The sequence below is a fragment of the Alpinimonas psychrophila genome, from assembly GCF_014137865.1.
Classification (GTDB): domain Bacteria; phylum Actinomycetota; class Actinomycetes; order Actinomycetales; family Microbacteriaceae; genus Alpinimonas; species Alpinimonas psychrophila.
Genome location: NZ_JACGWU010000001.1, coordinates 690,574 through 805,916 on the forward strand (window position 1 = coordinate 690,574; position 115,343 = coordinate 805,916).

106 protein-coding genes, 4 tRNA genes and 1 other RNA gene (2 of these 111 only partly in view) are annotated in these 115,343 nt (G+C 57.0%); 37 read left to right on the forward strand and 74 right to left on the reverse strand.

Annotated features, from left to right (window positions below; translation table 11 throughout):
* A protein-coding gene (locus tag FB555_RS03185) for an alkaline phosphatase family protein (RefSeq protein WP_182483968.1) crosses the window boundary here: on the reverse strand, positions 1-354 show its 5' portion. Its footprint begins 774 nt before the window's first position; only the first 354 of its 1,128 coding nucleotides appear in the window; its start codon is at positions 352-354; the stop codon falls past the left edge of the window.
* Between the two features lie 74 nt (positions 355-428).
* Here FB555_RS03185 and FB555_RS03190 point away from each other — a divergent pair, with 74 nt between their 5' ends.
* Complete coding sequence (locus FB555_RS03190; RefSeq protein ID WP_246323502.1) at positions 429-2,885, forward strand: DNA gyrase/topoisomerase IV subunit A; 2,457 nt, start codon at positions 429-431, stop codon at positions 2,883-2,885.
* Here the strand turns inward: FB555_RS03190 and FB555_RS03195 are convergent.
* Positions 2,882-4,963, reverse strand: coding sequence for a DNA gyrase subunit B (locus FB555_RS03195; RefSeq protein WP_182483969.1), 2,082 nt, complete (start codon positions 4,961-4,963; stop codon positions 2,882-2,884). The genes FB555_RS03190 and FB555_RS03195 overlap by 4 nt on opposite strands.
* Positions 4,964-5,146: 183 nt before the next feature.
* Between FB555_RS03195 and FB555_RS03200 the strand changes: the two genes are divergently transcribed.
* Positions 5,147-5,374, forward strand: a complete 228-nt coding sequence (locus FB555_RS03200; protein ID WP_182483970.1) for a DUF7455 domain-containing protein — start codon at positions 5,147-5,149, stop codon at positions 5,372-5,374.
* Positions 5,375-5,443: 69 nt separating this feature from the next.
* On the opposite strand, the gene FB555_RS03205 is transcribed toward FB555_RS03200, so the two are convergent.
* A complete protein-coding gene (locus FB555_RS03205; RefSeq protein ID WP_182483971.1) occupies positions 5,444-6,856 on the reverse strand; it encodes an RNA polymerase sigma factor in 1,413 nt (470 codons plus the stop codon).
* Between the two features lie 178 nt (positions 6,857-7,034).
* Positions 7,035-7,946 (reverse strand): proteasome assembly chaperone family protein, encoded by a 912-nt coding sequence (locus FB555_RS03210; protein ID WP_182483972.1) that lies wholly within the window; start codon positions 7,944-7,946, stop codon positions 7,035-7,037.
* A gap of 90 nt (positions 7,947-8,036) precedes the next feature.
* Here FB555_RS03210 and FB555_RS03215 point away from each other — a divergent pair, with 90 nt between their 5' ends.
* The 3 genes from FB555_RS03215 to FB555_RS03225 all read left to right on the forward strand — a co-directional run bounded on the left by FB555_RS03215 (position 8,037) and on the right by FB555_RS03225 (position 12,518).
* Positions 8,037-9,515, forward strand: a complete 1,479-nt coding sequence (locus tag FB555_RS03215; protein WP_182484275.1) for a leucyl aminopeptidase — start codon at positions 8,037-8,039, stop codon at positions 9,513-9,515.
* 87 nt (positions 9,516-9,602) lie between these two features.
* Positions 9,603-10,976 carry a dihydrolipoyl dehydrogenase gene (gene lpdA / locus FB555_RS03220; protein WP_182483973.1) on the forward strand — a complete coding sequence of 458 codons (1,374 nt, stop codon included), beginning with the start codon at positions 9,603-9,605 and terminating at the stop codon, positions 10,974-10,976.
* 60 nt (positions 10,977-11,036) lie between these two features.
* Positions 11,037-12,518, forward strand: a complete 1,482-nt coding sequence (locus FB555_RS03225; protein ID WP_182483974.1) for a 2-oxo acid dehydrogenase subunit E2 — start codon at positions 11,037-11,039, stop codon at positions 12,516-12,518.
* Here the strand turns inward: FB555_RS03225 and FB555_RS03230 are convergent.
* The gene (locus tag FB555_RS03230) at positions 12,515-12,955 is read right to left on the reverse strand and encodes a hypothetical protein (RefSeq protein ID WP_182483975.1); all 441 of its coding nucleotides are present in this window, start codon (positions 12,953-12,955) and stop codon (positions 12,515-12,517) included. The two genes, FB555_RS03225 and FB555_RS03230, sit on opposite strands and share 4 nt — an antisense overlap.
* 505 nt (positions 12,956-13,460) lie before the next feature.
* On the opposite strand from FB555_RS03230, the gene lipB reads away from it, so the two are divergent.
* The 3 genes from lipB (at position 13,461) to FB555_RS03245 (ending at position 15,843) form a co-directional block, all read left to right on the forward strand.
* A complete protein-coding gene (gene lipB / locus FB555_RS03235) occupies positions 13,461-14,102 on the forward strand; it encodes a lipoyl(octanoyl) transferase LipB (protein WP_182483976.1) in 642 nt (213 codons plus the stop codon).
* Positions 14,092-15,072, forward strand: coding sequence for a lipoyl synthase (gene lipA, locus FB555_RS03240; protein ID WP_182483977.1), 981 nt, complete (start codon positions 14,092-14,094; stop codon positions 15,070-15,072). Before lipB ends, lipA begins: the two co-directional genes overlap by 11 nt.
* Before the next feature lie 75 nt (positions 15,073-15,147).
* Positions 15,148-15,843, forward strand: a complete 696-nt coding sequence (locus FB555_RS03245) for a DUF4191 domain-containing protein (RefSeq protein WP_182483978.1) — start codon at positions 15,148-15,150, stop codon at positions 15,841-15,843.
* Positions 15,844-15,893: 50 nt separating this feature from the next.
* Here FB555_RS03245 and FB555_RS03250 read toward each other — a convergent pair whose 3' ends face one another.
* Positions 15,894-16,352 (reverse strand): RDD family protein, encoded by a 459-nt coding sequence (locus FB555_RS03250; RefSeq protein ID WP_246323503.1) that lies wholly within the window; start codon positions 16,350-16,352, stop codon positions 15,894-15,896.
* Between the two features lie 136 nt (positions 16,353-16,488).
* Between FB555_RS03250 and glnA the strand changes: the two genes are divergently transcribed.
* The gene (glnA, locus tag FB555_RS03255; RefSeq protein WP_182483979.1) at positions 16,489-17,913 is read left to right on the forward strand and encodes a type I glutamate--ammonia ligase; all 1,425 of its coding nucleotides are present in this window, start codon (positions 16,489-16,491) and stop codon (positions 17,911-17,913) included.
* Positions 17,914-18,175: 262 nt separating this feature from the next.
* Positions 18,176-18,646, forward strand: a complete 471-nt coding sequence (locus FB555_RS03260) for a hypothetical protein (RefSeq protein ID WP_220475745.1) — start codon at positions 18,176-18,178, stop codon at positions 18,644-18,646.
* Between the two features lie 47 nt (positions 18,647-18,693).
* Here the strand turns inward: FB555_RS03260 and FB555_RS03265 are convergent, their stop codons facing one another.
* On the reverse strand, positions 18,694-21,678 hold the full coding sequence (locus tag FB555_RS03265; protein WP_182483981.1) for a bifunctional [glutamine synthetase] adenylyltransferase/[glutamine synthetase]-adenylyl-L-tyrosine phosphorylase: 2,985 nt from the start codon (positions 21,676-21,678) through the stop codon (positions 18,694-18,696).
* Between the two features lie 12 nt (positions 21,679-21,690).
* Positions 21,691-23,028: a glutamine synthetase family protein gene (locus tag FB555_RS03270; RefSeq protein ID WP_182483982.1), complete on the reverse strand. Its 1,338-nt coding sequence runs from the start codon at positions 23,026-23,028 to the stop codon at positions 21,691-21,693.
* A gap of 34 nt (positions 23,029-23,062) precedes the next feature.
* Between FB555_RS03270 and FB555_RS03275 the strand changes: the two genes are divergently transcribed.
* Positions 23,063-24,802, forward strand: a complete 1,740-nt coding sequence (locus FB555_RS03275; protein ID WP_182483983.1) for an NAD+ synthase — start codon at positions 23,063-23,065, stop codon at positions 24,800-24,802.
* A 10-nt stretch (positions 24,803-24,812) separates the two neighbouring features.
* Positions 24,813-25,661, forward strand: a complete 849-nt coding sequence (gene panB / locus FB555_RS03280; RefSeq protein ID WP_182483984.1) for a 3-methyl-2-oxobutanoate hydroxymethyltransferase — start codon at positions 24,813-24,815, stop codon at positions 25,659-25,661.
* A gap of 4 nt (positions 25,662-25,665) precedes the next feature.
* Here the strand turns inward: panB and FB555_RS03285 are convergent, their stop codons facing one another.
* On the reverse strand, positions 25,666-25,854 hold the full coding sequence (locus tag FB555_RS03285; RefSeq protein WP_182483985.1) for an SPOR domain-containing protein: 189 nt from the start codon (positions 25,852-25,854) through the stop codon (positions 25,666-25,668).
* A gap of 12 nt (positions 25,855-25,866) precedes the next feature.
* On the opposite strand from FB555_RS03285, the gene map reads away from it, so the two are divergent.
* Together map and ppgK are read left to right on the forward strand one after the other, a co-directional pair.
* The gene (gene map / locus FB555_RS03290; protein WP_182483986.1) at positions 25,867-26,733 is read left to right on the forward strand and encodes a type I methionyl aminopeptidase; all 867 of its coding nucleotides are present in this window, start codon (positions 25,867-25,869) and stop codon (positions 26,731-26,733) included.
* Complete coding sequence (gene ppgK, locus FB555_RS03295; protein WP_182483987.1) at positions 26,730-27,476, forward strand: polyphosphate--glucose phosphotransferase; 747 nt, start codon at positions 26,730-26,732, stop codon at positions 27,474-27,476. Before map ends, ppgK begins: the two co-directional genes overlap by 4 nt.
* A gap of 34 nt (positions 27,477-27,510) precedes the next feature.
* Here the strand turns inward: ppgK and rnpB are convergent.
* The 7 genes from rnpB to FB555_RS03330 form a co-directional block, all read right to left on the reverse strand.
* An RNA gene (gene rnpB / locus FB555_RS03300) (RNase P RNA component class A) lies at positions 27,511-27,882 on the reverse strand.
* 15 nt (positions 27,883-27,897) lie between these two features.
* Positions 27,898-28,320 carry a reverse transcriptase-like protein gene (locus tag FB555_RS03305; protein WP_182483988.1) on the reverse strand — a complete coding sequence of 141 codons (423 nt, stop codon included), beginning with the start codon at positions 28,318-28,320 and terminating at the stop codon, positions 27,898-27,900.
* On the reverse strand, positions 28,320-29,054 hold the full coding sequence (locus FB555_RS03310; protein ID WP_182483989.1) for a CT398-like coiled coil hairpin domain-containing protein: 735 nt from the start codon (positions 29,052-29,054) through the stop codon (positions 28,320-28,322). The genes FB555_RS03305 and FB555_RS03310 overlap by 1 nt, the downstream gene beginning before the upstream one ends.
* Before the next feature lie 43 nt (positions 29,055-29,097).
* A complete protein-coding gene (locus tag FB555_RS03315) occupies positions 29,098-29,913 on the reverse strand; it encodes a Nif3-like dinuclear metal center hexameric protein (RefSeq protein WP_182483990.1) in 816 nt (271 codons plus the stop codon).
* A gap of 10 nt (positions 29,914-29,923) precedes the next feature.
* Positions 29,924-30,382, reverse strand: coding sequence for a hypothetical protein (locus FB555_RS03320; protein ID WP_182483991.1), 459 nt, complete (start codon positions 30,380-30,382; stop codon positions 29,924-29,926).
* Positions 30,383-30,457: 75 nt separating this feature from the next.
* Positions 30,458-30,530, reverse strand: a tRNA-Val gene (locus FB555_RS03325).
* Between the two features lie 79 nt (positions 30,531-30,609).
* Positions 30,610-31,068 carry a peroxiredoxin gene (locus tag FB555_RS03330; protein ID WP_182483992.1) on the reverse strand — a complete coding sequence of 153 codons (459 nt, stop codon included), beginning with the start codon at positions 31,066-31,068 and terminating at the stop codon, positions 30,610-30,612.
* 197 nt (positions 31,069-31,265) lie between these two features.
* Here FB555_RS03330 and aceE point away from each other — a divergent pair, with 197 nt between their 5' ends.
* The 6 genes from aceE to FB555_RS03360 all read left to right on the forward strand — a co-directional run bounded on the left by aceE (position 31,266) and on the right by FB555_RS03360 (position 38,932).
* Positions 31,266-33,992 (forward strand): pyruvate dehydrogenase (acetyl-transferring), homodimeric type, encoded by a 2,727-nt coding sequence (aceE, locus tag FB555_RS03335; protein ID WP_182483993.1) that lies wholly within the window; start codon positions 31,266-31,268, stop codon positions 33,990-33,992.
* A gap of 9 nt (positions 33,993-34,001) precedes the next feature.
* Complete coding sequence (locus FB555_RS03340; RefSeq protein WP_182483994.1) at positions 34,002-35,216, forward strand: PucR family transcriptional regulator; 1,215 nt, start codon at positions 34,002-34,004, stop codon at positions 35,214-35,216.
* Positions 35,217-35,317: 101 nt separating this feature from the next.
* Complete coding sequence (locus tag FB555_RS03345) at positions 35,318-36,238, forward strand: acyltransferase domain-containing protein (protein WP_182483995.1); 921 nt, start codon at positions 35,318-35,320, stop codon at positions 36,236-36,238.
* Positions 36,239-36,264: 26 nt separating this feature from the next.
* Positions 36,265-37,275, forward strand: a complete 1,011-nt coding sequence (locus tag FB555_RS03350) for a beta-ketoacyl-ACP synthase III (protein WP_182483996.1) — start codon at positions 36,265-36,267, stop codon at positions 37,273-37,275.
* A gap of 78 nt (positions 37,276-37,353) precedes the next feature.
* Positions 37,354-37,602: an acyl carrier protein gene (locus tag FB555_RS03355; RefSeq protein WP_182483997.1), complete on the forward strand. Its 249-nt coding sequence runs from the start codon at positions 37,354-37,356 to the stop codon at positions 37,600-37,602.
* A gap of 88 nt (positions 37,603-37,690) precedes the next feature.
* A complete protein-coding gene (locus FB555_RS03360; RefSeq protein ID WP_182483998.1) occupies positions 37,691-38,932 on the forward strand; it encodes a beta-ketoacyl-[acyl-carrier-protein] synthase family protein in 1,242 nt (413 codons plus the stop codon).
* Here FB555_RS03360 and FB555_RS03365 read toward each other — a convergent pair.
* A complete protein-coding gene (locus FB555_RS03365) occupies positions 38,929-39,441 on the reverse strand; it encodes a DUF3145 family protein (protein WP_343046387.1) in 513 nt (170 codons plus the stop codon). The two genes, FB555_RS03360 and FB555_RS03365, sit on opposite strands and share 4 nt — an antisense overlap.
* A 165-nt stretch (positions 39,442-39,606) precedes the next feature.
* Between FB555_RS03365 and FB555_RS03370 the strand changes: the two genes are divergently transcribed.
* The gene (locus tag FB555_RS03370) at positions 39,607-40,200 is read left to right on the forward strand and encodes a PadR family transcriptional regulator (RefSeq protein ID WP_182484000.1); all 594 of its coding nucleotides are present in this window, start codon (positions 39,607-39,609) and stop codon (positions 40,198-40,200) included.
* A 44-nt stretch (positions 40,201-40,244) separates the two neighbouring features.
* Here FB555_RS03370 and FB555_RS03375 read toward each other — a convergent pair whose 3' ends face one another.
* The 4 genes from FB555_RS03375 to FB555_RS03390 form a co-directional block, all read right to left on the reverse strand.
* The gene (locus FB555_RS03375; RefSeq protein ID WP_343046388.1) at positions 40,245-41,102 is read right to left on the reverse strand and encodes a DUF1684 domain-containing protein; all 858 of its coding nucleotides are present in this window, start codon (positions 41,100-41,102) and stop codon (positions 40,245-40,247) included.
* Between the two features lie 10 nt (positions 41,103-41,112).
* Positions 41,113-41,186: transfer RNA gene (locus tag FB555_RS03380), tRNA-Met, on the reverse strand.
* A gap of 26 nt (positions 41,187-41,212) precedes the next feature.
* Positions 41,213-42,457 (reverse strand): glycosyltransferase, encoded by a 1,245-nt coding sequence (locus tag FB555_RS03385; protein ID WP_343046389.1) that lies wholly within the window; start codon positions 42,455-42,457, stop codon positions 41,213-41,215.
* A 64-nt stretch (positions 42,458-42,521) separates the two neighbouring features.
* Positions 42,522-43,517: a DMT family transporter gene (locus tag FB555_RS03390; RefSeq protein WP_182484001.1), complete on the reverse strand. Its 996-nt coding sequence runs from the start codon at positions 43,515-43,517 to the stop codon at positions 42,522-42,524.
* A gap of 42 nt (positions 43,518-43,559) precedes the next feature.
* Between FB555_RS03390 and def the strand changes: the two genes are divergently transcribed.
* Positions 43,560-44,132, forward strand: coding sequence for a peptide deformylase (gene def / locus FB555_RS03395; RefSeq protein WP_182484002.1), 573 nt, complete (start codon positions 43,560-43,562; stop codon positions 44,130-44,132).
* On the opposite strand, the gene FB555_RS03400 is transcribed toward def, so the two are convergent.
* The 10 genes from FB555_RS03400 to recO form a co-directional block, all read right to left on the reverse strand.
* The gene (locus FB555_RS03400; protein ID WP_182484003.1) at positions 44,129-44,443 is read right to left on the reverse strand and encodes an AzlD domain-containing protein; all 315 of its coding nucleotides are present in this window, start codon (positions 44,441-44,443) and stop codon (positions 44,129-44,131) included. The genes def and FB555_RS03400 overlap by 4 nt on opposite strands.
* Positions 44,440-45,198 carry an AzlC family ABC transporter permease gene (locus FB555_RS03405; protein ID WP_182484004.1) on the reverse strand — a complete coding sequence of 253 codons (759 nt, stop codon included), beginning with the start codon at positions 45,196-45,198 and terminating at the stop codon, positions 44,440-44,442. The genes FB555_RS03400 and FB555_RS03405 overlap by 4 nt, the downstream gene beginning before the upstream one ends.
* 66 nt (positions 45,199-45,264) lie before the next feature.
* Positions 45,265-45,337, reverse strand: a tRNA-Asn gene (locus FB555_RS03410).
* A 60-nt stretch (positions 45,338-45,397) separates the two neighbouring features.
* The gene (locus FB555_RS03415) at positions 45,398-46,423 is read right to left on the reverse strand and encodes a D-isomer specific 2-hydroxyacid dehydrogenase family protein (RefSeq protein ID WP_182484005.1); all 1,026 of its coding nucleotides are present in this window, start codon (positions 46,421-46,423) and stop codon (positions 45,398-45,400) included.
* Positions 46,407-48,386, reverse strand: a complete 1,980-nt coding sequence (gene dnaG, locus FB555_RS03420) for a DNA primase (protein WP_182484006.1) — start codon at positions 48,384-48,386, stop codon at positions 46,407-46,409. The genes FB555_RS03415 and dnaG overlap by 17 nt, the downstream gene beginning before the upstream one ends.
* Positions 48,386-49,651 (reverse strand): deoxyguanosinetriphosphate triphosphohydrolase, encoded by a 1,266-nt coding sequence (locus FB555_RS03425; RefSeq protein WP_343046390.1) that lies wholly within the window; start codon positions 49,649-49,651, stop codon positions 48,386-48,388. Before FB555_RS03425 ends, dnaG begins: the two co-directional genes overlap by 1 nt.
* Entirely contained in the window at positions 49,644-50,822 is a 1,179-nt protein-coding gene (gene dusB / locus FB555_RS03430) for a tRNA dihydrouridine synthase DusB (protein WP_182484008.1), read from the reverse strand. Before dusB ends, FB555_RS03425 begins: the two co-directional genes overlap by 8 nt.
* 79 nt (positions 50,823-50,901) lie before the next feature.
* Entirely contained in the window at positions 50,902-51,594 is a 693-nt protein-coding gene (locus tag FB555_RS03435) for a DsbA family oxidoreductase (RefSeq protein WP_182484009.1), read from the reverse strand.
* Positions 51,595-51,664: 70 nt separating this feature from the next.
* Complete coding sequence (locus FB555_RS03440; protein ID WP_182484010.1) at positions 51,665-52,465, reverse strand: isoprenyl transferase; 801 nt, start codon at positions 52,463-52,465, stop codon at positions 51,665-51,667.
* Positions 52,462-53,184, reverse strand: coding sequence for a DNA repair protein RecO (recO, locus tag FB555_RS03445; protein WP_182484011.1), 723 nt, complete (start codon positions 53,182-53,184; stop codon positions 52,462-52,464). The genes FB555_RS03440 and recO overlap by 4 nt, the downstream gene beginning before the upstream one ends.
* A gap of 61 nt (positions 53,185-53,245) precedes the next feature.
* On the opposite strand from recO, the gene FB555_RS03450 reads away from it, so the two are divergent.
* Positions 53,246-53,950 (forward strand): trimeric intracellular cation channel family protein, encoded by a 705-nt coding sequence (locus FB555_RS03450; RefSeq protein ID WP_182484012.1) that lies wholly within the window; start codon positions 53,246-53,248, stop codon positions 53,948-53,950.
* 34 nt (positions 53,951-53,984) lie between these two features.
* Here FB555_RS03450 and leuA read toward each other — a convergent pair whose 3' ends face one another.
* The 9 genes from leuA to hrcA all read right to left on the reverse strand — a co-directional run bounded on the left by leuA (position 53,985) and on the right by hrcA (position 63,095).
* On the reverse strand, positions 53,985-55,739 hold the full coding sequence (gene leuA / locus FB555_RS03455) for a 2-isopropylmalate synthase (RefSeq protein WP_182484013.1): 1,755 nt from the start codon (positions 55,737-55,739) through the stop codon (positions 53,985-53,987).
* 155 nt (positions 55,740-55,894) lie between these two features.
* Positions 55,895-56,902, reverse strand: a complete 1,008-nt coding sequence (gene era / locus FB555_RS03460; protein ID WP_182484014.1) for a GTPase Era — start codon at positions 56,900-56,902, stop codon at positions 55,895-55,897.
* Complete coding sequence (locus tag FB555_RS03465; protein ID WP_343046391.1) at positions 56,899-58,197, reverse strand: hemolysin family protein; 1,299 nt, start codon at positions 58,195-58,197, stop codon at positions 56,899-56,901. The genes era and FB555_RS03465 overlap by 4 nt, the downstream gene beginning before the upstream one ends.
* 1 nt (position 58,198) lies before the next feature.
* Positions 58,199-58,666 carry an rRNA maturation RNase YbeY gene (gene ybeY, locus FB555_RS03470; RefSeq protein WP_182484015.1) on the reverse strand — a complete coding sequence of 156 codons (468 nt, stop codon included), beginning with the start codon at positions 58,664-58,666 and terminating at the stop codon, positions 58,199-58,201.
* Positions 58,667-59,707 (reverse strand): PhoH family protein, encoded by a 1,041-nt coding sequence (locus FB555_RS03475; protein ID WP_182484016.1) that lies wholly within the window; start codon positions 59,705-59,707, stop codon positions 58,667-58,669. It abuts the gene before it with no gap.
* Between the two features lie 46 nt (positions 59,708-59,753).
* Complete coding sequence (locus FB555_RS03480; RefSeq protein WP_182484017.1) at positions 59,754-60,104, reverse strand: HIT domain-containing protein; 351 nt, start codon at positions 60,102-60,104, stop codon at positions 59,754-59,756.
* A gap of 25 nt (positions 60,105-60,129) precedes the next feature.
* A complete protein-coding gene (locus FB555_RS03485) occupies positions 60,130-60,915 on the reverse strand; it encodes a 16S rRNA (uracil(1498)-N(3))-methyltransferase (protein ID WP_182484018.1) in 786 nt (261 codons plus the stop codon).
* Positions 60,916-60,917: 2 nt separating this feature from the next.
* Positions 60,918-62,018 carry a molecular chaperone DnaJ gene (gene dnaJ / locus FB555_RS03490; RefSeq protein WP_182484019.1) on the reverse strand — a complete coding sequence of 367 codons (1,101 nt, stop codon included), beginning with the start codon at positions 62,016-62,018 and terminating at the stop codon, positions 60,918-60,920.
* A 57-nt stretch (positions 62,019-62,075) separates the two neighbouring features.
* The gene (gene hrcA, locus FB555_RS03495) at positions 62,076-63,095 is read right to left on the reverse strand and encodes a heat-inducible transcriptional repressor HrcA (protein WP_182484020.1); all 1,020 of its coding nucleotides are present in this window, start codon (positions 63,093-63,095) and stop codon (positions 62,076-62,078) included.
* A 1,244-nt stretch (positions 63,096-64,339) separates the two neighbouring features.
* On the opposite strand from hrcA, the gene FB555_RS03505 reads away from it, so the two are divergent.
* The 4 genes from FB555_RS03505 (at position 64,340) to FB555_RS03520 (ending at position 68,512) form a co-directional block, all read left to right on the forward strand.
* Positions 64,340-65,215: a P-type ATPase actuator domain-containing protein gene (locus FB555_RS03505; RefSeq protein WP_246323504.1), complete on the forward strand. Its 876-nt coding sequence runs from the start codon at positions 64,340-64,342 to the stop codon at positions 65,213-65,215.
* A 21-nt stretch (positions 65,216-65,236) separates the two neighbouring features.
* Positions 65,237-67,597 (forward strand): phosphoketolase family protein, encoded by a 2,361-nt coding sequence (locus tag FB555_RS03510; RefSeq protein WP_182484022.1) that lies wholly within the window; start codon positions 65,237-65,239, stop codon positions 67,595-67,597.
* A gap of 118 nt (positions 67,598-67,715) precedes the next feature.
* The gene (locus FB555_RS03515) at positions 67,716-68,087 is read left to right on the forward strand and encodes a DUF4870 domain-containing protein (protein ID WP_182484023.1); all 372 of its coding nucleotides are present in this window, start codon (positions 67,716-67,718) and stop codon (positions 68,085-68,087) included.
* Between the two features lie 41 nt (positions 68,088-68,128).
* Positions 68,129-68,512, forward strand: a complete 384-nt coding sequence (locus FB555_RS03520) for a DUF4870 domain-containing protein (RefSeq protein ID WP_182484024.1) — start codon at positions 68,129-68,131, stop codon at positions 68,510-68,512.
* Positions 68,513-68,531: 19 nt separating this feature from the next.
* Here FB555_RS03520 and hemW read toward each other — a convergent pair whose 3' ends face one another.
* From hemW to lepA, 3 genes are read right to left on the reverse strand one after another with little or no spacing between them, the layout of a single operon-like run.
* Positions 68,532-69,743, reverse strand: a complete 1,212-nt coding sequence (gene hemW, locus FB555_RS03525; protein WP_182484025.1) for a radical SAM family heme chaperone HemW — start codon at positions 69,741-69,743, stop codon at positions 68,532-68,534.
* A 2-nt stretch (positions 69,744-69,745) separates the two neighbouring features.
* Entirely contained in the window at positions 69,746-70,393 is a 648-nt protein-coding gene (locus FB555_RS03530) for a DUF1990 family protein (protein WP_182484026.1), read from the reverse strand.
* A 5-nt stretch (positions 70,394-70,398) separates the two neighbouring features.
* The gene (gene lepA / locus FB555_RS03535) at positions 70,399-72,246 is read right to left on the reverse strand and encodes a translation elongation factor 4 (RefSeq protein ID WP_182484027.1); all 1,848 of its coding nucleotides are present in this window, start codon (positions 72,244-72,246) and stop codon (positions 70,399-70,401) included.
* A 175-nt stretch (positions 72,247-72,421) separates the two neighbouring features.
* Here lepA and rpsT point away from each other — a divergent pair, with 175 nt between their 5' ends.
* Positions 72,422-72,682, forward strand: coding sequence for a 30S ribosomal protein S20 (gene rpsT, locus FB555_RS03540; protein WP_182484028.1), 261 nt, complete (start codon positions 72,422-72,424; stop codon positions 72,680-72,682).
* 91 nt (positions 72,683-72,773) lie between these two features.
* Here the strand turns inward: rpsT and holA are convergent, their stop codons facing one another.
* The 5 genes from holA to FB555_RS10920 form a co-directional block, all read right to left on the reverse strand.
* On the reverse strand, positions 72,774-73,799 hold the full coding sequence (gene holA / locus FB555_RS03545; RefSeq protein WP_182484029.1) for a DNA polymerase III subunit delta: 1,026 nt from the start codon (positions 73,797-73,799) through the stop codon (positions 72,774-72,776).
* Positions 73,800-73,822: 23 nt separating this feature from the next.
* Entirely contained in the window at positions 73,823-75,913 is a 2,091-nt protein-coding gene (locus tag FB555_RS03550; RefSeq protein WP_182484030.1) for a ComEC/Rec2 family competence protein, read from the reverse strand.
* Positions 75,910-76,689: a ComEA family DNA-binding protein gene (locus tag FB555_RS03555; protein WP_182484031.1), complete on the reverse strand. Its 780-nt coding sequence runs from the start codon at positions 76,687-76,689 to the stop codon at positions 75,910-75,912. The genes FB555_RS03550 and FB555_RS03555 overlap by 4 nt, the downstream gene beginning before the upstream one ends.
* A gap of 92 nt (positions 76,690-76,781) precedes the next feature.
* Positions 76,782-79,313, reverse strand: coding sequence for a leucine--tRNA ligase (leuS, locus tag FB555_RS03560; RefSeq protein ID WP_182484032.1), 2,532 nt, complete (start codon positions 79,311-79,313; stop codon positions 76,782-76,784).
* Between the two features lie 4 nt (positions 79,314-79,317).
* Positions 79,318-80,742 (reverse strand): anthranilate synthase component I family protein, encoded by a 1,425-nt coding sequence (locus FB555_RS10920; RefSeq protein WP_343046392.1) that lies wholly within the window; start codon positions 80,740-80,742, stop codon positions 79,318-79,320.
* Positions 80,743-80,771: 29 nt separating this feature from the next.
* Here FB555_RS10920 and FB555_RS03570 point away from each other — a divergent pair, with 29 nt between their 5' ends.
* Entirely contained in the window at positions 80,772-81,539 is a 768-nt protein-coding gene (locus FB555_RS03570; RefSeq protein ID WP_182484034.1) for an aminotransferase class IV, read from the forward strand.
* Positions 81,540-82,229, forward strand: coding sequence for a DedA family protein (locus FB555_RS03575; protein WP_182484035.1), 690 nt, complete (start codon positions 81,540-81,542; stop codon positions 82,227-82,229).
* A 123-nt stretch (positions 82,230-82,352) separates the two neighbouring features.
* Here the strand turns inward: FB555_RS03575 and FB555_RS03580 are convergent, their stop codons facing one another.
* The 4 genes from FB555_RS03580 to FB555_RS03595 form a co-directional block, all read right to left on the reverse strand.
* Entirely contained in the window at positions 82,353-83,267 is a 915-nt protein-coding gene (locus tag FB555_RS03580) for an ABC transporter substrate-binding protein (RefSeq protein ID WP_182484036.1), read from the reverse strand.
* 80 nt (positions 83,268-83,347) lie between these two features.
* Positions 83,348-84,022 (reverse strand): ABC transporter permease, encoded by a 675-nt coding sequence (locus FB555_RS03585; RefSeq protein WP_182484037.1) that lies wholly within the window; start codon positions 84,020-84,022, stop codon positions 83,348-83,350.
* Positions 84,019-84,660 carry an ABC transporter permease gene (locus tag FB555_RS03590; protein WP_182484038.1) on the reverse strand — a complete coding sequence of 214 codons (642 nt, stop codon included), beginning with the start codon at positions 84,658-84,660 and terminating at the stop codon, positions 84,019-84,021. The genes FB555_RS03585 and FB555_RS03590 overlap by 4 nt, the downstream gene beginning before the upstream one ends.
* Positions 84,648-85,517, reverse strand: coding sequence for an ABC transporter ATP-binding protein (locus FB555_RS03595; protein ID WP_182484039.1), 870 nt, complete (start codon positions 85,515-85,517; stop codon positions 84,648-84,650). Before FB555_RS03595 ends, FB555_RS03590 begins: the two co-directional genes overlap by 13 nt.
* Positions 85,518-85,621: 104 nt before the next feature.
* On the opposite strand from FB555_RS03595, the gene FB555_RS03600 reads away from it, so the two are divergent.
* Positions 85,622-86,689: an App1 family protein phosphatidate phosphatase gene (locus tag FB555_RS03600; protein ID WP_343046393.1), complete on the forward strand. Its 1,068-nt coding sequence runs from the start codon at positions 85,622-85,624 to the stop codon at positions 86,687-86,689.
* Here FB555_RS03600 and FB555_RS03605 read toward each other — a convergent pair.
* Both FB555_RS03605 and FB555_RS03610 read right to left on the reverse strand, forming a co-directional pair.
* Positions 86,686-88,824, reverse strand: coding sequence for an MMPL family transporter (locus FB555_RS03605; protein ID WP_182484040.1), 2,139 nt, complete (start codon positions 88,822-88,824; stop codon positions 86,686-86,688). The genes FB555_RS03600 and FB555_RS03605 overlap by 4 nt on opposite strands.
* A gap of 91 nt (positions 88,825-88,915) precedes the next feature.
* Positions 88,916-89,503: a TetR/AcrR family transcriptional regulator gene (locus FB555_RS03610; protein WP_182484041.1), complete on the reverse strand. Its 588-nt coding sequence runs from the start codon at positions 89,501-89,503 to the stop codon at positions 88,916-88,918.
* A 128-nt stretch (positions 89,504-89,631) separates the two neighbouring features.
* Between FB555_RS03610 and FB555_RS03615 the strand changes: the two genes are divergently transcribed.
* From FB555_RS03615 to FB555_RS03625, 3 genes are read left to right on the forward strand one after another with little or no spacing between them, the layout of a single operon-like run.
* Positions 89,632-89,967, forward strand: coding sequence for a DUF6504 family protein (locus FB555_RS03615; protein ID WP_182484042.1), 336 nt, complete (start codon positions 89,632-89,634; stop codon positions 89,965-89,967).
* 22 nt (positions 89,968-89,989) lie between these two features.
* Positions 89,990-93,370 carry a DNA polymerase III subunit alpha gene (gene dnaE / locus FB555_RS03620; RefSeq protein ID WP_182484043.1) on the forward strand — a complete coding sequence of 1,127 codons (3,381 nt, stop codon included), beginning with the start codon at positions 89,990-89,992 and terminating at the stop codon, positions 93,368-93,370.
* A 37-nt stretch (positions 93,371-93,407) separates the two neighbouring features.
* On the forward strand, positions 93,408-94,457 hold the full coding sequence (locus FB555_RS03625) for an FUSC family protein (RefSeq protein WP_182484044.1): 1,050 nt from the start codon (positions 93,408-93,410) through the stop codon (positions 94,455-94,457).
* A gap of 82 nt (positions 94,458-94,539) precedes the next feature.
* Here the strand turns inward: FB555_RS03625 and FB555_RS03630 are convergent, their stop codons facing one another.
* From FB555_RS03630 to FB555_RS03655, 6 genes are all read right to left on the reverse strand, one after another.
* Positions 94,540-95,106 (reverse strand): YceI family protein, encoded by a 567-nt coding sequence (locus FB555_RS03630; protein ID WP_182484045.1) that lies wholly within the window; start codon positions 95,104-95,106, stop codon positions 94,540-94,542.
* Between the two features lie 111 nt (positions 95,107-95,217).
* Positions 95,218-96,519, reverse strand: a complete 1,302-nt coding sequence (locus tag FB555_RS03635; RefSeq protein ID WP_182484046.1) for a glycoside hydrolase family 3 N-terminal domain-containing protein — start codon at positions 96,517-96,519, stop codon at positions 95,218-95,220.
* Between the two features lie 21 nt (positions 96,520-96,540).
* Entirely contained in the window at positions 96,541-96,819 is a 279-nt protein-coding gene (locus FB555_RS03640; RefSeq protein ID WP_182484047.1) for a metal-sensitive transcriptional regulator, read from the reverse strand.
* A gap of 2 nt (positions 96,820-96,821) precedes the next feature.
* Positions 96,822-97,118, reverse strand: a complete 297-nt coding sequence (locus tag FB555_RS03645; RefSeq protein ID WP_182484048.1) for a rhodanese-like domain-containing protein — start codon at positions 97,116-97,118, stop codon at positions 96,822-96,824.
* 13 nt (positions 97,119-97,131) lie between these two features.
* Positions 97,132-98,799, reverse strand: a complete 1,668-nt coding sequence (locus FB555_RS03650; protein ID WP_182484049.1) for an FAD-dependent oxidoreductase — start codon at positions 98,797-98,799, stop codon at positions 97,132-97,134.
* A gap of 44 nt (positions 98,800-98,843) precedes the next feature.
* Entirely contained in the window at positions 98,844-99,896 is a 1,053-nt protein-coding gene (locus tag FB555_RS03655; RefSeq protein WP_182484050.1) for an LLM class flavin-dependent oxidoreductase, read from the reverse strand.
* A 162-nt stretch (positions 99,897-100,058) separates the two neighbouring features.
* Here FB555_RS03655 and FB555_RS03660 point away from each other — a divergent pair, with 162 nt between their 5' ends.
* The 3 genes from FB555_RS03660 (at position 100,059) to FB555_RS11005 (ending at position 102,160) form a co-directional block, all read left to right on the forward strand.
* Positions 100,059-100,436 carry a hypothetical protein gene (locus FB555_RS03660; protein ID WP_182484051.1) on the forward strand — a complete coding sequence of 126 codons (378 nt, stop codon included), beginning with the start codon at positions 100,059-100,061 and terminating at the stop codon, positions 100,434-100,436.
* A gap of 17 nt (positions 100,437-100,453) precedes the next feature.
* Positions 100,454-101,470, forward strand: a complete 1,017-nt coding sequence (gene corA, locus FB555_RS03665) for a magnesium/cobalt transporter CorA (RefSeq protein WP_182484052.1) — start codon at positions 100,454-100,456, stop codon at positions 101,468-101,470.
* Positions 101,471-101,602: 132 nt separating this feature from the next.
* Positions 101,603-102,160 (forward strand): 4'-phosphopantetheinyl transferase superfamily protein, encoded by a 558-nt coding sequence (locus FB555_RS11005; RefSeq protein WP_182484053.1) that lies wholly within the window; start codon positions 101,603-101,605, stop codon positions 102,158-102,160.
* Here FB555_RS11005 and FB555_RS03675 read toward each other — a convergent pair.
* The 14 genes from FB555_RS03675 to FB555_RS03740 form a co-directional block, all read right to left on the reverse strand.
* The gene (locus FB555_RS03675) at positions 102,102-103,454 is read right to left on the reverse strand and encodes a M1 family metallopeptidase (protein ID WP_182484054.1); all 1,353 of its coding nucleotides are present in this window, start codon (positions 103,452-103,454) and stop codon (positions 102,102-102,104) included. The two genes, FB555_RS11005 and FB555_RS03675, sit on opposite strands and share 59 nt — an antisense overlap.
* An 8-nt stretch (positions 103,455-103,462) precedes the next feature.
* Complete coding sequence (locus tag FB555_RS03680) at positions 103,463-107,362, reverse strand: Pls/PosA family non-ribosomal peptide synthetase (protein WP_246323505.1); 3,900 nt, start codon at positions 107,360-107,362, stop codon at positions 103,463-103,465.
* A 102-nt stretch (positions 107,363-107,464) separates the two neighbouring features.
* Positions 107,465-107,821, reverse strand: coding sequence for a zinc ribbon domain-containing protein YjdM (locus FB555_RS03685; RefSeq protein ID WP_182484055.1), 357 nt, complete (start codon positions 107,819-107,821; stop codon positions 107,465-107,467).
* Positions 107,822-107,967: 146 nt separating this feature from the next.
* Positions 107,968-108,043: transfer RNA gene (locus FB555_RS03690), tRNA-Ala, on the reverse strand.
* Positions 108,044-108,133: 90 nt separating this feature from the next.
* Positions 108,134-108,514 carry a ribosome silencing factor gene (gene rsfS, locus FB555_RS03695; RefSeq protein WP_182484056.1) on the reverse strand — a complete coding sequence of 127 codons (381 nt, stop codon included), beginning with the start codon at positions 108,512-108,514 and terminating at the stop codon, positions 108,134-108,136.
* 2 nt (positions 108,515-108,516) lie between these two features.
* The gene (locus FB555_RS03700; protein ID WP_182484057.1) at positions 108,517-109,353 is read right to left on the reverse strand and encodes a hypothetical protein; all 837 of its coding nucleotides are present in this window, start codon (positions 109,351-109,353) and stop codon (positions 108,517-108,519) included.
* On the reverse strand, positions 109,350-109,949 hold the full coding sequence (gene nadD, locus FB555_RS03705) for a nicotinate-nucleotide adenylyltransferase (RefSeq protein ID WP_182484058.1): 600 nt from the start codon (positions 109,947-109,949) through the stop codon (positions 109,350-109,352). The genes FB555_RS03700 and nadD overlap by 4 nt, the downstream gene beginning before the upstream one ends.
* A gap of 12 nt (positions 109,950-109,961) precedes the next feature.
* Positions 109,962-110,156 carry a hypothetical protein gene (locus FB555_RS03710; RefSeq protein WP_182484059.1) on the reverse strand — a complete coding sequence of 65 codons (195 nt, stop codon included), beginning with the start codon at positions 110,154-110,156 and terminating at the stop codon, positions 109,962-109,964.
* A 38-nt stretch (positions 110,157-110,194) separates the two neighbouring features.
* A complete protein-coding gene (locus FB555_RS03715; RefSeq protein ID WP_182484060.1) occupies positions 110,195-111,463 on the reverse strand; it encodes a glutamate-5-semialdehyde dehydrogenase in 1,269 nt (422 codons plus the stop codon).
* 38 nt (positions 111,464-111,501) lie between these two features.
* On the reverse strand, positions 111,502-112,272 hold the full coding sequence (proB, locus tag FB555_RS03720) for a glutamate 5-kinase (RefSeq protein WP_425485593.1): 771 nt from the start codon (positions 112,270-112,272) through the stop codon (positions 111,502-111,504).
* Positions 112,273-112,297: 25 nt separating this feature from the next.
* Positions 112,298-113,821, reverse strand: coding sequence for a GTPase ObgE (gene obgE / locus FB555_RS03725; RefSeq protein WP_182484062.1), 1,524 nt, complete (start codon positions 113,819-113,821; stop codon positions 112,298-112,300).
* Between the two features lie 127 nt (positions 113,822-113,948).
* A complete protein-coding gene (rpmA, locus tag FB555_RS03730) occupies positions 113,949-114,200 on the reverse strand; it encodes a 50S ribosomal protein L27 (RefSeq protein WP_182484063.1) in 252 nt (83 codons plus the stop codon).
* A gap of 18 nt (positions 114,201-114,218) precedes the next feature.
* Entirely contained in the window at positions 114,219-114,527 is a 309-nt protein-coding gene (gene rplU / locus FB555_RS03735; RefSeq protein WP_182484064.1) for a 50S ribosomal protein L21, read from the reverse strand.
* Positions 114,528-114,731: 204 nt separating this feature from the next.
* Positions 114,732-115,343, reverse strand: the 3' portion of a protein-coding gene (locus FB555_RS03740) for an Rne/Rng family ribonuclease (RefSeq protein WP_182484282.1). It continues 1,902 nt past the right edge of the window; only the last 612 of its 2,514 coding nucleotides appear in the window; its start codon lies beyond the right edge, outside the window — the gene reads right to left on this strand; it ends in the stop codon at positions 114,732-114,734.

Below are 115,343 nucleotides of genomic sequence, written 5' to 3' on the forward strand. Positions count from 1 at the left end.
CTGGTTAACGACCGCCCCAGAGGCGGGATCCCGAACCCGATAACCCACCATTCCGTGTTGCCCTGGCAACTTCCCGGTCGTGAAACTCGGTAATGCGGCCGCCGTGGTCGAGGGAAACACCGTCGAGATTGTCGAGGCCTTGGTCAGGGCCGGTGCCAGGAATCGAGCATGGGCCTTAGCCGCAGTAATGTTCTGAGCACCAAGACCATCCACGATCACAATGATGGCGGACGTGACCTTTCGCAGGCCAAGACGATTTTCGAATCCCGGCACATCCAAGCTGGCGAGGCAACTTGGCAACACATCGGCAAGGCTCGGCCCACCTTTTTGTGGGCTCGGTAGCATGAATGTCATCGCGTGCAAGTCTCGCATAACTAAGCCTGAAGCTGCATCCGCGCACCGCTCTGCACGTCACGAAAGAAACAGCCATGACATCAAAAACTTCCTCCGCTGAATTTGTCGAACGCATCGAAGACATTGACGTCGCCTCGGAGATGCGTGACTCGTTTTTGGAGTACGCGTACTCTGTCATTTACTCACGGGCCCTTCCCGACGCCCGTGACGGCCTGAAGCCGGTTCAGCGCAGAATACTTTTTCAGATGAACGAAATGGGCCTTCGTCCCGACAAAGGTCACGTGAAATCGGCCCGCGTCGTCGGCGAAGTTATGGGCAAGCTTCACCCCCACGGTGACGCGTCTATCTATGACGCCCTCGTAAGAATGGCTCAAGACTTTTCACTTCGCCTCCCCCTCGTTGACGGTCATGGGAACTTTGGTTCTCTGGACGATGGGCCTGCCGCCTCGCGTTACACGGAGGCGCGGCTAGCCGGAGCAGCACTGGCGATGACGGCCAACCTCGATGAAGACGTTGTTGATTTCGTTCCCAACTACGACAACCAGCTTCAACAGCCTGATGTCTTACCCTCGGCATATCCCAACCTGCTGGTCAACGGGGCCAGCGGCATTGCTGTCGGCATGGCAACCAATATGGCGCCACATAACCTCATTGAGGTCATTGAGGCCGCCATATTTTTACTCCATAATCCAGCGGCAACGCTCGATGAGCTTATGGCCTTCGTGCCAGGACCAGACCTGCCGTCCGGTGGCGTCATCATGGGGCTCGATGGAATCCGCGAAGCCTATGAGACAGGGCGCGGCAGTTTCAGGACGCGTGCCCGAGTGTCCGTCGAAAGCGTTTCTTCCCGCAAGATGGGGATTATTGTAACGGAGCTTCCCTATCTCGTGGGTCCAGAAAAAGTAATCGAAAAAATTAAGGATGGCGTCCAAAGCAAGAAACTGAGTGGTATTTCCAACGTCGTCGACCTCACTGATCGGCACCACGGACTGAAGCTCATTATCGAAATCAAGACGGGATTCAGTCCCGAGGCAGTGTTGGAACAGCTCTACCGCTTTACCCCGCTGGAAGACTCCTTCAGTATCAATAATGTTGCCCTTGTCAACGGTGGGCCCCAGACACTAGGCCTTCGTCAGATGCTGGAGGTATACGTTGGTCACCGCAAGTCGGTCGTGGAACGTCGCTCCCAGTATCGCCTTCGCAAACGGCAAGAACGCTTGCACCTCGTCTCTGGCCTCATCATTGCCATTGTTGACATTGATGAAGTCATCCAGTTGATTCGACAAAGTGACGACACCGAGCAGGCTCGAACTCGCCTGATGGACGTCTTTGAATTGAGCCAACTGCAAGCCGACTACATTTTGGAACTCCGCCTCCGCCGCCTCACGAAGTTTTCGCGCGTGGAACTCGAGTCCGAAGCGGAATCTCTGCGCCAAGAAATTGCCGAACTCGAGCTCATCCTCTCGAGTTCCAAGAATCTCATTGACGTCGTTGCCTCGGAGCTTTCCGAAGTCTCCCGCGAACTCGGAAGCCCGCGGAGGACCGTTCTCAGTACCTCAACCGTGGCAACATCCGCACAAGTCCGTGCATCAGCCAGTGCCTCACTTGAAATCGCTGACTCTCCAGCCCACGTCCTGCTGAGCAGCTCTGGGCGTCTTGTGCGGGCTGACCATTCCGAATCCTCTGGGGAACCCTCTGGCGGCCTCTCGCAGGGTACCCACCGCACAGCTCACGATGCCATTGCTGGACGAGTCTCCTGTACCCGTCGGGGTAATTTTGGAGTGGTCACGAGTGGTGGTCGACTCCTCGTTGCATCTCCCGTTGAGCTTCCTGGCGTACCCGCGACATCGGTATCAATGGCCGCAGGCGTAAAAGTTGAGGACTATATTGATGTGGATCGCGGAGAGACCGTGATTGGCCTCGTCGATCTACTCACGACTCATTCCTTAGCGATCGGTACCCGCGACGGTATTGTCAAACGCGTCACCAGCGAGGCATTCCCCGCTAAGTCTGGCCAGCCACTCATCTCGCTCAAGGACAATGATGCGGTGGTGGGGATCTGCGTTGTTGATGATGCCTCCCCGCTCATTTTTATTACGTCGGATGCGCAGCTCCTGAATTTCACGGCTGATAATGTTCGCCCTCAGGGGGCAGCCGCGGGCGGAATGGCTGGCATACGTCTCGCACCTCACCAGCGAGTGATTTTCTTTGGCACGGTCCACAGCGAGGACTCCTCGGTAGTGACGGTCTCGACCAGCTCCAACACTCTTCTGGGAACAGACACCGGGCGCGCTAAATGCTCTCTGTTTTCAGAGTTCCCCGCCAAGGGCCGAGGGACAGGAGGCGTTCGCGCTCAGTCTTTACTCAAGGGCGAAGATTCTTTGGCCGTGGCGTGGGCCGGCGACGGATCTCCTGTCGCGAACGGTCTCGATGGCACACCTCGTGAATTACCCACAGAATACGTCAAGCGTGATGCCTCCGGAGAGAAACTCTCCGACGACGTTTCCTTTATTGGTTCTACCCTGAGTTAGGTATCGATACGATCTCGGGACAGGGTGCTCGATCCAGCAATGATGAAATCGCGCCTAGGCCCTACATCATTGCCCATTAACAGCTCAAAAACGCTGTCAGCGACAGCCGCATCCTCTACGCGCACTCGTCGAAGCGTTCGATATTGCCGATCCATCGTGGTCAACGCCAGCTGATCGGCATCCATCTCGCCGAGCCCCTTGTAACGTTGAATTGGCTCCTGGTAGCGACGACCGGACTTGGCGACGCCCGCAAGGACAGAAGCTAGTTCCTTCTCGGTGTAGGTGTAGATCGTCTCGTTTGGCTTCGTTCCCGGGTTCATTACGACAACCCTGTGCAGAGGGGGAACGGCAGCGAAAACGCGACCGGCTTCGATCAACGGGCGCATGTACCGAAAGAAAAGCGTCAGCAATAACGTACGGATATGAGCGCCGTCAACGTCGGCATCGCTCATGAGAATCACTTTTCCGTAGCGGGCAACATCTAGGTCAAAACTCCGGCCAGACCCAGCGCCTAAGACCTGAATAATGGAAGCGCACTCGGTGTTATTGAGCATGTCAGAGACCGAAGCCTTCTGGACATTAAGAATCTTTCCTCGAATGGGAAGTAATGCCTGAAACTCACTATGGCGGGCCAATTTTGCTGTGCCCAGGGCTGAGTCCCCCTCCACAATGAACAGCTCCGAGTTGGCAACATCATTACTTCTACAGTCGACGAGTTTTGCGGGCAAACTCGAAGTTTCGAGAGCATTCTTACGACGCTGTGTTTCTTTATGTGTCCGTGCCGAAATGCGACTCTTCATTTCGGAGACAATCTTTTCCAGCAATAAAGCCGTCTGAGCTTTGTCATCACGTTTTGCCGATGTGAGTCGTTGCGTCAACGCCTTCGCCACGACATTGGCCACAATCGCCTTAACTGCCGGCGTCCCCAGAACCTCTTTGGTTTGACCCTCGAATTGAGGTTCCGGTAATCGAACGGTGATGACGACAGTCATCCCGGCAAAGACGTCATCCTTTTCGACCTTGTCACTACCTGCCTTGAGCTTTCGCGAGTTCGCCTCAACTTGAGCGCGAATGACTTTGAGCAGCGACTGTTCAAACCCGGCCTGATGAGTCCCACCTTTTGGCGTCGCAATGATGTTCACAAAGCTCTGCATTGTCGTGTCGTAGCCTGTACCCCACCGAATCGCAATATCGACGTGACAGGATCGCTCCACGGTCTGGAGAGCCATGCTTCCATCAGAACCAAGGACGGGGACGGTCTCCGTAAATTCACCCTCACCCGTCAGGCGCCAGGTCTCGGTTATGGCCGCATCCGGGGCCAGATATTCCGCGAACTCACTGATTCCGCCGGTGTAGTTATACGAAGACTCGAGAGTTTCAGCGAATCGTTGGTCCGAAATGTGCATGGTCAGGCCGGGAACAAGAAAGGCTGTCTGTCTGGCCCGATTTGCGAGTTCCTCTGTTTGAAAAGAGGCGCCAGGCGTGAAGATTTGGGAGTCGGCCCAATACCGCACACGTGTTCCCGTGACACCTTTTGCAACTTTGCCCACAATGCGCAAAACGCTCTCGCTCGAGAAAGGCGTAAAGGGTGAGGCGGGCGACATGCCCTGAGCGTCATCAAACGTCCCAGGCTCACCGCGTCTAAAGGACATCGCCCACGTCTTACCGTCACGGTCTACCTCGACCTCAAGACGTTCGGACAGGGCATTAACGACGGATGCTCCCACACCGTGCAATCCACCAGAAGCCGCATAGCTTCCTGAACCGAATTTGCCTCCTGCATGAAGCTTGGTAAAGACAACCTCGACGCCGCTGAGACCAGTCTTCGGTTCAATGTCGACGGGAACACCGCGAGCCTTGTCGTGAACTTCCACGCTGGCATCCGCATGCAAGATCACATCGATTGACGTTCCATGACCCGAAAGTGCTTCATCAACGGAGTTATCGATAATCTCCCACAGGCAGTGCATGAGACCGCGGGAATCGGTGGAGCCGATGTACATGCCTGGACGCTTTCGTACCGCTTCCAATCCCTCGAGTACTGAGAGATGGCGGGCGGAATATTCTGATGAACTCACACGACTCCTTGACTGCGTTCTAGCATCGTTGACAGATTAGTTTGAGCCTTCCCCGACAGCGGTGTGCCTCGCTGAGTCAGCGCAATACGCGGTGAGCGAAATGCCCCGCAATGACGGACGTTCTCCCAGCAGTTCGTGGTTACATACTTACAGCACCTAAAGCTACGAGGAGAGGTAAACGGTATGTCTACGACCGCAACAAGTGAAGCCCCACAAACCGACAATCACTACGAGTTGACCTCGGCCGATCGATGCGACAGCTGTGGTGCGCAAGCTTATGTTCGGGCCACCATGCCCTCCGGTAGTTCGCTCTTGTTCTGTGCCCACCACTCCGCGAAGCACCGTGAGAAGCTCACCGGTATGGGAGCAATTTGGCACGACGAAACGGCACGCCTTCAAGCCACGAACTAACCCTTTGAATTGAGGAAGGCCCCGACGAAGTTTGATTCGTTGGGGCCTTCTTCCGTTTACGGTTTCTCGTTACTCGAGGTAGTCACGCAGCGACTGGGAACGCGATGGGTGTCGCAGTTTGGCCATCGTCTTAGACTCAATTTGACGGATGCGTTCACGCGTAACCCCGAACGTATCGCCGATCTGGTCGAGAGTCTTGGGGATTCCGTCACCCAGTCCGAAACGCATACGGATGACTCCCGCCTCCCGTTCCGAGAGAGAATCAAGGAGTGACTCAAGTTGCTTCTGGAGCATCGTGAAACCAACAGCATCCGCAGGGACGACCGCCTCAGTGTCTTCGATCAGGTCACCAAATTCGCTGTCACCATCCTCTCCCAAAGGAGTGTGCAAGGAAATTGGTTCGCGCCCGTACTTCTGAACCTCAATGACTTTTTCCGGAGTCATGTCGAGCTCACGTGATAGCTCTTCGGGCGTCGGTTCGCGACCAAGGTCCTGCAACATCTGGCGCTGAACGCGGGCCAACTTGTTGATGACCTCGACCATGTGGACGGGGATACGAATGGTCCGTGCCTGGTCAGCCATGGCACGCGTAATGGCCTGACGAATCCACCAGGTCGCATACGTGGAGAACTTAAAGCCCTTGGTGTAGTCGAACTTCTCAACGGCACGAATCAGACCAAGGTTGCCCTCTTGGATGAGGTCGAGGAACTGCATTCCACGCCCCGTGTAACGCTTTGCCAAGCTGACCACGAGTCTCAGGTTTGCCCCCAAAAGGTGGCTCTTCGCGCGTTGACCATCTTTCGCAACCCACTGAAGTTCACGTTTAACTTGCTTGTCAATTTTGGGTGAGCTCCCCAGACGATCTTCGGCAAAAAGTCCGGCCTCGATGCGCATGGCCAGTTCAACCTCCTCCGCAGCGTTGAGGAGGGGAACTTTACCTATTTGCTTGAGATAATCCTTGACGGGGTCAGCCGTCGCCCCGGTGATGAGAGAGGAATAGACCGGAATATCATCGTCGTCATCCGCTGCCGAAAGCACGAGCGCGCCCGCTCGAAGTGCCTGTTCCGAAGCAGTGGTTCTCAGTGGCTTGTCATCGTCGCCGTCGTCGTCGCTTTCGGGAGCATCATTGTCGGCATCGGGCTCGATTGCCTTTGCGCGTCCTCGACCACGCTTGGCCGGAACGGCTGAACCGCCCTCCGCCTCCGCCGCGAGTGCAGCAGCAGCAGCCTTCGTCGCCGCCGCCGCAGCCTTCATGAGTGCAGCTTTGCTTGCCGGCCGCGAAATTGTGGGTGCCTCGATACCAGCGGCCGCTGCTGCCGCAGCTTTCTCTGCTTTTGCCAGTGCGGCCTTAGTGGGTGCTTTAACGACCGGAACCGCTGCCGTTGCTACGGCTTCCGACGCTGCAAGCTTTGCAAGAGCGGCCTTCGTTGGCGCCTTGACTGCTGGTGTCTTCGCTGGTTCTTTAGCTGTGGAAATTGCCATATGCCTGAGTCTCCAGAATCCTTACGTCTCGCGCCTAAAAAATTGCTTCGGCGCATTACAAGGACCCATGTCAAGCCCTACAAGAGGGTATAACCGGGTCCTAAATAATTATCGCACGGATTGTTTACACGAGGTGACACGCATCCGCAAGAGGGAATAGCGATCTCGAGCGGTGACGTCATTCCTCTGAGCGACGCCTATGGGCTAAGAATTCCTCCAACTCGGCTGCAATCTCATCCGCCGATGGCAACGCACCGTCGCTATCCATGAGGGGCGAACGCAAACCGTTATCTTTCATGTACGAGTCGTAGCGCTCTTCGAGGGTGCTAACCAACTTACTGAGTTCCCCGTTGTTATCGACCTGCTCATCGATTTTGGCCAGGAAATCCCGGCCCTCGCCGCGAAGGCGGTCAGTTGGAAACAGAATGCCCGTGGCGGCAGCAATACTTTCGAGAGCCGACAAGGCCGCGACCGGAAATTCGGTGTCAGCGAGGTAATGAGGAATGAGTAAGACGAAACCAGCGACATCGTGATGAGTTTCTTGAAGGCGGTATTCCACAAGATGCATCGCGTTCGCCGGAACTTGCGTGTGCGGGCGCCAGACGGACATGGAATCGATCAGATCGGCACGATTTCCACTGACGGTCACTCCTAATGGTCTCGTGTGGGGAACCGGCATTGGAATTGCATGAACCCACGTCGTTGAAACCACATCAAAAGTACTCACGAGATTCATGACGGTGCGGCTAAAGCTTTCCCAACGAAAATCAGGTTCATAGCCCGTCAAGAAAAGAAAAGGCCGAGAAAGCTCGTCGCGAACGAGATGCAACTTCAAAGTTGGCGGTTCGAATCCCGTGAGGTGGTCCTGATCGAAATAGATTGTCGGGCGCCGTGCGCGATAATCGAGGAGAGCGTCGTTATCGAATACTGCGACAACCTCGGATTCCATCGTGTCGAGAATGTATTCCGTGAATTGAGTGACAGCAGAACCCGAGTCTGCGAATCCCGTAAGACCAGCAACGAGCTTGAGGCCCCGGGGCACATCTGCCGGGGCCATCTGAAAAGCTAAAATTCCCTCGAGTTCAGGCATCCCACTATTCTACGGTCGCATCCTGAAACGAAGCTGATCTTTGAGCGGTGCATCCTCGTGCCAAGACCCTCGTAGTCTTGTTACGTGACTATGCCAATAATGACCGTATCTCCTACCCCAAACACCGACTCCACGACCATGGTTGTTGGAGCAACAACACGCAACGCCGACGAGGTTGGGCTCTACGCCCGCAGCGAATTTGACGCCTTGAGCGGGCTGTTGTCTGAATTTGATGTCAGCGGTTCCCTAGATTCCGTGTCGCGCATCGTCGACCCGAACAATCCCAACAAATCAATCGTCGTTGTCGGTCTGGGCGCTGAGCCTGTGGATGCAAATGCCTTGCGCGCTGCGGCAGGGGCTGCCATCCGGCGGTTAGTGGGAAACACCAAAGTTACCTTTGCCTTTCCTTTCGCTTCGGATGAGGAGATTCTCGCCGTCCTCGAGGGCGCTGCGATGGGAACCTATACCTTTACCTCCTATAAAAGTGTGCCGCCGACAAAACTTCCAGTTCAGAACATAGAACTCTGGGCTACGACGGATAGTGCCGCCGAACTCGTGCAGCGAGCCGCAATCCGTGCCGATGCTGTTTCCTTGGTCAAGGATCTGGTCAACACCCCCCCTAACGACCTATACCCGGAATCGTTTACCCGGCTGGCCGTCACGTCGCTAAAAGAACTCGACGTAACGCATGAAATCTGGGACGAGAAGGCACTCAAACGCGACGGCTTCGGGGGAATTCTTGGCGTCGGCCAGGGATCCTCCCGCCCACCACGCCTCATGAAGGTTGTGTACTCCCCCGCGACCGCGACAAAGCACATCGCTCTCGTCGGAAAAGGCATCACATTTGACACCGGCGGACTATCACTCAAGCCCCCGACGTCAATGATCGGTATGAAATATGACATGACCGGTGCCGCGACTTCCCTCGCCGTCATTCGAGCCATTGCGGCAACGGGAATGAACCTGAAGGTGACTGCGTGGCTTTGCCTCGCGGAGAATATGCCCTCCAGTACAGCAACCCGGCCGAACGACGTCCTCGTGATTCGCGGGGGCAAGACCGTTGAGGTCCTTAATACGGATGCAGAAGGACGCCTCGTCTTGGCCGATGGCCTCGTAGCGGCCAGCGAAGAGAATCCAGACCTGATCATCGACGTGGCCACACTGACGGGTGCCGCAACAGTCGCACTGGGAACCCGTTACGCCGGCGCTATGGGGAGTGCCGACATGATTTCCCAGCTCGTGGAAGACGGTCAAACAAATGGCGAGAATTTCTGGCCCATGCCGCTGCCCAACGAACTGCGAACACTCCTGAACTCCGATATTGCCGATATCGCAAATATCAAACCGGGCAATACTGCCGGTGGCATGCTTATTGCCGCCTGTTTCCTTCGCGATTTCATCGGACGGACCTCCTCAGCTGCAGATGCTCCGACAATCCCATGGATTCACTTAGACATTGCGGGAACGGCAAATAACGCCGGATCACCCTTTGGTTTTACGGCGGCAGGCCCGACGGGAATCTCGGTGCGATCACTCATTACCTTCGCGGAACGACTCGCCACGGCGTAGTAGTCTTAACGTTGGTCACAGGTTTTACTGCGTCCAAAAAAATGCAGACAATTTCGGCACACAATGCTGAATCTGAGGAGTTCTACTTTGGCTGAGCACACTTTTGACCTTGTTGTTCTTGGAGGAGGAAGTGGCGGCTACGCTGCAGCCATTCGTGCGAGCGAACTGGGCATGACAGTGGGCCTCATTGAGAAGGACAAGGTCGGTGGCACCTGCCTACATCGCGGTTGTATTCCGACTAAAGCGCTTTTGCACTCTGCGGAAGTGGCCGATGTCGCCCGCGAATCAGCACAGTTTGGCGTCAACACAACTTTCGACGGCATTGACATGAACGCTGTCAACGCTTACCGCGACAATATCGTGAGCAAGAAGTACAAAGGGCTCGTTGGGCTCGTCAAAGCTCGTGGAATCACGACCATTGAGGGCGAGGGTCGCTTGATTTCACCAACGACCGTTCAAGTCGGTCAAGACACCGTGACAGGCAAGAATGTCATCCTCGCGACAGGTTCTTACTCTCGCTCGCTTCCGGGTTTGACAATTGAGGGCCGTGTCATCACGAGCGAGCAAGCCCTGCTGATGGATTACGTGCCTCAGAAGGTCGCCATCTTGGGCGGCGGGGTCATCGGCGTCGAGTTTGCCAGTGTTTGGAAGAGTTTCGGTGCCGAAGTCGTCATCATTGAGGGACTGCCCCACCTTGTTCCTAACGAGGAAGAAGTAATCTCCAAAGCTCTTGAACGCGCTTACCGCAAGCGTGGAATTGACTTCAAGCTTGGCGTTCGCTTCTCCGGCGTAACACAGTCAGACTCCGGGGTCGTCATCTCGTTGGAAAGCGGCGAAACAGTGGAGGCAGACCTGCTCCTTGTTGCTGTCGGTCGCGGCGCTTCGACGGCAGGCATGGGCTTTGAGGAAGTTGGCATCACCATGGATCGTGGCTACGTCATCACTGATGATCGTCTAGCCACCAATATCCCCGGTGTCTTTGCCGTTGGAGACATTGTTCCCGGCCTTCAGCTTGCGCACCGTGGATTCCAACAGGGTATTTTCGTTGCCGAGGAGATTGCCGGATTGAATCCCGTCGTCATCGAAGACATCAACATTCCTAAAGTCACCTACTGCGAGCCCGAGATCGCTTCCGTCGGCCTCAGCGAGGTGAAGGCCGTCGAGCTGTACGGCGTAGATGCCATCAGTTCTTACGATTACAACCTTGCAGGCAACGGCAAGAGCGAAATTCTAGGAACGGCCGGCTTTGTCAAGGTCGTTCGCGTCAAGGACGGCCCTGTCGTCGGAATGCACATGATTGGCTCCCGCGTCGGTGAGCTGATTGGTGAATCCCAGCTCATTGTCAACTGGGAAGCGCATCCTGAAGACATTGCACCTCTCGTGCACGCGCATCCCACTCAAAACGAGTCACTCGGCGAGGCATTCCTATACATGTCAGGCAAACCGCTTCACACCATCTAGGCGCTACACCCCATTAGTAAGCTAATCAATGGCATTTACGCTAATTAGGAGATTTTGTTCATGAGCGAGTCCGTCAGCCTTCCCGCCCTCGGCGAAAGTGTTACCGAGGGTACTGTCACCCGTTGGCTCAAGAATGTTGGTGACCGCGTTGAGGTCGACGAGCCGCTCGTGGAGGTATCAACTGACAAAGTCGATACCGAGATTCCTTCTCCCATCGCTGGGGTCATTGAGGCAATCCTCGTGCAAGAAGACGAGACAGTAGCCGTTGGAACACCCCTTGTAACGATTGGCGATGGTTCCGGCGCCGGTGCCGCGGCTCCCATAGCAGCACCTGCCGCTGCTGAGCCTGCCGCTGCTGAGCCTGCCGCTGCTGAGCCTGCCGCTGCTGAGCCTGCCGCTGCTGAGCCTGCCGCTGCAGAACCTGTGGCTGCAGAACCTGTGGCTGCTGAGACTGTGGCCTCACCGGTAGCTGAGTCCGCGCCAGCCACACCCGCGCCCGCTGCCGCAACTCCTGCACCCGCGCCCGTCATCCCCGCTCCGGTTGCGTTAGCCCCGGTGTCAGCGCCAGTCGCCCCGGTTGCTGACGTTCCGGTTGCTCCCGCAGCTCCTAGTGCTCCCGCTAGCGCCTCGGCAAAGACCGGTGCCCATGCAAGCAATGCTGGCTATGTCACCCCCATTGTTCGCAAACTTGCCAATGACACCGGAGTAAACCTCTCCGCCGTCACCGGCACAGGAATCGGCGGTCGAATCCGTAAAGAGGACATTCTCCAGGCCAGCGTTGCCCCCGCAACTAACACTGCGGTCCGCACGCCTCTCATCATTTCTCCCCTCCGAGGGACTGTGGTTCCGATGACGCGTTTGCGCAAGGTTGTTGCCGAGCGTGCTGTTATCTCCATGCAAAGCACAGCTCAACTGACCACTGTCGTCGAGGTTGATGTCACCGCAATCGCGACTCTTCGGGATTCCGTCAAGGATCGATTCGTCGCGGCAACAGGGGTGAAACTTAGCTTCCTTCCTTTCTTCACCCTGGCAGCCACGGAGGCCTTAAAGTCATTCCCAGTCATAAACGCGACCGTTGACGGTGACAATATTGTCTACCCGGGGCACGAAAACGTCAGCATTGCCGTTGACACAGAGCGCGGCCTATTGACGCCTGTCGTCAAGAATGCTGGAGACCTGAATATTGCCCAGTATGCGTTGGCCATTGCCGACGTTGCGGAGCGCACCCGCAATAACCAGCTCAAGCCCGATGAACTTGCCGGCGGCACATTCACCGTCACCAATACAGGTTCTCGTGGGGCACTGTTTGACACGCCTGTTGTGTTCTTGCCCCAGCTGGCCATCTTGGGAACGGGAATAGTCACCAAGCGAGCGATCGTCATGAAAGCAGCAGGTCAGGACGTTATCGCGATTCGTTCGATGGTTTACCTAGCCCTTTCATACGACCACCGCATTATTGACGGAGCAGATGCTGCTCGATTCTTGACCGCGGTGAAAAACCGCCTCGAGGAAGCCGCCTTCGACACTGACTTGGGCATCTAGCCTGCCGGGTCAAAAACATCGCGCGTTCGCCATCCGTTCTCCTGTTTTTGGAGCAACAGGGTGGCGATCGTTCTTTCCCCCGAAACTGTCGCACTCACTTCAACCAGAACGAAGTCGCCGTTACGGCTAACAATACGTCCCACCACCGGCTCCGCGGCGTTCGACGTCGCCCCGGTTCTGGTGCCCAACAACGAGGCAACTCTGCCGGCATGAACCTCGGCAATCGCGAACGCAAGGGGGTCGCCTATAACCTTGTCCGCCCCCATCGTCCCCACATCAACACTAATCCTGCTCGATCCACTGTTCAGCGGGGCATTTTCCTGAACGTCGTTGCTTCCGATCCCAACGAGTAAAACCGTGACCAGACCGAACCCGACGATAACGAACACACTGGCAAGACGTCGACGTCGACCAATGAGACTGCTCGTCAATGACATTATTCTTGTCGCGAATGAGATGACAGCAGAGGGCACCCTCGGTGTCGGAGCATCTTTTTCGTTCTCCTCGATGGTGTCCGCTCTCTCGAAAAGCACGGGGGTGCCATTGCCAGTAAAAGGCCACCGTAGATCACGAGCGGGGACTGTTTGATCACCCGCGGGATCTATCGATGGCGGAATGCTCCTCGCCGTTAAGACAACGAGATCTCCATTTGGCGCTCGCCCAACATCCAGAACATCATCGTCTCCATGCACGGACGCACCTCTGGGCACGACCTGCAGGAATACTGCGCCCTCGGCCCCATTCTCTTGGGGACGCGCCAAGAACGACTGCCGTGAGGAAACGAATCGCCCCAGGGTATAGCCGCAAAGCTTTTGCTCAAGTCTCATGAAGCCAAGCCTGTACTGGCACAAGCGCCCCACGACCCTCGTTCGTCGAATTGGTGGATTGTTTAGCATCCTGTCGGCTCGTGAGGGAAAGGAGGACAGCGGATAGACTTACCTAATGCTTGACGTGGTTGTTCTCGGAATCAGCGATGACCCGGTTCCTTATCTTGAGGGTTGGGAACTTCAGCGACAAATCCACGCTGACGTCGTGAACGGTAGCCGCCCAGATACGCTGCTGCTCTTGCAACATGAGAGCGTCTATACAGCAGGCAAGCGGACGGAACACTCCGAAAGGCCCGTCGATGGCACTCCCGTGATTGATGTCGATCGCGGTGGCAAAATCACGTGGCATGGTCCTGGTCAATTAGTGGGCTACCCGATTACCCGTCTTGCCCAACCCATCGACGTCGTTGGCTATGTGCGAACAATTGAGAACCTTCTCATTGATGTGCTGGCAAAGTTCTCCGTTTCCGGGCAACAGGTCGAAGGGCGTTCGGGTGTCTGGGTGCAGCAGGGTAGTGGTTGCGACAAACTTGCGGCAATCGGTATCCGTGTAAGTGAAGGCGTCACCATGCATGGGTTTGCTTTGAACTGCAACAACACTCTCGACGCCTATGACAACATCGTTGCCTGCGGCATTCGGGATGCCGGCGCCACCACCATTTCACACCTAACGGGAAGAAACGTCACTCCTGCCGACGCTATTCCTGTTGTTACTCGTATCTTCCAACACCATTTTGAGGAATCTCATGTCAGCTGATGGCCGCAAGCTCCTTCGTCTTGAAGTTCGCAACAGCGAAACCCCGATTGAGAGAAAACCCGACTGGATAAAGACCAAGGCCAAGATGGGCCCGGAGTACCAGAAACTTCAACAGCTCGTTAAGAGCGAAGACCTTCACACGGTCTGCCAAGAGGCGGGTTGCCCGAACATCTATGAGTGCTGGGAAGACCGCGAGGCGACCTTCCTCATTGGCGGGGCTCAATGCACACGTCGTTGTGACTTTTGCCAGATTGATACCGGCAAGCCTGCCGCCTTCGATGCTGATGAACCCCGTCGTGTGGGAGAGTCTGTTGTCAAAATGAATCTTCGCTATGCCACGGTCACCGGTGTTGCACGCGATGATCTCGAAGATGAAGGTTCGTGGCTCTATGCCGAAACAATTCGGCAAATTCACCAGCAGAACCTCGGCACCGGCGTTGAAATCCTCGTTCCCGATTTCTCGGGAAAGCCCGAGCACCTTCAACGAGTCTTTGATGCCCAGCCTGAGGTTTTCGCCCACAATGTTGAGACTGTTCCCCGTATCTTCAAGCGTGTTCGCCCTGCGTTTACCTTCGAACGTTCCTTGGACGTTCTCACGCAAGGCCGAAACGCCGGCATGATCACGAAGTCGAACCTCATCCTCGGAATGGGCGAAGAGAGGTCCGAAGTCAGTTCGGCGCTCCAGGATCTTCATGATGCGGGAACCGACATCATTACAATCACCCAATACCTTCGCCCGAGCCCCCGCCATCTTCCTGTCGCTCGCTGGGTGCGTCCCGAAGAATTTGTCGAGCTGAAGCACGAAGCGGAGGCCATCGGCTTCTTGGGCGTCCTATCGGGACCTCTGGTACGAAGCTCTTATCGTGCTGGCCGGTTGTACGCCCAGTCCATGGTCGCAAAAGGTCGCACACTTCCGGAGAACCTCGCTCATCTCGCCGACACCAGTCTGGGCTTCGCTCAAGCCGTTTAGCACCACACTATTGACCTCAAATCAGACGGCCTTTGTGGCCTTCTTGACACCTCAAGATTGGGTATTCTGATACTTATGGCACGTACAAAGAAAAAAAAGGGTCCCGGCCGCCTCTCTCAAATGTGGCAAGTTTTTCAGATGACGCGTCGCCACGATGCAAACATCGTTTGGTTCATGATCCTGTCAATCGTAGGACCAACCGCTGTCGGAATTATCGCGGGCCTTGTGCTGTGGCAAAATAACGTTTTTACTCTCGTTATGGCCATCCTGATTGGCGTCCTCATCGGCGTCTTGTTGGGCCTCATTGTTCTCGGGCGCCGCGCGGAGCGTGCCGCCTATTCCCAGATTGAAGGCCAGCCCGGTGCTGTCGGTGCCGTCATTAAATCCGCTCTACGCCGGGGCTGGCTCTCAACAGAGCAACCGGTAGCAATCAACCCAAAGACACAGGATGCCGTCTACCGCGCCGTAGGACGTGGCGGTGTCGTTCTCATTGCGGAAGGCCCAACTTCTCGTACTCAGCGGCTAGCAGAGGACGAGCGCCGAAAGACAGCAAAGGTCGTCCCCAACGTACCGATAACTGTCATCAGTGTGGGCCCCGACCATGACTCCGTGCGGCTGCACAAACTGGGTGGACGAATGGCACGCGTCAAGGCAGTCCTGACAAAGTCCGAAGTAACGGTTGTCAATAACCGTCTTCAGTCACTCGGCGCCAATATCCCAATCCCCAAGGGAATCGACCCGTTCAAGGCTCGGCCTTCTCGCGGGCGCTGATTCGGTCACGAAATGGTCGTCACCGACGCCACACATGCGTTATTAGGCCCCTACGCTCGAAGCAGCATAGTTCCGGCTATTTTGTCGTGGAATCCGCGTTGATCCGAATCCCAGACAACAGCGGGAAGAACCAGAGCCAATAATGCGGTTCGCACCAGTGGACGCCAGAAGCCAGCGTGCTTGCCTCGCAGCGTCACAACATGAAGTCCGCACAATCTGTGACCGATACTGCCCCCGATAATGGGAATAGCAATGATCTGCAGGACGACAAATACTCCCAGAATTCCAAACTGACCGCCCGGAGCGGACGTCAAACTGAGGTAATCCTTACCCGAAATCAGCATCATGATGACAACGGCGAGGGCCCAATCTATGACGATGGCGCCAATTCGTCTTCCGATTCTCCCCACGGAACGGGTGCCTGTTTCTGGCAGACCAAGACGTTCTCCGGGAAACTTGCTCATCCCCATGTCGCCGAACCTTTTGTTTCCCGCGGAGTTGTTGGCCATATGCTTGATTCTACGGGCGGCTACTCTCGTAACATGTTGGAAACATTTGCGATACCGCTCTGACATCCTATGAACGTAGATTAAACGAGGTTGCACACGGCATCCCTGCCTTCCAACAATTTGGAGATCCCCAAGCATGTTTAAAGATTCCTCCGACGTTCTGAAGTTCATCAAGGACACCGACGTCAAGTTCCTTGACATCCGCTTCACTGACCTTCCCGGTGTACAGCAGCACTTTAATATCCCGGCCTCAACGGTTGACGAAGAATTCTTCACCGTGGGGCAGATGTTCGACGGTTCGTCGATTCGCGGTTTTGCCTCGATTCACGAGTCGGACATGCAACTGATTCCTGACGTCACGACCGCGTACATTGACGCGTTTCGTGCGGAGCGCACGCTCATCATGGTCTTTGATATCTACAACCCTCGTACCGGGGAGATCTACCACCGCGACCCGCGTCAGGTTGCCAAGAAGGCTGAGAAGTACTTGGCCTCCACCGGTATTGCGGACACCGCATTCTTCGCGCCCGAAGCCGAGTTCTTCATTTTTGACGACGTTCGCTACGAGGTCAACCAGCACACATCGTTCTACTCCGTAGATTCCAGCGAAGGTGCGTGGAACTCGGGCAAGACCGAAGAAGGTGGAAACCTTGCAAACAAGACGCCTTACAAGGGCGGCTACTTCCCCGTTAGCCCCGTTGACCAGCACGCTGACTTGCGTGATGACATCTGCATCAAGCTCATCGATGCAGGTCTCATCCTCGAGCGCAGCCACCACGAGGTCGGTACAGCCGGCCAGGGTGAAATTAACTACCGTTTCGACACGATGGTTCATGCGGCCGACGATATCCTGAAGTTTAAGTACATCGTGAAGAACACGGCCCACGAATGGGGCAAGACGGCAACGTTCATGCCTAAGCCTCTTTTCGGTGACAACGGTTCCGGCATGCACACTCACCAGTCGCTCTGGAGCGACGGCGAGCCTTTGTTCTATGACGAGAACGGCTACGGCGGTCTCTCCGACATCGCTCGTTGGTACATCGGTGGTCTGCTCAAGCATGCTGCCGCTGTTATCGCCTTCACGAACCCTTCGGTGAACTCGTTCCACCGTCTCGTTCCCGGCTTTGAAGCTCCTGTCAACTTGGTCTACTCCGCAGGTAACCGTTCGGCTGCGATCCGCATTCCCATCACGGGCACGAACCCCAAGGCCAAGCGAATCGAATTCCGCGCTCCTGACGCTGCTTCGAACCCCTACCTCGCTTTTGCTGCGCAGATGATGGCAGGGCTAGACGGTATCAAGAACCGGATCGAGCCCCACGAGCCTGTTGATAAGGACCTCTACGAGTTGCCTCCTGAGGAAGCCAAGAACATTCCTCAGGTTCCCGCCTCCCTGGATGCCGCCCTCATTGCTCTTGAGCAGGACCACGAATTCCTCCTCGCCGGCGGTGTCTTCACCAAGGACCTCATCGAGACCTGGATCAACTACAAGCGCGAGAACGAGATCAAGCCTTTGGCTCAGCGCCCCCACCCGTTCGAGTTCGAGCTCTACTACGGGGTGTAACCACTTCGCAGAAAAGGGTGGCCGTCCTCTTGTAGAGGGCGGCCATCCTTTTCTGCGGATTCGTGCAACCAGGATTTCATTTCGCAAAATAGATAAAGCGTGCTCCCTTTGTCGGAGCGGGATGCGCGACTGCGCCATAATTATGAGTGTGAATGCATGGGGTCTACGTCGGATGGTGCTCTAGGTCATGGGGGCTTCTGCTTCGACCGGACGCATGTCCGAAGAGGGCCTTCTCATTACCCTTTCGGCCGTTCGAATGAGTGTGAAAAACAGTATCATCGTCAAGGCCCTTCGCGATAACGTCAACTTCGTGCAGGAGGATTATGCCGCCATCGCACGGGCAGAGTTGCACAAGCTGAGTAAACGAAGTGTTCACGACGCAGAGCGCGTCGAGAAACAACGCAAGCGCCTCACGAAGTTCAAGGGAACGTACAGCTATGACGACGACACACGTCAGGATGTGAAGCTCCTTGCCCGACGCCGCAAAGTGTATGAACAACTTGCCGTGTCCCTCAATGAAGTGGCCGAGAGTGACGAACGGGTTGCCGAGATCCTCGCCGGGGCCCAGTCGGACGCGGCCGCTGAAATCGTGGGTGCCCTGAGCACACGACTGGTGGAACAAGCTCGTGTTGCCAACGAGCCCGACTACGGCTTCCTTCGGGAGGAGCGAATGCGAAATCTCATCGAGATCGACCTCGCCCTCCTCAAGGCTGCGCATTCCCCCGAGTACTAGGTCGCGACGAACGGCTGGAAACTCAACGTGGCCACAAAACGATGGCTCTACGATGCTCCGTAGAACACCCTTTCGAAGACGTTTCGCGCACGCCTTGTAACGCCAAGGTAGTCCTCCTCCAACGCGGTAGCCGATCCTGGCGGGTACTCCAAGAGGCGTGCGATGCCCTCGAGTTGTGTTCGATCGCTTGGCAGAACATCAGTGGACTTATTGGACCAAATCGTAATGGCGGAACGTACACGGGTTGCCAATACCCAGGCGGCGTCCAGCTTTTCAGCGTCATCTGGTTCCATGAGGCCCTCCGACACAGCGGCTGCCAGCGCCGAACGCGTAGACGTTGTCTGCAAGGCAGGATGCGTTGCTCCGTGTTGAAGTTGCAGAAGCTGTACGGTCCACTCCACGTCTGAGAGCGAGCCACGGCCGAGTTTGACATGACGAGCGGGGTCAGCGCCTTGCGGAAGCCGTTCGCTCTCCACACGCGCCTTCATGCGGCGAATTTCACGAGCATCCGATGGGGAAATATTTTCCGGATACCGTATCGGGTCAATCACTGTTCTGAAGTCGTCAAGTAGCGCAACCGAGCCTGCCGCGGGGGCGGCTCGGAGCAGGGCTTGCGCTTCCCATAAAAGCGACCAGCGTGCGTAATATGCCCGATAGGAATCGAGTGATCTCACCGTCGCCCCACTCTTTCCTTCAGGCCTCAGGTCGGTATCAATCTCAAAGGGCAAACGTTGATCTTGCGCAAGTTCGCCGATACGGGCCACAATTCGCTCGGCGCGCTTTTGGGCGGCACCCCCGTTGCATTCAAGCGTCGCACGGTACACATAGAGGACGTCCGCGTCGCTTCCAAACCCAAGTTCGCCTCCACCAAATCGGCCGAGCGCCATGATTGCAAACTCCGGGTTGGCCCGAACATCTCCGATTTCGTCACATTCACGCAACGCAATGGCCAGCAGGCCTTGGAGTACGGCCGTCGTCACATCGCTCAAGCCACGGCTGATGCTTGTCATGGAGACGAGGCCAATAATGCCACCAATCGCCAACCTGAGGACTTCGCGACGACGCATAGCGTGAACGGCAGCTTGCGCTGCCTTATCGTCGTCATGACGTGCCAAGATCGACATTATCTCGGAGCTCAATGTGCTCAAAGTGCGAGGGGCGAGATCCTCGTCACCGTCAAACCAGGCCGCCGCCTCGGGAATGCGCTCCAAGAGATCAGAGACATACCGCGAGCCGCTGAGGACTCTCGTGAGCCGCTGAGCCGCCCCCGCCGAGTCCCGAAGCATTCTCAAAAACCAGTGAGACTCCCCCAGCTTTTCGCTGAGACGACGAAAAGACAGCAAACCCTGATCTGGGTCAGCCCCATCGGAGAACCACTGCAACATGATTGGGAGCAAAGCCCGCTGAATCGCTGCCCGTCGAGACATGCCAGAAGTGAGGGCCGCAATATGGTGCAGAGCGCCCCGCGCATCGCGAAAACCGATCGCAGAAAGACGGGCCTGAGCCTGCTCCGAGGTAAGTTGGTGCGTCTCCTCGGGGAGTTGGGCTACCGCCGCCAGGAGTGGACGATAGAAAAGCCGTTCATGAAGTTGGCGTACATCTAACTTGATCTGTTGCCAGCGTTCGACAGCATCGACATCGGAGGAAAATATTCCGGTAGCCCGAGCCAAAACCCGCTGTCCCTCGGTGTCGCGAGGCATGAGATGCGTTCGCGAGAGATCTCGCAATTGCATGCGATGCTCCATGAGCCTCAGCATGCGGTAATTCTCGGCAAAGGATGCGGCCTCTGCCCGGCCCACGTACCCGGCCGCTGCCAGTGAATTCAAGGCTTCTAACGTGCCTCGTTGACGAACCGATTCGTCCACAAGACCGTGAACCAACTGAAGAAGTTGCACGGTGAACTCAATGTCACGCAGACCACCCGGTCCTAGCTTGATTTGATAGTCAATATCTTCTTTGGGAATGTGCTCCGTCACGCGTTGTCGCATGCGTTGAACTTGCTCAACAAAGTTTGAGCGAGAGGCGGAAGACCAGACCTTGGGAGAGACTCCTGCGACGTATCGATTACCAAGATCAACGCTGCCCGCAATCGGACGTGCCTTGAGGAGTGCCTGAAACTCCCAGTCCTTTGCCCAACGATCGTAATAGGCGAGGTGTGAGTCAAGGGTGCGCACGAGGACACCGTCCTTACCTTCGGGACGCAGATTGGCGTCTACTTCCCAGAGCCCCGGTTCCTTGCTGACCTCGTAGACGCTTCGACCCGTGTGTTGGGCGAGGCGCGTTGCGATGAGAAGGGCACGTTCGCTGCTGAGGCGTTCGACGTCTCGGGATTCCGCAACGTAGATGACGTCAACGTCGCTGAGGTAGTTCAACTCGCGCGCGCCGCACTTGCCCATTCCGATGACAGCCAGGTCCACTGAGGCGATATCGGCTCGGGAAAAACTCTCGGTCAACTCGCTCCGTGCCACACACAGTGCCGCCTCAATGGCAGCACCAGCAATATCAGAAAGAGCCGCCGTGACGACCTCCACTTCGCGAAGCGGATTTTCCGATGCGAGGTCATAGATCGAAATTTGGAGTAAGAACTCTCGATAACGGATGCGAAGCCTATCCCGAGCATCATCACCGATATCATCGCTAAAACCGTCAACGGCCCCGACAGAAGCGCACAAGCTGGCACGAATGTCGTCAACCGACTCAGGCAACGACGGTTCTTTGATGAACTCGGACAAGACGCGGGGGTGCCGCTGGATGAACTCCGAAAGCCCCCGGGAACCGCCCAATACTCGAACGAGCCGCTCCGCTGCGGGTCTTGAGGGGAAAAGTCTTTCTAACTCATTAACGTGCGACTCGGCAAGGCGCTCCAACTCACCTAACGCACGATCAGGGTCTGCTGCGGACTGAAATACATCGAGAAGATATTGCACCTCGATCCCCAACAGGTCTGAGACACCGACGAGTTTCGCTCGCGCTGAGCTCAGTTCCGAAAAACCCGCCCGTGCAATGAGGCTCAGGTTCACTGCCCGTGTCACGGACGTGAAGTCTTAGAGTGATTCGAGATTATTGCGCAGCTCAAACTCGGTGACCTGAGCACGATAGGCCTTCCACTCGCGACGCTTGTTCAGCAGCACATAATTAAAAACTTTTTCGCCCAAAGTCTCGGCAACAAGTTCTGAGCTCTCCATGAAGGTGATGGCTTGCTCAAGGTTTGTGGGTAGGGGCCGATATCCCAGGGCCTTCCGCTCAGAGTCCGTGAGCTCCCAGACGTTGTCCTCCGCCTCGTCAGGAAGTTCAAGGCCATCTTCAATGCCCTTTAGTCCAGCGGCCAGGAGAAGCGCGTAGGCCAGATACGGATTGGCTGCTGAGTCAATGGCGCGGTATTCGATGCGAGAACTCTGACCCTTGTTGGGCTTGTAGACCGGAACTCTCACGAGGGCAGAACGGTTATTATGCCCCCAGGTAACGAAGCTTGGCGCTTCATCGCCACCCCACAAGCGCTTGTACGAGTTCACATACTGGTTCGTAATTGCGGTTATTTCGGGAGCATAGTGAAGAAGTCCCGCAATGAACTGACGACCCAGTTTGGAAAGCTCGTACTTGGCACCGGCCTCATAGAAGGCGTTGACATCACCCTCAAAAAGCGACATGTGTGTGTGCATTCCTGAGCCGGGATGTTCGGCAAATGGCTTTGGCATGAACGTGGCGTAGACACCCTGCTCACTCGCGACCTCTTTAATGACGGTTCTAAACGTCATGACGTTGTCGGCAGTTGTCAACGCATCGGCGTAGCGCAAGTCGATTTCGTTCTGACCGGGTCCGGCTTCATGGTGGCTGAACTCCACCGAAATTCCAATGTCTTCCAGCATGCGAACGGATCGGCGACGGAAATCTTGCCCGAAGCCACCGGAAACGTTATCAAAGTACCCGGCATTGTCAATCGGCTGAGGACCACCGTCTTTGTATTCAGAACTCTTGAGGAGATAGAACTCAATTTCGGGATGCGTGTAGAACGTGAATCCGCGTTCAGCAGCCTTCGCGAGAGTGCGCTTGAGAACGTTGCGCGGGTCAGCAATGGCGGGCTCACCATCGGGCGTAGTGATGTCACAGAACATTCGTGCTGTGGGGTCCACTTCACCGCGCCACGGCAAAATCTGGAAGGTGGACGGATCGGGTTGAGCCAACACATCGGCCTCATAAGAACGCGTCATGCCTTCGATGGCCGAGCCGTCGAAACCGACACCTTCGGCAAAGGCTCCCTCAATCTCGGCAGGCGCCACGGCCACAGACTTGAGAGTGCCGACAACGTCTGTAAACCACAGTCGAACGAACTTGACGCCTCGCTCCTCGATCGTGCGAAGAACGAAGTCTTGTTGCTTGTCCATCCGAACCCTTTCATCCGCTACTAGGCTACTTGTTATGCCGATTCTTCGCTTGGCGCTTGCCCAGACAAATCCCAGATTGGGAGATTTTTCTGGAAATATTTCGACGATCGTAGGCTATGTCCAACGGGCCGCTGCGAAGGGCGCGGATCTCGTTGCTTTTGGTGAGATGGCCCTGACCGGCTATCCCATTGAGGACCTGGCAACACGTCCAGAATTTCTGCATCTCGCTCGCACGGAGCTTGAAGGTCTTGCCCTGCGGTTGCTCAGCGCCGGATTGGGATCAACAACTGTCGTTATTGGTTTTCCCAACGGGCCAATTTCGCTCCCAGCCACGAATGCCGCGCACTCCCCTACAGCCATCGCCCATAACGCTGCCGCCGTGATTCAGGATGGCCGCGTTCTCGGAATCTATAACAAGCATCACCTGCCCAACTACTCGGTTTTTGACGAGCACCGAAATTTCCGACCCGGGGATTCCGTCATGATCGTGCACGTTGCCGACTGCGATGTCGCCATTACAATCTGCGAAGACATCTGGCGTGATGGCGATCTCATGACCTCTATTGCGGATGTTCACCCTGGACTTCTCCTCGTCATCAACGGTTCTCCCTTTGAAAGGGAGAAAGACGAAGTCCGCCTTCCCCTTGTGCGCAGGCGTGCGCAGCAAACGGGGGCTCACGTTGCGTATTTGAACCTCGTCGGCGGCCAAGACGATCTCGTTTTTGATGGCGATTCCTTCGTCGTCAATGCCTCAGGGAAACTCCTCGCCAGAAGCCCACAGTTTGTGGAGGACTTGCTCGTCGTCGACTTAGAGCTTCCCGCATCGCGCACGAACGGAGCTCCGATTGGGGCAGGGTTCACGGTCGTTCAAGCGGGCAGACCGTCGCCTTTTCACGTGGCGCTGAGGACGCCATCTCCTGTTGAACGTAATGACGACAATAGAGAACAAATCTGGAATGCCCTGGTGTTGGGACTCCGTGATTACGTTGAGAAGAACGGCTTTCCGTCTCTCATCTTGGGCCTTTCAGGGGGCATTGACTCCGCTGTTTGCGCGGCACTGGCGGTGGATGCCGTCGGAGCCGAGAGGGTCTTTGGTGTGTCCATGCCCAGTGACTACTCTTCGGATCATTCCCGAAGTGATGCCGAAGACCTTGCTGAACGATTGGGAATCGATCTCCGCAGCGAAGTAATTTCTGACCTCGTGGCTCCTATCGAAGCTCAGCTGGCGCTCTCCGAGATTGCCGCAGAAAACCTCCAGGCCCGTATTCGGGGCGTTATCTTGATGAGTCTTTCCAATGCCGAGGGGCACCTTGTCCTCACGACAGGCAATAAAACCGAGATCGCCGTCGGCTACTCCACCATTTACGGAGACTCCGTGGGCGGTTTTGCGCCCATCCGTGATGTCCCGAAGACCCTCGTCTGGGAGTTGGCTAGGTGGCGCAATGAAGCCGCACGCAGGGCAAACCTCAGGGAGCCCATCCCCGAAGCCTCCATAACGAAACCTCCCTCGGCGGAACTTCGCCCCGGTCAGCTTGATCAAGACACTCTTCCCGAATATGACGTTCTGGATGCGCTGCTCGACGCTTACATTACGAAGCGAATGGGTCGTGACGAAGTTGTCGCTTTAGGTTTCGACGCATTTACGGTCGATCGCGTCATCGCTCTCGTGGATCGCGCCGAATGGAAACGCCGTCAAGGTGCCATCGGGCCGAAGATTAGTGAGATGGCTTTCGGTCGGGACCGCAGACTGCCCGTCACGTTCGTTCGCTCGTAGACTGACACGCATGAGTATCAACGCTGAAGCTTTGTCCGACCCCGTCGTGAAGCGTGTGAGAACCCGACATTTTGCCAGAGCCAAGGCGGAGGGAATCAAAATCACGGGCCTCACCAGCTACGACACCCTGACAGCACGTATCTTTGACGACGCCGGGATAGATTTCCTCCTCGTCGGCGACTCAGCCGGAAATACCGTTTTGGGTTATGACTCCACCCTTCCCGTCACCGTAGACGAGCTCATTCCGCTCACGCGTGCCGTGGCCCTCTCAGTCAAACGAGCCCTTGTCGTCGCGGACATGCCTTTTGGCTCTTACGAAGAGGGCCCTGAACTCGCTCTGCGAACAGCAATGCGCTTCATGAAGGAGACGCACGCGCACGCCGTGAAACTCGAAGGCGGAATTCGGAGTGCTACCCAGATTCGGCGAATTGTTGAAGCTGGGATTCCGGTCATGGGCCATGTCGGTTTCACCCCCCAAAGTGAACACGGACTCGGCGGTCACATCATCCAAGGGCGCGGCACCGAAGCCGACGCAGTCCTCGCTGATGCGCAAGCCGTGGAGGCCGCCGGTGCCTTTGCCGTCGTCTTGGAGATGATCCCTGCCGAGGTTGCCGCTCGCATAACGGCAGCTCTGACAATCCCCACCATCAGTGTCGGGGCTGGTCCCCACGCTGATGGCCAGCTCCTCGTCTGGACCGACTTCGCCGGCCTGAGCACGGGCAGAGTTCCCAAGTTCGTAAAACAGTATGCCAACCTCGCAGCAACGCTTCTCGAAGCGGCTCAAGCTTTCAAAACCGACGTCGACTCAGGGAACTATCCTGGTCCCGACCACAGTTACGACGACACCTCTGCCCTTTAAAGGACTAACCGTTTTCGGCGGCATCCTCCGCGGCCCAGCGGTCGCTGTTGGCGCGAAGCGTTTCGAGAGCATGTTCAGCTTGCTCTTTCGAATCGAACGGGCCCACGCGATCGACGGACGGGGACTCGCGACCAAGTTCAACATCCCCTGTGCGAATGTTGTACCAGTACTTTGACTCTCCCGGGCTCACCATAAACTTAACCCTATGCCTAAGGATTCGAACGGTCACCTCATTGCCGGAACACTGTCCCCCGAAATGAAGGTACCGGCAGCGATACGACGTCCCGAGTACGTCGGTAAACCCGCTCCAAAGGCCTATGCCGGCGACAACGTCTATGACTCGCACGAGATTGAACGCATCCGCGCTGCAGGGAAGATTGCCTCGGGTGCCCTGGACGCCATTGGCGACGCCCTGCGCCCCGGCATGACGACAAACGAGATCGACGTCATCGCTCACGAATATGTCGTTTCGCACGGCGCCTATCCATCAACGTTGGGCTATCGCGGATACCCTAAATCTTCCTGCACGTCACTTAACGAGATTATTTGCCATGGAATCCCCGACGACACCGTGATTGAAAAAGGTGACATTTTGAACGTCGACATCACGGCTTTCCTCGACGGCGTTCACGGTGATACCAACCGGATGTTTGTCCTTCCGGGGGCCACAACCGAGGTCACCGATCTAGTCGAACGAACCGAAGAAGCTCTGCGACGTGGGATCAAGGCCGTAGCGCCCGGCCGCCACGTCAACATCATCGGACGTGCCATCGAGAGTTACGCGAGGCGTTTTGGATACGGCGTCGTTCGGGACTTCACCGGCCACGGCGTGGGCACGAACTTTCACTCGGGGCTCATCATCCCGCACTACGACTCCGCGCCTCAGTACGATGACGTCATGGAGGTTGGCATGGTCTTCACGATTGAGCCCATGCTCACCCTCGGTACCCACGAGTGGAACATGTGGGCAGACGACTGGACCGTCGTGACCAAAGATTCATCTTGGACAGCCCAATTCGAACACACGATCGTCGTTACCGAAACCGGAGCAGAAATTTTGACACTTTCATGAACAAGATCGCCATTGGTATCGATATCGGAGGCACCGGTATCAAGGCTGGATTGGTCGACATTGTGACGGGTGAGTTGCTCGGCGATCGCGTGCGCGTTGAGACGCCTCAAGGAGGCCACCCGAAAGATATTGTCCGGGTGACAAGCGATCTCATAGAGAAACTGGGTGCTGGGAAGGATACGGCCGTCGGCGTGGCCTTCCCTTCCGCTATTCAGCACGGAATCACGCTGTTAGCCGCCAACGTTTCGGAGAAATGGATCGGTTTCGAGGCGGAGAAGTACTTTGAAGCGAAGCTCAAACGAGACATTACTTTCGTGAACGACGCCGACGCCGCCGGTTTCGCTGAGGCTCGCTACGGAGCGGCCAAAGACCAACGCGGACTCGTCATTATGACAACCCTCGGCACCGGTATCGGCAGTGCCCTCATCTATAACGGCGTGTTGATTCCAAATGCAGAGTTGGGCCACCTCGAGATCGATGGGCACGACGCCGAGAAACGGGCATCGGCAGTCGTGCGCGAGAAGGAGGGTCTGTCCTATGAAAACTGGGCCAAACGACTTCAGCGGTACTACGAGCACGTAGAAATGTTGTTCACTCCGGAGCTCTTTATCGTGGGTGGTGGCGTCTCGAAAAGCCACGAGAAGTTCCTCCCCCTCCTCAAATTGAGAACACCGATCGTTCCAGCGGAACTTTTCAACCAAGCAGGAATTCTGGGCGCTGCGGCGTTAACGGAGCACAGTTAGTCCGAAGGTTGCCCTCTCAACATTGTGTTGAGTGCGAATGGGCCAGCTGATACGCCGGGTTCTGTCTCACAGCTTGCGCTGCGTGGACGGCCATCTATCTCGAAGGTACGTTGCCGCACCTTTCTAGCGGTCTACCCGATAACTAGGCGAGCAACCATAACGTTATCTGTCTGACCTTGCTCCGGACGAGGTTTACCTAGCCAATCTGGTCACCCAGACTGCTGGTGGTCTCTTACACCACCGTTTCAGCCTTACCGCCGGCGAACCGGAGGCGGTTTACTCTCTGTTGCACTGTCTCGCGGGTTACCCCGGGTGGGAGTTACCCACCATCCTGCTCTGTGGAGCCCGGACGTTCCTCGGCACCGCCCAATGAATTAGGCCGTGACGCGACCGTCTTGCCGACCCATTCGCACTGACCAGTCTACGACTGGAACGATTCTTTGCGGTCCATGCATTTGTTAGCGGCAGCATCGGCACGAGCATTCTGAAGACGGGGTATCCACTCAAACGTTGCATTCTTATTGCCAATGAGGGTACGAGCCTCTTGTGCCAGTACCTGCATATCAGGATGCTTGATCTTCCAACGGCCTGACATTTGCTCCACAATAAGCTTGGAGTCAAGCCTGAAATGAACGGATGCCTCGGGGTCAAACTCATAAGCGCGCTGAAGACCGGCGAGCATGCCGCGGTACTCCGCGACGTTGTTCGTGGCGATGCCGACATAGACGCCGACTTCAGCGAGCAACTCACCGGTTTCTCCATCAATGACAACGGCTCCCCCGGCGGCGATTCCAGGATTACCTCTGGATCCACCGTCAGCTTCCACGATAAGTTGCCGTACCATTAGAGACCGGACTCGTTGGTGCGGACCAAAATGCAACTGCTGTCCGGACACAGAATCACGTCGTCGAGGGCGGCATTCCGAATCGCATTGAGGTCAGTTTCATTGAGCTTCATTCCGCTTCCGCCGGATACTCCGCGAGTGAGGAGCGCGGCGCCAATGCCGTAGCGGGCCCGCTGCTTTTCATAAAGCGCCAGAAGGTCGGCTGGCAACGCCGCAGCAATTCGCTCCCGTTCAGCGACCTCCGAGGCACTCTCGGCGCCAATCTCAGATTCCTTTTCAGCAATCATTTGTGACAGCGCCTCGCGCTCCGAATTGACGATGTCGCGTTGCGTTACGGTTTCCGCGACGAGGGCCTCGGCATCCTCGACCGTTTGCATCACGACCAACTCCGATTCTTCGAGGTTGTTCTTACGCGTCGCCAACGAAGACAGCTCCGATTCGAGGGCCTGGACATCTTTCATCGACGAGGAATTCGAAATTCGCTCCGTGTCGCGGGCAATTCTTTCATCCACGACCTTGACATCGTCCTCGATGCGGGAAAGTTCGAGTTTGGCGTCCTCGAGAACACCATTTCGAGTCACAAGAACTTGCGAGAATTCACGAAGCTTGTTGAGAATGGCGCTCAGGGAAGCCCGCTCGGGGATACCCTCGTGGCGGTGCGCCAACTGAGCGATGTGGTTGTCCTTCAACTGAAGAACGAGCAATGCTTTTTGGTGCTCAGGAAGGGCTTTCACGTAAGAAACTCTCGTCGTTGGGTGGATTTAAAAGCGATTGGTTCTACTGTACGACCACGAAGTCCCAGGGATCCGTTCGTGCGTCACTCACCAGCACCTCGACTTCGGGAAACAACAATCGAAGTTGCTGGGCGGCAGTCTCTAGCCACAACCACTCGCTCGCCCAATGCGAAACGTCAATCAAGGCTGGTCCCGATGTCACCAACGAACGCTCCCGGAACTCTTGAGCAGGGTGATGGCGTAAGTCCGATGTGATGTAGACATCCGCGTCCGTCACGGCACGCTCTGCCAGCAAGGAGTCGCCAGCACCACCACACAGCGCAACCCGTGAAATAACCTGGTCATACTCCCCGGAGACACGAATTCCCGATGCCGTTGCCGGCAGAATCTTGCCCAAACGTCGGGCCAGCGCGCCGAGCGTTTCCGGCGCCGACAGGTTGCCAACGCGGCCAATCCCAATGGCGGGAGTGGCGCCTATCGCTATCGGAGAAATTCCCGTCAAACCAAGCGCCTGCGCAATAACGTCGGACACACCATTCTCGACGACGTCGGCGTTGGTATGACATGCCAGCAGCGCCACCTTGCCCCGGATGAGCCGCGACAACAATCTCCCTTTATACGTCTCCTCAGCAATAGTGGTAATACCTCGAAAGAGAAGGGGGTGGTGCGTGAGGAGGAGATCCGCCTCTACGGCAATTGCTTCGGTGACGGTCGCATCCACCACATCAACGGCGAGCAAGATTCTGGATACGGGGCAAGCGTTATCACCAACCGTCAATCCTGGTGAATCCCACTCCTCGGCGCCAGAAAGCGGCCACAACGAGTGAGCTGCAGCGACGACATCAAGGAGGAGGGGCACGTGAAAGAGCCTACTCGTCGCTCGTTGGACCGAGAAGAAGGTCGTCAAAGCTCAAGCGCCCAGGGTGGTCACTTGTTTCCTTTAAAGAATCACACAAGGACATCGCCAATCCTCTGGCTTCAATCTCTGCCATAACGTTGATGAGCTGTTGCTCAGTACCCAGCGGGGCCTCAACCTCCGGCGTTCGGGTTCTCATCAGGCTCGCCATCTCGGAGGCACTGAACACCATGGGGGTTCCTGCGACGTTCCGTCTGTCGCTGCGGACGTCGACAATCTCTGCTGCGGACATCTCCTCGGTGGGGATATCGTATGGTTCGTCCCGCCAAACGGGAGCCGTTACTTCATCAGGCAGTGCCCGCACGGCTGGCAAACCCGCTCGCATTTGAGCCAACTGTGACTCCAATATCGCCGCGAGGTCAGCGTCAGAATGTGGTTGAAATGAATTCTCGGTTTCTTCTGATCCGGTCACGGCCGACTCCCTCAAGGTAAGTAGCGATTATACAAAGAAGTCGGATGCCACAAAAGTGACATCCGACTTCGAGAGTGGGCCCTACCGGGCTCGAACCGATGACATCCACGGTGTAAACGTGGCGCTCTACCAACTGAGCTAAAGGCCCTCGTTGGAAAATCTTACAGGTTGCGCAGACAAAGAACGAACTCCAGCGCTCGTCCTGAGCGCCGGAGTTCAAATATGGACTAGAGCGTCGCGAGAATATCGGTGTAAGCAGACAGTGACCGTGCCTCACCAGGCGCTGTCACGAAGCTGCCGGCGATGTTTCCAGCTTTGTCGATGACAAACGTGGCACGGTTGGCGATGCCAGCTTCTTCCACGAATACTCCGAATTCCCGAGCGATGCCACCATGGGGCCAGAAATCAGAAAGAAGCGAAAAGTCATACTTTTCCTGCTCGGCAAACGCGCGCAAGGAGAAGTGAGAATCGACGGAGATTCCGAGTAGTTCAACTCCGGAATCCTTGAAGAGTGAAAAGTTGTCTCTTAATTCACACAATTCACCCGTGCAAATTCCGCTAAAAGCTAACGGGAAGAAAACGAGGACGACGGCCTTTTTGCCGACGAAGTCCCCGAGGGAAACTGTCTCACCGAACTGATTTTTCAAGGAGAAACTGGGGGCGGGGGTACCAATGGCATAACTCATGGGGGATAACTCCTAGACGTTGTTGATGGGCTACAGCACAATTCTAGAGGCGTTGTCGAAACTGAACATAGGGTGCTAATTCTCTCTGCACGCTCATCGCTCGGTAGAGTTGTGCCGAGAGAAACGCAACCGCAACCCGGAAGCCCTCTCCAATCCCGTATGTCAGGCATGATCTGCCCGCCGAGAAAGAGGTTGTCGTGAGCGTCAATGACCAAGATCCATATTCGGTTTCAAATTACGATGTCGATCCTAGTGAGACGTCGGAGTGGACTGAGTCCCTCGATTCGGTAGTCGATGAGCGTGGCCACGGCCGCGGACGCGACATAATGCTGAGCTTGCTTCGTCGCTCCAAAGAGCTCCATCTCGGTGTCCCCATGGTGCCGACGACGGACTACATCAACACCATCGCTCCCGAGAACGAACCCGCCTTTCCCGGCGACGAGGAAATCGAACGTCGTTATCGTGCCTGGATTCGCTGGAACGCAGCCATTCTTGTGCACCGAGCTCAGCGCCCTGGAATCGCCGTCGGCGGCCACATCTCCACGTATGCCTCCTCAGCTTCCCTCTACGAGGTTGGCTTTAACCACTTCTTCCGCGGGCAAAACCACCCCGGTGGCGGCGACCAAATCTTTGTTCAGGGTCACGCCTCCCCCGGTACGTATGCCCGCGCTTATCTTGAAGGGCGACTCACCGAGAATCAACTGGATGGTTTCCGTCAGGAAAAGTCACACCTCGGCGGCGGTCTTTCCTCGTATCCTCACCCTCGCCTCATGCCAGAGTTTTGGCAGTTCCCCACTGTGTCGATGGGCCTGGGACCCATCAACGCGATCTACCAGGCGCAGCTCAACCGCTACGTAACCAACCGTGGCATCAAGGATGCGTCCGACCAGCAGGTCTGGGCATTCTTGGGTGATGGTGAGATGGATGAGGTCGAGAGCCGCGGTCAACTTCAAGTTGCCGCCAATGAAGGACTCGATAACCTCAACTTCGTCATCAACTGCAACCTTCAGCGCCTCGATGGCCCTGTTCGCGGTAACGGCAAGATTATTCAGGAGCTCGAGAGTTTCTTTAGAGGTGCCGGCTGGAACGTCATCAAGGTCATCTGGGGTCGCGAGTGGGACAGCCTTCTTGAGAATGACAACGAGGGCGCCCTGCGCACCCTCATGAACGACACCCCGGACGGCGACTTCCAGACCTACAAGACGGAAGATGGAGCCTTCGTTCGCGAAAACTTCTTTGCTCGCGATCCGCGTGCCCTCAAGCTCGTAGAAGGCTACACAGACGATGAAATCTGGGGCCTCAAGCGTGGCGGTCACGACTACAACAAGGTCTTTGCGGCGTTCAAGGCCGCAAGCGAACACAAGGGCCAGCCCACCGTCATCTTGGCGCACACCATCAAGGGTTACGGCCTCGGTCGCACCTTCGAAGGACGTAACGCCACACACCAGATGAAGAAGGTCAGCCTTCCCGATTTAAAGACGATGCGCGACTTTCTCAAGATTCCGATTACGGATACGACCTTAGAAGAGAACCCCTACCAGCCGCCGTATTTCAACCCGGGAGCCGACGACGAGGGCATCCAGTACATGCACGAACGTCGTCGCGAACTCGGCGGTTATCTTCCCGAGCGACGCTCGAAGTATACGCAGGTCACTCTTCCCGGCGATGACGCATACAAGGTTGCCAAGAAGGGTTCGGGCACGCAAGAAATTGCCACCACCATGGCGTTTGTGCGCGTTCTCAAGGACCTCATTCGTGACAAGGAATTTGGCCACCGTATCGTGCCCATCATTCCTGATGAAGCTCGAACGTTCGGTATGGACGCGTTTTTCCCGAACGCCAAGATTTACAACCCCAACGGTCAGCATTACATCTCCGTAGACCGCGACCTCCTTCTGGCTTATAAGGAAGACTCCACCGGAACAATCTTGCACGTAGGGATCAACGAAGCTGGTGCTCTCGCCGCGTTTACCGCTGTAGGCACTTCATACTCGACTCAGGGCGAAGTCCTGATACCGGTCTACGTGTTCTACTCGATGTTTGGATTCCAGCGCACCGGAGACGCACTGTGGGCTGCCGGAGACCAGATGGCTCGCGGATTTGTTATCGGCGCAACGGCTGGTCGCACCACGTTGACGGGAGAAGGACTGCAACACGCCGACGGACACTCCCCCGTTTTGGCGGCAACGAATGCAGCTGTCATCTCCTACGACCCTGCCTATGGCTACGAAATTGGCCACATTGTTCGGGCCGGTCTCGAGCGCATGTACGGTGGCCCCCATGTTGATCCGAACGTCATGTACTACATCACGGTCTACAACGAGCCCCTCGTTCACCCTGCAGAGCCGGAGAACTTGGATGTTGAAGGTTTGCTTCGTGGTATCTATCGTTTGAGGGAGTCAACAGTGAGCGGCCATAAGGCACAGCTTCTTGCCTCCGGCGTTGCTGTGCCCTGGGCGCTCGAGGCGCAGCAGCTCCTCGCCGATGACTGGGGAATCGCTGCAGACGTCTGGTCTGTCACGTCCTGGGGTGAATTGCGACGTGATGGCCTCGCCGCAGATGAGTTCAACTTCTTGAACCCGGAAGCCCCTCTTCGTGTCTCCCATGTCACGCAAGCCCTCGGCGAGACCGACGGCCCTATCGTTGCCGTAACCGACTTCGACCACATGGTTCCCGACCTCATTCGCCCGTTCATGCCCCGGGAATACGCAACGCTTGGTGCCGACGGTTTCGGCTTTTCCGACACGCGCGCTGCTGCTCGACGCTATTTTAAAATTGACGGACCTTCCTTGGTTGTCAAGACCTTGGAGCAGCTCGCAAAACAGGGCAAGATTGACCGTTCCGTGGTTCGTGAGGCCATTGAGCGCTATCGCCTCCATGATGTGAAGGCGGGTACGACAGGGTCTGCCGGCGGCGAAAGCTAGAAAGCCGCTATGGCTACTCATCAAACCAAGGCAGATACGCTGGCGTGGCTTCGGACCATTTCAGGCGAGCTCTCAACGCTGACCGTCAAGCGACTGGAAGACACCCTGTCGTGGTATCGCGATATGCCCCCGGGGCGACGTTCCGCCGTCGGCCTGGTCGCTCAGGCTGGCATTACGTCCTTTATTTCTTGGTATGAAGACTCGAAGACAACGCCGTGGGTCGCATCGGATGTTTTCGGTGCGGCACCCCGAGAACTGCTTCGCTCGGTGAGCCTCCAGCAGACCCTCCAACTCATTCGCGTCACGGTTGAAGTTGTTGAAGATCGGGTAAAGAATGACGGCGATCACCTCCGCGAGGGCATCCTGCTCTACTCGCGGGAAATTGCGTTCGCGGCCGCTGATGTCTACGCCCGGGCTGCTGAAGCTCGCGGCCTGTGGGACGCCCGACTTGAGGCCCTCGTTGTCGACTCAATCTTGAGCGGTGAGTATGACGATGATCTTCCGAGCCGAATTGCCGCTTTAGGATGGCAGGGCCGCGGTGAAGTCTGTGTTCTCGTCGGACGAGCACCGCGCCAACTTGAGGTGGATCGCCTCCGCCGTACCGCCCGCCACCTCGAGGCCGACATCCTGATTGGCGTGCAGGGTCGTCGACTCGTGTTGGTCATCGGGCGCGCAGAACCCCTTGATGATGAGACGCAGTCAACGGCGTTGAGCTTCATGGAAATGGCCAAACAGATGGAACCCGATTTTGGGGAGGGATTCCTCGTGCTGGGTCCCGAAGTACCCAGCCTCGTCGATGCCGTCACCAGCGCACGGGCTGCGTTGGCAGGATTCTCGGTTGCTGGAGCATGGCGAGCAGCGCCCCGGCCTGTGGCCGCGGATGACCTGCTACCCGAGCGTGCCCTCGCTGGTGATCCGTTGGCGCGCGCAACCCTTGTCGAGAAAATCTACGCCCCGCTGAACGATTTCTCCCCCGACCTCTTGATAACCCTCTCCTCCTATCTCGACAACGGACGCTCCCTCGAGGCCACGGCCCGCGAACTTTTCGTTCATCCCAACACGGTGCGTTATCGGCTGAAGCGTGTGAGCGAAGTTATTGGCTGGGATGCAACGGGACCCCGGGAGGCCCTGATCTTGCAAGCCGCGCTCATATTAGGGGCGATAAAGGAGCCTTTGAAGCGGCCGACACGCGCTCTTCGCTCTCCTGCCGGCACAATGCCATAACCGTATACCCGTTTGGCTCTTGGGTATTCCCACAACACTTGACCGGATAGTGTGTTGGAGTATCCACAACATGTGACCCACCAAATTGGGAGACTAGAACTGTGATTATCGTTGTATGCCCCGGCCAAGGATCTCAAACTCCAGGATTCCTTAATCCCTGGATCGAAGATTCAGCTTCTCTGGAACTCCTTGAAAATCTCTCCGAGGCTGCCGGAACGGATCTTATTGCCCACGGCACCACGAGCGATGCCGACACGATTCGCGATACCGCCATTGCACAACCCCTCATCGTTGCCGCGGGAATCCTGTCGCTTAATGCCCTTCGGGAATCCGGTCACCTTGCGCAGGTTGGGGGAATCGCTGGGCACTCTGTTGGTGAGTTCACGGCCGCTGCCGGTGCAGGAATCCTCGACGCCACAGATGCCGTCACACTTGTGGGCCTTCGGGGACGTGCGATGGCCGAGGCTGCATCTCTTGTACCCACGGGGATGAGCGCAATCATCGGTGGCGACCTCCCGGACATTCTTGCCCGGTTAGCCGATCTTTCACTTTCGGCCGCTAATTACAATGGCGGTGGGCAACTCGTGGTTGCCGGCGAAGTAGCCGCTCTCGCCGCCCTCTCGGCTACACCGCCAACGGGTGCTCGCGTTATTTCTCTGCCGGTGGCCGGGGCATTCCACACGCAGTACATGGCTTCGGCTGTAGAAGCCCTTCGAATCGCAGCGGCACCTCTCATTATCAAGGACCCCATTCTGACGCTGTGGACGAACTATGACGGCTCCGTCGTTTCCGATGGTGCAACGTTCCGTGATCTCCTGGTCGGGCAAGTCGCGTCTCCGGTGCGTTGGGACCTCTGTATGGAGAGCTTCCACGAAGCGGGCGTGACGGGAATCATCGAGGTTGCCCCCGGTGGCGCCCTTGTGGGACTCGCCAAGCGTGCCCTTAAAGGCGTCCCAACCGTTGCCATCAAAACTCCCGGCGATCTCGTCGCCGCCCGTGAACTCATCGATAATCTTCGCTAAGAACGTCGAACAAAGGAAAACTACCCATGGCACACATTGAATTGAACCAGTCCGTCGGAGCTTCATTTTCGCGGATTTATGCTCTCGGCGCTGCCCGGGGCGACATCACCGTGACCAACGATGACATTGCCGGACCAATTGACTCCACGGATGAATGGATCCGCCAGCGCACCGGAATTATTACCCGAATGCGCGCTTCCAAAGACGTTACAGCTGCCGATCTTGCCACGGCCGCCGCCAAGGAAGCGATTGCCAAGGCCGGAATCGATCCCAATCAAATAGACGCTGTCCTCATTTCGACCATCAGTAACACTGTTCAAACCCCCTCGATGGCGGCACTCGTGGCCGACCGTGTTGGGGCCAACCCCGCTGCCGCTTACGATATTTCTGCTGCTTGCGCAGGCTACACATACGGTATCGCTCAAGCGGACTCTTTCATCCGTTCCGGCCTGGCCCACTATGTTCTCGTCATTGGTGCAGAAAAGCTCAGCGACTACGCCAAGCCCACCGACCGCTCCATTTCGTTCCTGCTCGGTGATGGTGCCGGCGCTGCCGTCGTCGGTCCGAGCGAATTTCCGGGGATCTCCCCCACTGTGTGGGGGTCGGATGGCAGCAAGTGGGACGCCGTCGGCATGGACCACACGCTGGCCGAATACCGTGATGGTAAGGGCGAGGTCGACTGGCCAATGTTGCGCCAGGAGGGGCAAACCGTCTTTCGTTGGGCTGTCTGGGACATGGCAAAAGTGGCACAACTCGCTCTGGAGAAGGCAGGCATCACCAGCGATCAACTCGCCGCCTTTATCCCCCACCAGGCAAACATGCGAATTATCGATGAGTTTGCTAAGCAACTCAAACTTCCCGAATCCGTCGTTATCGCCCGCGACATTGCCACCACAGGGAACACCTCGGCAGCCTCGATCCCCTTGGCCACGCACAAGCTCCTCACCGAGCATCCTGAACTGAGCGGTGGGCTTGCTCTACAAATTGGTTTTGGTGCAGGTCTCGTCTTTGGTGCCCAAGTAGTCGTACTACCTTAGGGCCTCATCAAATACCTTTCCGAGGCTGAGTAAACTAGGCCTCGGTCACATAAACACCCATCAACAAGGAGATTAAAAATGGCACTGTCCACAGAAGAGGTACTTGCAGGTCTTGCCGAGCTCGTCAATGACGAAACCGGAATTGCGACCGACACAGTTGAGCTGGACAAGTCGTTCACAGACGACCTCGACATCGACTCGATCTCGATGATGACAATCGTCGTGAACGCTGAAGAGAAGTTCGACGTAAAGATCCCCGACGAAGAGGTAAAGAACCTCAAGACTGTCGGCGATGCTGTTGCTTTCATCACGGCTGCGTCAGCCTAAGGACTCCTGACCGGGGGCCGATGTGTCGCGCCTTCACTCATCACCCCCGATCACATTCCATTCGTCACCTCTACAGAAAGACCTCCCCATGAGCTCCAAGAGAATTGTCGTCACCGGCATCGGTGCCACCTCCCCTCTCGCAGGAACCGCCCCCGAAACGTGGGCCGCGCTCCTTGCCGGTAAGTCAGGTACATCCACTCTGGAGCAGGAATGGGTTGAGCGTCTTGAGCTTCCCGTTAAGTTTGCAGCCCAGGCTGCCGTACCGGCCGTCGAGATTCTTCAGCGCATCGAAACAAAGCGCCTCGACCCGTCGAGTCAGTTCGCCCTAATTGCAGGGCGAGAGGCCTGGGCTGACGCTGGTAGCCCCGAAGTCGACCCCGGCCGTTTAGCCGTTGACTGGGCCACCGGGATCGGTGGCGTATGGACTCTTCTCGACGCATGGGACACCTTGCGCGAAAAGGGGCCGCGACGCGTCCTGCCAATGACTGTTCCAATGCTCATGCCCAACGGCCCGGCCGCTGCCATTGGCATGGACCTTCATGCGCGAGCTGGTGTTCGCACTGTTGTCTCTGCCTGCGCTTCCAGCACCGAGGCGATCGCGAATGCGTACGATCACCTGATGGCTGGTTACGCCGACGTCATCGTCACCGGTGGTTCCGAGGCCGCAATCCACCCCATGCCCATTGCATCGTTTGCCGCAATGCAGGCTCTCTCCAAGCGAAACGATGACCCAGCGACCGCTTCACGTCCCTATGACGTCACGCGTGATGGTTTTGTTCTGGGCGAAGGTGCCGCCGCCCTTGTGCTAGAAACTGAGGAGCACGCGCTGGCACGTGGTGCCAAAATTTACGCGGAGGTCGTCGGTGGTTCTGTGACGTCCGATGCGTACCACATCACTGCCCCTGACCCCTCAGGGTCAGCCGCTGCTCGAGCCATGCTGTCAGCACTTGACCAGGCCGATGCCTCGATAAGCGACGTCATTCACATCAATGCCCATGCAACGTCGACTCCCGTTGGTGACATTGCTGAGTACAACGCTCTTCGCCGTGTATTTGGCGACCACCTGGATAACATTGCCGTCTCGGCGACAAAGGCCTCCACCGGCCACCTTCTTGGTGGTGCAGGGGCAATCGAAGCAATGTTCACAGTATTGGCCCTGCACAACCGTCTGGCACCCCCCACGATCAACCTCACGAGTCAAGACCCCGAGATACCTCTTGACGTTGTCACGAGCCCTCGTGCGTTGCCAGCAGGCGATTTGCTTGCCATCAGCAACTCCTTCGGCTTCGGTGGCCACAACGCCGTCGTAGCCTTTCGTAGCTACAACTAGCCCACGTGATGCAACCATGTCACGGTTGCATCATCACTTGCTTGTCGAAAGGCGTCGAGCTCGGCATCCCAAGGTTCCCCTAGAATCTGGGATATTTCCGCAAGGAGGGCGCTGGCATTTGGCCCTGCGCTTTCCATCGCCACGCGCAGTCGGTTCTCACTGATTACCATGTTGCCAACGGCGTCGGTTTGAGAATGGAAAATGCCGAGGGCCGGCGTATGGCACCAGCGCCCTCCGTCGCCACCGTGGGAAACGTCTTCGGTGACTTCGTAGCGAAGATGGGTCCAACCCCGCAATGCTGACGCGATAGCCGCTCCAGAGCCCGCAGGGCCCTGCCAGTAATATTCGGCGCGCTGTGTGCCCGTAAGGATGGCCTGTGGTCGCCAAGTGAACGTTACCCCCCTGCCCAAGACACGACTAACAGCCCACTCAACGTGTGGGCTTAACGCTCGTGGAGCAGAGTGTACAAAAATTACACCCGTCGACACTGCCGTCATCTCATCATCCATTTCTCTTTAGGTGCGTCTTCCCCAACGACCTCAAATGGATGTGCAGTGCAATGATCGACTATTCGATTATCACAACAGTGTGCCATACGCATGCAAAATGGCACAATGTCACCCAAGTGAGTCCAGCAAACTCTCAGCACGCACACTACTGAGTAGAGTGTTTCTATGGCGGTGAGAGAAGCCCTCCTGGGCATCCTGACGCTGGGGCCGGCTTACGGCCTCCAGCTCCATTCTGAGCTGTGCGAACGCGCGCCCCATCGGTTACGCACAAACGTCGGTCAGATCTATGGAACCCTCGACAGGCTGGTCGTGGCCGGACTCGTGCAACGTGAAGGAGAAACGGCTGACGGTTTACCCCTTTATGCACTGACCCCTTCGGGCAATCAGACCGCTGTGGACTGGTTATCAGGCGCCACCCTCGTCAGCGCAACCGACTGGTCCGAGCTGCTTGACCGGATTCTGATTGCGCGCTCGCTCGACGACAGCTTCATGGAATCTCTCGTCGGTGCCTATGAAGTGCTCCTCACCTGCGACACCGGCGAACCGGCTCCCACTGGTACTGGACATTCAACCCTCTTGGCGGCCGCGAACGCAAGATTCCAGGATGCCGCTCTCGCGTGGCTCGGAGACGTCCGAAGGGACATGAGTAGCCGTTACGGACTCTACGACGGGAATTCCGCTGGTCCTTCTCTAGCGGCTCATGGTTATAGCGCAGCACGCCCCAAACGTGGCCGGCCAAGCGTTCCGCTCAACAAATAGCGACCAGAGGCACGAGCGCCTGCAGGGCTTATTGCGGGAGGGCTTTAGTGGAGTAGTTCTCCGGACTTATTGAGAACGTTTTTTTCACCGGCCATCACGGCAAAAGGGAAACGATTCTGAGCGGGAGGCATGGGGCAGTTGAAGTTATAGCTGAAGGCGCAGGGCGGAAGATAGGCGCGGTTGAAATCCAACGTGATTGTGCCGTCAACGTTTGGGGCAACCATCAAGAAACGACCCACACTATAAGAAGTCTCGCCGCTCGTGGCATCGGAGAAGACGATCATCAGAGCACGCCCCTCTTTGAACCCCGCGGGATTGTATTCAACTCCATCAAAGGTAAACCGGATGTCACCAGGAATGACCTTGTCCCGGGCAACGCCATCATCTTTCAGATGACTGACGCCGAGGGATCGACCGCCTTCAACAGGCGTAAATGACCCCGTGATCACCCAGTCGGGGTTGTAGGCAAAAGAATCAATCCCGCCAAAGTTTTGAAGATCTTCGCTGTTGGCATCCCAAATTCGCAAGGCATACTTGCCGTCCTCCCCGCGAATAACGGTGCCCGTTTTGCCATCGGCAAACAGTATCGAAGACGGCGTCTGGGAGTCACGTCCAAAAACATTGACGATCCCGTCGACAGTCTCTCCGTCAACAGCAATGCAATCCTCCAAGGTCGCCGTTAGCTCAATTCCGAGCTCGCTAGCGCCTCGCGCTGCCCAGAGCCCCGGAACGCCCCAAACACTCTCTTTTTCTCCAGGGACGCCATAGAACCATTGCGTGTTGATCAGTGCAAGGCTTCCTTGCGGTAGCAAGGACATTTCGTGGCGGCGAGCCCGAAAAATCGCGTATGTTTCTTCAGGGCTGGGTAAAGCAGGAGGCGTGTTTAAGGTTTCATCGGTCACAACTTAATTGTAGGGCGGACGGGACTTGAACCCGTGACCGGACGATTATGAGTCGTGTGCTCTAACCAGCTGAGCTACCGCCCCTTACAAAGAGAGTCTATTGGTGCGGGTCAACCCTCTGTGCTCTCAGGATCGGGGTCAACGACAGTTTCCCCTCGGTAAAGCGCCTCAAATGTATCAAGGGTCCGAGTGATGTCGTGTCCACGAATATATCGAAGGGAGTTGTTTTTTAGTCGGTCCCGTTCATCTTTATTCATGGTGAGAACCCGCTCCAGCTTCTCGGCCATTCCGTCAACATCACCGGGGGCAAAAAGGAACCCATTCTCGCCATCGTGAATGAGATGGGGTAACGCCATAGCGTTGGCGCCCACGATGGGCAACCCTGACGCCATCGCTTCCATCGTCGCAATCGACTGAAGCTCCGCAATGGACGGCATGGCAAAAACCTTTGAACCCGACAACGTGACTTTCAACTGCTCGTCAGTGACGTATCCCGCGAATTTGACGCGATCTTTGATTCCCAGCACGCCTGCCAAGTTCTTAAGATTGTTCAGCTGGTCACCACCGCCCACAATTTCTAGGGTTGCCTGAAGCTCAGCAGGAAGTTTAGCGAATGCCTTCAGGAGCACATCAATCTTCTTTTCCCCCGTTATTCTCCCAACGAAAAGAATCTTGTTAGGCACATCGGCGGAGAAATTTGGCTTATACCGGTGGGCGTCGATACCGCAAGAAATTGCATGCACGTCCGAGAGGTCCGTGTATTCCTCAAGGAAATCAGCCGCACGACGTGTCGGGGTGGTCACTGCCTCGGCGCGGCCAAACGTGCGACTCGCAGCCTTCCATGCCGTTCGAATGGCAGCAGTTTGAAATGCCTCGGGGAGCAACGTGAACTCCAGCAGGTTCTCGGGCATGAAATGATTCGTCCCGATGATGCGGATCCCGCGCTTCTGAGCCTCTGAAGAAAGTGCGCCACCGACGATAATGTGGGACTGAAAATGGACCACGTCAGGCTTGACCTCGTCCAGAATGCGCCTGGCATTGGCGCGAACTTGCCACGGGAGAGCAAAGCGCAACCAGTCGTGCGGGTACCAACGCCAACTCTTGAGCCGGTGCACGGTCATGGGTTGCGATTCGTGAACCTCTGTCCACGTGCCGAATTTTCGTCCCGCGGCGGGGGCGACAACATGAACGTTGTGGCCGCGCTCCACCAAACCCGCCGCAAGGCGTTCCGCAAATTTCGCGGCCCCGTTGACGTCGGGACCAAAAGTGTCACAGCCGATCAGGACGGTGAGGGGTCGTCGTGGTGCGGGGGTCTTGTCTCGCCCTCCCGTGGGAGTGACAGAAGCCTTGGACACGCAAATCCTTTGTTTGGAAAGGACGTTATCGCCCCGGTCACAACCAGCTTCGGCTGAGATAATTCTATTTTACGGAAGAACCACGACGAGTGCGTGCCTTGACCGAGGATTTGAGATCCTGAGTCACTTCGGCAATTTCGTGGGCCGTATGGGGATGATACTTTGCGAGCATGAAAACTCCCACAACAGCGATAGCCCCCGCTCCAATGAACGAAAGAATCGCCCAGCCCGGAGCTTGGGAAGCCTCATCCAAGATCACGATACCGATCGTGACGGCAACGATCGGATCAATGACCGTTAGCCCGGCGATTACGAGATCGGGCGGACCTGAGGAGTAGGCGTTCTGAACGAAAAGGGCCCCCAGAACGGCCGCCAAAAGCAAAGCCAGGACACAGGCCCACGTCAGCCAGTCTGTTGCCCCACTAAACACACGGGTGATCACGACTTTCGCCAGTGTCGCGACGAAACCGTAGAGGACCCCGGCGCCAACGATATAAAAAAGCGCCGAGGCCCGCTTTCGGAAAATCCAAAAGACGACAGCAAAAACAACCAGAACCACGGCAAGAATTGTCAGAATTTCCAGCAAATCAGCCGCACTGATCGGGGTGTTAACGGCTGTGAACGCAGCGATTGCAACGAAAATGCCGATTCCCCCCACGCACAAGGTGACAGCCAACTTTGACATTGCATTCAAGTGCGTTTTGCTCACGCGGGAATTGATGACCGAGGTCAACACGAGCGCCACCGCCCCGATCGGCTGCACCACGATGAGGGGTGAAAATCCGAGACTCACAAGTTGGAAGACGATGGCAAAACCTAAAAGTACCGAGCCGAAGACCCAGGAAGGACGCCTAAAAAGCAGAAGAAGCTGGCGGAGATTGAGACTGGCGTTCTCGGCATTCTTGGCATTGTTTTCACCGACTTTGCCCACTCCGCGGTGCTGCATTTGAGCGCCGATGGACATAAACACAGCCCCCACCAGAGCAAAGGGAATACCGATTAATTGCTTCGGATCGAAAGCAATCGCCGCCGTGAGCTGCGACAAATCATCCATGGGCATAGTTGAGAGGCTACCGTGACAATGGAGCAATAAGCTGGAGGCATGGCCGTTCGTCCTATCGTAATTTCTGGTTCTCTCGTTCTGCATACGCCCGCGGGCCGTGTCGACAAATTTGATACTGAGCTTGCACACCTCATTGAGGACATGCTCGACACGATGGATGCTGCTCCCGGGGTGGGCCTCGCAGCCCCGCAAATTGGCGTCTCGGCACAAGTGTTTGTATATGACTATCCCGACGATGATGGAAACCCACGCCGTGGCGCTGCGGTGAACCCCGAGCTCTTTATGACTCCCCTCGAGATACGTGACGTCACCGAGGAAGATGAGGAAGGGTGCCTCTCATTTCCCGGCGAGCGGTTTGCTCTCTTGCGGGCTTCACGGGCCATTCTTCGGGCTCAGGACGTGCACGGTAAGTCTTTTGAAATCGAGTGCGATGGTTGGTTCGCACGCATCATGCAACATGAGTTTGATCACCTCTTGGGGTACCTCTACATCGACCGCCTCGACGCAAGCGAAGCCAAGCTTGCTGCAAAAACTGAACGTAAGCGCGGCTGGGGCAAACCGGGCTTGTCGTGGATGCCCGGCGTTGACAACTTAGAGGATGAGGCGCGCTAGGCCATCAGGCCAAAGTTGCGAAGGAGTGCCGCCACCACGCCGGCGACGAGCACGACAAGGATGTACGGAACACGCAAGGCGAAAAGCCCCGCCGCGAGGACAACGGCTGGTATCCGGGCGTCGAGAACAATAGACTCCCCCGCTCCGAGGGTCTGCACGGCCACTAAGGCTGCGAGCATGGCGACCGTCAAGAGATTCGCAATTCGGGTGGGCCGCGGCGTGGCCAAAATGGAAGCGGGCACAAGATACCCCACAAGTTTGACGGCAAATACTCCCAGAGACGCAACGAGAACTATGGTCCAGAGGTTCACTGTTTCCCCTCCGACAAATGCATTCCCATGACATCTCCTGGATCAGTGGAATCATCCGGTTGATTTATTGCATCGGGGCGATGAAACCAATTTGTGAGGCCGACGATAACAGCAACAACGGCGGCGGCTAGTACGGGAATTCCGGGCGGTGACAAAGGAATCAGGATCGTGGCGATCACGGCCGCCACCCCCGCCACCACACTGGCCTGAAGCTGGCGCAAACGCGGCCAAAGGAGCCCAACAAACGCAGCGGCTGCTACGGCGTCGAGCCCGAGCTTGCTCACATCGCCCAGTAAATTACCGACCAAAGCCCCGAGAAGCGTTGTCAGGTTCCATCCGACATAGACGGCAATACCCGTTGCCCAGAAGCCGACTCTTTGTGCATGGAGCGCCTTCTGATTCAAGGCAACGGCTGTCGATTCGTCGATGGTGAGTTGGGCTGCGGCAATGCGCGTGAGCCACCCTCCACGGAGGAGAGGAGCCATCCGCAGCGAATAAATACCGTTACGTAAGCCCAAGAAAGTGCTGGTAGCGATCGCTGCCGGTCCTGCCGAGACGCCACCGGAGGCGAGGATTCCGACAACAGCGAACTGGGAACCACCAGAAAACATGAAGAGTGAGAGCACGCAAGTTTGCCACACGGAAAGTCCAGCGGCAACGCTCAAGGCGCCAAAAGAAAAACCATAGGCGGCAGTGGCTGTGCCCACCGCAATGCCTGCGCGGAGGGCGTTCTTGGTCTCGAGGGATAGTGCCATCGAGAACTCCTCATCCACTTTTGGCGGAAGTAAAAACCCCCTAACCGTGGAGGGCTAGGGGGTTCGCTCCCCGACATGGACTCGAACCATGAACCTACGCATTAACAGTGCGTTGCTCTGCCAATTGAGCTATCGGGGATCGCACTTTGGGCGTTATTACTTTAGCACTGCAGGCGGGACTGCCAAAAACCCGACCGGGTCAGTAACCGACATTTTTATCAACAAAACCCACGAATGCGGTGCCGGCAAGGAAGGCCTTGACGTTCTCGCCGATTCGAACGGCCAACAGTGGAGCAATCATCTCGGGAGTGTCGGCCATGTGAGGGGTAACGAGCATGTTGGGTGTTGTCCAGAACACGTGGCCGTCGGGCAAGGGCTCCGGGTCGGTGACGTCAACGGCAGCCCCGGTCAATCTACCTGCCACCACAGCCTCGGCCAACGCTTCCGAGTCCACCAGAGCTCCCCTGGAGATGTTGACCAGTCCCGCCGTTGCTTTCATCAGGCCCAGTTCGCGTGCGCCGATGAGGGTGTGGGTAGACGATGTGAGGGCTGCAGCGAGGATGAGGACGTCGGTCTGGGGCAATACATCATCGAGGTGTTCGACGGACACGGTGCGGGCCGCTCCGGGAACCGGACTAGCCGTTCTGCGGACAACAAAAATGTTCACCCCAAATGGAGCCAATAATCGGATCAACTCCCGCGCAATTCCTCCCGCACCGATGATCGTGACGTTCTTGCCGTAGAGGGAGATTCCTAAAGGCTCAGAATCCCACGAAATTGCGCGAGCGCGGCGCGGAAGATATCTCAGAACGGCCAGTGTCAGACCGAGCGCGTGTTCTGCAACGGGCTGCGCGTAACATCCTTTGGCACTTGTGAAGACAGTGGAACGTCCTGCATCGTTCGCGATGACGTCGACGAAGGCATCGACTCCCGCAAAGGGGAGTTGAACCCAGGAGATCCCAGGATGCGAAGCCAAGACTGCCCCCAGTTCGTGTGGTTCCCGGTAGGAAAGCCAGATGAGACCACGCGTGGCGTCGCTGAGGGGAACAACGGAACCGCCAGCCCCGCGCACAGCATCTTCGAATACCTTCGATGACGTCGGCGCCACGGAAATGGGGCCTGACGTGGGAGCGTTACCGAAGGACAACGGGGTGGAAGGTTCCTCTGAGAGAACCGCCACGTGCTGCGCAGGGGCACACGCGCAATCTTTAAGCCTGATCTTCATTGAGTGCCCGTCTCTTGAACTCCAACGCCATCAACTCCTGTTGAATGGCGCGAGAAGTCTCCCCTTGATCGATCGGAGTGCGTTGGAGTCGCCCCACAAGTTCGGACTTTCGCCGAACCAAATCACGGTCGACGAGGGAAGACACAACACCCCGGCAATAAGCCCCAATTTCACGATTGTCACGCTGAGGTAATGGGGAAACGGCCAGTTGAGTAACAAGAGGGCGCCATTCGCTGGGGACATCATTTTGAATCCGTTGAATCCACGTGCTCCCACCGAGCTCCTCAAGATTCGCCCCTATCGCGTCACGGACGGTGGCAAGGTTTGAGTTAGCAACCAAAGCTTGAGCGACATCGGCCGCGAGGGTGGGGCCGACTTCTTCGGGGTACTGAAGGAGCGCCATGAGAGCATCGCGTTCCAGGCGCGTCGAGGGATCAGCGTTCAGGTCAAAGACACGCGGCCCGATGCTCTCGGAACGGACGCCATTGTCATAAGGCGTACCGTCATCAATCGGCGAATCTTGCGAGTCGTTCATCGCGGGACGTTCCGGGTTTGCTCGAGAGGCTCCGCCTGATGCCGCCAGAGGCGCGGTATGCGCAGAACGGTCTGCCTTCGCCTTTGCCGCGATAGCAGCAGCCTTCGTATTCTTCACGGCAGCGGCTACGGCACTGTGCACCTCGCCAACATCCACCCCGATGAGACGCGCTAGTTCACGTGTGTATCCAGGTTTCAACGCGACATCCCGAATATCGACAACGACGGGGGCTGCCTCACGCAGTGCCGCAATTCGGCCTTCAACGGTGTCCAGATTGTAGTTTTTGAGAATTTGACGAACCACGAATTCGAACATTGGTTGCTTACTGGCGATGAGGTCGCGAACGGCCTGTTCTCCGTGGGTCAAGCGCAAGTCACAGGGGTCGAGACCCTCCGGAGGAACGGCAACAAAGGTCTGCGCCGAGAAACGTTGTTCTTCTGTGAAGGCGCGCATTGCTGCTTTTTGGCCGGCCGGGTCCGGGTCGAAAGTGAAGATCACTTCACCGAGCCCAGAATCATCACCCATGACCCGACGGAGGAGCTTAATGTGCTCCACTCCAAAGGACGTGCCACACGTGGCAACAGCCGTGGTTATCCCCGAAAGGTGTGAGGCCATGACGTCGGTGTATCCCTCAACGACAACGACACGACGTTCTTTAGCAATGTCCCGCTTGGCGAGATCGAGACCGTACAGGACCTGAGCCTTATGATAAACCAGGGTCTCCGGGGTATTGAGGTATTTCGGACCCTTGTCATCCTCAAAAAGTTTGCGTGCCCCGAAGCCAATTGTTTGCCCTGTGACATCACGGATCGGCCACATGAGTCTGCCACGGAAACGGTCGTAGGCTCCCTTCTCCCCCTCCGACAGAAGTCCTGCGAGAATCTGTTCCTCGCGAGAAAATCCCTTTGCCACGAGGTGATCACGAAGCTCGTTCCAACTCTTCGGGGCATAGCCAATTCCAAACCGCGCCGCGGCGTCGCGGTCAAAACCACGCTCTCCCAAAAAATCCCGGCCGATTTTTGCCCCCGGAGTTCCCAATTGGGCACAAAAGAATTCCGACGCGGCGGCATTAGCGGCCAGAATACGAGAGCGGTTACCGGACTCGTTTGGCTTGCCGCTGCCCTCCTCGTAGTGCAGCTCAAACCCAATTCGTGCCGCAAGCCGCTCGATGGATTCTGTGAAGCTCAGATGATCCATCTTCTGAACGAACGTGTAGACGTCACCACTCTCACCGCATCCGAAGCAATGAAAATAGCCGACCTGCGGCCGCACATGGAAACTTGGACTGCGCTCGTCATGAAAAGGACAGAGACCCTTGAGGGAACCAACGCCAGCACTCTTGAGCGAAACGTAATCCCCCACGACATCGGCAATATTGAGGCGAGCCTTGACCTCTTCAACGTCTGCTTGTCGAATACGCCCCGCCACTAGGTCACGACCAATCTTTGATGCCAGGCCATGGCCGACTGATCAGTTAGGCTCGCGACCTGATCGACGATGACGCGCCGGCGTGCGACCTCGTCCGAAGCCTGACGATAATCGTCGGCGAAGGCATGATCAAGCGCATTGGTCCCTTGGCTGTCCAAGACGTCTGCGAGTTCCGTGAGAATCTCACGCTGATGCATGTACAGCGGTTGACGCGAATTTGTGGACATCACAAATGCCGCCACGATGCCCTTGAGCACGCTAATCTCGGCTTCAATGTGTCGGGGAATGACGATGTTGCCACCGAAACGGATCAGGCTCGTTTGAACGTAAGCGTCACGCGTGGCATGCACAGCAGCGTGCGCAAAACGACCGATTAATTGACTGGTGAGGTTCTTGAGGCGAGCCTGCGCCACACGAGAGCCGTCCCACGTATCAAGCCACACATCAATCGTGTCGAGACGGTCAAAGGCCGCAATGAGCTCATCATGAGAGTGTTCACCACCAATCCATTCGAACATCGAATCGACGAGTTCGTCGTGGTTGACTCTGGCTCCCAGGGATCGGACGTCAACGTAGCCATTGACCACAGCATCTTCAAAGTCGTGAACCGAGTACGCAATGTCATCCGAAAGGTCCATGACTTGAGCTTCGATGCACCGTTGACGGCGGGGCGCACCCTCGCGCATCCACTCGAAGACATCCACGTCATCGGCGTAGAAACCAAACTTCTCACGGCCCGACGGGTCTGGGATCGACTGTTGAGCGGGCCACGGATACTTCGTGCTGGCATCCAGGCTGGCGCGGGTCAAGTTAAGGCCGTAACTGTGTCCGTCGGGGCCAAAAACTTTCGGCTCAAGCCGTGTCAGGAGGCGCAACGTTTGCGCGTTACCCTCGAAGCCTCCAATATCGGAAGCCCAATCAGAAAGGGCACGCTCACCATTGTGGCCAAATGGCGGATGCCCGATGTCGTGAGCGAGACAGGCCGTGTCAACAACATCGGGGTCGAGCTCCAGACGGCCGGCAAGTTCGCGGCCAACCTGGGCCACCTCCAAAGAATGCGTCAGCCTATTACGAGCAAAATCAACACCCGCCGTGGGACTGAGAACCTGCGTTTTTGCCGAAAGTCGACGCAACGCGCTGGAGTGAAGCAGCCGGGCACGATCACGGGCAAAATCACTGCGCCGTGAAGAATGCTTTTCGGGAAACATCCGTTCGGCATCACGGTCGGCGTATGTTGCAGTCCGATCGGAGGAGGGCTCACCCACCGCTGGCCTCAATTTCGGCCCCTGCAACGGCACACTGGTCATTCTCGCTCAGTTCACGCGATTCGAGCCACTTGTCGGGCAGCGCCGTGCGTTTAGGTGTTCCCGCACGCCCTCGTGGACCCTCTGCTCCTTCACCGGGATAGGGCATGCTCCAGTCGAGTTGGCCCAATAGGTCGTCGAGATGTTGCAGGCTCGTCACCTGGGCCATCTGGGAGCGAAGCTCGCCACCTACGGGGTATCCCTTGAAATACCATGCGATGTGCTTGCGGATGTCGCGACACGCGTGCTCTTCCGACGGAAAGAACTCCACCAGAAGTTCGGCATGACGGCGAAGAGTCGCAGCAACATGGCCCAAGTCAGGGGCAGCCCGGGTTCCCGCGGGGATGAGTCCAGCGCGTTCCCGGAAGGCGGCCGTCAGGTCCGCGAAGAGCCACGGACGCCCCAAGCAGCCACGGCCGACGACGACGCCGTCGCATCCTGTCTCATCCATCATGCGTAAGGCATCTTCGGCCGACCAAATATCACCATTACCGAGTACCGGCGTTGAAGTGATCGCATTCTTGAGCTCAGCGATAGCGTTCCAGTCAGCTTGCCCCGAGTAGAACTCGCTGGCCGTGCGACCATGAAGTGCAATGGAAGCTACACCGGCGCCTTCGGCGGCCTTACCGGCCTCAATATACGTCAAGTGATCAGAGTCGATGCCCTTACGCATTTTGATTGTGAGGGGGACATCACCCGCAGCTTTAACGGCCTCTTCCACAATGTTGCGAAAGAGAGTGCGCTTCCAGGGAAGGGCCGCACCGCCGCCCTTTCGCGTCACCTTGGGCACCGGGCAACCGAAGTTCAAGTCAATGTGATCCGCGCGATTCTCAGCCACCAGCATCGTTACAGCTTCGCTGACGGTTTTGGGATCAACACCGTAGAGCTGTATGGAGCGGATGCTCTCGCTCTCGTGGTGCTGGATGAGCTGCATTGACCCGGGCGTTCTTTCCACCAACGCGCGGGACGTAATCATCTCGCTCACGAAGAGGCCGGTACCGTTTTCGCGACAAAGACGACGATAGGCCGTGTTGGTGATGCCCGCCATGGGAGCGAGCACGACGGGAACATCGACCTCAATCGGCCCAATCGTCAAATTTCCTGCGCGGGCAGGGCTTTCTACCGTCGTCATCGTTTCATTTCTCCTGAACACCCAGTATCCCACGGGAGCCCGCGCGATCAGGTGCGCTTACTCTTTTCGCCTGAAGTCCCTAGGGTGTTTGGCGTTCTTCTCGAGCTTGTTCCAACACGTTTTGAAAAGTCTCAGGATTCTGAGCGCCTGACACACCGTATTTGCCATCGATAACGTAAAACGGAACTCCGCTAATGCCATAGGCCTCGGCCTGGGCAACATCGTCCTTCACAGCACTGAGGTAACGAGCATCCGTGAGAGCGGCGTGGGCGGCGGCACGGTCGAGCCCAATCTCTTGCGCCAGATCTGCCAGATCGTCAATGCGCCCCACATGCTTGCCTTCCACGAAATAGGCACTGAGGAGGCGTTCCTTCATCTCCGCTTGCATGCCGTGTTTCTTGGCAAAATGCATCAGTTCATGGGCCTTGATCGTGTTGGTTTGGTGAACGGCGTCATAGTTGTATTCCAAACCGACGCTTCGGGCAACTTCGGTGACGCGCGCCAGCATCTCGTGAACTTGGTCCACCGGCAGTCCCTTGCGTTGGCTCAAGTAATCGACGGGGCTGCCGTCAAAGTCAACAGGAGTATCGGGAGCCAACTCAAAGGAGTGATACTCGACCTCAACGTCCTCCCCAAAGAGCTCCACGCCCTTTTCAAATTTGCGTTTGCCGATGTAGCACCACGGGCACTGCACATCCGACCAAATATCTACTTTGATAGGAGCAGATTCACTAAGGGTGGGAAGAGGAACGGGAGCTTTTACATCGGTCATGCTGGTTGAAACACTCCGTTGCGACGCCGTATTCCCTTTGACAACGTTTTAGCGAGGGTTTGAGGATCCGCTAGGGGGTCGGTGTGTCAATCGCACCACCGAAACGCCGATCACGAGACACATACTGCGAAATTGCCTCCCACAATTGCGACCGACCAAATGACGGCCACAACGTATCGAGAAATACCATTTCCGCATAGGCCGACTGCCAGAGCAAGAAATTACTCGTGCGCTGTTCTCCGCTGGAGCGCACGAATAGATCAACGTCCGGCATATCGGCGACATAGAGATGCTGGGCAATGGTTTTCTCACTGATCCGAGCAGGCTTGAGAGTGCCTTGGGCAACTTCGGCGGCGATGGACCGGACGGCATCCGCAATTTCGGTGCGACCACCATAGTTGACGCACATGGTGAGGGTCAGGGTTTTGTTTGCACGGGTGAGTTGTTCCGCAAACAGAAGTTCGTCGACCACGGAGGGCCATAGTTTCGGGCGCCGGCCTGCCCAGCGCACTCGGACATCCCACTCGTTCAATTGGTCACGGCGACGATGCAGGACATCGCGATTGAAGCCCATCAGAAAACGCACCTCGTCCGGGGACCGCTTCCAATTTTCGGTCGAGAAAGCGTAGACCGACAAATGGGTGACACCGGTTTGGATGGCCCCGGCAACGACATCCAGCAACGCCGCTTCGCCGGCTTTGTGGCCCTCGACACGTGTGAGGCCGCGCTGATTGGCCCAACGACCGTTCCCGTCCATGACGATGGCCACGTGCTTCGGCACACTCCCAACGGGGAACACGGGCGGGTACTCCCCCGTCCAGTCAACGGGCCGGAAATCAACGGCATCTTTGTGAGTTTTTGGCTTGCTCATCTCGCTACATGCTCCATTGATCGAAGTCCTCGCTCCAGGTGATACTGAGCATAGGCAGAAATGATTCCACTACCCCGAGACAAAGTGACGGCAGTGTGAGCTTCGGCACGGTCCCAATCACCCCTCAGGAGGGCGTCAAGAAGGTCCACCGTGGCGGCATCGATTCGGGCGGCCCCCACAGGCGCGCATTTCTCACACAGCATGCCACCGAGTTGAACGACGAACGAACCGTGGATTCCCTCCGTGCCACATTTCGCGCAAAAATCTATGCTCGGTGCCCATCCCGCCATCGAGAGAGCCCGCAGGAGATACGAGTCCAAGGTGAGAGAAGGGGCGTGCTCGTTGCGCGATAACGAACGAAGGGCTCCGACCAAGAGCAGGTATTGCTGGGGCGACCCCTCGGACTCGGTAACTTTGTCGGCGGTCTCCACCATGACGCTGGCGGCCGTATACCGAGGGTAGTCGTCAACGATGTTTGCACCGTAGGAACCCAATGATTCTGCCTGCGAAATAATATCGAGGCTTCGGCCCTCATAAATCTGAACGTCGGCAACCATGAAGGGCTCGAGCCGAGCACCAAATTTGGATGCCGTTCGACGCACCCCTTTTGCCACCGCACGAATTTTTCCATGGCTCCGGGTGAGGAGCGTGACAATCCGGTCGGCCTCCCCCAATTTTTGGGTACGAAGCACGACCCCTTCATCACGATAAACCGGCACAATTCATTATCCCTCGCCTCGTCATTCCTTGAGGCAGGGCGCGACGTGGTAAACCAGTCACATGGACGCAGGAATAATTGAGGTCCCCCTCTGGACTAATGCTCTGGCGATTGGTGTCGGTAGCCTGCAGGGCGCCATGTACGCCTCGGGTTTTCGCGACAGAAAACTCGATCTGCTGGGCATATCCATCATTGGTGTCTCAACGGGACTGGGTGGCGGTTTTCTGCGTGACATTCTCCTGGCCCGGCAGCCCCTCGCGTTAGCCGAGAATTGGTATATCGGCGTCGCCGTTCTTGCCGCACTCATGGGCATGCTCTTCGGCCGCATCATGATACGGATTGACTGGGTCATCACCTCATTGGATGCCCTAACACTTGGCCTCTTTGGGGCCATTGGTGTCACGACCGCCCTCAATCTGGGACTACCCGATATTCCGGCAATCTTTGTGGGAGTCATCTCTGCCGTCGGCGGTGGCGTCTTGAGAGACCTGCTTCTCAATATGCCCATTTCCGTCATGCACGTGGGATCCCTCTACGCGGTAGCGGCGGGCGCCGGAACACTCGTCTTGATTACGATGAACGCCCTCGGAAGCGGTCTCGTTGCGGCCTCAATCACGTGCGTCGCCGTCACGACAGCTATCCGCCTTCTTGCCGTTCGCTTTGGTTGGTCACTTCCCGAGCAGCGCGTGCTCAAGGGTCTGCGGAACCCGCGACTGATGAGGCCAACGGACCTCACCGGCCCCATTCAGACGCAAAGAGACCTCTAAACGATTGTTTTGGCCCCAAGGTTATTAAAGACAGCTAGGCAGTGACGAGTTGGGCTTGCTCCTGACGAACCGCACGGTTTACTGCAGACACAACAGCTTTCAACGAAGCCGTCGAGATGTCCGAATCAATCCCCACTCCCCAGAGCCGATTGCCGTTAACGTTCAGTTCAACGTAGGCCGCGGCAAAGGCATCTCCGCCGGCGGACAGAGTGTGCTCCACGTAATCAAAAAGTTCAACATGGATGTTGTGCGCCGCCATCAACTTGAGGAAGGCATCGATCGGACCGTTGCCAACAGCGTTCTGAGGCGCAATCTCATCTCCGTCACGAAGGTCGACACTCAGTTTCAGGGTGCCCGCGAAGTCGCTTTCCGTACGACTGCCGGTCAGCTCAAAACGGCCCCATTTGTCGTTTTCGTTCGCCGCTGGCAGGTACTCATCCTGGAAAATAGTCCAGAGCTGATCACTGGTAACTTCGCCACCCTCGGCATCCGTCTTGGCCTGAACAACCCCGGAGAACTCAATCTGAAGACGACGGGGCAGTTCAAGATTGTGATCCTGCTTCAGTAGGTAGGCAACACCGCCCTTGCCTGACTGAGAGTTCACTCGGATGACAGCCTCATAGCTGCGGCCGAGATCCTTGGGGTCGATGGGCAAGTAAGGAACAGCCCACACCAAGCTGTCGACCGGCACACCTTGCGCGCGAGCATCGGCTTCCATCGACTCAAAACCCTTTTTGATGGCGTCCTGATGCGAGCCGCTGAAAGCGGTGTAGACCAAGTCCCCAGCCCACGGACTGCGCTCGTGCACTTTAAGCTGATTGACATATTCGGCGGTGCGCTTTACTTCATCAAGGTTCGAGAAATCAATCTCTGGGTCAATGCCTTGCGTAAAGAGGTTGATCCCCAGGGCAATGAGGTCAACATTGCCCGTGCGCTCACCGTTGCCGAACAGGCATCCTTCGATGCGATCGGCTCCGGCCAGGTAACCCAACTCGGCGGCCGCCACAGCCGTTCCGCGGTCGTTATGGGGATGAAGAGAAATGATGATATTTTCACGATGGGCCAGATGGCGCCCCATCCATTCAATCGAGTCCGCGTAGGCATTGGGAGTCGCCATTTCAACCGTAGCCGGAAGGTTAATAATGACCTTGCGCTCGGCAGTCGGTTCAAAAATCTCGATCACCTGGTTGCACACGTCTACGGCATACTCGAGTTCTGTTCCGGTAAAACTCTCGGGCGAGTACTCGTAATAGACCTCCGTGCCGGGGATCGTTTTTTCCATCTCACGGCAGAAACGAGCACCGTGCAATGCGATATCGATGATGCCTTGCTTGTCTTGCTTGAAGACAACGTCACGTTGCAGGATGCTCGTGGAGTTGTAGAGATGAACGATGGCCTGTTTGGCACCGGAAATTGACTCATAGGTTCGCTCAATGAGAGAGTCCCGCGCTTGGGTCAAAACCTGAATGGTGACGTCGTCAGGAATCGCGTTGTCTTCGATCAAGCTGCGAACAAAGTCAAAATCCGTCTGGCTGGCCGAAGGGAAGCCAACTTCAATTTCTTTGTAGCCCATTCGCACGAGCATGTCGAACATGATCCGCTTGCGCTCGGGGCTCATCGGATCGATGAGGGCCTGGTTACCGTCACGAAGATCAACGGCACACCACCTCGGTGCCTTCTCGATGCGCTTCGCGGGCCAGGTACGGTCGGGCAAATCAATGCCCAGAGTCTCGTGATACGGACGGTACTTGTGGACCGGCATGGAACTGGGGGTCTGATTATTTTTCATTGCTCTATCTCCTCGCGTGTGGGGGTCAGCCAACAGGAATCTCCGCGACGAGAGGGCTAAGAAATAAGCTCGTCGCGGCAGCTAAGAAGGAGCAGACCGAAAGACATAGCCCAAGTTTAGCACCAGCAACCAGCCTGCCCTAAAGGAGCACGCGCCTAGAAACCCAGCCGTTGCAAAAGCTTGGGATCCCGCTGCCAGTCCTTGGCAACTTTAACCCGAATCGAAAGAAAGACTTTTTGGCCCACAATGGGTTCAATGGCGGCCCGGGATCGCTGACCAATGTCCCTCAGGCGTTCGCCCCCTTTGCCGATAATGATCGCTTTCTGGCTATCGCGCTCCACAAAAACATTGGCATAGATCTCGAGGATGTCTTTGTCCTCACGCTGAATCATGTCATCCAGTGTCACGGCGAGGGAATGAGGTAATTCCTCATGGACCCCCTCGAGAATCGTCTCGCGAATCAACTCAGAAATGTGTTTATCAAGGGCTTCATCCGACGTGGTCTCTTCGGGGTAGAGAGCAGGACCAGTCGGGAGAAGTTTGATGAGTTGGTCAGCGAGAAGGTCCAATTGGTCGTCGCCGGCAGCAGAGACAGGAATGATGGACGCCCAGTTGCGGAGGTCTTGAACTTCGAGAAGGCGCTCCTCGACATGCTTCTTGTTTGCGGCGTCCGTTTTTGTCACAATCGCGACCTTAATGGCACGCGGAAAACGATCGAGCTGTTCGTTGATAAAGCGATCGCCCGGGCCCACCGGCTCATCGGCAGGAAAACACATGCCAATAATGTCAACGTCGCCAAGAGTCGCTTGCACGAGTGCGTTGAGCCGCTCGCCGAGGAGTGTGCGGGGACGATGAATTCCGGGAGTATCCACCAATATCAATTGCCCGGCGGGACGATTTGAAATACCGCGAATCGTGTGGCGAGTCGTTTGGGGCTTCGAACTCGTGATCGCGACTTTCTGCCCCACAAGCGCATTTGTCAGCGTCGACTTGCCAACGTTGGGGCGGCCAACCAAGGAGACAAAACCGGAGCGAAAAACATCACCCTTGGCACGATTCCGAGCGGCAGCCCGAGTTCCGGCGTCTTCGATGGGAACTCCCGAATCATCAACGGGATTCTTAGCCCACTCGTGCGCTTTGCGGGATTTCGGTGGTCGACTCATGTGTTCTCCTCAGAACCAAAGGCATCTTGCGCCTGAATAAGGGCCTCGTCACGGAACACCCGAACGCGAGAAATAGATTTGCGGCGGCCCTGACTTCTATAAGCTTCCAAGACGAGGCCGCTGACGGCCACGGCGTCGCCCACGACTGCCATTCGTTCGAGATACTTCTCCAGTAATCCCCCCACAGTATCGACATCGTCGTCATCGAGCTCAAGGCCGAACAGGTCACCAAGTTCTTCAACCCGCAGACGAGCACTCACCACAAACGTCCTGTGGCCTAGGTCTTCGACCTCCGGCACATCCCGATCGTACTCATCAGCGATATCCCCGACGAGTTCCTCGATAAGATCTTCCAGCGTCACGAGACCAGCGATCCCGCCATGCTCATCAACGACCATGGCCAAATGATTGTGTTCCGCCTGCATCTGGCGGAGCGTCTCATCGGCCTTCTTCGAATCGGGGATGAAGATGGCGGTACGTGCGAGGTCTCGTACGGTGAGTCGAGCGAGGTCTTTCGGTTTCTCGAAAACGCGTCGAGAAACATCCCGCAGATAAAGAATTCCCAAGACATCATCGGTGGACTCGCCAACGATGGGGATACGGGAATAACCCGACGAGTGAAAAAGTGCGGAAGCGACAGCTAACGTACTGTCACCCTCGAGCGTGACCATGTCTATGCGTGGAACCATAACTTCGCGCACGATGGTGTCGCCAAACTCGAAGATCGAGTGGATGAGTTCACGCTCGTCCTTTTCTAGTACGGCATTTTTTACCGCTTCATCAACCATGCTGAGAAGCTGTTCTTCAGAGGCAAATGCCGTCGTGCCCGGCCTGCCGGGGGTCACCCGGTCACCGATGCTCACGAGGGCGTCCGCCAGCGGACCCAGAATGACCCGAAAAAAATGAATTACGGGTGCTGCAATAGAAAGGACGCCGAGGGAATGGGCGCGACCAACACTTCGCGGGCTCGAACCGGCCAGGACAAATGATGCAGCCGCCATAATCAGAATGGCCAGCAGGAGGGCAGCCCAGAGCGGCAAGTTGCTGGCAACGAGTTGCACAGTAACAAGCACCGCCGCGGCCGTTTCGGCAACGATCCGCACGAACGTCGTGACATTGCGATGGGGATGGGGGTCGTTGGCAATTGCCAATAGCGAGCGTCGTGAACGGTTTTCGCGAGACTGATCACGAAGATCATTGCTGGAGAGGACCCCCAGGGCGGCCTCACTGGCCGCCATGAAACCGGCAAAGCCGATAAGGACCAAACTCAAGAGAACGGTGAGAAGAATATTCACGTTAGGCCTTGCGAGACCGCTCGCTCAGCGCATACCCAATCAAGATGTCGCGCTGGAGAGAAAACATTTCTTTCTCTTCATCAGGTTCGGCGTGGTCGAATCCCAGTAAGTGAAGAATGCCGTGCGTCGTCAAAAGGAGAAGTTCATCCATTGTCGTGTGGCCGGCTGCCTCAGCCTGACTCTCCGCAACCTGCGGACAGAGAACAACGTCCCCCAGCAAACCAGCCGGGGTGAGCTGATCGTCATTACCTGGCCGCAGCTCGTCCATCGGAAAACTCAACACATCAGTTGGGCCGGGCTCCCCCATCCATTGGACATGGAGGGCTTCCATCGCTGCTTCGTCTACCAAGACGATGGCAAGGTCTGCATCGGCGTGAATACGCATAGCGTCGAGGGCATAGGTCGACAAACGCTGCAGTGCTGCCTCGTCAATCTCGTAGGTTGACTCGTTATTAACTTCAATACTCACTTAGCGTCCTCGAGGGGGGAATCGGTCTGTCGGGGTGCGGGGGGCGCCAGGAGTACGGCGTTGAATTCGCTGGGTAAATTCTCTGGCTTCGTCGCGTTCTGCGCGTCTGGCCGAAGCCAGTTCGTCGAATGCCGTATAGGCATCCACAATCTGGCCAACGAGACTGTGACGCACAACATCCTGCGATCCCAGACGTGCGAAATGAATATCATCGATCTCGGCCAGGACCTGGGTAACCAAGCGCAGTCCGCTGGACGCACTCGGAAGGTCAATCTGCGTAACGTCGCCGGTAATGACCATTTTCGACCCGAATCCAAGGCGCGTCAAAAACATTTTCATTTGCTCAGGGGTTGTGTTTTGGGCCTCATCGAGGACGATGAAGGCGTTGTTCAGCGTGCGCCCACGCATGTAGGCCAAGGGGGCAACCTCAATCGTTCCCGTTGCCAACAATTTGGGCACCAATTCGGGATCGAGCATTTCACCAAGAGCATCGAAAAGAGGACGTAAGTAGGGGTCGATTTTGTCGGTGAGGGATCCCGGCAGGAACCCGAGGCGCTCGCCTGCTTCAACGGCGGGACGCGTCAAGATGATGCGTTCGACCTCCTTGCGTTGAAGCGCTTGAACGGCCTTCGCCATCGCCAGATAGGTTTTCCCCGTTCCGGCCGGGCCGATACCAAACACAATGGTGTTTTCGTCAATGGACTGCACATATTGCTGTTGGCCAACCGTTTTTGGCCGAACAGTTTTGCCCCGTGACGTGAGGATAGCTTCACCAAGAACTGCGGAGGGCGAGGTGTGCGGATGCATGTCCAAGATGAGCCGTGACGCCACAACGTCGGCCGGAGTGAGCGCCTGACCGTTTTCGACCATGGTCAGGAGTTCGACGAGGAGTGCTCGGGCCTCTCTTAAGTGGGTAATCGAAGTATCTGCGGACACCGCGCTGAGAGTAATGGTGTTGCCGCGAACGTGCATGTCGACATCGGGGTATTCCTGTTGAAGGGACGCCAATAGTCGATCCCCCGGGCCGAGGATACTGACCATATCGACGCCCTCGATTGTTATGATCTCTGTTATTTCGCTGCCGGCACTAGGCAAGGGTATGGTCCTGGAGGTTGCCGGCTAGAACATGGGCATGCACGTGGAAGACCGTCTGGCCGGCGGACTCACCTGAATTGAAGACGAGTCGATACTCCCCCGATGCGTGAAGGGTCGCCAAGTTGTGCGCCGTCGCAACGACCTCCGCGAGCAAGCCTGGATCACCAATGGCAAGTTCGGTCACGTTAGCGAACGCCGGTGTTTTGGGCACCACCAGGAGGTGCAAGGGAGCCTGAGGATTTATGTCACGAATGGCAATGAGCCGCTCATTTTCGAAGACAATATCCGCGGGAATTTCACGGTCGATAATCTTCGTGAAGATGGAAGGTCCGGTCGTGTTCATAACTTCATCTTAAGCGATAGCGGCCTTAGAGGCGCCTGAGTCGTGAACTCAAAATCGCCAGCGCCGCCGGTCCCGCCGTAGACGTGCGGAGAATGTTTTTCCCCAAAGTCGCAATCGTCGCTCCGTTCGCTCTCAACAGAGCAAGTTCGGAAGGAGTGATACCCCCTTCAGGACCAACAATCAGCGCAAAGGAGGCGAAAGGAGCACCGTCCGAGAGGGCTACGCCGCTCGTCGACTCGTCGTGCCGGGCACTAACGGGCAACGACATTTCGCCCAGGGAAACATCTCCCGTGGGGTCGAGGACAATAAGTTGGGTCCCTGCCAACGTTTTGACGAACACCGACGCCTTTTCGTATGCCAGTACCTCGGGAATGTAGGCCCGGATAGATTGCTTGGTGGCTTCTCGCACGATCGCCCCCCAGCGAGAGCGCCCTTTGGCCACCTTCGGACCCTCCCATTTTGAAATTGACCGTTCCGCGGCCCAGGGAAGGATTGCGTCTATACCGAGTTCGGTGCACGCCTCGACGGCGCGCTCGTCGCGATCATTCTTAGCCAAGGCCTGAACCAGAGTGATTTGTGTCGTTGGCAATGCAATGCCATCGACGTTAGTTACTTCGAGGGTGACAACGTCTTTTTCAACAGTGAGGGCAGTGGTCGAAACAATGAGACCGCGACCGTTACCCACCAGAAGGCTCTCACCGACTCGAACCCGGCTGACCGTCGCCGCATGTCGCCCCTCGCTCCCCCGCAAGGAGAGCAGCTCGCCCACAACGGTGCTGACGAGCTCATCAATGAGATAGAAGTGAGCCATCTTTAGACGTTAAAAAACCGGTCGCGAAGTTTCGAGAACATCCCTTGCTGAAATTCTGACAGCTTGGGTGCCGTAGCCTTGCGCCCCTTGGCGAAGGATTCCACCAGATCGCGTTCCTTACCGGAAAGCTTCATGGGCGTAATGACGTGAATACCAACTCTCAGGTCACCGCGGCCACTCCCGCGAAGGTGCGTAATTCCACGGTCCTTGACAGTGACAATATCGGCGCCTTGCGTGCCGGGTTTGAGTTCCAGAGTCACGTCACCGTCTAAGCCAGCGAACGTGGTGGTGGTGCCGAGAATGGCATCCGTCATCTGAATCTCGAGCGTGCAGAGAAGGTCATCGTTATCGCGACTAAAGACCTCGTCGTGACGAACCTTCACTTCAAAGTACAGGTCGCTGTTGGGGCCACCAGCTGGACCAGCTTCTCCGCTTCCCGCCATTTGCAGTCGAACGCCTGTGTCAACGCCGGCGGGAACGTCAAGCGGAATCGATCGCCGAGCACGAACTCGGCCTTGGCCTTGGCACGTGGTGCACGGGGTCGCAATGACGGTGCCAAAGCCTCGGCAACTGCCACAGGGGCTGGACGTCATGACGTTCCCCAGCAGGGACCGGACGGCTCGAGAGATTGATCCTGTTCCGTGACAGATATCACACGGGACCGGAGCCGTGCCGGGTTGACAACACGTTCCCGAGCACGTTTCACAGACAATGGCGGTGTCAACTTCGATGTCTTTGTGAATGCCAAAGACAACTTCCGCTAGGTCCAAGTCCACCCGCAGGAGGGCATCCTGTCCGCGCTCACGCCGAGAACGAGGCCCCCTCTGGGAACTCCCGCCACCAAAGAAGGTCGAGAAGATGTCCCCAAAATCTGAGAAACCCTCGCCGCCAAAGCCCTGCTGAGGACCACGATCGTATTGCTGGCGCTGAGAGGGGTCGCTCAGCACGTCATAGGCATGCGTCACGAGCTTAAAACGCTCCTGAGCATCTGGGCTCGGGTTGACATCGGGGTGAAGTTCACGCGCGAGCTTGCGATAGGCCTTCTTTATTTCTTCCACGCTTGCATCGCGTTTGACACCGAGTACGTCGTAATGATCAGCCACGAAAGGCAAACTCCTTGTAGATATGTTGGTGAAGTGAAAAAACTTAGGGCGCGTGCGCTACCCCGCGTCGAGGGCCCGCGTCAGATACCGGGCAACAGCACGCACGGCGGCCATGTTGTTGGAGTAATCCATTCGCGTTGGCCCGAGAAGGCCGAGCGTGGAACGTTGGCCGGCTGACGCATAGCCGGTTGTCATCAGGCTCGTTTGATCCAGCGCTGAAGCCCCTATTTCGTGGCCAATACTTACGGCCACTTCGGCACCGTCTCCCGCCATCTCGGTAAAGAGCTTCAGCAGGATCACTTGCTCCTCTATCGCGTCGAGCATGGGATAGATGCTGCCCACGAAGTCTTCTCCCGTGCGAACAAGATTGGCCGTTCCAGCCATGACGAGCCGCTGCTGGCGATTGACTTGGGCCTGCTCCACCAGGGTCGCTTCCAAGACCGTCGCCGCCGAAAAAAGATCGAGAGCAATATTTTGGGAAAGCTTGCCTAGGGCAGCGGCCACGCCGCCCAGACCTTCGCCGGCAACGTGAGAATTAATGTTTCCGCCCAGCTGGGCCAATTCACCGTCACTGAGCTCGCGATCTAACTCGACCAGGCGTTGATCCACGCGACCGTTATCGGTTATCAGCACGCTTAGTACGCGGCGAGGACCCACCTTGACGAGCTCCACATGCCGAACCTTTGCTGTCCCCAAAGAAGGGTACTGAACGATGGCGACCTGATTGGTGAGCTGGGACAGGAGACGAACTGTCCGGCCGAGGAGTTCATCAAAATCACCAGACTCGTCGAGGAACCGCTCAATGGCAACGCGTTGGGTGGAACTGATCTGTTTCACCTCGGCCAAGTGATCGACAAAGAGCCGATATCCCTTGTCTGTGGGAATGCGTCCACTTGATGTATGGGGTGCGGCAATGAGCTCCTCCTCTTCGAGAAGAGCCATGTCATTGCGGATTGTGGCCGCCGATACGCCGAAAGAGTGGCGATCAACAATGGACTTTGACCCCACTGGTTCTCTCGAGGAGACATAGTCCGTGACGATCGCTCGAAGGACTTCAAGGCCTCGCTGAGAAACCATATTCACGCTCCCTCGATCTCGTCACGTAGCGTCAATTTGGCACTCGCGCATTCTGAGTGCCAATTCTATCGAATCTCATCATCTAATATCGTGAAGTTGCGCTTGCTCGGATACCAAAATCACATCCGAACCGCGGTTATTCAGCGTCAGGAACGACATTCCACATTCCACCCTTTCCGTGGACGAGGTTTGGCAGTATGCAAACCACCGGCCAGGGTTGTCCAGGTCCAAATTGACGGGGAGAGTAGGACCGGGAACCGGATGGTGTCAAAGTCACGACGTCAAGCCAGTCGTCGAGGACAACAACAGGTCCAGCCGAGTGCCCGCATGCGGGTGCAACCAGTAAGCACCGGCAAAGGAGCGGTGAACTGTACTTTGAACAAAGGTATAGCTGCGATGGCGTTTTGAGTGAGGTTCGGAACACCGTGTATTTCGGTGCCCAAGAGATCCCGGGCCAATGAACGGTGGTTGTTTCGGAAAGTATGTTCACAACAGTTGCTTGGTGTTGGTCACCTGGGACTGCTGTCCGTTCATCACCGACTTTGCTCAACCCGATAGAGTTGCGCAGCAACGGTGAGGTTTGGTCGTACTGATGCCCCGAAAGCATGCGCCGGGCAGTGGAGCGTCCCATCCCCTTCGTTGACATCACCTCATCGAGGATTTTGGCTTTGTCTGACTTTGACGCTCCCGCGTAAACGTTTCTGAGTTTGTTCGTGACGTGTCGTCTTGCGACCATCGGAAATTTGCCTTCCATCATCAGGCAAGCTTGCCCCTGGATGGGGGGCTACGCGCTCAAAGAAGCTGAGGCACGTCGCCCCCTGCCGAAACCACAATAGGTCAACTAGAGTGTCTCCCAAAGGAGGTACGACCATGATGTATGGATGGTACGGCGGCGATTGGGGAATTGGCGCCTGGATAGTAATGGTGTTGGTAATGGTCCTTTTTTGGGGAGGAGTCGTCACGTTTGTGGTGTTCCTCGTGCGACGCCCACCCGGTGGGTCAGTTACACATTTGCCGAAACCTTCACACCACGACGCTGAGCTGATACTCAACGAACGCTTTGCGCGCGGCGAGATTGATACAGAAGAATATAACGCTCGCAGGGTTGCACTTCGACGCACATAAGCCCCCGCTTAAAACGCACCCCGTGGATGTCGCCGCAATTTCGATGACCTCCACACTTTTGGGGTGTCACGAACGATGGCATTCGGTACGGATTTCGACTTTCGTGAGGAACAAGTGACATGGGTACTACGACCGAAACCGCCGTGATGGAAGTAAAGGGCTTCTATTGGGCGTCGTCCAAAGCTGTCGCGGAGTTCGTGCTCTCCCGTCGGCTAGGGGTACTTAGCGGGCACGCAAACATGTCAATGGATTCAATGATCCGCGACATGCGCAACAGATTCCTTGTCGCGGCCATACTGTCGATACCGATCATCCTGTGGTCTCCGATCGGGCGTGAGGTTATCGGATACAGTGCACCCGCTCCGTTTGGCCTACGAGACGACTTCTTTTTACTCAGTCTGTCTCTTCCCGTAATTTTCTATTCGTCTTGGATATTCTTCGACGGTACATTCCGGGCTTTGCGGGCGCGAACCCTGGACATGATGGTCCTCGTGGCCGTCGGTGTGGGTGCAGGCTGGATTTACAGTTTGGTGGTGACCCTCACGGGAGGTGGCGACGTCTTCTATGAGGCCTCTACTGTCCTTGCCAGTTTTGTTCTGTTAGGACATTGGTTTGAGATGCGCGCTCAGGGTGGTGCCAACGATGCTGTTCGAACGTTATTGGAGCTGGCTCCCTCAAAAGCGTTTGTCATTCGTGATGGTGAACCGGTTGAAGTGAGCACGTCAGAGGTGGTCGCAGGAGACCTGATGCTGGTGCGGCCGGGTGCCAAAATTCCCACGGATGGTGTCGTCGAAGAAGGCGACTCTGACATTGACGAGTCAATGGTCATCGGGGAAAGCCTCCCTGTGGCGAAGTCGGCAGGTTCCACAGTCATTGGCGCCACCGTGAACACCACCGGGACACTCCGGGTTCGAGCGACCAAGGTGGGTGCGTGGCCGATTGCTGCTGAAGCGACTTCGCCGGCCTGCCGCGGCAGAATCACAGGAAGGTTGTAATAACTCATGAATGATGACCAAATGCCACACGATCCCGTCCTCACCCCCGATCAACTGAAGAACATCCATGCGTGGTGGCGCGCAGCGAACTATCTCTCCGTCGGTCAGATTTACCTCATGGACAACCCGCTCCTCCGAGAACCTCTATTACCTGAACACATCAAGCCGCGATTGTTAGGTCACTGGGGAACAACACCGGGCCTGAATTTCATCTATGCCCACCTAAATCGCAGCATCATGGCTCGTGATCTGGACATGATGTACATCATGGGACCCGGGCATGGCGGCCCAGGGCCGGTGGCAGCTGGATGGCTTGAAGGCACCTACAGCGAAACCTACCCGGACATTTCTCAGGACCTTGCCGGCATGAAACGGTTGTTCAGACAGTTCTCCTTCCCTGGTGGAATTCCCAGCCACGTAGCGCCGGAGACCCCCGGCTCTATCCACGAAGGCGGGGAGCTCGGATACGCCCTTTCCCACGCCTACGGTGCTGCCTTCGATAACCCCGAACTCATCGTTGCTACCGTTATCGGAGACGGAGAAGCCGAAACCGGTCCGCTGGCAGCGAGTTGGCACTCGAACAAGTTCATTAACCCTGCCCGTGACGGGGCAGTACTGCCCATCCTGCATCTGAACGGTTACAAAATCGCCAACCCAACAATTCTTGATCGGATCAGCCGTGAGGAACTCAACGATCTGCTACGCGGATATGGCCACACACCTTACTTCGTAGAGGGCAACGACCCCGACCAGATGCATCAAGACTTTGCACGAACCCTCGATGTCTGTCTCGACAAGATTCATGAAATCTGGCGGCAGGCGCGCGAAGATGGCAATCTAGAACGGCCGCGCTGGCCCATGATCGTTCTTCGATCTCCGAAGGGATGGACCGGACCGGCAGAGGTTGATGGCCAGAAAGTGGAGGGTACGTGGCGTTCACACCAAGTACCGTTTGCGGCAGCCCGCGAAAATGATAGTCACCGCGCGGTGCTCGAAACTTGGCTCCGTAGCTACCGACCCGAGGAACTCTTCGACGAATTAGGTGTTCCAGTAGCGACAATCCGCGAGCTACATCCCACCAGACAACGTCGCATGAGCGCCACACCTCACTCGAATGGTGGCATACTGCTGCGAGACCTCCGCATGCCAGCTTTCGCCGACTACGCCGTCCAGGTGGAAAACCCGGGCACCGGCTCCGTCGAATCCACCCGAGTTCTTGGCACATTTTTACGGGATGTGATGGCAGGGAACATGGATAATTTTCGCGTCTTTGCTCCCGACGAAAACAACTCAAACAGGTTAGACGCCGTGCTTGAAGTCACTGATCGGGCATGGAATGCCAGAATGATTCCCGGAGATGACCATCTTGCTCCAGACGGACGTGTTATGGAAATCCTGTCAGAACACACGTGTCAGGGCTGGCTGGAAGGATACCTGCTCACTGGTCGGCACGGTTTTTTCTCATGCTATGAGGCCTTCATCCACGTCATCGACTCGATGTTCAACCAACACGCAAAATGGCTGACTACGACCAACCACATTCCGTGGCGCAGACCGGTGGCTTCCTTGAACTATCTTTTGACATCGCACGTATGGCGGCAGGACCATAACGGTTTCTCCCACCAAGATCCAGGATTTATTGACCACGTCATGAACAAGAAAGCCGACGTGATTCGGGTGTACCTTCCACCAGATGCCAACACACTGTTATCTGTGGCCGACCACTGCCTGCGCAGCCGCCAATATGTCAATGTCATTGTGGCGGGTAAACAGCCACAAGTGCAGTATCTGGACATGCCTCAAGCCATCGAGCACTGCACCAAAGGCATTGGTATCTGGGATTGGGCCAGTTCCGATGCTGACAGCGAACCAGACGTTGTGATGGGCTGCGCGGGCGATGTTCCGACAATGGAAACTCTCGCCGCCGTGGAAATTCTCCGTTTCCATTTTCCAGACCTCCGAATTCGGTTTATTAACGTCGTGGATCTTATGCGTCTCCAAGACGACAGAGAACATTCCCACGGCCTATCTGGGTCCGATTTCGATGCTCTGTTTACGACAAACAAACCCGTAATTTTTACCTACCATGGCTACCCTTGGCTCATTCATCGCCTCACCTATCATCGAACGAACCACGCAAATTTCCATGTCCGCGGCTACAAAGAAGAGGGCACAACAACCACGCCTTTCGATATGTGCGTTCTCAATCAGATCGACCGGTTCAACCTCTCCATTGACGTCATCGATCGGGTTCCGCGCCTTCGAGACATCTCCGCCCACGTTCGAGAAGAACTGAAGAATAAACTGATAGAACATCGCCTCTACATCGAAACTCATGGCGAAGACATGCCGGAAATTAGAAACTGGCAGTGGTCAGCCTAAACCAGACCGTTTAGCTGATGTTTTCTTGGAGTCAACACGATGTCTTGTTGGATGAACCTGTGGAGAGTACTCTTTGGTGAAAATCCAAACATAAAAACTTTTAGGAGAGGTACGAATCATGTCCAGTCCACAAGAAAGTTCAGCTGTACCGAGTGGTTCGGTTCCCCCTCTCACGCAAGAGCAGGATCGACAGTGGGCTTCTTTTGCCCACCTCGGCGGAATCCTTGGCTTCCTGCCTGCCCTCATTATTTGGCTCGTCTTCAAGGACCGCGGCGAATTCACTAATCAGCAGGCCAAGGAAGCCTTGAACTTCCAGCTCACAATCGTGATCGCCTACATTGTTGGCACCGTCTTGACGGTGATTTTCGTCGGTGCCTTCATCACAATGGCGGCATGGGCGGTAAGCCTCATTTTCTCCATCATTGCCTTCACCAAAGCCAAAGAGGGTGTCGCCTACCGCTATCCCATTATCATTCGAATGATTAAGTAGGGTATTTTTCTGTCAAGACCTTATTTAAACAGGAGGAATCCATGGCAGAAAATGCACCATTAGTTGAGCCCGTAAGCCCCTACGCGGGCTTTACACAGCTTGCACCCTCCGATGAAAAACTCTGGGCAGCGCTGATCCAGTTCGGCGGCATTGGTTCGGGTTTCATCGTTCCGCTGCTGGGCTACCTTCTTCTTGGCAGGCGAGGGCCGTTCGTTCGTGAACACGCCGTCTCTGCTTTGAACTGGCAATTGACGCTCGTTTTGATCTACTTCGTCTCGACCATCTTGATGATTGTTGTCATTGGGTACCTGGTGTTCTTGGCCGCTTTCGTGCTGTCCATCGTGTTTGGCATCATCGCAACGCAACACGCCCACCGTGGCCAGCTCTACTCGTATCCCCTCGCCATTAAGTTTGTTTCGGTTTAGTTCCCGAAAGACAAACGCGTTAGACCAACCGACGGACGACTTCGTCGGCTCGAAGCCGCCCCGAAAGCGTCAGCACCAGCTGGCCGGAACGGGCGGCTTCGTACGTGATCAGCCCATCTGAAATGAGACCCGCAATCACCGTGGCAGGGAAATTTGCCCCCGAGGTTCCCTCCCGAAGGCGAATCTCCAGCAATACGCGCTCGATATCGCTGGCTGTCTCATCAGGTTCCTCTCGGCCGGCGGCAGGTGAAAGTCCTAAACTCAATTTCTGGGCATAGGCAGCGGGATGCTTGACGTTCCAAAAACGCGTGCCACCGATATGCGAGTGTGCCCCTGGACCAAAACCCCACCAATCCTGGTTTGTCCAGTACGAAAGGTTATGGCGAGAACGTTGGGTCTCAGATTTTGCCCAGTTACTCACCTCGTACCAATGAAAGCCGACGTCGCTGAGCATCTCTTCAGCTAACTCGTACATGTCTGCCTGGACGTCATCATCGGGAGTGGCTAGTTCACCGCGACGGATGCGCCGCTCGAGGGCTGTTCCCTTTTCTACGATGAGCGCATAGGCCGAAATATGACCCGTGTCGAGTGATATTGCCTGGTCCAATGACGCACGCCAGTCGTTCAATGACTCTCCAGGGGTTCCATAGATTAAGTCGACGCTGACCTCGAGGCCCACGTCTTTCGCCGCCTGAACGACGTCAGGAACTCTTTTCGGATCGTGCGTGCGATCGAGCGTGGCCAGAACGTGAGGCATCGCCGACTGCACGCCGAAGCTGACTCGAGTGAAACCGCCGGCAGCCAAAGACTCAAGGTATTGAGCGTCGACGGAGTCTGGGTTTGCCTCGGTCGTGATCTCAGCATTGGGTGACAACCCCCACGTTTTGCGCAAGGAACTCAATGCCCGCACAAGATCATCCGCTGGAAGAAGCGTAGGCGTGCCACCGCCAAAGAACACCGTTGAAAGTTGTCGTGCGGGCATTCCGGCAATACCAAGGACGGAAGCGGCTAGCGCAATCTCCCGTTCCACCTCATCGAGGTAATCAGTTTGTGGCGCCCCCTGTAACTCGGTTGACGTGTAGGTGTTGAAATCACAGTATCCGCAGCGAACACGACAAAAAGGAACGTGAACATACGCGCCAAACTCTCGCCCCACCGCCAGCGCTGCAGACCCGACAGGGAGCTTGCCGTCGGAGGGGGCAACGTCTCCGATAGGAAGAGGGCCGGCCATCCCTAGACCGATCTCGCGGGCAGGAGTGCGCGAACATAGCGACGCCGCACGATTCTCTGACGCAAACGAATGAGGGGGGAAAGGATCCGGCACCAGCGCCGTTTTCCAATCATCGTGACGGTGCGAACGACGGCGAAAACCGAGTCATCCTCGCGCCACTCAACACCAAAGTATTCCTCACCAACCGCCGGTGTTTCATCCAGAGTTCCCCAGCCATAACCGGCTCGACGAGCCTCTTGGATAACGTAGATCACTCGAAAAGCGGACGTCGACGAGAACGGTCGGAAGACACCGTTGACCTCCACGCTTTGGCCAGCGCTCACGGCCTGGGTCCCTTCGGCGGAGTACACAGCCTCAACCGGAGTCAATTCTGGACGTTGCGGCGTTCCAAATTCGGTGAACAGGAGGCCTTGATAACCGGTTGCATCGGCTTCGGTAATTTGCAAAATGCGAACTTGGGCACCCAACGGCATGCCCCAGGTCACGAGTGACGCTGCGGCAGCCTCAAACCGCGCTGCACCACTACCCAAACGACACTCGTCAAAAGTGGACCGAAAGCCCGTCGGCGGATAGGTCATGACATCACCCGCCTGGGTGCAGCCCACCGCGGCATACGTCACCGGGGAATCACTGAAAGTTTTGCGGCGCACGCCCGTTACTTCTTTTTGGTCTCGGTATCGCCCGAAAGCGCGGCGATGAACGCCTCCTGAGGTACTTCAACGCGTCCGACCATCTTCATGCGCTTCTTGCCCTCTTTTTGCTTCTCGAGGAGCTTGCGCTTTCGGGTGATGTCACCGCCGTAGCATTTGGCCAAAACATCCTTGCGAATCGCGCTGATGGTCTCACGAGCAATCATGCGAGCGCCGATAGCCGCCTGGATCGGAACCTCAAACTGTTGACGTGGGATGAGCTTCTTCAGGCGCTCCGTCATCAACAGTCCGTACGCGTAGGCCTTGTCACGGTGAACAATGGCGCTGAAGGCATCGACCTGTTCTCCTTGAAGGAGGATATCCACTTTGACAAGATCAGCTTCCTGGTCGCCGGCTGGTTCGTAGTCGAGTGAGGCGTAGCCCTGAGTGCGACTCTTGAGGTGGTCAAAGAAGTCAAACACGATCTCACCGAGGGGCATGTTGTAGCGCAGTTCAACCCGGTCTTCGCCCAAGAATTCCATGCCCAGCAGGGTTCCGCGACGGCTTTGGCACAGTTCCATGATCACGCCAACATAATCCTTAGGAGCCAAGATGGCTGTTTTCACAACCGGCTCCCGAACCGACTTAATCTTGCCATCGGGATACTCGCTGGGGTTCGTGACGGTGACGGTATTTTTATCTTCCGTGGTCACCTCGTAGGGAACGCTCGGAGCCGTTGCAATGAGATCTAGGTTAAATTCGCGCTCGAGACGTTCGGTGATGATCTCGAGGTGAAGCAACCCGAGGAATCCGCAACGGAATCCGAAACCAAGAGCCACAGATGTCTCCGGCTCATAGTTCAACGAGGCGTCAGAAAGCTTGAGCTTGTCCAGGGCCTCGCGCAAGATTGGATAGTCACTGCCATCAATGGGATACAGGCCAGAGAAAACCATGGGCTTCGGCTCGGTGTATCCGGGGAGGGCCACCGTCGCCGGTTTGAGCTGATCGGTTATGGTGTCGCCAACCTTGGACTGACGTACATCTTTCACACCGGTGATCAGATAACCAACCTCGCCGACTCCGAGGCCCTTTGTCGCGGTGGGTTCGGGTGCCGAAACCCCAATTTCGAGGAGTTCGTGGGACGCCTTGGTTGACATCATTTGGATGCGCTGACGAGCACTGAGGTGGCCGTCAATCACACGAACATACGTCACCACACCGCGATACGCATCGTAAACCGAGTCGAAAATCATGGCCCGTGTCGGTGCCTTCGGGTCACCCTTGGGAGCGGGAATCTGAGCAACCACAAGGTCAAGTAGTTCGGACACCCCCAGGCCGGTCTTACCAGAAACCCGCAGGACGTCTTCAGGCTTGCCGCCGATGAGACTGGCCAATTCCTTGGCGTACTTCTCAGGGTCCGCGGCCGGCAAGTCAATTTTGTTGAGGACAGGGATGACGGTGAGGTCATTTTCAAGCGCTAAGTAAAGGTTTGCGAGCGTTTGGGCTTCAATGCCCTGAGCCGCGTCAACGAGAAGAACCGCGCCCTCACACGCTGCCAACGAGCGACTCACCTCATACGTGAAGTCAACGTGACCAGGAGTGTCAATCATGTTGAGGGCGTACGTTTCGCCGTCAACTTCCCAGGGCATGCGCACTGCCTGAGACTTGATCGTGATTCCACGCTCGCGCTCGATATCCATGCGATCAAGATATTGAGCACGCATCGAGCGGTCGTCGACAATTCCCGTGATTTGGAGCATGCGGTCGGCAAGGGTCGACTTGCCATGGTCGATGTGCGCAATGATGCTGAAGTTACGAATCTTCGCGGGATCGGTAGACGATGGCTGGAGTGGGTTACGGGCTCGAGGTGACATACTGCTCTAAGTCTCCCACGCCGGAGCACTCAAGTTTTCTCATCGGGCGCCGTTGCTGGTAGTGTTAGCCCTTGGCTTATGTGTGGTCCCGCTGCACGAGACGTCGGTGAGTGCCCTCTACCGCCCATCGACACATCCGAAACGTACATAACAACGAGTGAAAGACACGGTTCACGTGGCAAACATTAAGTCGCAAATCAAGCGCATTGGTACCAACAACAAAGCTAACGAGCGCAACAAGGCAGTGAAGAGCGAAGTCCGGACTGCTGTCCGCGCTGCGCGTACTGCCGTCACGGCTGGCGACAAGGACAAGGCCACTGCGGCTCTGGTTCTGGCATCGACGAAACTCGACAAGGCTGTCAGCAAGGGTGTTCTGCACAAGAACAACGCTGCGAACCGCAAGTCGGCTATCGCTAAGTCGGTTGCTGCTCTCTAAACCACAAGATTACGCTTTCGGCCCTCACTTCGGTGGGGGCCTTTTGCGTGCCACGTGCGGCCGGGTGGGGTCTTAAGGTGACCTTCGGTGGCTAATCGCGACCGTACGATGCCACAATCATGACCATTCGTTCCACGGCATATACCGGGTCGCGGCCCCCGCCCTTAACGTTTGCGTCAGCATCCGCAATCGCTTCAATGGCACGGGCTAGCCCGGGTTCGTTCCAGCCCTGAAGGTCTTTTCGGGCTCGATCGATCTGCCACGGCGCGGCACCAACGGCCCCCGCGAGCTCCCCCGCGCTCCGTCGATCTCCGGAGATCTTTGCCATCAGTCGTAGCTTTGCCGCAAAGGCCGCGACCACGGGTACCGGATCGGCTCCCGAGCTGAGGGCGTGGCGCAACGTGAGGAGTGCATCACCAAGACGACCCGCGACCGCGGAGTCGACAACTTTGAATGCCGTTGCCTCGATCCGTCCACCGTAGTAGTCATCCACTGTGCGATCAGAAATTTCTCCCACGGCATCAGAGATCAGTTGTTGGCAGGCGGAGGCGAGTTCGGCGCCGGAACCCGCGAAGGCCGAAACGAGGGATCGCAACGCACCGGCGGAAATTTTTCGTCCGGCCTGACGGAACTCTCCCGTGGCGAAGTCGAACTTGTCGCTGTCGCTCTTCAGCTCTGCACAGATGATTTCAATTCCGCCGCCGTTACCAGCACGAAGGGAATCCAAAAGTTTTTTGCCGCGCACTCCCCCATCGTGACGAAGGATGACCGTGGTCTCGGAATCGGGGCTCGCAACGTAGTCGAGTGCATCGACGAGGAAATCGTCGTTACATTTCTCCACGTTGCTCACACGAATGAGGCGCGGCTCCCCAAAAAGCGACGGGCTGGCGAGAGTAAGAAGTTGACCCGGCGAATAGCTACTGGCATCAACGTCACTGACTTCGAGGCTGGGATCCGCAGCGCGAAGCTGCTCTCTAATCATGGAAATCGCTCGGTCAGCGAGAAAGCCTTCCCCACCAGAGACGAGTACGAGAGGAGCAGGTTTTGCGGCGCTCCACGAAAGTTGAGCAATGGCAACTTTCGCCTTGTTGGCTCGAGGTGATGCTGCGACTGCCACGGGTTCTCCTTGTAGAAAACAGCCTACCGTTCACTCCACACGGAGAGGCGTCCCTCATGGGCGCTCACGACGATGAGCCCGTGTTCATCGGTGCGCGTCACACTCGTTCCCACCTCTCGGAGCATGTCCAATGCCTTCGCAGTGGGATGCCCGTAACCGTTCTCTTTTCCAACCGAAACGATGCCAAGCGTAGCCTCGAGTCTTCTGTACAGGGCATAACTCTGATCACCGGAGCCATGGTGCGCCACTTTCACAACGTCAACGGCGGCAATGGGAGCATCGCGCATGAGTGCGTTTTGAGCGTCCTCCCCCAAGTCTCCCAAAAAGATGACCGTAAGACGGGGCGTCTCCACGCGCACGGTAATGCTGCCCGGGTTGCCATCTTGCATCGACGGGTAGTCAGGTGCAGGCCACAACACTTGCCAGGTCGAGTTTCCCAATTCGCCGCGGTCGCCCTTATTGCCGCGCTCCACGCTCGCACCGCCCACCACGAGGTCTTCGACGATGCCGTTCTCCTGCGCATTCTGAGGTGTTCCGACCAGAGCACTGTCGACCTTGCCGTTCACTGCGGCCACTCCCCCGACGTGGTCCAGGTCGTAGTGGGTCAGAATGAGGAGGTCGATTCTGGTGATGCCCAGTTGATTCAGACAGGTCGCGAGCGGTTCCGGTTTGCGTCCCGTGTCGATGAGGGCAATCGAATCGCCATCACGAAAAAGAACAGCATCACCCTGCCCGACATCACACGCAGCGATGATCCAGTCGTCCGGAATGCGCGCAGCAAAGAGAAGGCCACCAACAAAAGCACTGAGGACGTAGATTCCGGTGCCGAGAATCACGCTGAATCCTAGGAGGCGGCGCACCGGTGTGCGTGGGTGTAGGAGCATGACGACGATGTCCACCGAAGTCAATGACGCCAAAATCACGCCGGGACCTCCCGCCAACCACGCGACGGAGGGGCTCGGTAACGTCGAAAATACCATTGCTGTCTGCCCAATCCACTGTGCGGGGAGCCAAGAAATCCACAGCAGAAGGTGCCCCAACGGTGCAAAGAATGGCAACACAAGGCAGGCGACGAGACCGGTCACCGTTGCCAAGGGTGCGGCCGGACCGGCGATGACATTGGCCAGCACGCCATAAGTGGGGATCTGTGGCTGGAGAAGGATGATGACGGGTTGGCAGGCCAATTGCGCCGCCAACGGTATGGAGATGAGCATCGCCGGCAACTGCGGCATGAAGCGCGACAACGACTGGGCAAGGGGGCGTGCCAGCACGAGAAGTCCCGCCGTGGCGCTGACCGAGAGAATGAATCCGAAGTCGATTGCCCACCACGGATTAATAATCAGCATGACGACCGCGGCAAACGACAGTAACGGCAGTCCCGTGCCGGGTCGTCCGACTGCCAACGTAATGAGAACCACGGTGGACATCACGGCAGCCCGTACGACCGACGCCTCGGGCGTGATGAGCACGACGAAGAGCGTCAGCGCGAGAACGGCCCCCGTCACTCGCCATGTTCTCGACAGGCCCAACTTTGCTCCCAGAATCATGATGGATGCTGTCACGATGACGCAATTAGCTCCTGAAACGGCGGTGATGTGCGTGAGCGAGACGACTTTCATGGCCGTTTCGAGGCTCTCACTCACCGCTGAGGTGTCACCAATAGCTAGCCCTGGAATCAGCTGTCCGCCAACACCCGGGAGTGATGATGCGGCCCCCGAGAGGCCCTCCCGAAGGGCCTGCGCCCACAGCAAAAACCACGGGTAGTCACCTGTAGGATCTTTGTCCCACGGTTTGATGTCCACATGGCTAGGCGCGTGCACCAGGATCGAGAGACACAACGCCAGCGTCAAAAAGGATGCCAATGCAACCGCGGGCAGGAGGCCACGAACCCAGTTGTCATCGCGTGCAGCGCCTGTGCCGCTAGAGAAATGTGGTGCCTTGAGGCGGCTGGCGGTAAAAGTCGTGACGACAGCGAGAAGTGCCGCGATGACGGCCACCAACCATGTCAGCCCAGAGAGAGTTGCCGGGGAGGCTCCCTCGTTCGGCGCCAAGAGTGCAACCACCGCCGCCCAAGCTCCGAGGACGGGGAGGGCGAGCCGGGCATCCGCCTTCACAGTGTCACCAAATCACGGATGTTCGCCATCACCTTGTCGCCTATGCCAGACACCTCGCTCAGCTGCTCGATGCTCGTGAAACCGCCGGTGGCGTCGCGCCAGTCGATGATACGTTGGGCAAGGGCTGGCCCAATTCCTGGAAGAGTGTCGAGTTCGGCGACACCAGCTGTTCCCAAGCTGACCTGTGCGCCACCAGCCCCGGATGCACCCGCCTGCGTGTTGGAAGCCGAATTGGGGTTCGTCGAATCCGCGCGACCTCCACCCGCTGCGGAGCAGAGCGCCTCGTTTCCGGCAGCGCCATCCGCCGTTGCCGGAACAACAATTTGCTGACCGTCTTCGATGGAGTGCGCAAGGTTAATGGCGCAGGGGTCCGCCGTGGTCGCGAGTCCGCCCGCTGCCATGACCGCATCAACGACGCGAGCATCGACCCTCACTGCGTATAGCCCCGGCACCTGCACGGCGCCCACGACGTGCACAAAGATCTCACCGCCGGATGTTCCCGACTCTCCAGATGAAGCGGTGGCTTCCGTCGTTCCCGGCATCGGTGTCGACGCGGACATGAGGAGGTCTCCGGGAACCCCCGACTCTGCCCCGAGGGTGGCGATGGAGGACACCACGATGGTAATGACGATGGCCACCGCCCCTAGGACCAAACTCGCCCCCACAGCAATGCGCCACCGCACGCGCTGAGCAGAATTTTCTAGCTGCGCAAGGGACGTTGTTACGCCGTCATCGAGTCCTAGGAGGTTGCGAAGGAGCTCTGTGACACGGCGCATGTACCCACGTTAGAAAAGTGGTGATACCGGTGGAAAAGAAAAGCCCCTCAGCTATCGAAGGCGAGAAGGAACGCGCCTGTGGTGGAGAGGACTTAGCTTGCGGGTTTGGTCGCGATATTCACGATCTTGGGTGCACGAACAATGACGTTCACGATCTCGCGGCCTTCGAGGGCACGCAGAACACCCGGCAGTCCGTGGGCGGCCACTTCGAGATCATCAGCCGAGATATTGGGGCTGACCTCGAGGCGATCACGCACCTTGCCATCGACCTGAACCACAGCGGTAATCGATTCCTGCACGAGAAGTGCGGGGTCGGCCGCGGGCCACACCACGAGAGACACGGTGGGCTCATAGCCCAGCAGTTGCCACATGTCTTCGGCGGTATACGGAGCGTAGAGATCGAGCATGACGGCAATTACCTCGGCGGCCTCACGAACGGCGGGATCGGCTGGGCCCACTCCGCTGTCGATCGCTTTGCGCGTCGCGTTGACGAGCTCCATCAGACGCGCGACAACCACATTGAACTTGAAGCTCTCGATGAGGGCCGGAGCGTCCGCGAGGAGGTGGTGGGTCACTCGACGGAGGGCGACATCCCCGCCGATAGCAGGGGTGCTCACGTCCGAGGTGACATCGTGTGCGATACGCCACGCACGAGCGAGGAACTTATTGCTCGCGGCAGGAGAAACCGACTGCCAATCAATGTCTTCTTCTGGAGGGCCGGCAAAGGCCATTGTGATGCGAACGGCATCTACGCCGTGTTCTTCGAGCTGTTCGGAAAGCTTGACGATATTGCCCTTGGACTTGCTCATGGCCGAGCCATCCATCAAGACCATGCCTTGGTTTAACAAAGCGGTGAAGGGCTCTTCAAACTCGATGTGGCCGAGATCGAACAGTACTTTCGTGATGAAACGGGCGTATAGAAGATGCAGGATAGCGTGAGTCACACCACCGACATATTGGTCGACTGGTGCCCACCGCTTGGCTTCTGCGGGATCGAAAGCCTGCGTGGAGTCGTTCGGTGACAGGAAGCGCAGGAAATACCACGAGCTGTCGACGAAAGTGTCCATGGTGTCGGGATCGCGGCGGGCCGGCGTTCCGTCAACCGGGTTGGGCACGTTGACCCAGTCCTCCGCGGCGCCCAGCGGCGAGGAGCCCTTGGGCTGAAGATTCAGACCCTCGGTTGAGGGCAACAGGACGGGAAGCTGATCTTCGGCTACGGGATACTCGGTGCCATCGGCGCCGTGAATGATCGGGATGGGGGTTCCCCAATACCGCTGGCGCGAGATGAGCCAGTCGCGCAGGCGATAGTTCTTGGCCGAGCGACCGGTACCCCGTTCAGCCAGAATTTCGATCGCGCGTGCGACGGCTTCCTTCTTGGCCAGGCCATCGAGCGGCCCGGAGTTGACGAGTTTTCCGTCGCCCGCCAGCGCCTTGCCCGTTATTGCGGGATTGTTGTCGGTCAGAGCGTCGACGGCATCCGTTGCCCCTAAGGCAACAACAGTGGGTTCGACAACAACCCGAATGGGGAGATCAAAGCGCAGTGCGAAGTCGAGGTCACGCTGATCGTGGGCAGGAACGGCCATGATGGCGCCCGTTCCGTAATCGCTCAGCACGTAGTCGGCAGCCCACACGGGCAGACGCTCGCCGTTCACGGGGTTGATGGCGTAGGCACCAAGGAACACGCCCGTCTTGGGGCGATCGGTGGCCTGACGCTCGATCTCGGTGGTCTTTTGTACCTCCGTGAGGTAATCGTCGAAGGCCACACGAGTGGCGTCGTCGGCTTTGGCCGCAAGCTCGGTGGCGAGGTCGGCATCTGGTGCCACCACCATGAAGGTTGCGCCATAAAGGGTATCGGGGCGCGTGGTGAAGACCGTCACAGGGGTATCGCGACCCTCCACCACGAAGTCAACATCGGCTCCGATGGAACGACCGATCCAGTTGCGCTGCATCGACAGCACCTTGGCGGGCCAGGCACCCTCGAGGGTGTCGAGGTCATCGAGCAGACGATCGGCGTAGTCGGTGATGCGGAAGTACCACTGGGTGAGCTTCTTCTTCACAACAATAGCGCCGGAGCGCTCGGAGGTACCGTCAGCCAAGACCTGCTCGTTGGCCAAAACGGTCTGGTCTACGGGGTCCCAGTTGACCCAGCTGTCTTTGCGATACGCCAGACCCTTGTTGTACATCTGCAAGAAGAGCCATTGGTTCCACTTGTAATACTCGGGGTCGGAGGTGTGGATGACCCGAGTCCAGTCAAACGATGCGGCATAGCGGCGCATGGACCGCTTCTGCTGATCAATGTTGTCGTACGTCCACGTAACGGGGTTCAGGTTGCGCTTGATAGCAGCGTTTTCGGCGGGCAGCCCAAAGGAATCCCAACCGATGGGGTGCAACACGTTGTAGTCGCGGTGGCGCCAGTAGCGGGCGATGACATCTCCGAGAGCATACGCCTCGGCGTGCCCCATGTGCAGGTCGCCGGAGGGGTAGGGGAACATGTCGAGCACATACTTGCGCGGGCGCTCATCGCTGGGATCATCGGAGCGGAACGGCTCAATCTTGTCCCAGACGGGAAGCCATTTGTCTTGAATTTCAGCGAAATCGTAGGTCGCGCCCTCGTGTTCAGTCATCCTCTCAAGAATAGTCGAGCGTACTGACTCCCAGTGCCCGCAGGAGCGGGGTGACCTTGACCCAGGTTTCTTCGAGTTCCTCGCGGGGAATCGACCCGCTGGTAATGCCACCACCCGTGCCGATGGAGACGCCAGTTTCGTCGAGCACGATACTGCGAATAACCATGGCAAGTTCGGCCGAACCGTCGAGGCTGAGGTAGCCAAAGACACCGGAATAGATGCCCCGAGGTCCCTCCTCCAGCTCCGTCAGAATCTTCATGGCACTGATCTTGGGAGCCCCCGTCATGGAGCCGGCAGGAAAACATGCTTCCAGGGCATCCGTCGCGGTCATGCCGCGAAGAAGCTCCGCCGATATCGTGCTGACCAGCTGATGCACGTTCTCATAGGACTCAACCTCCAGCAGCGCATCGACATTCACTGTTCCCAGTTGCGCGACGCGCCCTAGGTCGTTACGCATAAGGTCCACGATCATGAGGTTCTCGGCGCGCTCCTTCTCGCTCTGCACGAGCTCGAACGCGAGGGCTTCATCTTCAGCCGGTGAGTCACCGCGCCGACGCGTTCCCTTAATTGGCTTCGTCAACACGTGACCCGAGGCGTTAACGCTGAGGAACACCTCGGGGCTCGAGCTCAAGAGTGACACCTCGCCAAAGCGAAGCAGCCCGCCATGATGGGTCGGGTTTTCGGCACGAAGCCGGAGGTACGTCTGCACAGGATTGACGGCAGGCTCCCCCGGGGCGGCAGCGATCCGAACCTCGTTCGTGAGGCACATTTGATAGGCATCACCGCGTGTAATCGACTCAAGACACTCTTGGACCATGTGCTGATAGCGCTCGGGGCCATGGCGCCAGATGACTCGGTCGTTGGGGATACTCGGCGCGGGCAGCACAGCAACGCCCTCGTTGTCGTCGTCACCGGCGAGAACAGGAGCAAGCCGGGCTTCGAGCTCAGCATGCCAAGAACGTGACCCAGAGTCGAGCTCCAGCAAAGTGACGGTTCGAGCTTTGTGATCGAATTCGAGCGCCCGATCGAGGAAGACGAGCCGTGCATCCGGCGTTCGTGATGGTACCGTTCGCACCCCTGTGGTCTGCGCTGCGAGCTCGTAGCCGAACCAGCCCACCCAGCCCAGATGGAATCCTGGAGAATCGATATCTTCGAGCTGGTTTATCGCGAGATCGTCGCGCAAAGCTTCAAAAATGGTGGCTTCCTGCTCATGGGAATTCACCGTGAATCCGTCCATCAACAGAGCTCTTGTAACGACTCCGCGTTCCACGTTCTCGCTCAGGACGTGAGAGCGGGGAATGCCAATATAGGAGCGTCCTGCCGCGGCATCCGGCCCGGCATCAAGCCACACCGACCACGGCTCATCATCCGCAAGAATCTCGAAAGCACGAGCGGGGTCAACCCAGCCAGAAATGCAAGTACGGCTCACGTGAAGGTTCACCGTACTAGCCTAGGCGTGTGGCTGACAAACGTTTTCGCTGGAACGGTAGCGAACTGATTCCTGTTGATGGTGCGCCCATCCTCCCCCTCTATGTCGCTGACTCCTGGCTTGTCACGAATGGCAATGTTGTTGCACTACAGCAGCATTTCGAGCGCTTTGCTTCATCGGCAGCCCGTCAGGGGCTCGTTCGCCCAATGGATGCTTTTACCGCGGTTGCGACGGGAGCGCTCCCCCGCAAGGGTTCCTTCACTCCACGGATCGACTTAACGGAACGTGGGGAACTTGAATTCTGGATTCGCGCCGTTCCAGAATTGTTCACGACAATTATTTTGGCTACGTCAGAATCCGATGTTCGCACAGAACCCGATATCAAAGGGCCTGACATTCCTGCCCTAGCGGTCCTTCGCGAAACCGCCCGTACTCAAGGTGCCGAAGACGCCGTCATTCTCGACACCTCTGGTCGCATCGTTGATGGCGCCACAACCTGCATTTTGTGGTGGCGAGATGGCGAGATCTTTGTGCCCCCCAAGGAGGCTCGCCGCCTCGACTCCATCACTGTAAAAGTTATTCGTGAGATTGCCGAGGCCCGGAGCATTGCCGTTAAGGAAGCCTGGGCGACACCGGCGCAGCTCACCGGATCAACCGTGTGGGCGTTGAATTCTCTGCACGGTATTCGCCAAGTAACATCGTGGATCAACGGTCCAGAGCTTGTCTCCGACCTACCGCTGCTTCAATCGTGGAGAGCTTCCTACACGGCCCTCAACGTCCCTCTCCCGGCACTGTAAATGAACGAGTTCATCAACTGGTTCCTTGCCGCCGTCAGCAGTGTTGACCCGATCACCCGCACCCTAGTTGCTTCCCTCGGAATCATGCTCGAGACGTCTTTTCTCGTGGGGCTTGTCGTGCCTGGAGACACGATTGTGCTCATCGCCAGCAGCGCCATCACTACCACAGGACAGTATTACGCCATGGTGGGCATGGTGATTTTCGGTTCCCTTATTGGCGAGTCGATTGGTTTCTTCATCGGCCGACGTTTTGGGCCGCAGATTCGCACCAGTTGGTTGGGTCGCAAACTGGGGGTCGAACGCTGGAAAGCTGCCGATAACTACGTAGATCGCCGTGGCGGTATCGCCGTTTTTCTGAGTAGGTTCCTGCCCGTTCTCCATTCGATCATCCCGTTGACGGTCGGAATGTCGAAGATGAGATACCGCCAGTTCATTGCCTGGACATCAGCGGCCTGTGTCATCTGGACCGTGGCGTACGTGACATTGGCGGCGGTTCTCCGTGAGCGCTATGTCGAGTTTTCTGAGCGGTTCACCTGGGCGGGCTGGGCTTTCATTGGTCTCGTTATCGCCTTTGTCTTCGTGATGTGGGCCATCAAAAAGCGCATCGCTTACTCGCAGGCGAAATTCATGGATGCCCCCGGTGACGGCGACGCCAACACCATCGACGACCCGATCGACCCAAAGCAATAGGTACCTCGGCCCTCCCTGGGCAAGGAGACGGCAGTTCCCCCGGGGAGGATATGGAGAAGGCCCCCGCCAGCGCAGCGCTGGAATTCAGCACGCGCGTCGAGGGCCTTCATTGTCAGCGAAGAGCTAGCCGACTTGGTTGGCCTTGAGCCATTTGGCCGCGATTGTCGCGGGAGAATCTCCAGCGGCACTCTCCGTGTTGATTTGAACCAAGCCTGCCGTGGTCAGCTTGGCGTTAACGGAGTTGATAACACCTTTCGCATCCTTGGGGAACGACGCCTTGTTGATCAGGGCGACAACGTTGTTAGCCACCATCAGACTCTCGGGATCGGACAACGTAACGAAACCGTTCTTCGAAATAGCAGGGTCGCTCGTGTAGAGGTCAGCAATTTGCACAGCACCGTCGTTGAGAGCCTTGACGGTCAGGGGGCCTCCGTAGTCCTCAATGGAAGTAAAGGAGACGGTCACGCCGTAGATGCTCAGCAGACCGGCCGGGCCATAGGGCCGCGTTTCCAATTCGGAGTTACCTCCAACGGTCAGCGGAATCTTCAGTGCCGACAGGTCGGAAAGGCTGGTGACATTGTTCGCCTCGCTAAACGCCTTGGTGACGTTATAGGAGTCTTCGTCAGAAGCCGTCGACTGGTCGAGGACGGCGAGGCCCGAGGGCTCCAGAAGTGCGGGCAAGGCGCCGTAGATGTCGGCAGCTGTCTTGAGCGTCGTTTTCGTGTCGAAGTACTGCAGAAGGCCCCCGGTGTACTCCGGAAGCAAGGAAACTTCCCCGCTTTCGATAGCTGGAATGTAAACCTCACGTGATCCAATGTTGAACTTTCGTTCAACGGAATAGCCGGCAGTCTCGAGCGCCTGAGCATAGATTTCCGCAACGATTTCGTTTTCGGAGAAGGCCTGCGATCCAATCACGATTTTTTCCATTGAGGCAGAGGAAGAGGGTGCCGCTGTGGGGTCGGCGGCGGTGCAACCGGCAAGGGCCACGCCAACCGCGGCAGCCGCCGCAGTGATAGTCAAGATGCGCTTGATGCTCATGTGAAATAGCTCCTAATGTGAAATAAAGAGAAACAGGGGCCGTAGCTATGAAAGGAAAACCAAGGCTTTCCCCCTGTTATTCACTTTACCGGAAGGACGACTGTGCCGTGTGGTCTTGCGAGACGCTGCAACAAAGCGAAGAGACCTTCGAGGGCGAAGGCGAGTGCAATCACAATCAGTGACGCGGCGAGCATCTGTGTGTAGTCACGACGAGCAAGGGCAGAGAAAATATAGACGCCCAAGGCCCCACCCGAAACATAAGCTGCAAGGGTTGCCGTGGCCACGACTTGCAAAATTGCCGAGCGAACCCCGGCCATGACAAGAGGCAAGGCGAGGGGAAATTCGACCTGAAAAATCACTTGGAGGGGGGTCATCCCCATCGCCCGGGCGGCATCAACCGTGGCCGGATTCACGGCATGAATTCCAGCATAGGTTCCCGAAAGCAGAGGCGGGATGGCCATAATCACGAAAGTGGCCAACGGGGCCTGAAATCCAATCCCCACACTGAGGGCAATCAGAATCAAAACTCCCAGGCTGGGTAACGCACGTAGACCCCCGGTGAAGGTAACGGCAATTCCTGCTCCCCGACGAGTGTGCCCGACCAGAATGCCCAGCGGAATCGCAATCAGAGCGCCGATGAGAACCGCCCCGAAGGTGTACCCAAGGTGCTCACCAATGCGCGCCGTCAAGGAGTTTGCCCCCTCATGCAAGGCCGGGTTGGAGATCCAGGCAATGGCATCCGTTAAAAAATTCATGATGTCACCTTTCGCTTCCAGGGCATGGCGAAACGACCGATGAGCACGAGCGCACCGTCAAAGAGAAAGGCGATGATGACCGTCGCGACGACACCCGTGAATACTTCGGCGGGAATACCCCGCTTGAAACCATTGAGAAACAGGTATCCCAGGCTGGTGACACCAATAACCGAGCCGATGCTTACCAAACTGACGGTACTCACCGCCACCACACGCAACCCCGATAGCAAAACGGGGCCAGCCAGCGGCAGGTCTACCCGCCAGAAACGCTGCCACGACGAATATCCCATAGCGACGGATGCCTGACGCACATCCTGACTGACGGAGGCAAGGGCATCCACTATTTGGCGCACGAGAAGGGCAACCGCGTAAATAGTGAGGCCCACAACGAGGTTGGCAGGATCAAGAATGGAGGTCCCCAGAACCACCGGGAGGGCGATAAAGAGGGGAAGCGACGGGATTGTGTAGAGCAGACCGCTGGCCGGAACGAGAAATCGTCCGACGCGCTTGTACCGAAAGGCCACCCACCCGAGGGGAAGCGCGACGGCTAGTCCCACAACAACGGGGAGAATACTGAGCCCAATGTGTACCCAGCTGAGGTTGATAACGAGTTCCCAGTTTTTTGCTAGCCAGTCCATGCGCCGCCTTCGCGCTTACTCGGGTGAGGTTCGGCTGCTTGCTCAGGGGCAGCGAGAACTCCGGCTACGCGGCCGCGTTGGTCCACGACAAGGCGAGTTCCATTGCGTTCCGTGATACGCAAGTGCTTGCTCTCATCACCGCGGCCAATGAAATCCGCGACAAAATCATCCACTGGGTTTGCCAGCAACTCGGTGGGGGTTCCCATCTGCGCAACGTGTCCACCCTCGCGCAAAATAACGACCTGATCACCGAGCAGAAAAGCTTCATCGATGTCGTGGGTAACGAACACAATGGTCTTGGCCAGCTCGGACTGAATACGCGCGAGCTCGGTTTGTAGCTCGCGGCGGACAATGGGGTCAACGGCGCCAAAGGGTTCATCCATCAACAAAATATTGGGATCAGCGGCGAGCCCTCGGGCAACACCGACCCTTTGCTGCTGCCCACCGGAAAGCTGCCCGGGGTACCGTTTCGCCAGGCTCGCGTCCAATCCTACGGTTGCCAGCAACTCCATGCCCCGCGCTCGCGCTTGCGTGCGAGAAACCCCCTGCAAGATCGGAACAGTCGTGACGTTATCGAGGACTGTGCGGTGAGGCATGAGCCCCGAATTCTGCATCACGTAGCCGATTGAGCGTCGCAACTGCACGGGGTTGCGGGTGGCAACATCCACGTCATCAATTAATACCTGGCCGGATGTGGGGTCAACCATGCGATTAATCATGCGTAGCAACGTAGTTTTGCCGCAGCCTGAGGGGCCAACCAGCACGGTAACGGCCCGCGGTGCAATCGCAAGATTCACCTCAGCCACTGCTAGGGCGCCCTCTTCGTAGCGCTTTGAGACGGAACGAAACTCAATCATTACTGCCTTTTTTTTCATTTCTGTACACAACGTATAAGTGCATAGTAGGTATCTATTCTCACGGTTGCGGTGGGGACTTGCTGTTAACGTGTCAAACTTGAGCAGTGAAATCGTCTTCCCCCCCAAGCGCGGCAAGCCAGGCGGCAACGGATGTCATGCATCGTGCCGCTCGCATTGAAGACCGTTTTCACCAGTTTCGGGAGAAACGTGCCCGCAAGCGTGGTCTCGCCGTCACGGTCGTGCCCTACCCCGGCTACGGCTCAACCGAGTGGGTTCGCGTATTGTGCCGCGTTCTGCTCACAAAACGCCCTCGGGTTGGTTCTCGCGCCGCGAAAAAGATGCGGAAGCGTTCGGAGAGCGTTCGCGGTTGGCGCAGCTTTACGAGCGTTCCGATCAACGATGTCACGGTCAAAATAACAGTTGACGGAAATGTTATTGAGGTCAAAGCTGACCGCGGTGGTGTTGTCGATGCTCGTATTCCGATGACCCTCTCCCCTGGCTTGCACATCGTGCGCTTTCAAGCGGAAGACTCCGAAATTGCGGAGGCAACCATCTACGTGGTCTCTCCGCAAGTAAGACTCGGCCTCGTCTCTGACGTAGACGACACCGTCATGGTGACCGCGCTTCCGCGCCCTTTTCTCGCAGCCTGGAACTCGTTTGTTCTCAACGAGCATGCGCGTGTTCCGACGCCGGGGATGGCCGTTTTCTTAAGCAAAATTGCTTTTATGACCCCGGGAATGCCGATCATCTACCTCTCTACTGGCGCGTGGAATGTTGCGCCCACCCTCACCCGTTTTCTCACCCGCAATCTGTATCCCAAAGGCGCACTCCTGCTCACCGACTGGGGGCCCACCCACGATCGCCTCTTTCGTAGCGGGCGAGAGCACAAACAGACGCAACTCTCACGTTTGGCCTCCGAATTTCCCAATATTCAGTGGATGCTTGTGGGCGATGACGGGCAGCATGACGAAGCCATTTATGCCCAGTTTGAGCACGAGCATCCCGAAAATGTGAAAGCGGTCGCTATTCGCCAGCTTTCCCATGGCGAGGCCGTTTTAGCGGGAGCCACCAAGAAGACGGAGGCGCACGACCAAGACGGTGGCGTCCCCTGGGTGTACTCCCCCGACGGTGCTGGGCTTGTCGAGCAACTGACGGCGCGCGGCGTTCTTTAGCGCATTTTCCACCAGGCAGCTCGACCTGCGATCGCGAGAACTGCTGGAATCACCAGTAACATAACCACAAGCGTGTAGACAGCGATAGAAATCGCCAACCCGAACCCAAACATCGTTACCGTCCGTTGATCATTGAGCATGAAGCTTCCAAATACGACGACCATGACAGAAGCTGCAGCCAAGATCACTTTGGCAGTCGCCGCTAATCCATTCCGCACAGCAGCTTGTGTGTTGCCATCACGGCTCAATTCTTCTTTCACACGACTCAGCAAAAAGACTGTGTAATCAGTAGACAAGCCAAACAGCACGGCAAAAAGCATGACAGGTACAAAAGATTCCACAGGCCCGGCAATGACCCCCAACAGGTCTGCAGGCCACCACCCCCACTGGAACACGGCCACGACAGGCCCATATGCAGCGCCGACAGCAAAGAGATTCATAATGACGGCCATGGCAGCAATAAACGGTGCTTTGAATTCGATAAGCAGCACGATGAACGCCAATCCGACGACCAGTAGCACGAACCAGCCGAGCTGGGCGAGAAGCGTATCCGCTAGGTCAATACTCGTGGCCGTTGCACCTCCTACATGGGCGACAACATTCGGCGCCGACATCGGAAGGACAGATTCTCGAAGATCGTGAACAAGGGTTTCCGTCTCCGCTGCGTCAGGCGATGTTGTCGGGATGACGGTATACAAAACCGTCGTCCCGTTGGTTCCTAATCGTGGTGGTGTTACCGACGCGACACCGGCAGTATCAACGAGATCGGTTCGCAACACCATACTGGCGGCAGTAAGTTGCTCAGGTGTGAGATTGCTGCCAAAGTCGGCCGTCACGAGCAGGGGGCCAGCCCATCCTGCGCCAAACCCATCAACGATCAGGTCATAGGCCTTTCGCTGAGTTGTCTCCGCCGACTGAGAACCGCCATCGGCAGTTCCGAGGCGCAAAGAAAGAAGTGGAACAGCGAGAATCATGAGGACCATGACACCCGAGAACAGTGCAATCCAACGGTATTTTTGAACCCCGGAAACCCAAGCGCGCCAACCCGAACGAACGTCCATACCGCTCGAAATATCGCCACGACCCTTCGGAACCGCAGAGGCTCTATTCCCAATTTTTCGAACACGGACGCTGTCCAGTTTGGTGCCAAATATTGCGAGAAGTGCGGGCAACAAGGTAACCGCAGCGAGCATTATGGCTCCGACGACGATTGCGCTCGCGAGTCCCAGCGATGAAACAAAAGGAATCCCGATGACATAGAGGCTGAGGATAGCGATAATCACCGTCAGCCCTGCAACAAGAACTGATCTTCCAGCGGTCTTCATCGCAATTTCTATAGAGTCCTTCGGAGCGAGACCGCGGCTCATTCCGTCGCGGTGTCTTGTCACAATCAGCAGGGCATAGTCGATTCCGACACCCAGACCAATCATCGCCGCGACAATGGGGCCGGATGTTCCGATGGTGACGCTGCTCGCAAGGATCGAAATTGACGCAATCCCTATACCAAGTGCCGTGAGAGCTGTGATAAGCGTCACCAGCATGGCAAAAAGTGACCCGAACACGAGCAGAAGGACCACTGCCGCTGCGAGGAGCCCGAACATCTCACTGCCCGAAGGACCGCTTTCGGTTTGCGTGGCAGGACCGCCGAATTCGACTTCAACGCCTGCATCCTGAAGGGTATTGAAAGCATTCCTTGTCGCCGCAATAGTGGCGGCCGGAATATCTTTTGCCCGCTCTGTAAATTGAATCGTGACCAGGGCTGTCAGACCATCTTCCGAAACCATCGGCATCTGGGGATTGTAGGGCGAGCGAATCGCGGCCACCCCCGCTATATCAGAAATTGTAGAAACCGCTACCTCTACCTCGCTCTGAATTGCAACGGAGGTGACCGGCGTATTGGCGTCATTGCTGTGCACGAGAACCTGCATGCCGTCACCGGCAAGTTCCGGGAACTCGGAGCGCAACTGGTCATAGGCAGCTTGTGAATCAGTGCCTGCCAGAGTCAAATCATTGCTGAAGGTTCCACCATACGCTTTGCTTCCAAAGAGGGCCCCCAAAACAAGGAGAGCCCAGGCGATAACGACGACCCAGCGGTATCTAGTGGATATTCGAGCAAGTACACCAAGCACGGTCATTCCCATCACACATCATTGATTTCTGGCTCCCGAAGAGCAGCCCCGGGGTCAGTCTAGATGAAATGAGACAGTACTGTCTAATTTTCTGTTGTTATCGAGCGTCGCGGCTCGCGATACCGCCCACGAGTGTCTTATACACAAGCTCAGCCATTGCTATTTCAGATTTCTCAATCACGGGCAGGGACCGGACGGCTGTCATCAACAATGACGACATGGCGGATACGACCCACTCAGGCGATAAATCTTGCTGGATATCACCCTCGCGCTGACCGCGCCTCACAACATCAAGGAGAGGTGCAAAAACCAGATCTCTCTGGGTCGAGAAATGCGCGTTCGTCTCGGGCCCACGCATCAAAATAATGCGAAATCGCATTCCATACTTGCTCAAGGAATCAATGACACGGCGCAACACTTCAAGGGCGCTTCCCTCATCGAGACGACACTCCAACAAAATCGCAGAAGCCCGGGATAGAGCCTCTCCCTGGATTGCTTTGAGCAAGCTTTGCCTGCTGCTGAAATGCCGATACAGAGTGGCCCTCGTGAGTTCTGCTGCCTGCGCAACATCGGCCATGGACGCTTCCGGATTGCGCGCGAGTTCATCGGCAGCAGCAGCCAGGAGAGCTTCGCGATGACGCACAACATCTACGCGCGAAACTGACGGCTCTTTCGGAATACTCATGTGCCATGTCTAACAGAAGGCGCGACCTTCCACCGTCACCCCTGTCGCCACGGAAAAGTCCCAGAATTGTCAGTGGGGGTTTCTAAGCTTCTGATTCGAAGATATATTCGAATAAGGAGAAGAACATCATGCACATCAATGAGACTGTTTCGGTCGAAACACTTCCCTCCGGCGCGCCCATTCGCTTTGTGTGGCGCGGCGTTACCTACGGCGTCGTCAGCTCCCCCGAGCCCTGGATCAGCCGGCGGAGTTGGTGGAGTGAGGGTGGTGTGCGGGTAGCCCGAGGCTCTGCCGCCGGCCTGCTCGAAGTCCCCATGTGGCGAGTAGACGCGCTTCCCCTCACCGACGGCGCGCAGCGCATGGACGGAACCTTTGATTTGGCACAGCCGCCAGCCGCGACCGGTGGGGACTGGGTACTGGTGACCGCAGTGAGTGAGGAGCTAGATGAGCGGCTATTTGCCTAAAAGAATCCTCATCTAAAAGACCATGACCACTTTCACTCACCTCAACGTCGCCTCCGCCTTCTCGGCGCATCACGGCACTGCGCGCCCAGAAGCCCTTGTCGCGGCCCAGGCGGCGTTTGGTGCACGTGCGGCCGGTATTGCGGACCGAGACGGTCTCTACGGTGCTGTGCGGCATATCCGGGCGTGTTTGGCCCAGGGAATTGCTCCCATTGTGGGAGTGAGTCTCGCCGTTCTGGAGAAAGACGGGCGCGCTGCTGGACGGATCACCGTGCTCGCCCACGGGCACACAGACGGCTCCGGCTGGGCAACACTCGCGCGCTCCATTTCTGCGGCACATGCTCCCCGGGGGAAACGCGCGGTGGGTCTATTGCGCGATCGCATTGGGCATTTACTACGGGGGGCCGATGGGGCGACCGTCACCGTGCTGCTGGGTCATGATTCAGATGTCGGGCAGGCGGTGGCCACCGGAGATCTGCCCCGCGCTCGCGTGTGCCTGTCATGGTGGAAGGGTATTTTGCCGGACAGCCTCGCCGTTGAAGTCGTCTGTCACTACACCGAGCCCGGGGAACCGGCTAGTCTTCGGCATGCCGCACAGATGCTTGAACTCGCGGAGGCCCAAGACGTTACGGCAGTGCTCGGCAACGCTGTTCGCTATCTCGAGCCCGATGATGCCCTCACTGGCGATGTCCTAGATGCCGCGAGCCACCTGAGCGCTCTCGGCGCTTTTACACCTCAGCCCAACGGGCAAGCGTGGCTGAAGACCCCCGATGACATGCACGCGCTGGCAAGACGCATCGTGCAATTTTCCACCCTTCCTGCCAGCACCGCACCGCGGCTCATTGCCTCAACGGAACACGTAGGCGAGCGCTGTACCCTCGACCCCGACGAGGACCTCGGCTGGCGGCGCGCCAAGATTCCCGAAAACGAGGTCATTGGACTCACCGGCGACCCCAATGCCGTTCTGTGGAGTACCGCTGAAGCGGGCATCAGCGAAAGATTCCCCTACGCCGATACGGCCGAACTCACTCGGGTGCGAACGCGCATGCGCGACGAACTTGTCACCATCAACGAGTTTGGCTTTGCCTCCTATTTTCTGACCGTGGCCGATGTCACCTCCATGATGCGAGGCATGGGCATTCGCAATCAGGCTCGTGGCTCGGGTGCTGGCAGCCTCGTTAACTATTTGCTGCACATCAGCAACGTTGATCCTCTCGAGCACGATCTCCTCTTCGAGCGATTCCTGGGCAACAAACGTGAGACCTTGCCCGACATCGACATCGACGTAGAGTCGGCCCGTCGTCACGAGATTTACCGCGCTATCTTCGAACGTTACGGCAGTACCCGCGTCAGCTTGATGGCCATGCAAAACACCTATCGAGCGCGGGGAGCCGCACGCGATGCCGGAGCCGCCCTCGGGCTGACCGAGGATCAAATTACCTTCGTTGCCAAGAATATTTGGCGTTTTAACGCTCGCGACTTTCGCGATGCACTGGGGCGCAAACCCGAGCTTCGTGAATTTGCCGAACTCCTGCACACCGATGACAAGCTCGACATGCTCGTTGATCTCACGGAACGCCTCGACCGGCTTCCTCGGCATGTCTCCATGCATCCGTGCGGGGTAATTCTCGGTAACAACGATCTCTATAACCTCACGCCGGTGCAACCCAGCGGCATGGGCCTGCCGATGAGCCAATTCGACAAAGATGACATCGATGATGTCGGGCTTCTCAAACTCGATGTTCTTGGCGTGCGCATGCAATCTTCCATCGCCTACACCGTGAGCGAAATCAGACGCCTGCATGGCTCTCGGGTTGCCCTAGCCGGCAACCTGCCATTAGATGCGCCCTATATCAACCCCGACGGCCATCTCGATGTGGACTCCATCCCCCACGATGACGAGGCCACTTATGAATCAATTCGCACCGCCCACACGCTCGGCATGTTCCAAATCGAGAGCCCCGGGCAACGTGAGCTCATCGGAAAGATGCAGCCAACGGAATATAACGACCTCATCGCCGATATTTCGCTCTTCCGTCCCGGCCCCATGAAGGGCAACATGGTGGCTCCCTTCCTCGACGCCAAGCACGGTTTCACCATGCCCAACTATCTGCATTCGCGTTTTCGCTACTTTCTCGGGGACAGCTACGGCGTCGTCATTTACCACGAGCACATCTTGCGAATGCTGCACGAGTGCATGGGCGTCAGCCTGGCCGAGGCGGATGAGTTGCGGCGCAGCATGGAAAAAAACACCGACTCGATTGAGACGAACTTTCGTACTCGCACGGCGGCGAACAAAGATTCCGTCACCGGCAAACGTCTCTTCACCGATGCCGACATCGAGCGCATTTGGCTCGTGCTCAAGGGGTTCGGATCCTTTGGGTTCTGTAAAGCCCACGGGGCGGCGTTCGCTTTGCCGACCTATCAGAGCGCGTGGCTGAAGGCGCACTACCCCGCAGAGTTCCTTGCCGGAATCCTCACCCACGACCCCGGAATGTATCCGCGAAGATTGTTGCTCGCGGAGGTGCGGCGCATGGGAATTCCCATTTTGGCGCTCGACGTCAATAAAAGTGACGGGTGCTACCGCGTGGAGCGACAAGCCCCGCAAGCACCCAACCAAGCCGTGGACGGCACGCTCGGCATCCGACTTTCTTTGCGCGACGTTCAAGGAATCAACGAAAAAGAATTACAGCGCATTCTGTTGGGTCAGCCTTTTGATTCGCTCACCGATTTTTTTGAGCGGGCAAAACCCAGCCGATCATTACTCCAACGCCTCGCCCTCGTGGGAGCTCTGGACGACATCGCGGCAACGAGTATTTTTGGCGACGGAACCGCTGCGGGAGAACCACCCCCCACCCGAGGTGACGTTATTGCCCGCGTTCGTCAACTCACAGCCGCCAACCGTCGAGTGCACTTCCCTGAGAACCAACTCGATTTCACTGTTGATGACCGCCACCTCATTCCTCGGGGTAACGCCGAGTTCACCTCCGAAGAACGCGTGCATGCCGAATTGAGCATCCTCAACATGGATGCCACGGCGCACGTTCTTGAAAGCTACCGCCCACTTCTGGATGAGCTCGGCGTCACTCCCGCCAATGAGCTCCTAGGTCTCTGGAATAAAACTGAGGTCCTCGTTGCCGGAATTCGCGTAGCCACCCAAACACCTCCGATGAAGAGCGGTAAACGCGTGGTCTTCATTAGTCTCGACGATGGCACGGGGTGCTCCGACTCCACGTTCTTCGAAGAAGCCCAAGAGGCCACCGGTCCCGTCTTGTTTGGAACTCGCCTCATGGTGATTCGCGGGCGTACGCGACGCACGGGGGAACGCGGAATCTCCATCGAGGCTTCGAATGCGTGGGATTTACGGGAACTCTGGACACAGTTTGGCTCGCCACGACGAAAATGACACACACAGGCAATAACGGCGTCGCTACGGTTAGAGCGTGAGCCTCGTATCGAACCTGCAAGTGAAGAAACGCACCCCCTTTCTCCAAGTTGCCAAGACGGCGGCAGCGGCCCTCGCCGCGTGGTTCATCGCCAGCATGGTTTTTAGTGATCAAAAACCAATTTTTGCCGCCATCGCCGCTCTCATCGTCGTTCAGCCCAGCATCAACCAGTCCCTCGGAAAAGCCCTCGAACGTAGCGTTGGAACAGTGTTGGGTGTAGCCATAGCCTTCGGAGCAACACTGGCCTTTGGAACGAGTGGATGGATTGTGCTGGTGGCCGTCATAGCCGCCATCATCATCGCGTGGTCTCTGCGACTCACCCCGGCCACCGCCAGTCAGATTGCCCTCAGCGCCATGCTCGTCTTGGCGTTAGGGGTGGTCACCCCGGTCTACGCCCTTGACCGCATCATGGAGACCGTCCTCGGGGCCGTAGTCGGCATCATCATTAATGCATTGATTGCCCCACCCGTCGCCCTAGAACCAGCCAACCGTGCCGTCTCCGAACTCGGTGCTCATGTCGCTGAGATTCTCGAAGATATCTCGGCAGTACTGACGCGCCCCACAAGCTACACGGTGCTCAATGAGATTTACCTTCGTTCCCGGGCACTCCGCGCCGAGTACAACGGGGCCCGCGCCACCGTCGTGAGAGCTCAAGAGAGCCTGCGCTTCAATGCTCGTCGCACCAAGCACACGCTCACCATCGAAAATGACATCATGCTGATGGATATTCTGGCCGTGTTGGTCACGCGTACCATGGGGCTTTCCCGAGCGGTGAGAGACCATTACGACGACTCTGTTCTCGCCGAGAAAAGTATTCGCGCTATCGCCGAAGAGTTCAATCGTGCCGGCCACGACCTACGACTCCTCGTGCGAAATGCTGGTCTTCCTGCCATCACGACCCCGCATCCCGCAACGTCAGAGATCCCGGCCCTCACGGCCCCCATCACGGTGGTCAAACCATCTCTGCACAACTGGGTGTTGATTGGATTCTTGATGGAGACCCTGCGCCTCGTGCGCAATGAAATCACAGGCCCTCTCGACGACTAACGGGACCCTACTCGTGAGAGTAGAGCCCCGTCTTGAGTGAATCTCAAAGACTCACACGCCAGCGATAAGCCGGCGACCGAAACTAGGCCTGAAGTGCAGCCTGAAGGTCAATCGTGATGGTGACCTTTTCGCCGACGAGGACTCCGCCAGACTCGAGAGCAGCGTTCCACGTGAGGCCGAAGTCTTCACGATTAATCGTGCCCACAACGGACGCAGCAAGCTTGTAGTTGCCGTAAGGGTCAGTGGCGAATCCACCGAACTCAAGGTCGAAGTCGACCGCCTTGGTCACACCCTTGATGGTGAGGTCACCGGTGACAACAAACTCGCCGGCGTCAGCATCCTTGGCTTTGACGCCCGTGGAGACGAAGGAAATCGTTGGGTAGGTCTCAGCGTCAAAGAAGTCGTTGGTACGAAGGTGGCCATCGCGGTTCTCTTCGTTGGTGTTGATGCTGGTTACCTGGGCGGTGGCAGTCACCTTGGTGTCAAGGGGGCTCTCGCCTGTGACGAAGGTCGCATCGAACTTCTCGAAAGTTCCTTTGACTTTGCTAATCACGAGGTGGCGAACACTAAAACCGACGGTGGAGTGTGTGGGGTCGATGGTCCACGTTCCAGCTTTGTATCCGGGGATGCTTTCTGCAGTAATCGTCATGACTTTTTTCCTTTGAGAGTAGTTTCACATGCGTGGAGCGCGGCGCTCCTCAACTGAAAACAGCCAAACGCGAAATTCATTCCCAAAAATAAAGAATTGCGATATGTGCCGCTATTTTGCGGGCAGTGCCTCAACAAGGCCTCGGCAGGGTGCCGGGCAAGGGACGGTCCACATGAGTGCCTCTGGCGCAAAAGACCGCCGCAGAGTCAGCACACGAAGAGCTGACGCTTCCACCTGGCCTTCCGCTATGCGCCCCGATTTCACGGCTCCAACGAGACCCGTAACAATGGCCTCAGGATCAATTCCGTCGATGCTTGGATCCGCGGCCAAGACGTAAAGTAACATGTCATTTCCGGCCGCGAGAGCAGAAACAGCGTTCTCAACGGGGTCACCGTATTCCGGTAGGCCCGATCCCTGCAACATCGTCATGTCGTCTGTGATGGCGATTCCCTCAAACCCCAGTTGCTCCCGCAAGATTGTGTGCCAGGCCAATGACAGTGAGGCCGGCGCCGCGTCCACCGCGGTGAATGCCAAGTGACCGAACATCACCATCGCTGCGCCCGCTGCAATCCCGGCCGCGAATGGAACCGCATCCGTTGACTGCCACTGATCGAAAGACATTGCCGTGGCCGGAATGCTGACGTGCGAATCCCCTGTCGTGCTCCCATGACCCGGAAAATGCTTGAGGGTACTGGCGACCAGTGACTTCTCACCCTCGACCGCTGCCGCAACACGAAGAGCCGCCTGATCTGGGGTGTTGCCAAAAGTGCGGTCGAAAATGAAGGATTGTGGATCACCGGTTACATCAGCGTCAACCCCGAAGTTAACGTTTATGCCCACAGATTTCAAAAGCTCGGCACGACCGCTAAAAGCTGCGAGTGATGCTGGAGGATTTTCATTGCGCAGTGTGTTGGCGCCCGCAAAACCGTCATACGGCAAACGCGTTACGTACCCCCCTTCCTCATCGATCGCGACGAGTGCAGGAAGTTGAGGATCAACGCTGAGGGCGGCTGTCAGTGTGGAAAGGTCAGCCAGACTTTCGGGGATATTGTTGCCCATCAAGATGAATCCCCCGACGTTGTGACTCGCGATAAAGGCATGCAGGGATGCCGTATCGGTGCCGGGATAATGCAGCATGAGGAGGCTGCGGATCTTCTCTTCGAGCGTCATCTCCGCGAGAACGCTCGCGGCATAGTAGCTAATCGGATCAAAGGCATCACCACGATGATCTTGCACGATCACCAACGAAAAACCGGTGTTGACAAAAGTAGCCGGAGCGGCCTGAGGTTTCGCTTCGAAGAATGTAGGAATGAGAAACCACGCCGCTAGCGCCAAAACGGTGGCAAGGCTGATGCCGAGGACGAGTCTCCGCCTGCCGCGAGGGCGGGAACCGCCGACTCTCCAAGGACTCATCCACTGAGTCTGTCAGATGGGCTACGCCAAAGACATAAAGAGCTTCTCCAATTCGGAAACCGTCGGCTTAGATCCGTCGACATCATCTGACGTATCCGCAAGACATTCCTGCATTGCATGCGCAATGATGGCAAATCCGGCCTTGTCGAGTGCACTCGTCACCGCGGAGAGTTGGGTCACCACACTGCGGCAGTCATTTCTTTTTTCTACGGCCGAAATCACCGCCGTTAGCTGCCCTTGAGCTCTCTTGAGACGGTTGAGAATCTTCTTCTCTTGTTCGGCTTTACTTATCTCGCTCATCGTCATCGCTCCACAGGAAGGTTGTTCGCAATCCAAACGCTGGTGCCACCCTCAACGTTGATGGCATCAAAGCCTTGACCCTCGAGGTAGTCGCATGCACGAGCACTACGGCCCCCGGACTGGCAGATCACATAAACTGGCTCGTCCCTGGAGATTTCTTCAAAGTGTTCCGCAAAGGTACTCAACGGAAGATTTTTTGCGCCCGCAGCGTGTCCAGTCGCAAACTCATCGTCTTCCCGAACATCTATGATGGTGACGCCATTGAGATCCGCAAGCTCGGTGGTGGTGATGGATTTCATGATTTTCCTTCGACTATTTTTTAAGTGAGCGTGAGGGTGAGAGTGTGGCGTGAGCGCCAGCTTGCCAGGTGAGATAACCACCATCTAGGTTGACGACATCGATCCCATGCTGGGCAAGGAGCCGCGCTGCCGTGTGCCCGCGTTGGCCAACCTGGCACGAGACAATGACATGTTTGCCTACCAGTGACGAAACGTGCTGGCGCAATTCGTCGACCGGAATGCACACTCCACCGGGAATATGCCCGGCATCGTGCTCGGTTTCCGTGCGGACATCGACCAGGACGCTACCGCTTTCAAGAAGGGCTTCAACTTCGTGCCACTGCACCGTCCTCGTCAGTCCTTCAGCAGTATTGCGGTTGACGTAACCCAACATGTTGATGGGATCTTTTGCCGAACCGTGCTGAGGTGAATAGGACAGCTCTAACTGAGCCAGGCTGCTAGCGGTCAGAGAGGCAAACATGGCCGTTGCAATGACATCCATACGCTTGTCAACACCAGCACCACCCGCGGCTTGCGCCCCGAGAATGAGGTCCGTGGACGGGTCGACAATAAGTTTCAGATGCATGGTTTCCGCGCCGGGGTAGTACCCCGCATGGTTGGCCGGATGCGTGTGCAGAACTCTGATGTCGCGCCCGCGGGCTCGGAGGGCTTTCTCCGTCCAGCCCGTGCTGGCAGCCGTTACCGAGCCAAAAGACACGATGGCGGTTCCCAGCGCGGGCGAAGCGGCAACGGTTTGCGTGCCCGCAATGACATTAGCGACCGCATGACCATGACGATTGGCGAGACCGGCCAGCGTGGCCAAGCGCGATTCTCCAGTCACGGCATCAATCTTCTCTACGGCGTCACCTACGGCAAAAATACTAGCATTGCTGGTGCGTTGGAACTCATCCACCAGAATTCCCCCACGCGTGCCAATCGTCAACCCGGCATTTTGCGCCAAGGATGTCTCTGGCATGACGCCAATAGACGCAAAGACAACATCGGCGGGAATCTCGTCGCCCGTGGACAAAAGAACACTGGAATCATGAATCTTGCTCACCTCCGTGCCGAGAAGAACCGTGACTCCTTCGGCAACGAGTTTGGCTTGCATGTATGAGGCCATTTCGGCGTCAAATGACGACAGCACCTGCGAACCGCGCTGCACAATCGTGACCGAAAGACCTCGGAGGCGAAGATTTTCCGCCACTTCAATTCCAATGTAGCCAGCGCCCATGACGACGGCCGTTGTGAGCTCACCCGTCAACGCGGCCATCGCCCGATCAACGTCTTCAATATCTCTTAACACAAGGGCGCGGTCTGAGCCTTCGACACCCGGCAGAGTAGGGCTCGCCCCGGGAGAAAGTACGAGAAAGTCGTAGGACTCGACGTATTCCGTACCGGCTTGAACATCGACAACAGTGACAGTCTTGGCCACGGGGTCGATTCCAATGACCTCGTTGTTGACGCGCACATCAAGGCCGAAACGAGACGCCAAAGACTGAGGCGTTTGCAGAAGCAATGCAGATCGCTTGTCAATTATGCCGCCCAAGTGATACGGCAACCCACAATTAGCAAACGAGACGTAACCGCTTCGTTCCAACACGACAATTTCGGCAGTCTCGTCCAAGCGTCGAAGCCTCGTTGCCGCAGACATGCCTCCGGCAACGCCCCCGATAATGACGGTCTTTAAGGATTTAGTCATGCCATACTCTCTGAGAGCGAATACGTTCGCCCCACGTTCCCACCTTATACCCCCTGGGGTATTTTGTCGAGAAGCTCACGCACACGCGGAACGACCTGCATGCCGTACAAACGAATGCACTCCATTAGATGCTCGTGGCCAAGCGTCCCCATGCTGTACTTCAGATCGAATCGTTGAATCCCCAGACCATTCACTGTGCGCGCGATCTTCTGCGCGACCGTCTCAACGGACCCCACAAATAACGCACCGGCTGGCGCTGCCTCCAGGTCAAACTGCCCGCGCGTGAGCGGCGGCCAACCTCTAGATGCACCAATCCGCGCATGCATTTCACGGTAGTGCGGCCACGCGAGGTCACGGGCGGCTTCATCTGTCGCGGCAATGAATCCAGGAGAATGCTGCCCCACTGGTAGCGCCACCTTGCCCATTTTTTCGAGGGAGTTGTTGTACAAGTCAACATAGGGCTGAAAACGCAACGGGTCGCCCCCGATGATGGCCAACATGAGCGGGAGCCCATAGTGCGCGGCCCGCACGACCGATTGCGGGCTACCCCCGACTCCGATCCACGTCTTGATCGTGCCAGATTCCGTCGGCGGAAATATCTGTTGCGCTGACAATGGCGTGCGTATATTTCCCTCCCACGTGACCGGCTCCCCGGTCAAAACCTCACTCAAAAGATCGAGTTTTTCTTCGAAGAGTTGCTCATAGTCATTCAGGGCAAAGCCAAAGAGTGGAAATGATTCTGTGAAGGAACCGCGTCCCACGATGATCTCGGCTCGTCCCCGCGATACGGCATCAAGCGTTGAAAATCGTTGAAAAACTCTGATGGGATCGTCGGAGGACAATACTGTTACGGCTGAACCGAGATGAATACCCTTTGTTCGCGAGGCGATTGCGCTCAGTAAGACTTCGGGTGCAGACACCGCAAAGTCGGCCCGATGGTGCTCGCCGATCCCGAAAAATGACAGGCCAACCTGATCGGCCAAGACACCCTCTTCGACGACATTTCGAAGAACCTGCGCATGAGAAAGAAGCACCCCGTCGGTGTCAACAGTGACATCACCAAAAGTATCGAGACCAAATTCAATCGTGTGCAACATGTGTGCTTTTCTTGCCCATTCTCAATAATTCGCCAACGGCACTAACATGTCTTTCGACTACTCAACCAAAGGAACCCGTGTCTGGGGCTCAGTATTCCCAAAATGGGCCACAATGAAGGGCGACAGGTGTACAGATTGTCCCCGTCGTCCAAAGGAGTTGCCATGAACGAACTTGACCTGATTTCGCTCTGGACCAAGACACGATGGCACATCATTGTCTCGCAACTGGCGCCAACGTTCCTCCTCGCCGTCACGGTCGGGTTTTTGATCAATGGCTTGGCCGATGCGAGCTTCGCCACGCGTCTTGCCGCTGCAGGAATTCTGTTGGCTTCCGGAATTTTGGGGGCCGTGGTCCAAGTTTCCGCCGCAAATGAAGGCCTGACCATCATTGAAGACCTCACGGCTTGCCAAGCCACATCATTGCTCGCCAGTCGCATTATGCAGTCGGCACCGTTCCTGAAAGTTGTCAAGTACGTGACACCGACGGTCTTCATTCTGGTCTTTGGTGCCCTTCTCACTGCCCTTTTCCTCGGCCTCTAACACCTCAAGGCGGACCCATGCCCCTGATCGATAATGCCGTTTACCGTGATGGCGTTCGCGTTGCGACCCCCGCAAGCCTGGAGCTCACGTTTGAGGCCATGAAGGAACACGGTGGCATGGGCTGGATGGGGCTCTACCGCCCATCTCCTGAAGAATTGGCATCGGTAGCCGAAGAATTTGACCTCCATCACCTCGCCATTGAAGATGCACTCGTTGGCCACCAACGGGCAAAAATCGAACGTTACGGCGATTGTCTTTTCGTTGTCTTGAGGCCCGCCCGCTATATCGACACGACCGAAGTCGTTGAATTCGGTGAGTTGCACATTTTTATTGGCCCGGATTACGTCATCACCGTACGCCACGCTGAGTCCCCCGACGTCGGAACGGTGCGGCGGCGACTTGAAGGAAACCCCGCTCTGCTAGCGCTCGGGCCGGAGGCAGTCCTTTATGCCCTTCTTGATCAAGTCGTCGATGAATACCTTCCCGTTGTTTTGGGGCTGGAGAACGATATCGATGAAATCGAAGATGATCTCTTTGGAAATAATGCTGACGTCTCACGTCGCATCTACGCCCTCTCCCGGGAAGTCCTGGAGTTCCAACGTGCGACAAAGCCGTTGGGTGCCATGCTGGACTCCCTTGAGCGGGGTGCTGAGAAGTACCTCGTCAACATTGAACTCCAGCGCAACCTCCGCGACGTGAGCGATCATGTCGAGTCCATCGTGCAGCACGCTGATTCATTTCGGCAGATCTTGCAGAACGCTTTAACGGTGCACCTCACTCAGGTTGGCCAGCGACAGAACGAAGAAATGCGGCGCCTCTCCGAAGTGAGCTACCAACAGGGCGAGGAAGTTAAAAAGATCTCATCGTGGGCTGCCATCATCTTTGCTCCAACGCTCGTGGCGGGTATCTATGGAATGAACTTTGAGGTGATGCCCGAATTACAGTGGTCCTTCGGCTACCCGTTCGCCATTGCGTTGATGCTTGGCTTTGCCGGCACGCTCTATGCCATCTTTAAGAAGCGAAATTGGCTCTAGACCATGACGAGCGAGTCAGCACCTGGGCCATCGCCACCAGTGTCGATATTCCTTCGCAGCGGGCTTAGAGCGGATCCTCGCGACCGTTCGTTGCTGATTGATGCCGTCTCGCACGCTACAAGTTATCCAGCCGTGGAACTCAACACGGCTTCAGCATGCCCTCGGTGCGGCGCAACCGACCACGGAAGGCCGTCCGTTTACTATTACGGCGAATTTCTCCCCCAGGTTCGCGTGCCGGTTGTCAGCCTGAGCCGAACAGAGGGCCTGGTCGCCGTAGCCCTTGTCGATTGTGGGATCATCGGGATCGATGTCGAGAGCCTTGATCATATGGCGAGAGCTGACATCGAAGACGTGGCCTTTCATCCAGCCGAGCGGGCTGTTCTTGCCCGGCTCAGCACTCACGAGCGAATCCTGCACAGCTCTCTTCTATGGACGGCAAAGGAATCAATTCTCAAGGCTGCCGGCACCGGGCTCAACATTTCCCCTGAACTATTGTGGTGTGAGATTTCCGGTGCGAGCGTCACGCTCGTAGCGGCGCCCGATTTGGGGCTTCTCCGGCCCCCGCGCGTTACCGTCAGACGTATCGGCGAGCACCACGTGTGCGCTGTGGCTCACAATATGGATGCGGTGACTACTTTTTCTTGGTTGCCCACCGGCTCGTCACCGGAAAATCTGGAAGAGCAACGCTGAAGAGCCAGGCCATAAAGATTGTCTTGACCGCAGAAACGGATGCGCTCGAAGGCCCCGCGAACGTCATCACATGGTTCTGAAAATCCTCTGTTGTTACCGATCCAAACTCGTGAATCGTCGTCCACTGGCGAAGCATGTCAAAGAATTTGTCATCGCCCAAATGCAGTCTCAAGGCGTGCAAAGTTATGGCGCCCCGCTTGTAAACTCGATCATCAAACATCAGTGCTGGCCCGGGATCACCAACCATAATGTCCTGCGGCAGGGCCCTTAAACCTAGCCAAAAGTGTTGAGCCCAGTCTGTTGTCGATTTGCCGCCCGATTCCTCGGACCACAACCATTCTGCATAGCAGGCAAAACCCTCCTGAAGCCAAATATCCTTCCACGTGGAAACCGTGACGCTATTACCAAACCACGAATGGGCCATTTCGTGGGCGACCAGTCGGTTTGACCCTTTGCTGCCATCCACATGGTTTCGCCCAAAGACAGAAATACCCAAGGACTCCAAGGGAATTTCTAGATCATCGTCTGTGACCACGACGGTGTATTCCCCAAAGGGATACTCGCCAAAGAGTCGCTCGAAGAGTTCCATCATGTCTTTTTGACACGAAAAATCGGCCAAGAATTGTTCGGCCAAGTCGCTCGGAATGTAGGAATTGAAGGGAATCCGGCCTGCGGGAAGGCCCTGCGGGCGATACTTTCCGATTTGAACCGTCGCAAGGTAGGCGGGCATTGGTTGCGTCTGGGCGTAAACCCACCGAGTTCGGCTGGCTTTCGCCGTTCGGGAGACAAGTCGCCCATTGGCAACGACGTAGAACGGGGAATCCGCCGTGACGCTGAACCGATAGGTGGCCTTATTACGCGGATGATCGCTACACGGGAACCAAGTAGAAGCGCCGCATGGTTGTCCGGCAACGAGAACCCCTTCCGTCAATTCTTCCCAGCCAACTTCGCCCCACGGTGTCGGCATTGGCACGGGGTTGCCGCCATATTTCACCACAACAGTGAATTGTTGTCCCGCCGAAATTCCTTGCGGAACATCGACCTTGAGTTTTGACTTAGTCTGCGTAAACCGCGCGACCCGAACGCCGTCAATGGACACCTTTGTGACGACAAGCCCAAAAATGTCGAGGGAGAACTTACTGAGCGATTCGTGGGCAATGACACTCAACGTTGCGATCGCTTGCAATCGGTTACTGGACAGGCGATAGTCGAGGTCAAGGTCGTAGTGCGTCACCGCGACGACAAAATTACCGCTGTCGGGCGTATACAAGTCCACGTCGTAACTGTAGGTCATTTCTCTTGTTACGGGCGACGATTGGTCCAAGCGGCAATCGGGTTTCCCGTCCATTGGCTTGCCGCCGGCACGCTTTCGCCCCGGAGAATCAGCGAAGCTGGGCCCACAGAAGCGTCGGTCTCAATGGATGCCGCCGGCAAGATCACACTGTGGGGGCCAAGAGTTCCTCCGGCGGCGATGACAACCGTATCCAGTTGCATTACCCGATCATGAAAGAGGTGGGTCTGAACAACGCACCCACGGTTGACAACGGCACCAGCGCCAATCGTGACCAAGTCCGCTTCCGGAAGCCAGTACGTTTCACACCACACGCCGCGTCCAATTTTCGCCCCCAACGATCGGAGCCACGCCGCCAAAACCGGCGTTCCAATTGCCATGCTGGCAAACCACGGTGCCGCGACCATCTCCACGAAAGTATCGGCCACCTCGTTTCGCCAGACGAAAGATGACCACAGCGGATGCTCGGAAACTTTGATCCGACCGACCAGGAGCCACTTCGCCACGGTTGTGATACCAGCGGCAATGCTGGCTGCGACCAGAAGAATCAAGGGCGCCAGGATAAGAGCCCCTATGGGGTTCATAGTGAGGAGAATCGTTTCGAACAGAGCAAACGTCAGGAGGCCAATGAGAGCGTAAACGAGGACGGGAATGAAACGTCCCAGTTCCCAGAGAAAGCGGGCTACTTTCAACCACATTGATGGTTCAAAGGTGCGTGCCTCATCGAACTCGGCCAGTGCCCGGCGCAATCTCACGGGAGGGTTCCCCAACCAAGACGTCCCAACTTTTGCTTTCTTGGGCGTCGAGGAGAGAACAGCCACGAGTCCGTTCTTGGGAACCGTTCGACCTGGAGCCGTCATCGCTGAATTGCCCAAAAAGCCCTTGCGTCCGATTTTTGCCCGAGCGATTCGCATCCATCCATGTCCCAACTCATAGGACGCGATCATGGTGTCATCGGCCAAGAATGCGTCGTGGCCAATGGTGGTCATTTTGGGTAACAACAAAACGGTAGACGCCTCAACATTTCGTCCCACGCGCGCGCCCAGAAGTCTCAACCACAGTGGTGTCAACAAGCTGGCGTATATGGGGAAAAGGAGGGTCCGGGCGGAATCAAGAATTCTTTCCGTCGCCCAGACCCGCACTCCGCTGGAACTCCGGACGGGAAAGACGCCTGGTTTGATTCCAACGCCTAAGAGCCGCACCGTGGCGATTGTCAGGGCCACAAAGAGGACTCCCGAGAGAGCCACATAGAACGGCAGCCCAACCACAGTATTGATACTCGCAACTCCCAGCGATTCAGCCTGGGAAGCCGCGGTGAGTGCCATCACAAGTGCCGGGGCGACAGAAATAAGGGGAATCGCCGCGAGCAAAAGTGCCAATATGCCGTAGACGTAGAGCCATGCTGCACCGCGGGGAGGCCTGTTTGCTGGCCAATCACCGCGCGACTTTCCTATTCTTCTCGCGGGGGAACCGGCCCATTGTTGGCCCGCTGGAATTTTGCCGAGAACAGAGGAGCCCGGCTCAATTTCTGCACCCTTGCCGATTCTGGTTCCCGGTAGCAATGTACTTCGCGAGCCAACGGTGACCTCGGCTCCGATGAGCACGGAACCTACGATGAAGGTAGTTCCGTCAATCCAGTAGCCAGAAAGATCCACTTCCGGTTCGATGGAAGACCCCGTACCAATCGCCAGCATCCCTGTTATGGGGGGCAGAGAATGAAGATCGACCCCCGGCGAGATCGACGCCCCCAAGGCTCGGGCATACACTTTTATCCACGGGGCTCCCGCGAGATTGGCAGCACCGGACGCCTCCATGAAACGTTCAACAAACCACACCCGCAAATGAACGGAGCCTCCACGGGGATACTCCCCCGGGGTCAAACGGTAAAGAACGACACGGGCGACACAGACCGCCAGCGACATTCTCCCAAGCGGAGAAACAAAAACAATGACGCCCGCGACGATCCACCACCATGAGTGTGTCGGCGCCCACGCAATGAGAACTCCGGGGGGCACCAGCAGACCCATGACGTTATTAGCTAGGAGCACATAGACGAACCACCGCGCACCGACCACCGCGTAGATAGGGAACCCCAGAAGGGTCTGAATCAACTGCGAACGTCGCGACAAAGGTGGAACGGGCTCTCGGCGAACACCAGCGAGGGGAGTCCGTGATTCAAGTTCCGCGGCCAGAGCGCCAATTCGTGGGTGATCGTAGACATCGGCAACCCGCGTCTCAATGAATCTCTTGCGAATAAGGGTGACCAGTTGAGCGGCGGAAAGTGACCCGCCACCGAGGTCAAAGAAATCGTCTTGGGGGCTGGTGACAGCCCTCCCCAGAATGGAGGTAAAGCTCTCGGCTAACCAGAGTTCCGTCACAGACATGTCCAAAAGCTCGCTCGTACCCGAAGCGGTGGGAAGGGGCCACGGCAGGGCCGATCGGTCCACTTTGCCCGACGTCGTCGCCGGAATCGACTCCACGACACACAACACCGGCACGATTGCTGCGGGCAGGCTCCCGCGAAGCTCTGTCGTTGCCGCGGCAAGATCAAACTCCGCCACGGCATCCGCAACCGCCATGTAGCCCACCAAAACGTGGTTACCAGCCGGTGAGGTTTGCACCACAGCCGCAGCCGCGGTTACTCCAGCGAGCCCTACGAGAGCAGCTTCGATCTCCCCCAGTTCAATTCTGCGACCGCCGATTTTCACCTGGTCATCTGCTCGTCCCTGAAAAATAAGACCCTGGGCTTCATAACGCACGAGGTCACCCGAACGATAGGCGCGATCCCAGCCAAGCGACGGCATCGGGGCGTACTTCTCCGCGTCTTTCGCGGCATCGATATAGCGGGCCAGGCCGACTCCAGCGATGATGAGTTCCCCCACCTCCCCCTCGGCAACTTCACGACCATCCGCGTCTACAACGGCGAGGTCCCAACCGTCCAGGGGCAGCCCAATGCGAATGCTGCTGCGCCCATCGACCAGCGTTGCACAGGACACCACCGTTGCCTCCGTGGGTCCGTAAGTGTTCCAGACCTCGCGTCCCGCGACGTTGAGCCGCAGGACAAGATCTTGCGGGCACGCTTCGCCGCCGAAGATGAGGAGACGAACGGCCTCGAGCGACTCGAGGGGCCACATGCCGGCAAGGGTAGGAACCGTGGAGACAATGGTGATGTCGTGAGCGATAAGCCACGGACCAAGATCCGCGCCCGAACGAACGAGAGATCGTGGCGCGGGTACCAGACACGCGCCATAACGCCATGCCAGCCACATTTCTTCGCAGGATGCGTCAAATGCTACGGAGAGCCCCGCAAGGACACGATCGCCCGGGCCAATCGGCTCCGTCTGCAGAAAGAGGCGCGATTCAGCGTCAACGAACGCCGCCGCGGAGCGATGCGTCACCGCTACGCCCTTAGGGGTACCCGTGGAACCAGAGGTAAAAATTATCCACGCATCATCGTCGAGCCGCGGCGCCAAGACCTTCGCCGGCAGAACGATGTTCCGTCGGCCAAGGACATCTCTTCGCTGAAGGCGACCGCTCGCACCAATCACCCCGACAACATTAGCTTCGTGAAAGACAAGATCTGCTCGTTCGTCTGGATCATCGAGATCCACCGGCACGTAGCAGGCCCCGACAGATAGTACGGAAAGAATTGCGACGTAGAGCGACCGCGTTCCCGACGCAATGCGGATGCCCACGCGGTCCCCGCGCCGCACACCATTGTCCGCAAGCTCTCTCGCGGCGGCGGCAACAGCCACCCACAACTCTTGATAACTCAGTGCCCCCGCGCCATCGTCGAGAGCTGAAGCCATGGGATGACCAATGGCCGATTCGCGAAAAATATCGAACAGAGTACGAGAGGATGCCGCATGCTCACGCCTTCGAAGCGATGACTGAGGCCTGAACTGTGTCAAAAAGGTCTCCTTACAAACACTTTCTTGGTTCAGACTGTCGTGAAAATATTACGTGTCGCTTAAGAGTAGGTAAACAGGAGAGAGACGCACGAGGTTGGGGTGTTAAAGGACTTTTTTGACAACACTTGATTTGAGCTGCATTTGGCCGAATCCATCAACTTTGCAGTCAATGTCGTGACCATCGGTAGCCTCGACCAATCGAATGTTACGTACCTTCGTGCCGACCTTGATGGACTGCGGGAAGCCCTTTACTTTGAGGTCCTTCGTAACGGTGACTGTGTCGCCATCGCTCAAGATGTTGCCGACCGAGTCCTTGATGACCCCTGAGTTAAGTTCTGCCTCCTCGGCGGCCTCCGCGGCTGTCCATTCATACGCGCACTCCGGGCACACCAGTAACGCGCCCACCTCATACGCGTATTCACTGGCACAAACCGGGCACGGAGGCAATGTCTCATTCACAGGTTCATGCTACCAGCCAGTGGAATCCACGCCCGTGGAAACCACGCCCACGGAATATAAGAGTCGCCCCGCGCAGTGAGGACCGAGAGAGCCTAAAAGATACGGTGCGTGAATACAAAAAAATCCCCGCACCGCGAGGATTAATTTGGTGGATCTGAGGGGACTCGAACCCCTGACCCCCTGCATGCCATGCAGGTGCGCTACCAGCTGCGCCACAGACCCGTATCTCTCGCCTGAGCGATGCCAACCTGTTCAGATTACTACACCTGACGGGGACACATGAACCAGTCGGCGCCGTTATCGACTGACAGACTACGCATTCGCTCCGGGAATTTCTTTCAATTCGATAGGAACGACGGGACAATCCTTCCAGAGGCGCTCAAGGTCGTAATACATGCGCTCTTCCTCGTGGAAAACGTGCACGATCAAGTCACCAAAGTCCAGAAGAACCCAACGCCCTTCGGCACGACCTTCACGGCGAAGGGGTTTGGTACCGGATGCGATGAGACGATCTTCAATTTCACCAGCGATAGCGACGACGTTGCGCTCATTGCGCCCGGTGATGATGAGAAAAATATCGGTCAGGGGCAGTGGGCCCGAGACGTCGAGAGCGATTTGGTCGATTCCGCCCTTATCGTCCGCAGCTTGAGCAGCAATGGCGAGAAGAGATTTTGAATGATCAGTTGCGGGCATGGTTAAAAGACTCCTGTGACGTAACCGGTAATGAAAAGTGCAACGACTCCTACGGCCAATCCGGCGGCCGTTATTGCCAAAACGAGTGGGAGACGGTCTTTAAATTTGCTAGGAACTGTAACCACGGTGTTGCTGGTGCTGTAAGCGCTGACGGCGGTACTGGCTCGAACAGGCGCCAAATCTTGACTCGAGGAAAAGTCCTCGTCCTCAGCGATGATGTCGATCTCCGAAGTATCAAGACTCAACATGTCAGCTCCATACTGGCCGATACTGCCCGCCAGCGAGAAGGAGCCCGTCAATGGAATCTCCCCCGTGTGGCTAAACGAGGACAATGTCCCCGGAGCGTGCTCGGGGAGCGTGGGAAGAATCAATGCAGATCCTGTGGTCGGGATGACTCCCGTGGACTGAGTGCTCGTCGTGCGGAAAGAAAATGGCTCGTAATCTTCTGTGATCTCGGAAGCATCTTCACGATGGTCGATGACGTAGGGCGCTACCTCGAAAACAACATCTTCAACCACATCGCTCGCATTCAGGACGCCATTATCGGCGGTGACTTCCGATGCGACCTCCGGCGTCATGTCGGATGTGATGTCAGACCGGTCACGAAGATTACGCATATCGCGCCGCGAGAGTGACGGGGTAAAAACTGGGGCCTCGTTGATGGGAGCCCTGGGTACCAGTGCGTCCGCGTCTACAATGATGGGAATCGATTGGGTGCGAATGTGCTCCATGACGGCTGTATCCGGATCAATCCCTTGAGCCGCGAGCTCTCGACGCGCCCGTCGTGAAAGTTCGCCAAACTCGTTGAGTACTATCTCAGGCTGATTGCCTTCGCTCACGACTGACTCCGATATAGCTGATGCTTTGAGGTGTATTGGACAACACCCTCAGGGACTAAATACCACACAGGTGATTCACCACGTAGCCGATTCCTGACGTCCGTCGACGAAATTGCCAGTGCTGGAACCTCAAGCAAGCTTACGTCGTGCTGAGGCAAACCTGAAATAGACAGGGAATGGCCTGGCCTGGAGACGGCAATGAAGTGCGCCAACGTGAATACATCCTTCACGTCTTTCCAGCTTAGAATCTGCGCCACGGCATCCGCCCCCGTAATGAAGAAGAGATCTGCCTCGGGACGTTCCTCGTGAAGCTGGCGAAGCGTATCGACGGTGAAAGTGGTTCCCTCACGGTCTATGTCAATTCGGCTAACGGTAAACCTCGGGTTAGACGCGGTTGCGATGACGGTCATCAAATACCGGTGCTCGGCGGAAGCGACAGCCTCTTTTTGCCACGGCTTCCCCGTGGGAACGAACACGACTTCATCAAGGTCGAATTGGTGAGCCACCTCATTGGCAGCGACCAAATGCCCGTTATGGATGGGGTCAAAGGTTCCCCCCATGACACCGACGCGTCGACGCCGCGTGGAATCAATCATCGAGAACCTCGACTAGTGATGCCCGTTGGCGCTTTCGCCGTCAGACCACTTCTGGCTGTGGCGTGACGAGACATCCCGATAGCTCCACGTAACAATTCCCAGAGCCAAGAAAACGACCGCGGCAATCAGGCCAAAGATAATCGGAGGAAAAAGCAATACAGCGTGAGCACCGGATTCGGTGGCCGCAAATATCGTAAGCGCGTTCATGTCAACTCCACAGGACGAGTAATTTTCTCTTCCACAGTCTACCCTCGGATCTGGCCTGAACCGCGTACCAACCACTTCGTGCTCGTCAATTCAGCGAGCCCCATCGGTCCGCGGGCATGGAGCTTCTGCGTAGAGATGCCGACCTCCGCGCCAAACCCAAATTCGCCCCCGTCGGTGAAACGTGTTGATGCGTTCACCATCACCACGGCCGAATCGACCTGCGCCAGAAACATTTCGGCATTGCCGACATCATTCGTGATGATCGACTCTGTGTGATGAGTCGAATAGGTGCGGATATGCTCTATCGCCTCCTCCAAGGACGCGACAACTCGTACCGATACGTCAAGGGACATGTGTTCGGTCCCCCAATCTTCCTCAGTGACGGCCACGGCTCGAGAAAAGATCTCCCGGGTGCGCTCATCCCCGTGAATTGTGACGCCCGAAGTCACCAATTTCTCTAATACAAAAGGCAAGAGGCGCTGGGCGGCTGATTCCAACACCAAAATTGTCTCCAAGGCGTTACAGACACTGGGGCGTTGCACCTTCGAGTTGTGAACGATGTCAATGGCCCACTCGAGGTTTGCGCTCTCATCGAGAACGATATGTACTACACCCGCGCCTGTCTCAATGACGGGAACCTTGGACTCCAGCACCACCGTGTTAATCAGGCTCGCGCTTCCGCGCGGAATCAAGACGTCGACATATCCGCGTGCCGCCATGAGTTGACGTGCTCCCTCGCGGCCAAGCTCGTCAATCGTCTGAACGGCCTCCGCGGGAAGACCGGTCGCGACCAGGGCACCCTGGATGATGTCAACGAGAATTCGATTGGAATTCTCCGCTGCGGAACCGCCCCGCAAAACGACAGCATTGCCGCTTTTTAGCGCAAGGGCGGCAATATCGACGGTTACGTTGGGACGGGCCTCGTAAATTGCGCCAATGACACCAAAAGGAACGCGAACCTGCGCCAGGTGAACGCCGTTTGGCATGTCCATGCCGTGAACGACCTGTCCCACGGGGTCTGTGAGCTTGACGAGATCACGAACAGCTTCTGAGAGGTTCGCCAATCGCGTGGCGTCGAAGGTGAGGCGGTCCAGAAGGCCGACCGTCAGCCCATTCGCAGTGCCCGCCTCGAGGTCATGCGCATTTGCTACGAGAATTTCGGGAACACTCGCGTCAATGGCATCGGCTATTGCCAGCAGTGCCCCATTTTTCTGGGATGTCGTCAACGTCGCCAACGAAATAGAAGCGGCCTTAGATGCGGTCAGTTTGCTAATGAGCGCGGGGGAAAGTTCTGATGCGACAGCCATACATCGATGTTATCTCGCGAAGCAAGACCGCAGAAAACTTAGTCGACGAGGGTAGCCGGTGCGAACCACGTTCCGATGTCAGCACCGCGCAGTGCTTCACCGACGAGGGCCGCACTCGTCATCAGAACAGGCGTTCCGGCCTCGGCTGCCAGTTGCGCCGCGGCAACTTTCGTTCCGGCGCCGCCCGTTCCAATCCCTGCGGAGCCAATCTCACCCAAAACGACGCTATCGAGGGGATCTCCGAAGGCGATGTGATGGATTGGCAGAGCGCCAGGCTCCTGAGGGGGCCGCGTGTAGATGGCATCCACATCGGACAATAGAACCAGCAGATCTGCACCAATCAGGCGCGCGACGAGAGCGGCCAGTCGGTCGTTATCCCCAAAGCGAATCTCGTGGGTCGCGACGGTGTCATTCTCGTTGACGATCGGCAAAATTCTCAGGCCCAGCAACCTATCCATGGCGCGTTGCGCGTTTGCACGGTGCGTGGGGTTCTCTAGATCACCGGCCGTCAGAAGCACTTGACCGGCCACAATCTTGTAGCGATCCAAACTGTCTTGGTAACGGTAAATGAGAACGTTTTGACCTACCGCAGCAGCAGCCTGCTGTGTCGCGAGATCGGTGGGACGATCATCTAACTTCAGATACGGAAGGCCCGTGGCAATGGCGCCCGAGGAGACGAGAACAACCTCGGTTCCGCGACCATGAGCCTCTGCCAGGGCATCGACGAGAGACTCGATTTGGTGAGCATTTTTGCCGCTAATTGAGGAAGAACCAACCTTGACAACGACGCGCTTCGCGGCCGGAATCATGGAACGATCAACGATCGGCGACACTTTAATGCTCAGCATCACTTACCTCCAGATCATCTCTCCACAAGCCTGCGTCCTTTTCACGAACGAGCTCTTGACGAGCTTCTTCCTTGCCGTCCATGAGGTCGTAGTAATCTTCGCGGCGTTTTTGGTTCGTGCGACGGTTGCGCGGATCGATTCGGTCATCGCTTCCGCGGGGACCCGTGGTGAGTTCAGCGGTCGAGGTAAGCGTGGGCTCCCAGTCGAAGACAACACCGTTCCCCTCACCGATGATCACTGTTGAGCCGGAAATCGCTCCCGCCTTGAAGAGCTGGTTCTCGATGCCCAATTTGGCAAGGCGGTCGGCCAGATAGCCGACGGCTTCGTCGTTGTTGAAGTCTGTCTGCGCAATCCAACGTTCGGGCTTTGCACCGATGATGCGGTAGAGGTTGCCATCGGTTCCACCCTCCACGCGAATGGTGAAGCCCGTCTCATCAACCGCCTTGGGACGCAACGTGATGACTTCCACGAGGGGGCTCGCTTCTATGGCCTTCCGGTGCTCGTCGACAAGATCACCCAGGGCGTACGAAAGCTGCTGAAGCCCCTCATGAGAGACCGTTGAGATCTCAAAAACGCGGTAACCGCGAGCCTCAAGCTCGGGCTTAACGAAATCTGCCAGTTCACGTCCCTCAGGAACGTCAATCTTGTTAAGCGCGATGAACTGCGGGCGCTCAATCAGGGGAATCTGGTCGCTGGGAACGGGGTAGGCCGCCAGCTCAACCAGGATGATGTCCAAGTCGCTGATTGGGTCGCGGCCGGGATCAAGCGTGGCGCAGTCCAGCACGTGGAGCAAGGCCGTACACCGCTCCACGTGGCGCAGGAACTCGAGTCCGAGCCCTTTACCCTCGCTGGCACCCTCGATGAGGCCGGGAACATCGGCGATTGTGTAGCGGATCTCGCCGGCCTGAACAACACCCAAGTTGGGATGCAAAGTAGTGAAGGGGTAGTCCGCAATTTTGGGACGTGCCGCAGAAAGCGCTGCCACGAGGCTTGACTTGCCTGCCGAGGGATACCCTACAAGAGCCACATCCGCGAGCGTTTTTAGCTCAAGGACGATATCGCCCTCGAAACCGTCGACACCGAGGAGAGCGAATCCCGGAGCCTTGCGCTTCGTCGAGGACAGCGCAGAGTTGCCAAGGCCGCCCTGCCCACCAGGGGCGATAACGATTCGCATGCCGGCAACATTCATATCGGCAATTTCGGTGCCGTCGGGTTCCTTGATAACCGTGCCCAGAGGAACTGCTAGCTCCAACGTTTCGCCGTTTGCGCCCGCACGGTGATCACCCATTCCGGGCCCGCCGTTGCGCGACGTGATGTGGGGGTGACGATGGAATCCAAGAAGGGTCGTGACCTGAGGGTCAGCCACCAGGATGATGTCGCCCCCATTGCCACCGTTTCCGCCATCGGGGCCGGCAAGAGGTTTAAACTTCTCGCGTTTGACGGAGACACAGCCGTTACCACCGTGACCGGCGCGAAGATGAAGTGTGACGTTATCAACGAAGGTAGCCATGTCCCCTCCTTTCTGAGATCACGATTCGTGACCATTTTCGCTTAAGGGGAAGCGAAAGTAATACGGTGAAAAAGGAAAAAGGCGAGCTAAAAGCTCGCCCCTTCCAAAGATCTTGAGTGTGCTGGTGTTAGGCCATCACGATGTTGACGACCTTGCGGCCGCCCTTGTTGCCAAATTCGACCGAACCAGCAGAGAGAGCGAAGAGAGTGTCGTCACCGCCGCGGCCAACGTTCACACCGGGGTGGAAGTGGGTGCCACGCTGGCGAACGATGATTTCACCGGCAAGGACCTTCTGTCCACCGAAGCGCTTCACGCCGAGGCGCTGAGCGTTGGAGTCACGACCGTTGCGAGAAGAACTCGCGCCTTTTTTATGTGCCATTTGAGTTTCTCCTCGGCCTTACTTGATCTCGGTGATCTTGACGCGAGTGAGCTCCTGGCGGTGGCCTTGGCGCTTCTTGTACCCGGTCTTGTTCTTGAACTTCTGGATGATGATTTTGGGGCCACGGAGGTCCTCGAGGACCTCAGCTGTGACCTTGATCTTTGCCAGCGAAGCCGCATCAGATGTGATCTTCTCACCATCAACGTGCAGGACGGCAACGAGTTGAATCGCGCCAGCCTTGTCAGCCTTGATGCGGTCCATCGTCACGATGGTACCGACCTCTACCTTTTCCTGGCGTCCGCCGGAGCGCACTACTGCGTAAACCACTTCTGGTACCTAATTTCTCAAGCGAATCGCAGTTAGCGATTCGGTTTCCATCTCACAAAAAACGTCACTGTCCGGGCGTAACAGTCAGATGACCGTAGCCGGGCAGAAAACATGGGGATTCGCATCTAAAAATCAGATGCACACCAAGAGTCAAGAATAGCCGTCTTGGCGACCGCGGTCAAACCACCACAGTCGCGTGGCGGATTATTCTTGAGCACCTTCGTTCGAGCTCAGCGTCGGCGACGCAAGCTCCCCCGCGGTGATCTGCGAGGTTGAGACGCGCCTACTACGGCCACGCCCTTGACCCGGTTGCTTGGGCTCGGGAAGAGCACCCAGCACGTTGTCAAGAAGTATTTCGGCACTCTGGGGTGAAACTCGCGCCTTGCGCTGACGCGAAGCCTTGACGGGGATGTCAAGAATCTCAATCACCTCGAGGTCAACATCGTTGTGCGGTGTCGCGAAGGCATCAGCGGTGGCCGTTGTCGATTGCGCGCTGCTCGAGGATCGCCGGCTCGTGGTACGTGCGCCAGTAGAACGCGCAGTACTGTGACGATCTTCCATTGAGGACACTTCCCCGGATGGCACCGCAACGATGTCACTCGCAGCCGTGTGTGCCGTGTCACCATTGTGATGGCCGTTGCCAATGGTGCTGGCGGCAATTTGCGCTAAGGCAGAATTGGCGCCTTGAGGAATAGCGTGGGCCATAGTGGAGGCAGTGGATGCACTCGCACTATTCCCGTTGCTCGTAACAGTGTTGCCGCGACTCTTGCCGCTCCGACGGCGCGGCTCAGGGGCACTGCCATCATTACCACGGTG

Bases quoted from the DNA above. Each gene is read 5' to 3' on its own strand.
- FB555_RS03190 (WP_246323502.1), top strand. From the start codon at position 429: ATGACATCAAAAACTTCCTCCGCTGAATTTGTCGAACGCATCGAAGAC.
- FB555_RS03200 (WP_182483970.1), top strand. From the start codon at position 5,147: ATGTCTACGACCGCAACAAGTGAAGCCCCACAAACCGACAATCACTAC.
- FB555_RS03205 (WP_182483971.1), bottom strand. From the start codon at position 6,856: ATGGCAATTTCCACAGCTAAAGAACCAGCGAAGACACCAGCAGTCAAG.
- FB555_RS03210 (WP_182483972.1), bottom strand. From the start codon at position 7,946: ATGCCTGAACTCGAGGGAATTTTAGCTTTTCAGATGGCCCCGGCAGAT.
- FB555_RS03215 (WP_182484275.1), top strand. From the start codon at position 8,037: ATGCCAATAATGACCGTATCTCCTACCCCAAACACCGACTCCACGACC.
- FB555_RS03225 (WP_182483974.1), top strand. From the start codon at position 11,037: ATGAGCGAGTCCGTCAGCCTTCCCGCCCTCGGCGAAAGTGTTACCGAG.
- FB555_RS03230 (WP_182483975.1), bottom strand. From the start codon at position 12,955: ATGTCATTGACGAGCAGTCTCATTGGTCGACGTCGACGTCTTGCCAGT.
- lipB (WP_182483976.1), top strand. From the start codon at position 13,461: ATGCTTGACGTGGTTGTTCTCGGAATCAGCGATGACCCGGTTCCTTAT.
- lipA (WP_182483977.1), top strand. From the start codon at position 14,092: ATGTCAGCTGATGGCCGCAAGCTCCTTCGTCTTGAAGTTCGCAACAGC.
- FB555_RS03245 (WP_182483978.1), top strand. From the start codon at position 15,148: ATGGCACGTACAAAGAAAAAAAAGGGTCCCGGCCGCCTCTCTCAAATG.
- FB555_RS03250 (WP_246323503.1), bottom strand. From the start codon at position 16,352: ATGGCCAACAACTCCGCGGGAAACAAAAGGTTCGGCGACATGGGGATG.
- glnA (WP_182483979.1), top strand. From the start codon at position 16,489: ATGTTTAAAGATTCCTCCGACGTTCTGAAGTTCATCAAGGACACCGAC.
- FB555_RS03270 (WP_182483982.1), bottom strand. From the start codon at position 23,028: ATGGACAAGCAACAAGACTTCGTTCTTCGCACGATCGAGGAGCGAGGC.
- FB555_RS03275 (WP_182483983.1), top strand. From the start codon at position 23,063: ATGCCGATTCTTCGCTTGGCGCTTGCCCAGACAAATCCCAGATTGGGA.
- panB (WP_182483984.1), top strand. From the start codon at position 24,813: ATGAGTATCAACGCTGAAGCTTTGTCCGACCCCGTCGTGAAGCGTGTG.
- FB555_RS03285 (WP_182483985.1), bottom strand. From the start codon at position 25,854: ATGGTGAGCCCGGGAGAGTCAAAGTACTGGTACAACATTCGCACAGGG.
- map (WP_182483986.1), top strand. From the start codon at position 25,867: ATGCCTAAGGATTCGAACGGTCACCTCATTGCCGGAACACTGTCCCCC.
- ppgK (WP_182483987.1), top strand. From the start codon at position 26,730: ATGAACAAGATCGCCATTGGTATCGATATCGGAGGCACCGGTATCAAG.
- FB555_RS03305 (WP_182483988.1), bottom strand. From the start codon at position 28,320: ATGGTACGGCAACTTATCGTGGAAGCTGACGGTGGATCCAGAGGTAAT.
- FB555_RS03330 (WP_182483992.1), bottom strand. From the start codon at position 31,068: ATGAGTTATGCCATTGGTACCCCCGCCCCCAGTTTCTCCTTGAAAAAT.
- FB555_RS03340 (WP_182483994.1), top strand. From the start codon at position 34,002: ATGGCTACTCATCAAACCAAGGCAGATACGCTGGCGTGGCTTCGGACC.
- FB555_RS03350 (WP_182483996.1), top strand. From the start codon at position 36,265: ATGGCACACATTGAATTGAACCAGTCCGTCGGAGCTTCATTTTCGCGG.
- FB555_RS03355 (WP_182483997.1), top strand. From the start codon at position 37,354: ATGGCACTGTCCACAGAAGAGGTACTTGCAGGTCTTGCCGAGCTCGTC.
- FB555_RS03360 (WP_182483998.1), top strand. From the start codon at position 37,691: ATGAGCTCCAAGAGAATTGTCGTCACCGGCATCGGTGCCACCTCCCCT.
- FB555_RS03365 (WP_343046387.1), bottom strand. From the start codon at position 39,441: ATGGATGATGAGATGACGGCAGTGTCGACGGGTGTAATTTTTGTACAC.
- FB555_RS03370 (WP_182484000.1), top strand. From the start codon at position 39,607: ATGGCGGTGAGAGAAGCCCTCCTGGGCATCCTGACGCTGGGGCCGGCT.
- FB555_RS03390 (WP_182484001.1), bottom strand. From the start codon at position 43,517: ATGCCCATGGATGATTTGTCGCAGCTCACGGCGGCGATTGCTTTCGAT.
- def (WP_182484002.1), top strand. From the start codon at position 43,560: ATGGCCGTTCGTCCTATCGTAATTTCTGGTTCTCTCGTTCTGCATACG.
- FB555_RS03405 (WP_182484004.1), bottom strand. From the start codon at position 45,198: ATGGCACTATCCCTCGAGACCAAGAACGCCCTCCGCGCAGGCATTGCG.
- FB555_RS03415 (WP_182484005.1), bottom strand. From the start codon at position 46,423: ATGAAGATCAGGCTTAAAGATTGCGCGTGTGCCCCTGCGCAGCACGTG.
- dusB (WP_182484008.1), bottom strand. From the start codon at position 50,822: ATGACGACGGTAGAAAGCCCTGCCCGCGCAGGAAATTTGACGATTGGG.
- FB555_RS03435 (WP_182484009.1), bottom strand. From the start codon at position 51,594: ATGACCGATGTAAAAGCTCCCGTTCCTCTTCCCACCCTTAGTGAATCT.
- FB555_RS03440 (WP_182484010.1), bottom strand. From the start codon at position 52,465: ATGAGCAAGCCAAAAACTCACAAAGATGCCGTTGATTTCCGGCCCGTT.
- FB555_RS03450 (WP_182484012.1), top strand. From the start codon at position 53,246: ATGGACGCAGGAATAATTGAGGTCCCCCTCTGGACTAATGCTCTGGCG.
- leuA (WP_182484013.1), bottom strand. From the start codon at position 55,739: ATGAAAAATAATCAGACCCCCAGTTCCATGCCGGTCCACAAGTACCGT.
- era (WP_182484014.1), bottom strand. From the start codon at position 56,902: ATGAGTCGACCACCGAAATCCCGCAAAGCGCACGAGTGGGCTAAGAAT.
- FB555_RS03475 (WP_182484016.1), bottom strand. From the start codon at position 59,707: ATGGTCAGTATCCTCGGCCCGGGGGATCGACTATTGGCGTCCCTTCAA.
- FB555_RS03480 (WP_182484017.1), bottom strand. From the start codon at position 60,104: ATGAACACGACCGGACCTTCCATCTTCACGAAGATTATCGACCGTGAA.
- FB555_RS03485 (WP_182484018.1), bottom strand. From the start codon at position 60,915: ATGGCTCACTTCTATCTCATTGATGAGCTCGTCAGCACCGTTGTGGGC.
- hrcA (WP_182484020.1), bottom strand. From the start codon at position 63,095: ATGGTTTCTCAGCGAGGCCTTGAAGTCCTTCGAGCGATCGTCACGGAC.
- FB555_RS03505 (WP_246323504.1), top strand. From the start codon at position 64,340: ATGGGTACTACGACCGAAACCGCCGTGATGGAAGTAAAGGGCTTCTAT.
- FB555_RS03510 (WP_182484022.1), top strand. From the start codon at position 65,237: ATGCCACACGATCCCGTCCTCACCCCCGATCAACTGAAGAACATCCAT.
- FB555_RS03515 (WP_182484023.1), top strand. From the start codon at position 67,716: ATGTCCAGTCCACAAGAAAGTTCAGCTGTACCGAGTGGTTCGGTTCCC.
- FB555_RS03520 (WP_182484024.1), top strand. From the start codon at position 68,129: ATGGCAGAAAATGCACCATTAGTTGAGCCCGTAAGCCCCTACGCGGGC.
- hemW (WP_182484025.1), bottom strand. From the start codon at position 69,743: ATGGCCGGCCCTCTTCCTATCGGAGACGTTGCCCCCTCCGACGGCAAG.
- lepA (WP_182484027.1), bottom strand. From the start codon at position 72,246: ATGTCACCTCGAGCCCGTAACCCACTCCAGCCATCGTCTACCGATCCC.
- FB555_RS03555 (WP_182484031.1), bottom strand. From the start codon at position 76,689: ATGCGCCGTGTCACAGAGCTCCTTCGCAACCTCCTAGGACTCGATGAC.
- leuS (WP_182484032.1), bottom strand. From the start codon at position 79,313: ATGACTGAACACGAGGGCGCGACCTACGATTTCGCTGAAATTCAAGAC.
- FB555_RS03575 (WP_182484035.1), top strand. From the start codon at position 81,540: ATGAACGAGTTCATCAACTGGTTCCTTGCCGCCGTCAGCAGTGTTGAC.
- FB555_RS03580 (WP_182484036.1), bottom strand. From the start codon at position 83,267: ATGAGCATCAAGCGCATCTTGACTATCACTGCGGCGGCTGCCGCGGTT.
- FB555_RS03585 (WP_182484037.1), bottom strand. From the start codon at position 84,022: ATGAATTTTTTAACGGATGCCATTGCCTGGATCTCCAACCCGGCCTTG.
- FB555_RS03590 (WP_182484038.1), bottom strand. From the start codon at position 84,660: ATGGACTGGCTAGCAAAAAACTGGGAACTCGTTATCAACCTCAGCTGG.
- FB555_RS03595 (WP_182484039.1), bottom strand. From the start codon at position 85,517: ATGATTGAGTTTCGTTCCGTCTCAAAGCGCTACGAAGAGGGCGCCCTA.
- FB555_RS03605 (WP_182484040.1), bottom strand. From the start codon at position 88,824: ATGACCGTGCTTGGTGTACTTGCTCGAATATCCACTAGATACCGCTGG.
- FB555_RS03610 (WP_182484041.1), bottom strand. From the start codon at position 89,503: ATGAGTATTCCGAAAGAGCCGTCAGTTTCGCGCGTAGATGTTGTGCGT.
- FB555_RS03615 (WP_182484042.1), top strand. From the start codon at position 89,632: ATGCACATCAATGAGACTGTTTCGGTCGAAACACTTCCCTCCGGCGCG.
- dnaE (WP_182484043.1), top strand. From the start codon at position 89,990: ATGACCACTTTCACTCACCTCAACGTCGCCTCCGCCTTCTCGGCGCAT.
- FB555_RS03630 (WP_182484045.1), bottom strand. From the start codon at position 95,106: ATGACGATTACTGCAGAAAGCATCCCCGGATACAAAGCTGGAACGTGG.
- FB555_RS03635 (WP_182484046.1), bottom strand. From the start codon at position 96,519: ATGAGTCCTTGGAGAGTCGGCGGTTCCCGCCCTCGCGGCAGGCGGAGA.
- FB555_RS03640 (WP_182484047.1), bottom strand. From the start codon at position 96,819: ATGAGCGAGATAAGTAAAGCCGAACAAGAGAAGAAGATTCTCAACCGT.
- FB555_RS03645 (WP_182484048.1), bottom strand. From the start codon at position 97,118: ATGAAATCCATCACCACCACCGAGCTTGCGGATCTCAATGGCGTCACC.
- FB555_RS03650 (WP_182484049.1), bottom strand. From the start codon at position 98,799: ATGACTAAATCCTTAAAGACCGTCATTATCGGGGGCGTTGCCGGAGGC.
- FB555_RS03655 (WP_182484050.1), bottom strand. From the start codon at position 99,896: ATGTTGCACACGATTGAATTTGGTCTCGATACTTTTGGTGATGTCACT.
- FB555_RS03660 (WP_182484051.1), top strand. From the start codon at position 100,059: ATGAACGAACTTGACCTGATTTCGCTCTGGACCAAGACACGATGGCAC.
- corA (WP_182484052.1), top strand. From the start codon at position 100,454: ATGCCCCTGATCGATAATGCCGTTTACCGTGATGGCGTTCGCGTTGCG.
- FB555_RS03675 (WP_182484054.1), bottom strand. From the start codon at position 103,454: ATGACCTACAGTTACGACGTGGACTTGTATACGCCCGACAGCGGTAAT.
- rsfS (WP_182484056.1), bottom strand. From the start codon at position 108,514: ATGCCCGCAACTGATCATTCAAAATCTCTTCTCGCCATTGCTGCTCAA.
- nadD (WP_182484058.1), bottom strand. From the start codon at position 109,949: ATGATTGATTCCACGCGGCGTCGACGCGTCGGTGTCATGGGGGGAACC.
- FB555_RS03710 (WP_182484059.1), bottom strand. From the start codon at position 110,156: ATGAACGCGCTTACGATATTTGCGGCCACCGAATCCGGTGCTCACGCT.
- FB555_RS03715 (WP_182484060.1), bottom strand. From the start codon at position 111,463: ATGGCTGTCGCATCAGAACTTTCCCCCGCGCTCATTAGCAAACTGACC.
- proB (WP_425485593.1), bottom strand. From the start codon at position 112,272: ATGATTCCGGCCGCGAAGCGCGTCGTTGTCAAGGTTGGTTCTTCCTCA.
- obgE (WP_182484062.1), bottom strand. From the start codon at position 113,821: ATGGCTACCTTCGTTGATAACGTCACACTTCATCTTCGCGCCGGTCAC.
- rpmA (WP_182484063.1), bottom strand. From the start codon at position 114,200: ATGGCACATAAAAAAGGCGCGAGTTCTTCTCGCAACGGTCGTGACTCC.